Genomic DNA, 115,343 nt, shown 5'->3' with positions numbered 1-115,343 from the left:
TGCCTCGAAGGCCTTCGACTGCGTGAACGCCAGCAGCTCCAGCGTCGAACCCTTGAACAGGTCGTCGAACACGTTCGGCAGTGCGTTGTACCGGCCGAAGAGACCGTTGCCCGAGCCCACGAAGAGCTTCATGCCGCGCATGTTGCCGATGTTCCAGAAGGGATCGTTCTGGAACCAGCGGATGCTCCACGGCGGGCCCCACATGGCGTCGATGTTCCACGGCTTGGGATCGACGTCGAACATCGCCAGGCGCAGTGCGGTGCGCATACCCGGAGCGCTGAGGAAGTTGTAGCCCGACAGCGAGCCGGCACGGTCGAAGTGCTGGCGGTTCTGCGCGCCGATGACGAGGGCCGCGTTACCGCCCATCGACAGGCCCATGATCGCGTAGCGGTTCGACGGCCCGACGCGGAAACCGCGCTTGTCGAGGGCGCCGACCAGCGACCTGGTGATGGCGCAGTTCCAGCGGTACCGGTACTTCTGGCCGTTGAAGTTACTGGGTGCATCCCAGTCGGTGTAGAAGCTGGCCGGTCCACCGATGGGCTCGACGACGTTGACGCCGGATTTCACCATCTCCTGGACGTTGGTGTTGATCTCCCAGCCGCTGTAGTCGTACTGGGCGCGCATGCCGTCGAGCAGGATGACGGTCTTGTAGTTGCCCGGTCGCTTCCAGGCGCGGACCTTCACATCGGGCATTCCGCAGCCGTTGATGAAGAATTCCTGCTTGCCGACCTGCGTTCCGCCGATACGGGCGGTGGCCTGTCCGGCGACCACGCCGGTGAGACCCACAACTGTCAGCACGGCTACGAGTGCGGCGACCAGCCGGTTACCCATCCGGCCGCGCGCAGGCTTGTTCGCCTGAGTGGCAGCTTCACGCATGTACAGAATCTCCCTCTTCGGCCGATCGGATCGGGGAGGTCTCGCCTCCCGCAGAACCCGACCGGTTCTTGTGCGTCTCACATCTCTCGTCGCCCGGCGCTGTGCGCGGCGCGACGATGGTTCCGAGCCGATCTCGCATGCGATTCGCCGTCGGCGAGCCTATTCGATGCCCCCGAGCGTGACAAACCTTGTGATAGCGATCACAACCCCCGCCACCGAGCGTGCCCCGGCACTTGCCACGACACCTCGGTCACGACCGGATTATCGACCTCTGACGCCGGGACGTTACCGATCCGAGATGTTCCGGGGCAAGTCCTCAGGGCAGAGTACGGGTTCTCTGCGGGTTTGTTTGGGTTCGTATGTGAGAGTCGCGCGCACCCGCGTGACCCTCGGATGTCCGACTAGTCCGGATTCACGGGCGGCGGCATCTCGAGTCCGCACCGGGCGATCTCGTACTCCGGTTCCCGCTGGATCCGATAGCTGTTGAACGTGAACGCCTGCTTCAGGTTGTGCTTGAAGCGGGTGAACGACCACGGTCCCTCGAAGGAGGCGAACCGGTCCTTCGTCTCGGGGCATTGCAGGGCCACCTGCGCCTGGCGGACGAGGTCCTCGTCGAGGTACCCCGGCAGGACCGGCTTGCGCGGGTAGGCCCCGGCCTCGGCGACGACCCATTCGCTGGGCAGGATCTTGTCGTGCCCGATACGGCCGTCCTCGAGCCGCTCGGTGTGAGCGGCGAGCGGGTACGCCAGACCCATCTGGTCGATGACGCGCACGTCGAGAGGCGCGTTCATGCTCGTCATGCCGAGATTGAGGAAGTAGACCGTCACCTTGCGCTCGGCCCCACGGGGCATCACCGCGGGCAGCTGCGCGACGTACCACTCGTCGTAGTTGAACGACGGCAGGATGACGCCGCCGTCCTCGCGATACTTGTCGATCTTCTCGACCATCGCGCTCATGCGCGGGTAGGCGAGGTAGTCCTCGGCGGTCACCGGGTTCTCGTTGCCCATGTTCGTCACGTAGAAGCGACGCTCGTCGACGATGCCGCTGCGTCCGATGTCGATGCCGGCATTGGGAAGCACGTTCGCGTGGGTGCTGATCCCCCAGACCAGGACGGTGATCCACAGTCCGGCCATGGCGACCGCACCGGCCAGTCCGACGCGGGTCCGGCGACGTTCGGCCGGGGACACCTCGACGGGTTCCGGATCGTCGTCGATGACGGACTTCTCCACGGCACGACGCCGGCCGAAGGCGGCACCGAGGTGCGCGGGGACCGTCAGCGGCACGACCATGAGCGGCAGCAGCGTCACGAACAGCGGCACGAGCAGCACGCGGCCGTGCATGAAGTCGCCGCCCTGGCGGATCCAGTAGACGATCAGGACGAGACCGGCGACGGCGACCACGGTCACCACGGCGGTCGACGACTGGAGCCGGGCCGACAGCGCGGCCGGCCGGGAGCGGTCGGTATCGGCCGTGCTCGCACCGGCATCCGCGCGTAGACGTGCGCCGACGATGAGGATCACACCGGCGACGACGGCCAGCACGACCGGCAGCACCAGAATGTACGGACCGAACAGGTTGGTCAGATAGGCGAAACCCTGCTCCCACTTGGCACCGCTGGCGTCCTTGGCGACCGCCGGGTTGGGGACCAGGAGGGCGTAGTAGCCCATCCGGAAGATCTGGTAACCCACCGGCAGGGCACCGGCGACGACGGCCACGCCGAGGCGCATCTTCCAGCCGAGCGGCGCGAAGAAGACCAGCACCAGCACCAGTCCGCCGAACACGGTGAGCTCGGGCCGGATCAATGGTGCGAGACCCGCGGTGAACGCGAGCGCGAGCGTCGCCGCCGAGGCCTTGCGCGTGGACTGAGGACCGCGTCGAGCCCAGGCGACGAGCTGACACCACAGGACGGCGGCCCAGAAGATACAGAGGCCGTTCTCCAGTCCGCTCGTCGCGAAGTCGCGGGCCGGGGGGATGGCGATGTAGATGATGGCGCCGAACGGGAGCAGCAGCGTCCAGCCGTCACCGGTGATGCCGCCCAGGCGGTTGCCGTAGAGACGTGCGCTGCCGTACATGGCGATCGGGATCGCGGCGACCGAGCACACCAGGGCCACCCAGAGGGCGACGTACTCGAGCTGGCCGTCGGTGACCCACGCCCAGAACCACAGCAGGTAGGTCCAGGCGGTCGAGGTGTTGGCCTCGACGCGTTCGCCCGCGTTGAACACCGGTCCGTTGCCCGCGAAGAGGTTCCGCAGCGTGCGCAGCACGATCAGACCGTCGTCGGCGATCCACCGCCGCTGCCAGGCCCCGATCGCGAAGAACGTGCTGACGGCGACTGCGCCGATCAGGAAACTGACCGCGGCGAGACGTCGGCGCGCCTTGTCGATGACGGGCGTGCCAGACGCCCGGGTGCCTTCTACCTCGGGTTCGTCGACGGAATCGATACCGACACCGTCGGTGGACTGCAGACCGTCAATTGACTGCATAGACCGCGACACCCACGCATACTAACCAGGCCACGGCCAGCAGCTGCAGTACACGGTCGCCGAGGGCGATCTCCTCGGGTTCGCCCGCCGCACCGCCGTCGACGTCGACCGCATAGCGAAGGATCGCGACCGTGAACGGCACCATCGAGATCGCGTACGCGACGTTGGTGTCATGGTCGGAGCCCTTGTCGAAGGCCCAGAGTCCGTAGAAGACGACGACGCCGGTGGCCGACAACGTCCACACGAAACGCAGGTAGGTGGTCGTGTAGTACTCAAGCGCCTTGCGGATCTTGGCGCCGGTGCGCTCGGCGAGCTGCAGCTCGGCGTACCGCTTGCCGGCCGCCATGAACAGCGAGCCGAAGGCCATGACGAGCAGGAACCACTGCGACAGCACGATCTCGGCGGCGACACCGCCGGCGATCGCGCGCAGCAGGAATCCCGACGACACGATGCAGATGTCGATGACGGCCTGGTTCTTGAGGCCGAAGCAGTAACCGAGCTGGATGACCAGGTAGATCGCGATGACCACCGCGGTCTGCCAGTTCGCCAGGAAGGAGATGCCGATCGACGCGGCCAGCAGCACCGCTGCGAGGCCGTAGGCCAGCGGCACCGGGACCACGCCGGCGGCGATCGGACGGAACCGCTTGGTCGGGTGATTACGGTCGGACTCGACGTCCATCGCGTCGTTGACCAGGTAGATGCTCGACGCGGCGAGGCAGAACGCGACGAACGCGATTCCTGCGGAGGCCAGCACCGAGGCGTCGGTGATGTTGCCCGCGGCCAGCGGCGCAGCGAGCACCAGGACGTTCTTCACCCATTGCCGCGGGCGGATCGCCTTGATCAGCCCGGCGGTCAGGTTCTTCGGGGGCCCGGCGACCTTCCCGTGCTCGATCGGCTCCTCGCTCATGCACTCTCCCTGTGTCGTGTCACCCGTGCGATGACGGGGGACGCGGCGAGTCGCAGCGGCCCGCCGGGCACCGCGGCCGTGAGGCCGAGCCGGGTCAGGACGCGCGCCGCGCGACGGGCACGTCCTGAAGCCGGAGCATTCCGGGTGGGTTCGAGCAGCACCTTATCGCCCGCGATGACCGCCGCTGCGCTCGCGGCACCGATCGCGGCACCCGCGGTGACGTCTGTCGGATAGTGAACGCCGAGTACGAGACGCGACAGGAGCATCGGCGGCACCAACGCGGCGGGCAACACCCTGGCGTCCCAGCCGGCCGCCCGGCCGATGAGGATCGCCGCTGCCGTGGTCGAGGTGGCGTGCGACGACGGGAAGCTCAGCTTGCTCGGCGTGGACACCCCGATGTCGATGGCCGGGTGGGCCGGCCGGGGCCGGCGCACGATGCGCTTGATGATCACCGAGGCCGCGTGTGCGCCGAAGGCACCCACACCGGCTTCGATCCACAACTGCTGCGATCGCACATCGCCACGGGCACGCGCCAGCGTCCAGCCGGCGCCCGAGATGGCCAGCCAGCCCAGGGCGTGCTCGCCGAAGTGCGACAGACCGCGCGCCGCCGACCGCACACCCGGGCGGGAACCGATGCCCGTCTGGATGGCGACGAGGACCTTCTCCTCACCCGCGAGGGGCCTGGGGGCGTCGTCGGCCGGGAGCTTTGTCGACTCCTCAGCCTGCACGTCGGGACTACTCGATTCCGAAGACACCCGCCCAGCTCTCCTTACTGGTCAACTCACGATGTGCGGCGCGGTACTGCTGCTTCATGTCGCCGAACTTGTCCTGAAGTTCTTTGATCAGAGCGAAATGCTCACGCGCGAGCGCGATCATCTTCTCGCGATCACGCTGCCGGTACACCACTCCCCGACCGTCGGCCGTGGTGACGGTGACACCGTCGACGCGGCCGAGGGAGAACCAGCGCGCCTCGATCGGCGGGTAGTTCGCCTGCGGGACCTCGTGATGCCGCGGGTCGGCGGGGCGCGCGTTGTTGACGACGGCAGCGGCCAGCGCCTTGACCTTGCTGATCGGGTTCAGCGGGATCGAGGTACCCAGATGCGTTGCCTCACCGGAGGTTCGGGGCAGCTCGGTGGCCGACGGCAGCACGACGGCGTCCGGGAACTCCTTGCGCATCGCCGCGACCTTGGGCAGCGCGGTCGGCAGCAGGCTGCGGATGTGCTCGGGCCCGGCGAGGAAGTCGCGGATCGCCTCGTTCTGGATGGCGACCGTCGAATACTCGAGGCACAGAAGGTGTTTCGCGGTCGCCTTGGTCATCGAGCGGATGATGCCCTTGATCGGACCGTCATGGTGGATGGACGCGACGACGAGCCGGTTGCGCAGGTGGAAGTACGCCTGCCAGTCGATGGCGTCGTCCTTGTCGCTCCACGCCATGTGCCAGATCGCGATGCCCGGGATGGTGGCCGTCGGGTACCCGGCCTTGGCCGCACGCAGCGCGAATTCCCAGTCGTCCCACTTGATGAACAGCGGCATCGGCAGGCCGATGGTCTCGGCGCATTCGCGGGGGATCATGCACATCCACCAGCCGTTGCCCTCGACATCGATCCGGCGGTGCAGGTTCTTCGAGTTCTCACGATCCCGCAGCGGGTATTCGGAGAAGTTGTGGTCGTATTCGACGAACGGCGCAGCGGTCCACATGAAGGTGTCGCGGCGGATGACCTCGCCCATGCAGTGCAGGTGACTGCGGTCCTGCAGGTTGAGCATCTGCCCGCCGACGAGCATGGGGGACTTGGCGAATCGCGACATGGCGAGCGCGCGCAGGATCGAGTCGGGCTCGATGGCGATGTCGTCGTCCATGTAGAGGATGTACGGCGAATCGGTGAGTCGCAGCGCCTCGTACATGATGCGCGCGTAGCCGCCCGAGCCGCCGAGGTTGCCCTGGTCGAAGATGCGGAGCCGGTCCCCGAGAGCCGCGGCGGCCTCGGCGTACCCCGGCTCGTCGACGACCTTCTTGGTGCCCTGGTCGGGCATCATGACCGCGTCGATGACCTCGTCGACCATCGGGTCGGAGGTCAACGCGGCCAACGCGTTCACCGCGTCGGTGGGCCGGTTGAAGGTCGGGATGCCGACGGTGACGCGCTTGGTGTCGGCGTCGGAGGTCGGCGCGTCGATCGGCGAATACCAACCGGCGGAGACGATCTCGGTGTCGGTGTCAGTGGTGATGTCGAACCAGATCCAGCCACCGTCCTCGAACGGGCCGAGGTCGAGTTCGAATTCGACCACACCGCGGCCATGTTCGTCGGTGGCGATCAGGTCGCCGCCGATGCCGATGCGCGAGCCGTCGATCTTGGAGCGATACAGGTCGACTCGAGCGGTGCCGACCACCTCGATGCGCAGCACGACCGAGTCCAGGATGCTCCAGCGGCGCCAGTAGGCGGCCGCGAAGCCGTTGAAGTAGGTCTCGAAGCTGACCTCCGATTCGCCGCCGAGCAGCACCGAGGTCCGGCTCGGCGCATGCGCCCGCCGGTTGTTGGAGTCCGACTCGAGCAGGTACAGCGACCGCACGTCGAGCGGCTCACCCGCGCGCGGGAAGATGACGCGCTGCAGAAGGGATTTCGCCTTCGACGGCCCGATGCCCGCATCGGGGATCTCGGCCTGGTTCACGGGGGTCACCGTCATCTATTCGGCTCCTGCGGGGTCGGACACCAGCGGCGCACCGTCACGCAGATGCGGCGCCAGGGTGTTGTCGAACATGGTGAGCGCGCTGGCGATCGCCATGTGCATGTCGAGGTACTGGTAGGTGCCGAGACGACCACCGAACAACACGTTCGCACTGGCGGTCTCGGTCCGGGCGAGTTCACGGTAGGCCGAGAGCTTGGCCCGGTCGTCGGCGGTGTTGATCGGGTAGTACGGCTCGTCGTCGTCGTTGGCGAAGCGGCTGAACTCGCGCATGATGACGGTCTTGTCCGCGGGGTAGGAGTCCCGCTCCGGATGGAAGTGACGGAACTCGTGAATCCGCGTGTACGGCACGTCGGCGTCGTTGTAGTTCATCACCGGGGTGCCCTGGAAATCGCCGGTGTCGAGTACCTCGGTCTCGAAATCGAGTGTGCGCCAGCCGAGTCGGCCGGCCGAGTACTCGAAGTAGCGGTCCAGCGGGCCGGTGTAGACGACCGGTGCGTCCGGGTTCTGCTCCCGCAGCTCGTCGCGGACGGCGAACCAGTCGGTCGACAGGCGGACCTCGATGCGCTCGTCGGCGGCCATGTTCTCCAGCCAGGCGGTGTAACCGTCGACCGGCAAGCCCTCGTACTTGTCGTTGAAGTACCGGTTGTCGAAGGTGTACCGGACCGGGAGCCGGGTGATGTTGCCCGCGGGCAGCTCGGTGGGATCGGTCTGCCACTGCTTGGCGGTGTAGTGCTTGATGAACGCCTCGTAGAGCGGCCGCCCGATGAGGCTGATCGCCTTCTCTTCGAGGTTCTTGGCATCGGCGGTGTCGATCTCGCCGGCCTGCTCGGCGATCAGCTTGCGCGCCTCGTCGGGCGAGAAATAGCGACCGAAGAACTGGCTGATGAGGCCGAGACCCATCGGGAACTGGTAGGCCTGCCCGTTGTGCAGCGCGAAGACGCGGTGCTGGTAGTTCGTGAAGTCGGTGAACTGGTTCACGTACTCCCACACCCGGTCGTTGGAGGTGTGGAACAGGTGGGCGCCGTACTTGTGGACCTCGATACCGGTCGTCGGCTCGGCCTCGGAGTAGGCGTTGCCACCGAGATGGTTGCGCCGTTCGATCACGAGGACCCGCTTGCCCAGCTGGGTGGCCGCCCGCTCGGCGACGGTGAGACCGAAGAATCCGGAGCCGACGACGATCAGGTCAAAGCTGCTAGTGGTTGCCACGGGTCCTCAGGGTAACGGACCCTTCCTGATGATTCTCCGAGCCACGGTGGTCGCCGGGTAATGTTCGATCGTCGGTCTGCAGCCATCGGGCCGGTTCCTCTGCTTCTCGAGTAGTTCGGGGCACCGTGACGTCATCGCCTGAGTTGTCGGCACCCGTGGCTGCAATGCCACCTCCCGCGGTGGCGTCCGCCATCACGGACATCGTGGTCGTCGTGCCCGCCCACAACGAGCAGGTCCTACTCCCCTCCTGTCTCGCCGCACTCGACGCCGCGGTCGCGGGACTTCGGCAATCGGTGCAGGTGATCGTGGTGCTCGACTCCTGCGACGACGACTCCGCCGGTGCGGTACCCGACCACGTGACGACACTGCACGTGACCGCCAGGTGTGTCGGTGCCGCGCGGCGGGCGGGCTTCGCCGCGGCATCACCGACACCGGCCGACACCACCTGGTTCGCGACGACCGATGCCGACTCGGCGGTGCCGCCCGACTGGCTGCTCACCCACGTGGAGGCGGCGGACTCCGGTGCGGACGCTTTCGTGGGGATAGTCACTCCGGACGGCTTCGACGGATGGCCGCGGGGAATCGGGTCGATGTTCGACGCCCGCTACGACGCCCGACCCGGTCACCGTCACGTGCACGGGGCAAATCTGGGCATACGAGCGACCGCGTATGCCGCAGCGGGCGGATTCCGGGAGCTCGACGCGCACGAGGACGTCGACCTCGTCCGGCGGCTCGAGGATTCCGCCGTGCCGATCGTGTGGGGCGCCGATGCCCCGGTTCGTACGTCGACGCGACGGATCGGCCGGACCGTCGATGGTTTCGCCTCTTATCTTCGTGAACTCACCGATCAAGCTCCCGAGGCGTCCCGATGAGCACCGAAGCCGCCCGCGGGATCGTCGACTCCGCCGGGTTCGGCCTGCCGCGGCCCGGCACCGGTACGACGCTCGGGCGCTTCGCTGCGCTCACCCGCCTCTGCTCCGACGACATCAGCACCGGGCGGCTCGTCGAGGCGCACGCCGACGCCGACGCCATTCTCGGCGAGATCGTCGGCGGCGGGGTCCGTCCGGGCGAGTTCTGGGGTGTCTGGGCTGCTCAGCCGCCTGGGACGGGGGTCGACGCCCGGTCGGTCGCGGACGGATTCGAGCTCGTCGGCGTCAAGGAGTGGTGCTCGGGCGCGGGGGCGTGCACCCATGCGCTCGTCACGGCCGCGACGGCCGACGGCAATCGCCTGTTCGCAGTCGACCTGCGGCACCCCGGCGTGTCCACCGACTTCTCGTCCTGGCACGCCGCCGGCATGCGCGCCACCGACACCGGGACCGTCACCTTCGACTCGGTGCCCGCTACGGCAGTCGGTCGGGTCGGGGCGTATCTCGCCCGTCCCGGCTTCTGGCACGGCGGGATGGGAGTCGCGGCGTGCTGGTTCGGCGGAGCTCGGCGCGTCGCCCGACCGCTGTACCGCGCGGTGAGCCGTTCCGACGACCCTCTCCTGCGGATGCACGCGGGTGCGGTGGATGCACAGCTCGCGACCGGGTGGGCCGCGATCGAAGCCGCTGCCCGGCACATCGACGCCGATCCCACCGCTCCGTCGCAGCGCGAGGCATTCGCCCTGCGGTGGTCGATCGAACAGATCGCCACCGCCGTCATCGACCGGGTCGGTCGTGCGCTCGGCCCCGGGCCGCTGGTCGCCGATCCCGATCACGCACAGGCGGTCGCCGACCTCACCGTCTACATCCGGCAGTCACACGCCGACGCCGACCTCGCGGTTCTCGGGTCACTCGTCGACGAGAACATCCCGGGCCCCCTCGCGGATTCGTCGGAGGAGGATTCATGACCTCGGATGCCGGCAGCATGTCGGAACGTTTCGCCGCGACCCCGGTGGCAGAGACGGGAACCCCGGAGGCGGAGTGGCAACGCTGGTTCGCCACCCGGGGGCGGTGGCCGGGCGTCGACCTGTCGGTGGAGCGTCTCGTCGTGCTGTCCGCGCATCCCGACGACGAGGTGCTCGGGGTCGGGGCACTGATCTCCGCAGCCGCGCGCCGCGGGATCGAGGTGGTGACGGTGTGCCTGTCCGACGGAGCGGCGTCGCACCCGGGCTCGCCGACACTCACACCGGAACAGCTCGCCGGTCGACGGCGCACCGAACTCGATTCGGCGACAGCACTATTGGGCCTATCCCCATCGCGATGGTGCGGCCTCCCCGACGGCACCCTCGCCGAACACGAGGAGGAGGTCGAGGCGATCGTGTCCCGGGTGCTCGCCGAGAAACCGGACGTCGCCACCGGCCTGCTGGCCGTGTGGGCGCACGACGGCCACCCCGACCACGAGACGGTGGGCCGCTGCGCCCGACGGGTCGGCGACCGGTTCGGTGTGCCGTTGTGGATGTACCCGATCTGGATGTGGCACTGGGCAACTCCCGACGACCCGGCCGTCCCGTGGCATCGGGTGCAGACCTTCGACCTCGACGACGAGGCACTCGAGCGCAAACGTGCGGCGGTCGAGGCCTTCGTCACCCAGGTCGATGCACTGTCGGACGCACCCGAGGACGCCGTCGTCCTCGGTCCGCACATCCTGGCCAGATTGCTCCGCCATCGGGAGTTCGTGTTCGTATGAGACTGCCGGACAGCTACTTTCACGACATGTACGCGGGGAACGACGATCCGTGGGGATTCACCTCGCGGTGGTACGAACAGCGCAAGTACGCACTCACGCTCGCCGCACTGACCAAGCCGCGTTACCGATCGGCCTTCGAACCCGGATGCTCGATCGGTGTGCTCAGCGGGGGGCTGGCCACGCGGTGCGATCGGCTGATGTGCACGGACGTGAGCCCGCGCGCCGTCGACCTCGCCCGCCAGCGGCTCACCGGGCACCCGCACGTCGATGTCCGGGTCGGCGACATCGTGGCCGACTGGCCGTCGAAGCGCTTCGACCTCATCGTTCTCAGCGAGGTGCTGTACTACCTGGACAGGACCGCCCTCGCCGAACTGATCGCCCGGTTACCCGCGGCCCTCGCTCCGGGTGGGGAGGTCGTCGCCGTCCACTGGCGCTGGCCCGTCGACGAATATCCCCAGTCGGGTGACGACGTCCACGCCGCTCTGGCCGAGTCTCCGATGGTGGCCTCGACGTCGTACTCCGACACCGATTTCCGACTCGATGTTCTCCATTTGTCACCTGAACGGTCGGTTGCGCAACGAGAGGGACTCGTCAGTTCCTAGGGGTTATACGATCCGGCATAATAGATCCTCGACAAACGAGTGTTTCGTTTCCTGCGCTCAGCTGTCGGTCCGGCTGAGACGCGTGGAACGCGGTCTCTCGAGGAGGCAGGAGTGACCGAGGTGACGGATTTCTCGGCGCAGATGACGCGCATCGCCGGCGAGATGCGCAAACAGAGCGACGACACCGAGACTGCGGTGCGGGCGATGACCAAGTATGCGGTCGACGCCATCCCGGGCGCGGAGTACGCATCGGTGACCCTCGTGACCAACGGCGTCGTCGAGACCCCGGTGATCATCGGCGACCTGGGCGGCGAGGCCGACGAACTGCAGCGTGAGCTCGGCGAGGGGCCGTGCATCCGTGCCGCGGTCAACGACGTGACCGTGTGGATCGACGACATGCTGGTCGACGAACGCTGGCCGCGGTTCGCCGCGGAGGCCGCCGACATCGGCATCCGCTCGATGGCATGCTTCTTCCTCTACATCGACGGCGACGACTTCGGCGCGCTGAACCTGCACAGCACCCGTCCCCACGCATTCCCATCCGAGGCGCGCCTGCTGGGCGAATTGTTCGCCGCACATGCCGCGACCGCGTTCGGCGCCATCCAGGAGAAGCAGCAGCTCCGGGCGGCGCTCAGCTCGCGCGACATCATCGGTCAGGCCAAGGGCATGATCATGGAGCGCTACAAGCTCGACGCCAACGGCGCGTTCGCGCTGCTCGCCCGTCTGTCACAGGACACCAACACCAAGCTGGTCGATGTCGCGGCGCAGATCGTCGTAGCCGGGCCGGAGAGCTCCTAGCCGAGCCCGTCGTCCTTGGGGAACCCCAGCGCCGGGATGCCGCCGCGTTCCTGGAACTGCTCGAGACTCTTGCCGACCAGCACGCGCGGTCCCGTGGCAGGGGTGAAGAACATCATCCCCTTCTCGTAGACCTGCGTGACGCCCGCGGCGTCCGGGGTCAGCGACGGGAGCCCCATCGCCTCTCCGAGGGGGCCGGAGAGCCCGCCTAGGTCGGCGAACTTGCCGTCCATGGCCGACGCGGCGATCTCCAGGAACTTCGCGCCGCCGGGAATGATCTGGTCGACGAACTGCCCGAAGCTACCGAAGTCGAGTCCCAGTGAGGGCCCGGACGGTCCGGTGGGCGGCTTGACGATGCGCGGCGCCGGCTGGCCCTGCACGGTGAACCACGACGACTTCAGCTTCAGTTTGGTGCGTGCCTCTTCGCCAGAGACCTCGGAGGTTCCGCCGGAACCCACGGCACGGACCTTGACAGCGCGGCCGTGTTCGGCTCCGAGGCCGTTGGCCTCGACCACTTCGAAGCTCCGGAGAGCACCCACACCGAAGGCCGAGCCGATGGTGCCGGCCGAGACGGTCACGGTCCAGTTGTGATTGGGCGAGACCGTGTCACCCTCGTCGGGTACGGCCGGGAAGCGGCCGCCGGCCGAGAAGCCACCCGTCGAGGCGGAGAACTCGGTGAACGCGGGCTGGCCGTTCTGCAGCAGGATCTGGCCTGCGGTCGCGTCGGCCGCCACATTGGTCCGACGATCCTCGCCGGAGACGCCGCCGTACACCTGGGAGTTCTGGGTGTCGTCGATCTTCTTGCCGCCGGCGATCGCGGCGAGTGCATAGGTGCGGGCGGCGACGGCTTGCGCCTGCAGTGCCGCCGCGCCGCCGGAGTCGGCCCAGGCGGGCAGGCTCTCACGCGGGATGACGCCCTTGACGTAGTCGTCGATGTGGATGCGGTTGACCACGCGTCCACCTTCGAGGCCCAATGCGCCTCGGTAGGCCTTCTCGGAACCACAGAACTTGAGGAACTCGGCCGCGGGCCGGTTCGGCGCCATGCTCAGCGGTTCGACGAACGTGGCCGGGACGGAGCGGAGCACGTTACCGCCGCAGCCGCTGCGAATGGCGGCCGTGCCCCCGGACAGGCTGACCGCCTGTCCGGGAGCCACCGTCTGACCTCCGACGCGCATTCCGGCGTCCGCATGCACATTCACCGAGTTCTGACCCGTGAGGGCCACGATGATCTCGGGCCTGTCCACCTTCCCCGCGGTGGTTCCACCGTAGAAGTGACGCAGGATCTGCTGTGCCGACCAGCCCTTACGGGCGTAGCCGTACGCACCCCATTGCCCCATTCCGCGGCCGTGGCCATGACCGTGCCCGATCAGCGTCACCGTCGACCCGACCGAAAGCTCGACCCCGGGGGTCGATTCCGTCGAACTCGCGGCAACGAGTCCTCCGGCCAGCAGTGCGGGCGCGAGCCCGGCCGCGGCCCAGGTCAGCAACTTTCCGCGAGTCCGTGCGGGCCGGGAGCCGGTCGCCGGCCTCCCCGGCAGGAGCCGTCTGGGTCGGGCTTCGTTCACTACAGAACACATCCTTCGGTCGCGACGACACCAGCCTCAGAAGTTCCAGCAAGCTGCAACTTTCACTCAATCGTGGCCGATGTGACGATTGGGACTTAAGTGACATTAGTGAACCTCATTCGCGTTCACCAAGTCGAGCAGATCACAACCGGATCACGAGTTGTCTCCCGGATCGTGACCTCATGAATATCACCAGTAACACAGGCCTCATAAGTAACAAGAGAGTCACGAGTGGTCAGACGTCGGCGTGTGTCATGTCCACGAAGCGCCGATCCGCATCACGATGGCGGCCGACACCGAGCACGCCTCGACGCCCGCCCGGCGCGCGAGGCTGCACACATCGCATCGATGACCGGATCCCCCCTCCGGCGAGGAGACCCCAGTGCGTTACCCCCGACCGAAGCATTCGATCGCTCTCGCGGCCATCGCCGCGGCGGTCGTCGCGAGTCCGTTCGCGGTGATCGCGAGCACCTCAGGCCCGCAGGCCGGCGACACCCGGCTCGTCGACAACAAGCAGAAGATCTCCAACACCGAGATCGAACAGGTACCGATGCGTGAGCTGCCCGCCGCCATCCTCGATGTCGCGTCCTCGGGCCTCGCCGCCGCCGGCGTCACGCTGCCGGAGATCGATCCCGATGCGTTCCCCCTCCCCGATCTGACGGTCCCGCTGGCGAAGGGGATCGTGCCGAGCGCTTCCCGCGATTCGAGCACCACCGAGTCGAGCACCACCGAGTCGAGCTCCCCGGAGACCACTTCCGCCGAGGCGCCCGTGCCGACAACCGAATCGGATCCGGCTTCCGCACCGACGAGCACCACTCCCCCTCCCGTGACGACGATGCGTGACGGGCGCGAGGTGGGTGCCGCGGTGACGCACATCGTGCGCGAGGACCCCATCAAGATGGTCGCCTTCACCTGGGACCGCCCCGTCGACGTCGACCTGAAGCTGCGCGCGAAACAGCCCGACGGGAAGTGGAGTCCGTGGACGGTCTTGGAGCAGATCTCGAAGGGCGGCGCCCCGAGTGCCGAGAAGCCGGCGGGCACCGAACCGGTGTGGGTCGGCGATGCACGTGAGGTGCAGGTCGCCGCGTCGAAGGACGGTCTGGCGATCCCGGCCGCCGAGACCCAGGGCGGCGACCTCGCGCAGCTGGCCGTCGGCTCCGCGAGCGAGATCGTGACGAAGCTGGCCGAGACGGCTCTCAACACCCTCAAGGCGACCCTGATCAGCCCCGAGGGGCTGCTGTCGCTGGGCTCGTCGCTGCTGTCCCCGCTGACCGGCGGACCGCAGGTGGTCGCACGCCAGCAGTGGGGTGCGGACGAGGGAATCCGCTGCTCGCAGCCGGTGTACTCGCCGCAACTCAAGGGCGCGATCGTGCATCACACCGCGGGCAGCAACGACTACACACCGCAACAGTCGATCGAGATCGTGCGGGGCATCTACGCGTACCACGCACAGAGCCTGAACTGGTGCGACATCGGCTACAACGTGCTCGTCGACAAGTACGGACAGATCTTCGAAGGCGCGTTCGGCGGACTCGACCGCAACGTGGAGGGCACCCACACCGGCGGATTCAACAAGGACACGGTCGGCCTGTCGTTCATCGGCAACCTGGAAGAGGTGCCGCCCACCGCGGCGGCAGTGGCCGCGGCCGGACGGTTCCTGCGCTGGCGGCTCGGCAAGGCCGGTCTGAACCCTGCGGGCACCGCGAACCTCAGGTCAGAGGGTTTCGCGGGCACCAAGTTCGCGGCCGGGACTCAATCCAACCTGCCGATGATCTCCGGCCACCGCGACTACAACAGCACCAGCTGCCCCGGCGTGCACGGCTACTCGGCGCTGGAGCAGGTCCGGGCGCTGGCAGGTGGCGCTGCGCCGGCCCCGGAGGCGACGCCCGAGGCGACACCGGAAGGAGCACCTCCCGCCGAGCCGGGAGCACCCGCACCGGCACCGGCACCGGCACCGGAAGCCGCCCCACCCGCCGCCTGAGCGGGCGTCAGCCGAACCAGCGCTCGAGAACTTTCGCGACGCCGTCGTCGTTGTTGCCGACGGTGATCTCGTCGGCGGCGTCGAGCGCGGCCTGATGACCGTGTCCCATGGCCACGCCGTGGGATGCCCACGTGAGCATCTCGACGTCGTTGGGCATGTCGCCGAAGGCGATCAGGCCGTCGCCGGGGAGACCGGTGGCCTCACAGAGACGCGCGAGTCCGGACGCCTTGTGCGTACCGGGCACCGACAGTTCGACGAGCCCGTTGTCGGTGGAGAACGTCACCTGGGCGAGGTCGCCGACGAACGGCTGCAGCCGCGCGGCCATCTCGCCGCTCGGCATGTCCGGTTTGCGCACGAGCAGCTTCACCGCCGGTTCGCTGAACACCTCGTCGTCGCCGACCTCGACGTGATCCGGGTTCAGCCAGGCGTGTTCGTAACCGGCGCTCGCGACGAACGGCGGCGTCGCCGCGTCGTGCGCCGACCGGCCGGCACGCTCGGCGGCGATGCCACACCCCGGGATCTCCTGGTAGGCGATCTCACCCAACTTCACGAGGGCGTCGGGTTCGAGATTGGCCGACCACAGGACCTGGTCGTGCTCGGCGTCGTAGATGATGGCGCCGTTGGCGCACACCGCGTACCGGACGAAGGCATCGGTGTCGGCGAACTGGTCGGTGATCTCGGCGATCCACCGGGGCGGGCGACCGGTCGCGAGCACGAACTCGACGCCCGCCGCACGGGCCGCCGACAACGCGGCCACGGTTCGCGACGACACCCGGTTGTCGTCGTCGATCAGTGTCCCGTCCACGTCGCTGGCGATGAGGGTGGGTGGACCGAATGTCATCTGTTTCCTCTGTCTCGGGCCTGGTAGGCCTCACGTTGTTTCTCGGCCGCCTTGCGGGCGCGGCCCTCGGCTTTGCGGAGCGCTTCGTCGGCCTCGATGACCGCGGCCTCCGGTGGTGTCGGGGCCGATCCGCCGAGCCGTGCCGGTACCCAGAACTCGCCCGCCGGGTGCGGGCCGTAGGCGTCCTGGACCTCGTGGAGCATGGAATCCACGCGGCCGGGATGAAGTCGACGTAGCCCGTGTGGTTGATGCACAGCACCGCGCCGCCGACCTCCGGGATGTTCTGGACCCCGGTGAAGTGCAGGTCGAGCGCCTGGGCGCGGACGAGCGTGTTCGCGATGATCTCCAGGGTCCGGTAGACCGGCTCCCGTCCTCGACGCGGCCCGCTGCTCATTCCTCCAAGGTTAACGGTCAGCGGTTGTCACGCTGAGCGCGCTTGGCGGCGCGTTCGGCCTGCTCCTCGGCGTCCATGCGGTTCGCCTCCTCGAGCGTCGGTGCCGACCCGCCGAGGCGTGCGGGAACCCAGAACTCACCCTTGGGGTGCTCGCCGTAGGCGTCCTGCAGTTCGAGCAACTTCGCGCTCATGACCTCGTGCAGCTTCGCGGTGAGGGCGTCGGGATCGCCGGTGGGCTCGAGCGCTTCGCAGACCCCGATCGAGATCGGGTAGCCGGTGCGGCCGAGCTGCTTCGGATGTCCCTTGGTCCACACGCGCTGGGCACCCCAGATCACGGTCGGGATGATCGGCGCACCGGACTCGATCGCCATGCGTGCCGCACCCGACTTGAACGCCTTCAGCTCGAAGCTGCGGCTGATCGTCGCCTCCGGGTAGACGCCGACGAGCTCGCCGCGCTTGAGGTACTCGACCGCGGCCCGGTAGCTGTCCGCACCGGCGGTACGGTCGACGGGGATGTGCTTGAGCGAGCGCATGATCGGGCCGGAGATCTTGTTGTCGAAGACCTCTTTCTTCGCCATGAACCGCACCTTGCGACGTCCCTGCAGATGGGCGGGGATGCCGGCGTAGGTGAAGTCGAGGTAGCCGGTGTGGTTGATCGCGACGACGCCGGGGCCCTCGGCCGGTACATGCTCGACGCCCGACACCTTGAACTTGAGACCTTCGGCCAGCCACAGCAGGCGGGCGGCGGTGATCACGGTGTCGTAGACGGGTTCCATGCCGGAAAGCTTAACCAGTGATCGGACGCGGCAGGTCAGGCCTGGTCGGCACCGATGCGGGTGACGGCGAACACGAGGTCGACGGCGGCGTCGGAGAGCTGTTCGGGCGTGAGGGCGAGTCGGCCGTCGATGTGGTCGAGGTAGAGCGCCACGAGTGCCCCGGTGAGCGCCGAGGAGATCACCGCGACGCGTTCGGGGGCGAGTGAGTTCTCGTCGGTGACCATGGCCAGGACGGCCTGGACGAATCCGGGCACGGTGGCGGCACGATGGGCGCGGAGGACGTCGTCGGCGAGCGGTTCGCGCAACAGGATGCGAGCCCGCCCCGGCTCGTCCTGGAAGAACTCGCGAAAGCCCTCGAGCAGCGCACGGACGTTTCCCCGCCGGTCGGCGGGCCGCTCGATGACGGCGATCCGAGCGAGGAGTTGTTCGGTGACGCGGTCGTACACCGCGGTGACCAGCTCCTCGGTCGAGGAGAAGCTCTCGTAGAAGTAGCGGGGGCTGAGGCCGGCCTCGCGCACGACGGCCCGCATCGTCACCGCAGCGGTACCGCCGGTGCCCAGCAGGGTCTCGGCGACGGCGAGCATCTGCTCGCGCCGGTCGGTGGACCGGTCCTCGAGCGTCTGCCCGCGCCACAGCTTGGGAGAACTCATGTGTTCATCGTCGCATCTGCGCGCGGCGGGACTCATGGCCCACGCGGGCGGTCCGCGCGGCTCGATACATTGGTGGACTGTAGTGCTTTGACGCGCAGCCCCGCGCACACCAGGAAAGGCCCCCTTCGTGCAGATCACCAGCATCGGTCACGCCGGTTTCCACATCCAGACCAACGCCGGATCGATCCTCTGCGACCCCTGGGTCAACCCCACCTACTTCGCCTCGTGGGTGCCGTTCCCGGACAATTCCGAGCTCGACTGGAAGACGCTCGGCGACTGCGACTACCTCTACGTCTCGCACCTCCACCGTGACCACTTCGACGAGAAGAACCTTCGCGAGAACGTCAACAAGGACGCGACGGTCCTGCTCCCCGACTACCCGGTGCCGGACCTGCGTGGTGAACTCGAGAAGCTCGGCTTCACCAAGTTCGTCGAAACCACCGACTCGGTGAAGACGACGGTGACCAACGACAAGGGTTCGCTCGACGTCATGATCATCGCGCTGCGCGCCCCGGCCGACGGGCCGATCGGCGACAGCGGCCTGGTCGTCTCCGACGGCGAGACCGTCTGCTTCAACATGAACGACGCCCGCCCGATCGACCTCGACGTCATCGATGACGCGTTCGGCCACGTCGACGTGCACCTGCTGCAGTACTCAGGCGCCATCTGGTACCCGATGGTCTACGACATCCCGCGGAAGTCGAAGGCCAACTTCGCATCTCAGAAGCGTCAGCGCGGAATGGACCGCGCGCGATCGTACATCGAGCAGGTCGGTGCGACCTGGGTCGTGCCGTCGGCCGGTCCGCCGATGTTCCTCGACGAAGATCTTTTCCACCTCAACGACTTCGGTTCCGCCGACACCGCGGACGACACCTCGATCTTCCCCGATCAGGAGACCTTCCTGGAGCAGATGCGCATCCACGGCACCGACGACGGCGAGAAGCATCGCGGCCTGATGATGGTCTCCGGATCGGTCGCCGACTTCACCGGTTCGACGCTGAACGAGGTCAGCCACCCGTACGCGCCGGGCGACGTGTTCGGCGAGAACAAGCGCGCCTACCTCGAGCGGATGAAGGAGAAGTTCGCACCGGTGATCGCCGCGGACAAGGCCACCTGGGCGCCCGCCGAGGGGGAACCGCTGATCGGCGCCCTCCGCGAACTCTTCGAGCCGATCATGGCCCAGTCGGATCTGATCTGCGACGGCATCGGTTACCCCGTCGGCCTGGTGATGACCCCGGGCGGCGGTCCGGCGAACGACGCCACCGAGACCGTCGTACTCGACTTCCCCAACCGCATCGTGCGTGAGCCGAAGGAGGGAGAAGGCAAGTACCGCTACGGTTTCCGAATCGCCACCGAACTCGTGCGCACGGTTCTCCGGGACAACGAGCCGGACTGGGTGAACACCATCTTCCTGTCCACGCGTTTCACCACGTGGCGCATCGGCGGATACAACGAGTTCCTGTACACCTTCTTCAAGTGCCTGACCGACGAGCGCATCGCCTACGCCGACGGCTGGTTCGCCGAGGCACACGACGATTCTGCGTCGATCACCAAGGACGGCTGGGAGATCCAGCGCCGCTGCCCGCACCTGAAGGCCGATCTCGGCAAGTTCGGTGTCATCGAGGGCGAGAAGCTGACCTGCAATCTCCACGGCTGGCAGTGGGACCTGGCGTCGGGCCGCTGCCTGACGTCGAAGGGCCACGAGCTGCGCGCGAGCAAGCTCGACTGACGCGATGACGGCGTCCGAACGGACCTACGCCGGAAGGCCGGTCGGCGACCAGGAACTCGGGCGGTTTCAGCCCTGAAATGGGGGGTATTCCACCCCACATGACAACTGTGACCGAGATACTCGAGGCACATCCGGTCCGCGACGACATCGACGACGCCGTGCTCGCGGCCTGTATCCAGGCGTGCGCCGAATGTACGCAGGCCTGCACCTCGTGCGCGGACGCATGCCTCGGCGAGAGCGGCGTCGAGCACCTCGTCGAGTGCATCCGCGCCGACCTCGACTGCGCCGACCTGTGTTCCATCACCGAGCGAGTGCTGCTCCGGCGCACCGAGGCCGGCATCGCGGTTGTGCGGAAGACCCTGGAAGCGTGTGCCGTCGCATGTGCAACCTGCGCTGACGAGTGCGCGAAGCACGCCGACCTTCATCAGCATTGCCGGATCTGTGCCGACGTCTGCCGACAGTGCGAGGAGGCTTGCCGCGCCCTGCTGCTCGTGCTCGGCTGATCTCGGCGTAAACGCGCAGTAGTCGTTCGTTATGCACGTGTTGTCGGCCGGGCACGATCCGACGTCGATGATTGCCGTCGAACTCCGGTGGGTAGGCGGGTGGATACCGTCGCAAGAGGCGCCTCGACCGAGGCGCGATGTCGAACCCGACAGTGAGGAGAGAAGATCATGGCTCAGTACCGCGTCGTGGATTCCGACGAAAAGGTCATCGAGGAGAAGGATTTCGACGACGCCACCAGTGCTTACGACTGGTTCAAGACCGTCGCCGCGCCCGACGACAGCCTCGGGACCGTCATGCAGGTCCACGACAACGGCGAATGGAAGAACTTCGAGGTGTCCGACGGCGGCACCAACAAGCACCCCTCAGCCGACGCAGACTGACGTCCGAGGCCGGCGGGCGGTTGCTTCAGCAGCCTCCCGTCGGTCGTCCGGCGAACCGATTGTCCAGAAATGCAAGAGCCTCGACGCTCCAGGGGATGAACGCCGCCGTATGTGACTGGCCGCGGTACTCGGTGAACGTCGTGGGCACTCCGCGACGACAAAAACTCCCGGCCAGGCGCGCGACGTCACCGGCGATCATCACGCCGTCGCCGACGCCGTCGGAGTTCCCGACTCCCAACATCATCGGCGCCCGCGGGGTACCGAGCGTCCCCATGATGTTGGCCGAAAGTGCCCGGCGTGCACCGGGAACGTCGAGGATGCCACCGACCCCGGGCTTCAGGAGCTGACGGTCGGTGAGCCCCGGGTATGCGTCGGCGAATTGTTCTATGCACTGCCCGGCCACCTGACGCAGGATGCGCGTGCCCTTCGGGGACAGGTAGTCGGCCAGGTTCAGGCCGTAGGTCTCGTCGTAGACCGCCATCAGCGCCGGGATGACTCCGGTCCAGTCCTTCTTGCCGTTGACGTAGCCCAGGTTGTGGATGGGATCGACGACCACTCCGCCGGCGGCTGCCCCGACGATGTTCAGCTCCGGCGCGTACTTCGGCGCCAGTTCCGCACCGAAGCCCGTCGGCACCGATCCGCCGGAGTAGCCGAACAGTCCGATCGGAGTGCGTGCCGGAGCACGAAGCTGACGCAGGCTCGCCCGGAGACCGTCGAGTGCGGCGTAGCCGGATTCCCGCGCAATCGTCCAGCGCAGGCCACGCCCTTCGTAGTCGGGCACCGACACCGTGTACCCGGCGGCCATCAGGCCGGTGACCAGGCTGATGTCGATCGGCCGCTCGGACATGTTGCCGCCGCGCAGCGTGTACGACGGGTCGCACTGAGAGCCCAGCGCGTCGTAGAACGAGTGGTAGGACACCAGACGACGCGGTGCCCCCGGTCCCACACCCGGCGGTGAGATCACGGTGGTGACCGTCGACGTCGGGTTGCCGAAGTTGTTGGTGCTGCGGTAGAGGATCTGTGTCGCAGATATCGGCACATTCGTTGCGCGCCAACCGAGTTGAACCTGTCGTGTCCGCAGTACCGCACCCGGCACCCGGTTCTCGTAGCCGCGGGGCGGGACATAGAAGGGGTCCTGCGACGGCAGCTGGCTCGGCGCCGCGACCGGGTTCGGCAGCGGCGCGGCGGTGACCGGTTGGGCCACCAGGCACAGGGAGACCCCCATGCCGATCACGGAGGTCAGCGTCACCAGGAACCGCAATGTCAGGCGCATGAGCAGTAATGATGCCGGTGTTGTCGGATTTTGGACGGGTTACACGGTATAGACGGCACAGTTCAGCCGACCGGCGTGCTCTCCCCCGCGCGTTCGACCTCTTCGATGACCGGCGACATCGCGACGACCACCGCGCCGATGACGGCGGCGATGAACGCGATCACCGCGACCGGTCCCCAGCCTTCCCGGACGGTGTCGCCGAGGACCACGATCCCGATAACGCCGGGCACCACGGTCTCGCCGACCACCAGCGACGCCGACGCCGCACTCACCGCGCCCTTCTGCAGGGCCACCGTGAACATGTAGAACCCACCCGGTCCGGCCAGGATGATCGCGTACAGGGCGGGGTCGGTGAAGAGTTCACCGAGATCGAAGGGGTCCAGGCCGTCGAGGATTCGGACCGCCACGGCGAGAACGCCGAACAGCACACCGCCGGACAAACCTGCCAGCACCGCGACCCGACTCTGCATCCGCGGCAGGATCGCTGCTCCGAGACCGAGGATGACCACCGCCGCGATGAGAACGGCCCAGTGCAGCCACCACTCGTGTTTGCGTCCCTCGTCGCCCGCGGCGAACCCGAGCAGCACCAACGCCACCACGACGACGCCGATCGCGATCCAATCACGCTGGGACAGCTTTGCTTTCAGCACGATGGTCGCCAGCACCACCGTCACGACCAGATTGGCGCTGACGATGGGCTGCGCGAGGAACAGCGGGATCATCCGCGCCGCCACGAGGTTGCCGAGAAACCCGATGCCGTCCAACGCCATTCCCGCGATGAACGCCACCGTCAGCATGGCCGCGATGGTCGACCGCAGCGACGGCGCCTCACCGGGCCCGGCACCCGTGTCGGCTACGCTCTGCGCGCCTCGTGCCTGCAGCACCGAGGCCGTACCGTAGGCGAGCGCCGCGAAGACGGCCGCGAGGATTCCGATCAGCATCGGATCAGTATCCCCGCTTCGGCCCGAAAATCGGTCAGAGACCGGGACCTTCGGCACGCAAGTTGTCCACCTCGTCCATTGCGGCACGCAATTTGCCCAGCCACTCCTCGGTGTGCGCGCCGACCAGCTTGACCGACCAGGCCAACGCGTCGGCCCTCGACCGGGCGACCCCGGCATCGACGAGGGTGTCGAGAACGCGCCGTTCCGGCTGCCGGAGCCGCGTCATGACCGGTACCGCAAGGTGGGTGAAGAGGATTCGCTCGTCACCGACGGCGACACCCCATGACACCTTTCGGGCGTGGCGGGCCTGCGCCTCGTCGGCGATCGACATCCGTTCCGCGCGGGTGTCCTCGCGGAACCTCGACGCCCGCCCCTGTGCTGCGGCCCGTGCGTCGGCGTCGTCGCTGGTCTCGGGCGGCTCAAGGGCTCCGATCACCGTGATCTCGTCGCGGTCGACGGTGACCTCTACGGGTCCGGTGAACCAGGCGTCGGGCAGTCGGCCGGCGAACCACGCGGCGGCATCCCCGGCGTCGGGCAGTTCGGCTTGCTGCCAACCACCACGACGACCACGCGCTACCGCTGTCAGCGACCGATGGTGTCGAGTTCGGCCAGGTCATCGGCGGTCAGCGCGAGGCCGGCGCCCGCGATGTTCTCGCGGAGGTGTGCCGCCGACGACGTCCCGGGGATGAGCAGGATGTTCGGTGAACGCTGAAGCAGCCAGGCCAGTGCGACGGACATGGGTGTGGCGCCCAGGCGGCCGGCGACCCGGGACAGCGCTTCGGACTGCAGCGGCGAGAAGCCGCCGAGCGGAAAGAACGGCACGTACGCGATGCCGTCGGCGGCGAGTTCGTCGATAAGGGCGTCGTCGGCGCGATGGGCGAGGTTGTACATGTTCTGGACGCAGACGATCGGGGCGACGGAACGTGCCTCGGCGTCCCGGGTGGCGCCGACCTTCGTCGCGATGAACAGCGACTCGGGATATGGGTGGAGCGTCTCGCGGATCAGTTCGTTGGTGACGCGAGGTCCATAGGCGTCGCTGGTGTCGATGTGGGTGATGCCCAGTTCGACGACGTCGCGGAGCACGGCCCGGGCCGCGACGGGGTCGGCGGGCGGACCCATCACCCAAGGACCGGCGAGTTGCATTGCGCCGTAACCGAATCTGGTGACTGTTGTGTCACCCAGGGTCCAGGTGCCGCCGGGAAAAGGGAGGGATGAGTTCACGATCATGTATTTCGTTCGGAGTGGTGGCTCAGTTCTTGAAGAAGCTGAGGGGCCAGCGGTGGTGGAACAACGGTCGTGCCGGTGAGGGCGTTGGTCGACGACCGCTCAAGCGTCGCTCGCGGCGAGGGCTCGTAGCCTCCGTCAAGTGACTGCATTACGATTCCTCCACCGACTCAGGCCGGTGGGACTTCAGAAGGGCGGAGGTCCGTCCATGTGCTGACGCCTCTCACGTTCCCGCTGGTTGCGGGCACGCTCGGCCCGCCGGCGTGCGTGCTTGTGCGCGAGCCGGTTGCTGGTGGGCGGGGTGTCGTCCCCGGTTATGACCCGTGGGGACGGTGGGGCCTGGGGTGGCTGTTCGTAGCGGATACGACGCAGGTTCGGGAAGGAGTCCTCGAGGTTCTCGGCGTCACCGGGAATGACGACGCCTTCCGGGGTGCGGTACTCGGTGACCAGGTGGCCGTCGTCGTCGCGGTACTGGACGTCGACCCAGTCGCCGAACGTCTTGTGCAGATGCCCGAACCGGCACTTGGCGTTCAAGTTCTCACTCGCCGTCGCCCCACCCTGGGCGGGATCGGTGTGGTCGTACTCGGTCACGTGGTCCAGATCAGAGTCGAAAGCCGAACACCCGCAGCCCGGTTCGGTGCAATACCCATCACGCACCCGCACGAAATCGGCACACGCAGCGGTGGGCCGGTACGGGTCGGCGGCTTGCGCACCCGGGTAGACGATCACGACGTCTTTCGACGGGACGTCCTCGACAACAACGCGGGCCGGGGGTGTGCGCACCGGGGTGACGGGTGTGATGGTCGCGTCGACCCGTTCGGCGAGATCACGCACATGCTCGTCGGAGACGATCCCGTGGCCGTCGACCCAACCGATACCGGGTGCCCCGGCGAGAGTGGCGGCGTCGGTGACCACGTGGACGACGACCTCGGTACTCACCGACCGGACCACCTCGGCGGGGTCGGGGATCTCGGCGTCACAATCCTCACGCTGGCATTGGCAGTCGAAGACGGTGCCGGTCAGCAGCGCGAACATGGCATCGGAGTTGCGCTGGTTACGGTTCCGGCCGTCGTGGGCGCAGACGGTGTCGGCCAACGCTTTCACCGCTTGTGCCGCGATGCGAATGTTCTCCGCGGCCATCACGCCGGTGATCTCACCGGTGCCGTCGGTGAAGTTCTCGGTCCACATACCGCGCTTGTCCAACGCTTCACGACGCCGCTCCCGCACCGCGTCAGGATCGTGACGGAAGACGAGGCGGTCGACCATGTCACGCAGCTTCGGTGTGGTCCAGGCGCCCTTCCTGGTGCGCAGGATGGTTTCGATCTCGGTATCGAGGTCCGCGATGGCCGCGGCGTCGGAGATGAGGTCGGTGCGGGAGATGACCGTCTGGATCAACTGCCGCGACAGGATGCCGTCGCGCAGGGTGGTCAGCACTTTCGGTAACCGGTCCCGCAGGGCGAGCGCTTCACCGACCCACTGATCAGCCTGGTAGCGGGTGATGGCGGCTTCGCGGCAGACCCGGGTCACCATCTCGGTGTAGCGGTCGATGAAGAACCCGCCCTGAGTGTTGACCACGAGCTGGTCGTAGACGGTGACGATCGACTCATACCGGCACCATGCCAGATAAGCCTCACCATGGCGGATCGAACCGAACCGTTCCATATGGGTTGCGGTGTCAGACAATTCGGGGTGGGCAGGATCGACCCCGGCGAGGAACCCGCCCGGAAGATCGATCCACTTGCTCACGCTGCCCCCACAACGTCTACAGCCCAACCTGGATGGCTGAATCTGTTACCAACCAATCTAGATCAACCCACCGACAAACGCGGATCCTCCTCCACAAGGTCCCGGTAACCAACACGTTGTGCGCCAGTCGGTTCCATCGACCTCAGTCGGTACCTGCCAGGCGTCGAGCGCATCACGAAGCGCTGCCCGCGAGGTGACTCCGAGTTTGGGAACACCCGATACAGATGCGACGAGACGGTGCGTGGCGTCGATCCGCCCGGTGCGCACTGCGGCCTCACTCGGTGGTCTTCGCGGCCCTGCTGCTCTCCGCCGGCCTGGCTCAGTGACCGGGTGGGACACCGACTGCTGTTCATCGTCGGAATCGGCTAGCGAAACCTGCCGGGTGCCGCGAGCTAGTGGGGTCGGCCCAGCTCCCGCGGCGGATGCCCGTACCCGCGAGGCGCATTTGTGGCGTCGGCCGTCTCGACGGCGGTGACGGCACCCGACGACGCGAGCACCACTCCCCCGCCGACGGCGGCGACGAAGGCGACGATCGCGGCCGGTCCCCAGCCCGCGCGCGTGACGTCACCGAGGAAGGCGATGCCCACCGCGCCCGGGAGAACCGTCTGCCCGACGACGAGTGCTGCCGCGGCACCGTTCACCGATCCGGTCTGGAGTGCCACGGTGAACAGGTAGAAGCCGCCGATCCCGCTGAGCAGCAACGCATACAGAGCCGGGTCGGTGAACAGCACGGTGAGGTCGAGGGGGTCCAGGCCGTCGAGGATGCGGGACGCCACCGCCATCACACCGAACACGGCGCCGGCGATGAGACCGGTGACAGTGGCGATGTGAGTCTTCAAGCGCCGCATCACGATCAGGCCGAGCAAGATCAGCGCGGGACCGGCGACCAGGACGGCCCACCGCATCCACGCAGTGTGGTCCCCGCCCTCGCGACCGGCCGACACCGCCAGCAGGATCAGCGACGCCACGACCACCGCACCGGCGATCCAATCACGCATCGTGAGGCCGACTTTCAGCACGACCATGGCGAGGAGCGCCGTGGCGACCAACCGGGCCGAGATGATGGTCTGCGACAGGAACAGCGGGATCAGACGGGCCGACGCGATCGTCGCGATGAACCCGATGATGTCGAACACGAACCCGACCAGGAACGGCACCGTCAGCATCGTCAGCGCGGTGGACTTCAACGACGGGTGGGCCGCCGCGGATCGTCGACGCTCCTCACGGATGGCGGCGCGCTGCGAGACCTGCTCGGCGCCCAGCGCCTGGAGAACGGCCGCGGCGGCAAACGCCAGCGCACCGATCACCGCGATGACGATCCCGCTGGTCATGACCCAGGCTCAGATCAACGAGGCGTGAGGACGTCGGTGCCGACGAACTTCGCAAGCTCGGGCGGCAGTTTCACCGAACCGTCGGGCTGCTGGTGGTTCTCGAGGATGGCCACCAGCCAGCGGGTGGTCGCGAGTGTGCCGTTGAGCGTCGCCGCGGTCTGCGGCTTCCCGTTCTCGTCGCGGTAGCGGATCGAGAGACGGCGGGCCTGGAACGTCGTGCAGTTCGACGTCGACGTGAGCTCGCGGTAGGCGTTCTGGGTGGGAACCCAAGCCTCGCAGTCGAACTTGCGCGACGCCGACGAACCGAGGTCGCCACCCGCGACGTCGATGACACGGTAGGGCACGTCGATCGCGGCCAGCATGTCCTTCTCCCAGCCCAGCAGACGCTGGTGCTCGGCCTCGGCGTCCTCGGGCCTGCAGTAGATGAAGCCCTCGACCTTGTCGAACTGGTGCACGCGGATGATGCCGCGGGTGTCCTTGCCGTAGCTGCCGGCCTCCCGGCGGAAGCAGGTCGACCAGCCGGCGTACCGCTTCGGGCCGTCGGACAGGTCCAGGATCTCGTCCATGTGGTAGCCGGCGAGCGGCACCTCCGAGGTGCCGACCAGGTACAGGTCGTCGTCCTTGTCGAGGTGGTAAACCTCGTCGGCGTGGGCGCCGAGGAAGCCGGTGCCCTCCATGACCTCCGGACGCACCAGGACGGGCGGGACCATCAGCGTGAAGCCGTTGGCGGCAGCCTTCTGCGCGGCCATGTTGAGCAGGCCGAGCTGCAGGAAGGCGCCCTGCCCGGTGAGGAAGTAGAACCGCGAACCCGACACCTTGGCGCCGCGCTCCATGTCGAGCAGACCGAGCGACTCGCCCAGTTCGAGATGATCCTTCGGGTTCTCGATCTCGCGGGGCTCTCCGACGTGCTCGAGGACGATGTAGTCGTCCTCGCCACCCGCGGGGGCCTCCGGCGCGACGATGTTGGAGATCGCGCGGTGGGCCTTCGCGGCGGCCTCATCGGCCTCGGACTGACGCGCGACGGCAGCCTTGACCTGCTCGGCGAGCTCCTTGCCCTTGGCGAGCAGCGCCTGCTTCTCGTCGCCCTGCGCCTTGCCGACCTGTTTTCCGAGAGCCTTCTGCTCGGAGCGCAACGTGTCGGCGTCGACGATGGCCGCACGACGGGCCGCATCGGCATCGAGCAGGGCATCCACCAGGCCGGGGTCCTCGCCGCGAGTGCGCTGCGAAGTACGGACCAGATCCGGGTCGTCACGAACAATCTTCAGGTCGATCACGCCTTCAAACCCTACTTGAGCGCGCGATGCGAACCCGATCACGCCACCGAAGTGAAACCCGGGCCCGCCCGCAGGTCAGCTCCAGAGCGCCCGGAGATCGTCGCGGCCGAACATCGCGGCGGCGTCGGCGGCCGACGGGGTGCCTCCGTGCGGATCGGCCCCGGCGTCGACGAGCAGCCGGACCACGTCGTCGAATCCCTTGAACACCGCGCCGGCCAGCGGGGTCTGTCCGCGGTCGTTGGCGAGGTCGGGATCGGCGCCGCGGGACAGCAGCACCGAGACCGCCGACGCGCGGCCGTGATAGGCGGCGAGCATCAGCAGCGAGTCGCCGGACTGGTTGCGCAGGTTCACCGGCACCCCGGCATCGACGTAGCCGCTCAGCGTGGCGGCGTCGCCGGAGCGGGCCATCTCGAACAGGCGCGTGGCCAGTTCGACCACCTCGGCGTCCGGTATCGCGTCCGGACCGGGCACGGGAGAGGAATCGGCGGGCATTCCCGCGAGTGTAGGCAGCTCTCGCCGCAGTGGCTGGTGCCCGCATCGACTGATGCGGGTGTGCCCAGCCGGATCGACCAGGCATGATGGATCCCGATGAACGAGCCCGACCCTGATCGCGACAAGCCCGACCACGACGCGCACGACGCCATCGACGACGATTTCACCGCCGTCGACCCGGTCGCACCGTACGACGAGCCGGTCAATGCCGTCGGCCGGCCCCCACGAAACGCCACGCGCAATCCCGTCTTCGTCGTCCTGGCCGCGATCGTCGTCGGCGCACTCGTCGCCGGCGGTATCGCCTTGGCGATGGGCGTCTTCGACGACGCCGGCAGCGTCGGCGGCAGCAAGGTCGGCGAGGGCGAACGACTCGTCCAGAACGCCTTCACCCAGTCCGTCGCCGGCGACTGCCTGGACTGGCCCGAGGGGAACCCCGGGCAGCCGACCGCAGTCGAATGCGCGCAGAAGCACCGCTTCGAGGTGGCCGGCGGCATCGACACCTCGCTCATCCCCGGCGTCGAGTTCGGTGAGGACGCGCTGTGGCCCGGGCCCGAGCGTTTCGCCGCCATCCGCGACGAGCAGTGTCCGGTGATCGTCGACCAGTACCTCGACGGTCGCCTCGATCCGCAGGGCCGCTTCTCGGTCGGCATGATGTACCCGTCGCAGGCCCAGTGGGACAAGGGCGCCCGGCAGCTGCGCTGCGGGGTCCAGGAAGACGGGGCCAACGGTCAGCCCGTGCAGTTCTCCGGCCGCGTCGCCGACCAGAACCAGTCGTATGTGTGGCCCGAGGGAACGTGCATCGGCATCGACCCCGAGAACCGCAACCCCACCGGATTTCCGGTCAACTGCGCCGAGCCGCACGCCTTCCAGACCACCGGCATCGTCGACCTCGCGGTCCGCTTCGGCGACCGGATGTCGAACAAGCCGTGGCCCGCGACCGGCGCCCAGAACAACTACCTCGGCTCGATCTGCCCGAAGCAGGCCGAACGATTCGCCGGCGGCGCGGCCGCTCTCGACAAGACGACACTGAACGTGCAGTGGTCGGTTCTCAGCGAGCCGAGCTGGCTCGCCGGCAGCCGAAAGGTGGTCTGCTACCTCGGGCTGCCCGACAAGCGCGGCGGATTCGCCACCCTCGTCGGCGACGCCAAGGACGGGGCACTGCTGATCAACGGCAAGGCGCCCGTCCCGCCGCCCGCTGCTCCGCCCGGTCGCGCTCTCCCGACGCCGGTGCCGCTCCCGCCGGGAATCGCACCGAACCCCGACCAGGCCCCCGCCCCGGCGGGCTGACCCCATGGCCGTCCCGATGTCCGACGACGAGTTCGACGGGCTGGTCTCCGACGCACTGGACACCATCCCGTCGGAACTCACCGGCGCGATGAACAACGTGGTCATCCTCGTCGAGCCGTACAACCCCGAGGAGCCCGACATCCTCGGGCTGTACCAGGGCGTGGCGCTGACCCTGCGCGACCACGACTACGGCGGATTCCTACCGGACACGATCACGATCTACCGGGACCCGATTCTGGCGATGTGCAATTCGCGCGACGAGGTGGTGCACGAGGTCGCGGTCACCGTCATGCACGAGATCGCCCACCACTTCGGGATCGACGACGCCTGGCTGCACGCCAACGGCTGGGGCTAGGAACCCCGCCGGGACCCCGGCTCAGGTGAGATGTTTCAGCGCGGGCGTATTGCGGAATACCGAGATTCCGATGTCCAGCCCACATCCAGGAGTTCCGCCATGTCCACCGACGCCATCGTCATCCTGAAGGACGACCACAAAGAGATCCGCAAACTCTTCCGCGACTTCAAGTCCCAGGGCCCGAACGCCACCAAGACCAAGGGCAAGATCGTCGACAAGATCATCGAGGCCCTCACCGTGCACACCTACATCGAGAACGAGTGCATGTACCCCGAGATCCGTAAGCGCGTACCCGATCTCGAGGACGACATCCTCGAGTCCTACGAGGAACACCACGTTGCCGACGTCCTCGTCGTCGAGCTCGCCGCGTTGAAGCCGGACTCCGAGCGGTTCGACGCCAAGACGACCGTGCTGATCGAGAACGTCGAGCACCACATCCAGGAAGAAGAGGACGAGTGGTTCCCGAAGGTGCGGGAGGCCCTCGGCCGCAAGGATCTCCAGGAGATCGGCGAAGAGATGCTCCGGCTCAAGGAGAAGGCACCGCGTCGCCCGTCGCAGCCGTCGGCGTTGAAGAAGACGGTCGACGCGATCATCAAGTGAACTAGCCCATGGGGTCGTCGACCAGCGGCTCGTCGACCCGATCGAACGGTGCGGTCTCGGCGCCCCAGCGGTGGCAGACCCAGATGCCGTCGGCGTACTCGAGTTCGATCGAGCCGGTGTTGCCGAGGTGCGTCGCCGCGGCGAAGCGGGAGTCGATGCCGGCCAGGCGCGCCGCGATGAGTCGGATCGCCGCACCGTGGCTGACCAGGAACACATCACGTGGTTCGGTTCCGGTCAGATACGAGCGTGCGAGGTCGTCGACGGTCGGGATGTAGCGGTCGTAGACCATCGCGAGCGACTCGCCGCCGGGGATGCGCACATCGAGGTCACCGGCGTGCCACTTCTCCATGACGTCGTGGAAGACGTGGTGGGCCTCGCGGTCGCTGCGGTCCTCGAGCTCGCCGGCCTGGACCTCGTGCACGCCGTCGACGGCCTCGGTGTGGACGTCCCACACCGAGCCGATCAGTTCGGCGGTCTGCCGGGCGCGCCGGGCCTCCGAGCTGAACAAGACCGCCTCGCGCTCGGGTCGGTTCTCCAGCCCGAACCGGGCGCCTTGTCGCGCACCGAAATCGGTGAGTGCCGCGCCGGGGAGGGCGGTGTCGAGCCGGCGCATGACGTTCGCGGTGGTCTCGCCGTGCCGGACGAGATGCAGGCGCGCCATCACACCTCTCCCTGTCGCAGCGAGTCGATCCAGGCCAGCGACTCGGCGTGGTCGGGAGGTGCCGATCCCGTGGTCCGTACCGCGGGCCATGAACCTACGTAGACGACTCGTTCACACCGGCGATGCAGTGCCGCAAGGGCTTCCGCGACCGCTGCGTCGTCGATGTGGCCGACGGCGTCGAGGAAGAACCGGTAGCGACCGGCGATGGCCCGCCCCTCCGCCTCGTCGCGCTGCGGCCGGGATTCGATGCGAGTGAGATCGATTCCCCGCGAGGCGAATTCGTTCATCGCGTGCATCAGGCTACCGGGCTCGTTGGACAGGTCGAGGATGACCGACGTGCGGTCCGTGCCGGTCCGTCGCGTCGGGACCGCGGGGCGTCCGAGGACGAGGAACCGCGTGGTGGCCTCCTTCGCGTCGCAGACACCGTCGGCGATCACGGTCAGATCCGACAACCCCGCCGCGAGACCGGTCGTCACCGCGGCGTCGGTTTTGCCGGACGCGACGTCGAGCGCCGCAGCAGCATTCGATCCGGACGTGACGAACTCCGCGTTCGGGAAGAGCTTGGCCACGGATTGACGGACCTGCGCAGCCGCCACCGGGTAGGCCGCGATGGTGCGGACGTCCTCCGGGGCGAGCGGGCCGGTCGCGGCGATCGCGAACGCGATGTCGAGGACGGTCTCGGCGAACACCTGCACGCGCCCGTCGATACCGGACCGCGCCGGTGGTACGAGGGCGTCCATCGTCGCCGGCACCGACCCCTCGAGCGAACTCTCGATGGGCACACAGCCGTAGTCGGCCTCCCCGCTGCGGACCATCGCGATGGTGGCAGCCGGGCTCGAGGCGTCGACCTTGGTGACGTCACTCGAGAGGTCGAGACCCCCGAGTGCGGGGTCATGGGCGGCGAGGGCCGCGTCGAGTGCCATCTCGGTGAAGGTTCCGGGCGGGCCGAAGTAGGCGATCACAGGCACCACACGAGCCTAGTGGACGTCGGTGATCACTCCGTTCAAGCCGCAATCCCCGGGAGCCGACGGTCCGAGGACCCATTGACGACCACGCCAACCGTATTTAGGTTAGGGTTACCTTTCAACAGCCGCCGAGCACCGCAGCCGCCCGCGCCGACCGGAGAGACAACATGACGCGTACGACGACCGACCGACCCACGGATGCCGAGATGATCCAGACGGCCTGCCGTCGAGTCGGCTCCGCCATCCTCGCCATCGAGGGCGCCGACACCACGCCGATCGGCGTCGTCCACCTCTTCGAATCCCAGGCCTTCGTCCTCGTACCCACCGACGGCGACGCCGTGGCTGCCGTCGACGGCGCCGAGGGCACACCCGCGATGCTCGAGGTCACCGACTGGGCGCCCATCGACCTGCGCGAACGGGTCCGGTCGGTGATCTGGCTCAACGGGACGCTCCACGAGGTGCCCCGTGACCTCGAGCGCGACCTGGCCATCGAGATCGCCGGCGAGCACCCCGACGACGGCCTGCTCGACATCGGCCACGGCGCGTCGATGCTCCGCCTCCAGGTCGACTCCGCGGTGCTGGCATCCAGTTCCGGTGCGACGTCGGTGTCGGCCGCCGAACTGGCCGACGCCACCCCCGACCCGTTCTGGGAGTGCGAGGCCGGCTGGCTCGAGCACCTCGACGCCGACCACGCCGACCTCGTCGGCCAGTTGGCCCGCAAGCTGCCCACGGACCTGCGCCAGGGCCGTGTACGCCCCCTCGGCCTCGACCGGTTCGGCATACGCTTCCGCATCGAGGGCGCCGACGGCGACTCCGACGTCCGGCTGCCCTTCCCCCGCCCGGTCTCGGACGTCTTCGAGCTGTCCCGGGCACTGCGCAACCTCGCCGGTTGCCCGTTCATGAACTCGATGCGCGACTGACCCGCATCGCCGGCTGCGAGGGGTTCTAGGCTGACCGGCATGCCTCTGCGCGAGTACCTGCGGCCGTCGCCCCACGGCATCCCGGTCGTCACCGACCGTGTCGAGCGTCGCGGTCTGATCGCCGAGCTCGTCATCGTCGGAATACTGACCTTTGCGTTCTCCGCGGCCTCGGCCGCGCTCGCACTCCTCGAGGCCCAACTCGCCGGCGGCATCGGCGGGACCACTGTCGCCCTCAACCCCAGCCGCTCCGACCTCGCCCTCATCGACGCCGCGCGCCAGATGATGAGCATCCTCAGGCTGTTCGCCATCGCCGCGCTCGGCGTGTACCTGCTGTGGCGGAGCGGGCTCGGACTGTCGCGCGTCGGCCTCGGCCGGTGGACCCCGCGACGCGACGTGCCCGCGGGACTCGTCCTCGCGGCCGTCATCGGCCTCCCCGGACTCGCACTGGTCGCGGTCGCCCGCGTCTTCGGACTCAACGCGAGCCTCGTCCCCAGCCAGGCGGACACCTGGTGGGAATGGCCGGTGCTGATCCTCATCGCGATCGGCAACGCGGCCGCCGAGGAGATCGTGGTGGTCGCCTACTTCATCACCCGGCTCCGCCAGCTCGGGGTCTCGGACGTCAAGTCGCTCGCCGCGAGTGCCGTGCTCCGCGGTGGCTACCACCTGTATCAAGGCTTCGGCGCCGGTCTCGGCAACGTGGTGATGGGCGTCGTCTACGGCCGGTTCTACCAGGTCACCGGCCGGGCCTGGCCGCTCGTCATCGCCCACGGCGTCATCGACGTCGTCGCCTTCATCGGCTACGCGCTGCTACGCGATCACCTCTCCTGGGTCGGCTGACACCCGGACCGGTCACCCGCGGTCCTCGGCGTGCTTGCCCGATCCGGTGGCACGGGCCAGCCCGAAGAGTGCCAGCCCGACGAGCATCAGGAGGCCGGCGCGCAGCCAGGTCTCCGCGTTCTGCTGGGTCAGCAGGACGATGCACGTCACGATCGCCAGCACCGGCACGATCGTCCACGCCCGGAAGTGGTCGGTGTCGGCGCGTTCGCGCCGCAGCACCAGGACCGCGACGTTGGTGCTGAGGAAGACGAACAGCAACAGCAGCACCACGGTCTCGGCCAGCGCCGCCACCGAGCCGGTCGCCGAGAGCACCATCGCGATGGCGGTCGTGGCGATGATCGACGCCCACGGCGTACGTCGACCGGGTAGGACCTTCGCCAGCGGGGTGGGCAGCAGACCATCGCGGGCCATTCCGAAGGTCAACCGTGAGGCCATGATCATCGTGAGCAGCGCGCCGTTGGCGACGGCGATGAGGGCGATCAGCGAGAACAGTTGGTCCGGGGCACCGACGTCGGCGATCGTGACCACCTCGAGCAGCGGACCCGACGAGCCGGCGAGCTCATCCGGCGACACCACGGTCGAGACCGCGAGGCCCACGAGTACGTAGACGACACCGGCGGTGATCAGCGAGCCGAACAGCGCCTTCGGGTAGACCCGACGCACGTCGCGGACCTCCTCGGCCACGTTGGCCGACGTCTCGAATCCCACAAACGAGTAGTAGGCGAGCAACGCGCCGCTCAGAACCGCGAGTGCGGGCGTCGTCGAACTGTCGAACTCGAACACACGATGCGGTTCGCCGTCTCCCCGACCGAGGACGATGCCCGCCAGGACGACGACCAGCACCAGACCCGACACCTCGATGACCGTCATCACGACGTTCGCCCGCACCGACTCGCTGATGCCACGTGCGTTCAGTGCCGCGATCGCGACCAGAAAGACGAGGGCGGTGACGGTGGTGGGCGCGTTCACGAACGTCTTGAAGTAGTCACCCGCGAACGCCAACGCCAGGCCGGCGGCGCTCGTGACACCAGCGGCCAGCATGCAGAACCCGACCAGGAACGAGACCAGCGACGACCGGTAGGCCTGCCGCGCGAAGACCGCGGCACCACCGGCCTGCGGATACTTGGTGACCAGCTCGGCATACGACCCCGCGGTCAACAGCGCCATGACGAGAGCCACCACGAGCGGTACCCAGATCGCACCGCCCACCTCGCCGGCGATCTCGCCCACGAGCGCATAGATCCCGGCGCCCAGCACGTCGCCGAGGATGAACAGGAACAGCATCTTGCCGGAGATCGCGCGCCGGAGCGGAGTGCGATCGTCACCGGTCTCGGTGTCTGGCCGGGCGGCCACGTCGTCGGTCATGGCGAGCCGGATACCCCGTCGCGGGCCGATCGAGTCCTGTGATCTGCGTCGAATCCGTGCCGGGCACCCGTGGATGCGTACATTGGTTGGGATGAACGAGCAGGACCCGCCGATCATTCGGCGCGGTCGTCCGGGGCCACAGGTACCGTCCGGGCGGCCGGCAGGAGGCATACCGCCACGCCAGGGGCCTCCTCCCGGTGGACCCCACCGACCCCATCCGCAGGGTCCCGCTCCCGCCGCACACCCCCAGGCGATGCCTCGAATCCCCGCGCAGGGTCCGCCGCCGCGTCGGGCGCCCGGCCCTGCCCCGGCAGCCGGCCCGATTCCGGGGAGGGGTGCCGCCCCGGGCCAGTACGCCCCCACCCAGAAACCCGAACCGATCCCGGCCGGTGAGCGTCGAGGTGACCGCGCCCGATCGTTGGCACGTCCGCCCGCTCCGCCGGTCGGCACCCCGCCCGCTGCGAAGCCGACACGCCCCCGGCGTCGTCGGCGGCGCACCCTGCGGGTCGGCAGGATCCTGCTGATCCTGCTGCTCGTGTTCGTACTCGGCAGCGCCGGACTGCTCTTCTACTACGACTCGCGACTCGACCGCATCGACGCGCTACCCGCCTACGCCGGACGGCCGTCGGACACCCCCGGAACCAACTGGCTCATCGTCGGCACCGACTCCCGCTCCGATCTGTCCGACGCACAGCGCACCAACCTGTCGACCGGTGACGCCGACGGCTCCCGCACCGACACGATCATGCTGGTCCACAATCCGCCGGGGAGCGGGAAGGCGACGGTCGTCAGCATCCCCCGCGATCTCTTCGTCGAGATCCCCGGCCACGGAAGCCTGAAAGTCAACGCGTCGTACAACATCGGCGGTCCGGCACTGCTGGTGCAGACCGTCGAGAACCTGACCGGCATCCACATCGACCACTACGCCGAGATCGGCTTCGGCGGTTTCGACACCCTCGTCGACGCCGTCGGCGGTGTCGACATGTGCATCGATCAACCGCTCAACGACCCCAAGGCCGGACTCAAACTGGCCAAGGGCTGCCACCACCTGAACGGCCGCCAGGCACTCGGTCTCGTCCGTACCCGAGCCTTCCCGCGCGCCGACCTCGAACGCGTCATCAACCAGCGGAAATTCCTCGCCGCCCTGGTCTCCCGCGCGACGAGCCCGGCCGTCCTGCTCAACCCGTTCCGGTTGTTCGGCTTCATCGGCGGCGCGATCGACTCCCTCACCGTCGACGAACGCGACCACATCTGGAACCTGGCCTCGCTGATGTTCGCCCTCCGGGACCCAGTGACAACCACCACACCCACGGGTGAGAGCGTCTACACCGATGACGGCCTGGCACTGCCGGTCACAGAGACGACCGAGCAGTTCTTCGGTCTCTTACGTGCAGGTCAGCCCATCCCCGACGAGCTGCTCGTCGACGCCGGGTGACCGGGGTGGCCAGGTTGCCCAAAGACAGGTCAGACTTGCCTTACTTAGCCTGAACTTGCTGGTAGAAGGCGCTTTTCGGCACCTACGATGAGCGAATGACCGAATTCACGAAGTTCCACCAGCTGCTGCACGACCAGATCGGCAACGAGTTCTACGCCTCGCAGCAGTACATCGCGGTCGCCACCTACTTCGACAACCACGACATGCCGCAGTTGGCCAAGCTCTTCTACCGGCAGGCCGTCGAAGAGCGCAATCACGCGATGATCATCGTGCAGTACTTCCTCGACCGCGACATGGAGGTCGAGATCCCCGGGGTCTCCGCCCCGAACAACAAGTTCGAGGACTACAAGGCGCCCATCGAGTTGGCGCTCGAGCAGGAGAAGACGGTCACCCAGCAGATCGTCGACCTGGCCAAGTCGGCCCGTGACACCGGCGACTACCTCGGTGAGCAGTTCGTGCAGTGGTTCCTCAAGGAGCAGGTCGAGGAGGTCGCCACCATGACGACGCTGCAGACCATCGCCGACCGCTGCAAGGGCAACCTGTTCGACCTCGAGAACTTCGTCGAACGCGAGTTCAACGGCCCCGAGACCGACGACCCGACCGCACCTCCCGTCGCCGGCGGCAACATCTAGCCTCCGACCAGCAGACGATCTCGGCGGCGCGACTTCACCGAAGTCGCGCCGCCGAAACGGTTTTCGAGGGTTTCCTCGTCTAACGCAGAGTGACCTGGCGGCCGCGGATGCCGTCGCGCGAACTGCGCTCGGCGATGGTCAGCTCCGAGGAGTCGGCAAGCGCCTCGCCCAGCCACTGGTCGAGCTGATTGAGACCCGCCTGCCACTCCTCGTGGTGCATCTCGCTGTCGAGGTCGAACACCGGGACCAGCAGCCCGTGGGTGCGGAACGACCCCGCGAAGCGCGAGCCCTCACCCATCGTCAGACGCCCGGCCGCATGCAGGCGGGCCATCGCGGCCATGAGGTCGTCCTCGGGCTCGGGACGAATCCACCGCAGATGTGCCCGCTCGCCGGCATCGACCCACCACGGGGCGCCGGAACCGCTGTCGACGACGAGGCGCGCGGTCGGCAGCACGGAATCGTTGGCGCGCTCGAACATCGGGGCGATCTCGGCAGGAACCTCGGTGCCCTCCGGGAACCACCACGAGAAGTCCTGGTGCACGGTGATGTCCAGGACCGCGTCGGCCTTCAGCACCTCGTCGAGCGAGGGGGATTCGTCGGCGGCTTCCAGATCGAACTCGCTACCGGCGTCTGCGTGGGCTGCCCAGGCGATCGCGGCCGCCAGTTCGACGGGGAGCGCCATTCGGTCGGGCTCTGTCTGCAACCCGACCAAACCCTCTGTCGCGCCACCGGATTCACGTGCGAGTGCAGGCCCGGCACCCGGCAGGATCGTCACGATGGAGACGTCGTTGCGCGTGTCGGCAGGCTCCGTCAGCTCGAGACGTGCGGTCGCCGATGCGACGAAGGTCCGCAGTGCGACGAAGTCGCACTCGGAGGCCAGCCCCGCGAAGGGGCGCGGCGGCGGTGCCATCGACGCCGCCTGCCGAGCCTTACGAGCGGCGACCCGCTCGGCGCGATTGCTTCCCGGGCGGGGTCCACTGCCCCGCTTGCTCTTCTTGCCCATCGGTCCACTCTCTCACGAGCCGCTCACCGCGCCGAGAAGCCCGGGCAGGAGAAGGCCGCTCAGTCGACGGTGACCAGCCAGTCGCGGACCCTGGCCGGGTGGTTGGTGGCCAGCCAGCGCACTCCGAGGTCGGCGCAGAGCTGGACGTCCACCAGTTCGTCGACGGTCCAGCAGTATGTCACGCGTCCGGCCGCGGCGGCGCGGTCGACGAGATCCGGGTACTGCCGCAGGGTCATCACCGAGGGACCGATCCCCGTGGCCCCGACGGCGGTCGCCGCACTGCCACCGAGTACTCGGGCGGTGTCGCCCAGCAAAATGGTCGGGAGCATCGGGGCATGGCGACGGATGCGCCAGACGCCGGCGGAGGAGAACGAGATGACCACGGCGCGACTGTGATCGGCCGACGGCGGGGTGGCCACGCCGAACTCGTGGAGGATCTCGAGGAGCTTCTGCTCGACGAGACTGCCGAACCGAACGGGATGTTTGGTCTCGATGAACAACCGGACCGGGCGGCGCCAGTCCAGGGTGAGCGTGAGCAGCTCCCGAAGCGTCAGGATCGACGCGGGGTCGCCCGCGGAATGCCAACTCCCGAAATCGAGTTCGCGGAGCTGGGCCAGCGTCATCTCGCTGACGATGCCGGAACCGTCCGACGTGCGGTCGACGGTCCGGTCGTGCACACAGACGAGCTCGTGATCGGCGGTGAGCCGAACATCGCACTCGAGTCCGTCCGCGCCCTGCGCGAGTGCGAGCTCGTATGCGGCCAGGGTGTGTTCCGGACGGTCCCCGGAGGCGCCGCGGTGCGCGACCACCGCGGGCTTACCCGAACGCGACACCTTCTCGGCCGCACCCACGTTCACACCTGAGTTCATCCGACCGCCACCCACCTTCTCTTCGGGACCGGGACCGCCGTGGCGGCGTCGAACAGCACCGGCACACGGCGCGCCGTCCAGAAGGCGAAGGCGGCCGACACGGCCGCGCTGATGATCACCATGGCGAGCGCGTTGGCCCCGGTCTGCACCGAGTCCGAACCCAACGCGACGACTCGGGCGACCAGCGCCAGTACGGCGGTGACGGTGACGACCACCCACGCGACCCACAGCCGGCGGACCCGGCGGCCGACACGTTCGGCGTCGAGGGACGGATCGTGGGCCACGCGCAGGGCCACGACCTCGCCCAGCACGAGCGGCGCACCGACCAGGTTCACCAGTGGGACCCCCACCAGGACCCCGACCCACAGCGGACGCCTCGGGTCGAGGAGTCGGGCTTCCTCATAGGCACCGGCCCGCAGGTCCATCACCCAGCGGATGAACGCGAGGGTCGCCCACACATAGGCCAGGAGAGCAGCGACCCCCACGAACACGATCATCCAGTCGGAGACCACGATCAACGGGTTCGGGAGCGGCTGCGTGCGGTTGACGGCCAACAGGATATAGCGCAACAGGTGGATGACCGCCGACGCCGCGAGTGCCGTCCCGGCCACGACGAGCGCGAACAGCAGGCGTGCCCGCGAGGCGTCGATCCGATCGTGCGTCGCGTCAGCGGTCACCGGCTCGTCGCGCAGACCCCAGGTCGGGATGTAGACGTAGCGGGGGATGAGACGCGGACCGCGCGGGCCCGACGGTCCGCGGCGGCTGGGGATGGCCTCGGGAGGACGCCGCGCGACCCACCGCACGTTACGGCCCCGGTACAGCCGGCCGGTCGGCGCCGTACGGGGCGGCGCGTGGGTCGCCGGGCGCGCGGGTGCCGCCATCGCACGAGAGACGTCGTCGACGACGCTCAGCGGGCCACCACAGCGAGGACAGTGCTCGCGCCCGGGACGGTGCGGCGCCTGGATGCGGCACCGCGGACAGAGGTCGATCATCAGTGGGCGTCGCCCCCGCCGTCCCTGACGCCGAACTCGACGGGCTTGCCGTGCTCCTGCCAGGCGAGCATCCCGCCGCGCACACAGATGCCGTCGTATCCCACCTGCGCGAGGTATTGCAGCACCCGCATCGAGCGACCGCTCGAATGACACACCACATAGAGGTCGGCGTCGGGGTCGAGTTCGCCGAACCGACCCGGTATCTCGGCCATCGGGATGTGGAGAGCGCCGCGGATGTGTCCGTTCGCCCATTCGTCGTCCTCACGGACGTCGAGCATCACCGCGTCGGCCGTCTGCGTGAAGTCGTCCGGCAAATCGGTCACCGGCACCTGCGTGATGTCGCCCATGGTCACGATTTCCATGGTGGCACAGTCCAGGCGCAGCGCGTGTCACGTCATCTCCCGAGCCAGTTCTCAGCAGTGCGGTGAAGATCACCTTCGATGTCGTACAGACCGCCCGAAGCGGCCTATGCTGACCATCATAGTTTTATCCACATGCCTCGAATGGACAGCTGTCCATAATCCGCACCTCACCGTCAACCTGGGGATGAGGCTGTGGAAACTGTGGAAAAACCCTGGCCAAAGGCCCTCCCTATGTGACTGGCATCACTCGTTTGGGCCAATGTGCGCGTAGGAAATTCACGAAACTGCAGGCGTCGACCGGTGGTGCATTTTCTTACAGTGCACACACCTGTGGATAACGTGGGGACAAACCCTTGGGGAAACCCCCCGAACCGGGTCTGGTATTACCCCTCAGTCACGGTGTAAAAACCCCGTCCGCACCGCGGGCGCGCGGTCGATCGCAGCCATCACGCCCGTCGTGACGCTCTCGGCCAGCCCGGAGACGGACATCTGGTTGCCCACCAGACGCGCCAGCAGCGGCTTGGGTGCCTCGATGACGGTGATCTCCGCATCGGGGTACCGCTCGGCCACCACCGAACGCATGACGCCGATGCCGTCGACGAGACCGAGTTCGGCGGCCCGGTGCCCGACCCAGACGTCTCCGTTGAAGAGTTCCTCGTCGGACGCCGTCAGCTTCTTGCCCCGACGCTGCCGCACCCATGCGATGAACGCCTCGTGCAGCTGCCCCTGGAGGCCCTTCAGCCATTCGACGTCCTCGGCCACCTCCGGCGAGAAGGTGTCGAGCCGGGCCTTGTTCTCCCCCGTCGCGTAGAGACGACGCTGCACGCCGAACCGGTCGAGAAGTGCCGAGAAGCCGAATCCCGAGGACACCACTCCGATGGAGCCGACGATCGACGTGTGAGCGGCGTAGATCTCGTCCGCCGCGCAGGCGACCCAGTAGCCGCCGGACGCCGCGACGTCCTCGCAGAAGGCCAGGACCGGCACGCCCTTCTCCGCGGACAGCTGACGGATGCGCTCGGCGATGTACTCCGACTGCGCCGGCGAACCGCCGGGCGAATTGATCACGACGACGACGGCCTTGAGCCGTTCGGTGGCGAACGCCCGCTTGAGTACCGGCTCGACCGTGTCGGTGGTCAGCCCGTGTTTGCCCATCCCGGCCGCGCCGATCGGACCGTCGAGTCGAACCACCGCGACGTGCTCGGCACGCGACTTCGCGAACTTCTTGCCCACCGCCGCCAGCGGTCCTGCAGTCATCTGCCCGAGTCTAGTGGCGGTTCACCGGTTCCGGTTTCGGGCTGGGCTGCCCACGCATTCTGCAGCGCACCGGGTGCACTCGCGCCGTAGACTCTCCCGCGTGCAGGTCAGGTGGCTCAGCGCATTCCTCGATTTCCCCGCCGACGAGTTCGGCAGCGAGGTGACCTTCTGGCGTGCGATCGCGGGCAGCACCGTGTCGCCGCCGCGCGGCGAACACCGCGAGTTCGCCTCCCTCGAACCGTTCAACGGCGACCCTCACCTCCGAGTGCAACGGGTCGACGACGGTCCGGGCGGGGTCCACCTCGACATCCACACCGACGACCCTCTGGCCGCGGCCGACGAAGCGGTGGGACTCGGGGCGACGCTGAACCACGACGCCGGCACCCACGTCGTCCTCCGTTCGCCCGCCGGTTTCGTGTTCTGCCTGGTGCCGTGGGCGGGAGAGTCAAAACGGTCCCGGCCGATCCGGTGGCCAGGTGACGCCATCAGCATCATCGACCAGTTGTGCATCGACATACCCGCAGCCGACTTCGACGCCGAGGTCGAGTTCTGGACGGCGCTGACCGGCTGGCCGCCCAAGCCACCCGAATCCCGACCCGAACTCGTGGCACTGCGCCGCGACCCCGCGATCACCACCGGAATCCTGTTGCAGCGCAGGCAATCCGATCCGGACACGCCTGGACCCGAAGGCTCGTCGACGGCAACCGGGCACCTCGACCTCGCGACCAACTCGGTCCCCGACGAGGTGGCACGCCACGAGGGATGGGGCGCTCGCGCGATCGAGCACCACCCGCACTGGACGACGATGGTCGACCCGATGGGACGCCCGTACTGCATCACCTCGCGCAATCCGCGGACGGGCGACTGAGCTCAGGGAGCAGAGAGGAACGCGCGCAGTCTCTCGACCTCGGCGTCGATCTCCCGTTCCTCGGTTTTCGTGACCTCCCGCAGCATCTCGATCCGTATCCCGCCGTCGCCGTCGAGATGCCATGTGCCGACGAGGAATCCGTCGGCGAAGACGAACCCCGGCGAGCGGCCGTTGGGTGTCACGGTCCGCCGGAACAACTCCGGGTCGGCGACGCGGACACGGTCGGCCGAGACGCCGATGACATGGTCGAACGGCGCCACGAGTCGGGCCGGGGCGGGAGTGTCAGGATCGGCGAAGCCGAGTCCGTCGAGATCGTAGAGGGTCTCGCCGTGCGGACCGGTCAGCCGGACGAGTTCCCAGTCGGCCTCCATCTTCTCCACGAGTGACCTCAGGCCGGTCATGCCCGCCCACGTCTGGATGGCCTTGACGGTGGCGGGCCCGAAACCGCGGAGGTACAGGCGGATCAGGTCCGCCCGCGCGTCCTCGCCCTCGACCGCCGGTGCACCCGGACCGGCCCATTCGTCGAACAACCGGTAGGTGGGCGCCCCGCGGCCCCGCCAGAGTCCGCGCGGCGGTACCTGCACGAGTGGGAGTCCACAACGGGCGATCCCGGTGAGGGTGGACGGGTTCTCCGCCGGATGCCGATGCGCCAGTTGCGTTCCCAGGTCCGTGCCGGAGAGTTCACGGCCGGTCAGGAGTTCGGCGGCATCGGCGATCACCCGCGACGGATCGGCCTCCACCAGCCTCGGGACGTGCGCCTCGGCGATCTCGCGCCGGAGGATCGGCTCGGCGAGCGGCCGTATCCACCGGGCATCCTCGGCGTCGATGAGGAACACCGTGGAGCGCAGCAACGCGATCCGCACGACCTCGCGCTCGGTGAGCAACTCGTCGAGTTCGGCCGGATCGAATCCCGCGACGCGGGACCACAATCCGAAGAACGCGGCACGCGGGTCCTGGGATTGCATGCCGACGCATCGGTCCAGCACCTCGATCGCGTCCTCGTCGACGCGTTCCAGCAGGTGCTGGCGGGACAGCAGGGTGCGGTTCCACTGCCGCAGTGTGATCGGCTCGGACACCTCAGGCGGGGTAGCCGATTCCGGTCGCCGCGTGGCAGCGATAACCGTGCGGGTTCTTCGCCAGGTACTGCTGGTGGTGATCCTCCGCGTAATAGAAGTGTCCGTCGCCCGCGGCGGCGAGAGGCTTGATCTCGGTGGCGATGGGGCCGAGACCGGCGGCATCGAGCGCGGTCTGGAACTTCGCCGCCGACTCCACGACGATCGCGGCGTCGTCGTCGGAGAGGGTGTAGACCGCCGACCGGTACTGGGTCCCGATGTCGTTACCCTGACGCATCTCCTGGGTCGGATCGTGCGACTCCCAGAAGATCTTGAGGATTCCCTCGAGGTCGATGACCGTCGGGTCGAAGACGACGAGCGTCGACTCGGTGTGGCCGGTGCGCGCGGTGCAGGTCTCCTCGTAGGTCGGGTTGGGCGTGTGACCACCCGCGTAACCGACCGCGGTCGTGTGCACGCCCGGGACCTGCCAGAAGATCTCCTCGATCCCCCAGAAGCAGCCACCCGCCAGGATCACCGCGGACAGACCGTCGTCGAAGGAGCCGATACCGCCGTTGCCGAAGGAGCCGTCGGCCTCCGGCCGCCCACGCATGGGGGTCTCCAGGACCAGATGGACTCCGGGGACCGTGATCTCGGTGTCGCGTCCGGGTAGTGCGGAGTCGGCCGCGATGAGTTCCTGCTTGTGCGAACTGGCGGCGAAGAGCTGGTCTAGCCAAGACATGCGCCAAGTCTACGCGCGCCGCCGGCCGTGTCCTGCTTCCCGAGTTGAGTCAGCCGTCCCAGTCTGTTTATGATGGCGGTCACATCCCGGCATGTGACACCTGTCACGTACAGCCGAAGGCCCTCGGGCCGCCGACGCCGGAATGCCGAGCCGATCCGCTGATGAAAGGCGACAATGGCGACGCACGCGACCGGAGACTATCGAGGTTCCCTCCGGACTCCGCGCGGCGCACCGCGCGCCAACTACGACGTGGCGAGAAGCTGCCGCACCATCGCGATGAGCATCGTCGCACTGCTGGCCGTCATCGTTGCGCTCGCACTGATCTGAGCCGATCCCGGCATCTCGCCCGCGTGGACCGGCGTGAACGCCCGCCCGTGATCTTCAACCGCACTTGATATTTCTTCGGGCCTGTTTGTTGCAATCACCCATGGTGTGGGGAAGGCTGGAACCATCCGCGTGGCGCCGACACAATCGGCGGACCCACGTGTGAACAGGGAATACGAAAGCACCTCAGAGAGGAACATCGTGGCTGAATACACCTTGCCGGATCTGGATTACGACTACGCGGCACTGGAGCCGCACATCTCCGGCAGGATCATGGAGCTCCACCACAGCAAGCACCACGCGACCTATGTCAAGGGCGCCAACGACACCCTGGAGAAGCTGGCCGCGGCCCGCGAGGACGAGAGCATCGCCGGAAAGGTCTACGGACTGTCGGCCACCCTGTCCTTCCACCTGGGCGGCCACACCAACCACTCGATCTTCTGGAAGAACCTGTCGCCCAACGGCGGCGGCGAGCCCGAGGGTGACCTCGCGGCTGCGATCACCGAGCAGTTCGGTGGCTTCGACAAGTTCAAGGCCCACTTCACCGCCGCCGCCACCACCCTGCAGGGTTCGGGCTGGGCGATCCTGGGCTACGACACCATCGGTGGCAAGCTGGTCATCCTGCAGCTGACCGACCAGAGCGGCAACATCCCCGCCGCCATCATCCCGGTCGTCATGCTGGACATGTGGGAGCACGCCTTCTACCTCGACTACCAGAACGTCAAGCCGGACTACGTCAAGGCTTGGTGGAACGTGGTCAACTGGGCCGACGCCGGTGAGCGTTACGGTCGCGCGAAGACCCAGGGCAACGGCCTCATCGTGCCTGCCTGATCCTCCCTTCGCCAGATACCAACGGCGCCGGTCACCTTCGGGTGGCCGGCGCCGTTCCTGTTCCGCGGGAGCGGGAGATCAGAGGATCAGCGTCACGGCGACGGCCACACCGCAGGCGATAGCGATCACGATGAGCGCCAACAGATCTGCGCGGCCCGGGCGGGCCGGATGAGCCGTGAGCCGACCGGTACCGCCGCGGGCGGTGATCGCCTCGGCCATCTCCGCGCTACGGCGCAGCGCCGACGACATGGCGGCCGTGATGAGATCCATGATCCCCATCTCCGCCGACGGATGATCACTGCGCCCCTTTGCCGTCGGCCGCAGCTTGTGCGCGGCGCGCAGCATGCGCAACTCCTCGATCAGCAGCGGAAGACCCCTCAGGCACAACGCGATTGCGACGGCCCACTCGTCGACGGGTAGACGCAGCCGCCGGAGGGGTCGCATCAACCGGGCGATCGCCGGTGCGACGTCGGCCATCGGGGTGGTCCAGATGACAAGGATCGAACTCGCCACGAGGACGAGCGCGAGGGTCACCGCCCGGAGGAACACCAGCCCACCGTGCACGCCGGCGAACGAGACGTTGAAGGCGACGCCGACACCGATCAGTCCCCAGAACCACCACGGCGGACGGGGGATGGCGCCCAACGGGATCCCGGCGATCAGGGCGGTGAGGATGACGATCGCGGCCACCATCCCCAGTGCCGGCCACGACGGCAGCACCCAGGTCATGATGCCGAGGATCAGCACGATCACCAGCTTGGTTCCCGCCCACAACCGGTGGACGAAGGAATCGCCGGGGACCTGCCGCAACGGAACCGTGCGCATGGTCATGGGGCACCTCCGTCCCAGCCGGACGGCTGATCGGCGTTCTGATGTGTGTCGGGCAGCAACCGCCCGTCGACGAGCCGGACCCGCCGGGTACACACCGAGTCCAGCGATTCGAAGTCGTGCGAGATGATCACGATGGTCATGCCCTCGGCACGCAGACGCGCGAGGAGCGCGACGATCTCCTCCCGAGCCAAGGGGTCGAGACCCGCGAGGGGCTCGTCGAGCACCAGCATGTCGGGGTTGCGGGCGATGAGCCCGGCGAGCACGACGCGACGCATCTGCCCACCCGACAGTGAATCGACCTTGGTGGCCGCCATCTGCCGGGGCAAGCCGACGAGTTCGAGGACGCGGGCGACCTCGGCGGTCCCGACCTTCTCGCCACCGGCCGCCATGATCTCGTCGGCGACGGTGACCTTCTGCAATTGCAGGCGGGCGTGCTGGAAGCCCAGCCCGACCGCGCCGACATGCTCGGTGACCGGCTCCCCGGCGTCGTAACCGGCTGCCGGAGTCGACTTCACGGAGGTGTCGAGCAGGTGGCACGTTCCGGTGCGCGGCGACAGGAGGCCCGCCATGATCCAGGCGAGGGTCGTCTTGCCCGACCCGTTGCCGCCGACGATGAGCAACCCCTCCCCGCGGTACACGGTCAAGGTGACGTCGGTGAGCGCGACGACCTCCCAGGGCGAGCCGGGCAGATGCGCATATCCCACATGGTCGAGCACCAGCAGCGGCCCGCCGATGTGCGGGCCCGGCGCCGCGAGGGACGTCGACGGCCCGGTCGGAGGAGCGTGGTCGAGGTCGGCGTGCGGGTCCGGCATCCAGTGCGGCGGATGAGGGACCACGCGACCGGCCTCGAGATGGATGACGCGATCGGCGGCCGCGGCCTCGCTGCCGCGGTGGGTGATCAGCACGACCGCGATCCCGCGTCGGGCCGGTAGCGACGCCAGCAGGTGCAGGAGCTGCCCGCGGCCCTCCGGGTCGACCATCGAGGTGACCTCGTCGGCGATGAGCAGCTGCGGATCGCGGGCGAGTGCCGCCGCGATCGCCAGGCGCTGCTGCTGCCCGCCGGACAGGTCGGTGGTCTCGCGGTCGCCGAGACCGGTCAGCCCGACCTCGGCAAGGAGAGCCTCCACGTCGACGTCGGCATCCGGCGGCAGACCCCAGACCACGTCGTCGGCGACGCGGGAACCGAGCATCTGGATCTCCGGCCGTTGCAGGACGAGCGCGGTCCCGCCGTGGACGCCCAGCCCGGCGAGACCCGGGCGGTGCACGACACCGGTGGTCGGGGCGCGACCGGCCAGGATCTTCGCGAGCGTCGACTTGCCCGAACCGTTGGCGCCGACGACGGCGACGAACTCGCCGGGGTCGATGCGCAGGTCGATGTCGTGGAGGACCGGTCTCGCGTCCGGGCTGTAGGCGAAGCCGACACGTTCGGCGACGATCGGCAGCGGCGCGACGTCGGTTGCCGTCGATGCCGGACCGTCGGAGGTGAGCGTGTCCTCGCTGGGGACGTCGCGAAGTCGCGCGATGACGCCACCGAGAATCCACCAGGCGGCGAGCAGCGAGATCGCGGTGCCGACGGTCCCGGAGATCCAGATCCACGCCCACCAATGACTGGCGATGCTCCGGCTCATCGAGTCGAGGGCGTTGCCCACGACATCGGTGGGTCCCCACCCGCGCAACCACTTGGCGACACCGTGGAGGGAGTTGGTCATCGCCTCGATGGTCAGCTCACGCAAGGGCACCAAAATAAGGAGGATCAGGACCGAGACCCCGCCGAGGAGCGGCGAGGCCACCAGCGTGGCCAGTCCGAGCGTCCCGAGCCCGCGGCGACGTCGCTTGAGGTCGCCGACGATTCCGCCGATCAGCGCCGAGCCGAGCACGGTGGCCATCGCGCCCGTACCCGCCATCGCGAACGCGACCGCTGTCGTCGCCACGGTGGCGGTGAGCAGTGCACGCGGCCGAGTGCGGGCTGCGATGAGGGCGAGAGGAACCGGGGCGAGCAGCCCGGCCGCCTGCGCCAGCGGGATGACCGAGGCGATGACCACCGCGGCGACGGTCAGGCCACCGAAGATCGCGACGGACGCGAACTCCATCGGACGCAGCGGGTGCGAGTTCTTCACCGGTCCAGTGTGCCTGGGCACCGGAGCCGTCGGTCGATCGCATGTAAACGAACCGTCACAAGACGGTGGTTCGGGTTGTCCGTTTCGTCCCCGCGGTGGATTCTTTTCACACGGGTGATCTTCGGCGGTCCTGGGTCTCAATGACCAGGTCTCCCACCCGGATTGGAGGTAGGACACGATGCAGTCGATTCCGATCGGACTCACCCCGTTCCAGCATGAGGGCACGCTGAACGGAATCCTCATCTCGGGCCGCTGGCCGGAATCCACACTCGAGTGGACACAGACCCTCGTCGGGTCGGTGCGGATCGCATGCCGGCCCGGCTTCCTCCCGACGACGACGATCTTCGGCGTCGTCGAGCAGCGTCCGCCGCACGGCGGTGAGGACACCGTCGGGATGATGGTCGCGATCGGAAACGTCGTCGACGACAGCTTCGTCGAGGCCGGCAGGTTCCTGAACAATCCCCCGGCGCTCGTCATGCTGCACCCGCCGTCGCAGACCCGTCCGTCGTTGCCGGAGTGTTCCGAGGTCGCCTCGGGTTGTGTGCTGCTGCCCGGGCTCCCCGAACTCGGACTCGAGCACCGGGCCGGGTGGGCCGAGGCGGAGGCCGACGGGACCGTGGTGAACCTCCGCAACGAGGTGGGCATCGACCCCAATGCCGACCCGGACACCGCCGTGCTCGCCATGCTCCTCGCAGCTTAGGGCGCCGAGGCCTCGCGAAGGCCCAGAGGCGGTTGCCCGCACGCGGCAATCCGGGTGGCCGAACTTTAGTTTTTGTGCCCCCGACCTGCATGGATACGGGCTACTGACGAGTTGCATTCGCCAGTTAGGGCTCACTAACCTGGCGTCTGTGATTGCTGCCCTGCTCCTCAGTTTCGGCGTGATCTTCGTCGCCGAACTGGGCGACAAGTCACAACTGATGGCGATGACCTACGCCCTGCGGTACCGCTGGTGGGTCGTCCTCCTCGCCATCACCGTCGCCACCACTGCGGTACACGCCGTCTCGGTGTTCTTCGGTCATTTCCTCGGGATGTCGCTGCCGACCGATCTGATGTCGGTCCTGGCCGGCCTCGCCATGCTCGTCTTCGGCCTGTGGACGATCTACGGAGATCGCCTCGACGACGAGGAGCAGAACCGCGCGACGCGAGTCGGCGCCTCGGTGTTCCTCGCCGTGATGTCGGCCTTCTTCCTCGCCGAGCTCGGCGACAAGACCATGCTGGCCACCATCACACTTGCCACCGACCACGACTGGCTCGGCGTGTGGATCGGTTCCACCGTGGGCATGGTCGCCGCCGACGCCCTGGCGATCGGCGTGGGTGTCCTGCTCGGGAAGCACCTTCCCGAGCGTGTCATCGCGATCGGTGCGGCCGTTCTGTTCTTCGGTTTCGCGGTGTGGCTCACCGTGACCGGCCTGACCGGGGCGTCGACCCCGATGATCGCCGCGACGGTCACCGCGATCGTCGTCATCATCGGAGTGGGGACGTTCCTCATCCACCGCGACCGTCGTCTCCGCGCCGACTCCGATACCGAAGCAGCCGTTCCCGAGCGTTCGCTCGGTGGACACGAGGGCTGAACGCGGGCGCCACGCAGCAGCTGACTATCGTGAACGTGCACCCCGCGCCGGTGCACGTCGTCCACTTCACCGGGACACGGGTCCGGCGGCAATCGGTACCGCGAAAGGACTACTACACCCATGGACGTTTCAGGCGCTTCCGTTCTGGTCACCGGCGGGGCATCGGGCCTCGGCGCAGCCACCGCCCGTCGCTTCGCCGCCGCAGGCGCGCAGGTCTTCGGCCTCGACCTGCAGGCCTCGATCGACAAGGCGGCACCCACCGACGGCGTCACCCTGATCGCCGCCGACGTCACCGACGAAGCGCAGGTCCAGGGCGCCATCGACACCATCGCCGAGTCGGGCGCACCGCTGCGTGTCGCCGTCAACTGCGCCGGCGTCGGCTGGGCCGCACGCATCCTCGGCAAGAACGGCCCCCACGAGCTCGACCTCTTCCGCAAGGTCATCGACATCAACCTGGTCGGCACCTTCAACGTGATGCGGCTGGCCGCCAACCGCATGTCGGAGGAGTCCACCATCGACGGCGACGGCCAGCGCGGCGTCATCATCAACACCGCTTCGGTCGCGGCCTTCGAGGGCCAGATCGGTCAGATCGCGTACGCCGCGTCGAAGGGTGGCGTCCACGCGATGACCATTTCTGCGGCCCGCGACCTCGCCCGGATCGGTGTGCGCGTCTGCACCATCGCCCCCGGCACCATCAGCACCCCGATGCTGGCGGGTGTGACCCCCGAGTTCCAGAAGACCCTGGCCGAGGCGATCCCGTTCCCGCAGCGTCTCGGTGAGCCCGACGAGTACGCACAGCTGGCCGAGTTCATCGTCGAGCACAACTACCTCAACGGCGAGACCATCCGCATGGACGGCGCGATCCGGATGGCTCCGCGCTAGAGTCCCGATTCCTGGTCCTCGGCCGGGCGACCGATGGGCGCCACCTCGGCGTCCTCGGTCAGCAGCAGCTCCTCGGACAACCTGATCAGCGGTGCGGCATCCGCTTCCAGACCCTCGCCGTCGGCGGGGGCGAGGTCGCGGACCGCGCCGCTGATCTTGTCTCCGGCCCCGTCGGCCACCGCGCTCAACTCCGACACCGCGCTGCGCAGCAATCGAACCTGCACGTCGACCTGGGCATACTCGAAGACCGGCGGTAGATACGGACTGAGCTGGGTCAACGCGTCCCGCGTCTCGACCACGCGCCGGTGGAGCCGCGTCGTCGGCGACAACTGACCCGTGTCGGGCAGCACGACCTCCGGTACCGCACCGGTCACCAACCGCCACAACGGCAGGAGTTCGGTGTCGAGTCGGCGGCGGCGCCGGTTGGCCACGAGGGACTGCACCCTGGAGTAGACCATCGGATAGCTGATGCCCAGCAGGAAGGACACGACGCCGACGGTCGCCAGGACCCGGTTGGTGGTCACGAGCCACGGGGACCTCGCGACATTCATCGCACTGACCGCGACGAACACGATCTGCGCGATCGCACCGAGCGCCAGGAACCCGAGTCCGGCCATGAGCAGACCCAGCGACACTCGTAGGTATCCGTCGGCCGTCGCATAGAACTTCCGGACACTGTTGACGCAGGCCAGGAAACCATAGGCGAGGTATCCGCTCGCGATCAGCATGAACAGGGCGAAACCCCAGTTCTGGACGGTCCATTCGCTGATGGTCTCGGTCCGGATCTCCTCGGGGATCACCAGCATGGTGATCTGGAGACCGATGAGCGACGCGACGAGCGGCAGCGCCTCCCAGCCGGCGCGTCGTTCGCGGGACACCCGGTCGGGGAAGAAGAAGACCACGACGAGCGCGGCCACCCCGATCGCGAGGAGCGCGTAGAAGGCCACCCTCGACAGTCCGGCGAATCCCCTGGTGTTGAGCGTGGACGCCACCGCCTCGTTCACCACGACGAAGGCGACCGTCAACGACGCGACCGCGACCATCATCGCCAGCGGTTGGAGTCCCCATCCGGTACGGCGGATCTGGTCCAGTCGCCAGCAGAACGCGATCGCGAAGACCACGCCCGCCAGCGCATTGACGATGCCGATCCCCGCCTCGACACCCTGAGCGAGGACGAGGGCAGTGACGGCGTCGCCGGCCGACCCGGTCACAACCATCCGCGGTGCCCACCCAGCAGCCGCTGGAGGCCCCGGAGCTCGTCGTGCGCGGCAGTGCTCCCGACGCCGGTGCCGGCCTCCTCGGCCCAGGCGAGGATCATCGACGCCAACATCTCGGCCTCCCACTCGCGGTCATCGGAGTAACAGGTACGACGCAGTGCCGCGTCGGACGAATCCTGCGTGAGAGCGGCCAACCCTTCGACGGACACCTCGGCAAGCATCTGGTGCCCGGCGATGAGATGCCCGAATTCGTGGATGACGATCTGGTCGCGATGCAGCGGCGACGTGTTCGCCTGATAGAAGAAGTAGTCCGCGTCGGCAGCCGCCAACCAGATCCCATTGGGCGCACCACTGGGCAACGGATGGGCGAGCAACCGGATCGGACGACCCCGTCGCTCGCCGTACCGGTCACACAGCTGAGTGACGTCCAGCGGGAGATCGAGATCGAGTCCACGCAACGCGGTGCGGCACAGCACACGCAGAGCACGCTCGGATCGACGCATGCGCACAATCGAACCATGACCCCGCAAGGGCAGGCGATCGGTGTCCACCGACCCGAGGAACGGACGGCCACGAGGCGGTCACCGGTTCGGACTTGTCTGGGCCGACACCCCACGGCCCATTTTCTCTGTCCGACGCCCGTCGACCCGTGCGACGCGGTTGTCGACCGTCAGGCCGAGAACCAGGTCATTCCTCGTTCGGCTCCCCGACCACACGCAGGCGCGAATCAGCCGACGGCTTCTTCTCGTCGCTGAGTCCTGCTGCGATGACGTCCGGTGGATCCTTCGGCAGCCCCTGCTGCTCTCGCAGCACCTTGATCAGTTCGTTCACCACGGTGACCGAATCGCTCGAGAGTCCCGCCAGGCGGAATGCGGCCAGCTGTACGTTGGTGTCCGCCTGCAACCGCATCAGATCGATCTCGTCGCGGGTGCGCTGCGCGGCCCGATCCTCGAGGAAGTAGTGTACGTCGACCCCGAATGCGGCCGCGATTCCCTCGACGGTGCGGAACGACGGGGACTTCGCTTTCCCCGACCGCAACTGGCTCAGATACGACTCACCCAGACGGAACCCTCGCTCCGTCGACCGCGCCGCAATCGCCTTGGCACTGTATGCCCTCCCGTTCGGACCGGGTACGGTCCGAAAAAGCTCCTCGAGTCGCCGGGCGAACAACCCCGGATCGAGTGCATCCGATTCCTTCGTTCTCGAACGATCGGGGTCGGTGCGTCCGGTGTCGCCCATAGGCTTCTCCGCCCCTCCTGAAGTCATGACCATGTTCTCCGAAATGCGAAACTTGAATTTGCAAACATTAAAGCCCGCTGTACTCGGCCGTTGCAATGACCGGTACGGTCAGAACGTACCGGACCGTCGCACGCCATGCGTATCACCTGTGGTGATGATGTAACGAACGTTAGTGTGGCGTTCTTCACACTTCGGGGGGTAGCACGGTGTCGGCCTGCCGACGACACATGAACTGGAGGCCTGACCGTGATGCACTCGGGGTCATGAGGTCGCGCCCCGAACCACTGGATCTTGTACACAACTGTACTCCCGGAGCCGAACGATGACCCACCGCATTCCGGAGCCTCACGGCAACCGTCGGCGGCGTCGATCCGTGGCATCCGTCGGTGCCGTCCTCGCGATGATCGCGTTCCTCGCTCTCGCCCCCGGCATCGGCTCGACGGCCCCGATCGGCTCTGGTGACTCCGGACCCGGCAACAGCGGGTCGGGCGGCTACGGCGCGCACAGCGCCGACGACGACTCCGATGATGATGACGACGACTACGGGGCGTCACCCCCGACCGGCAACGGCACCCCGGGGAGCTCCTGGCACCACGGCCACGGACACGGACACGGCCATCACGGTCACGGCACCCCGTCGGGCACCGGAACACCGTCCGGGACCACGACGACGGGCAGTTCGGTGACCGGGTCCGCCGAGACCGGGCCACCTGACACCGGGAGCTCGACGACCGAAGCCTCTCCGTCGGAGAGCCCGGCGACGTCGGCTACCTCGACGACCGGGATCGTGATCCCCGTGCCGCCCGTGAACGTCTGGCCGAACGTGCCGCCGGCTCCGCAGGACCCGACCGGCGCCGACCCGTCACCCGACGGCGAGGGAACCCCGCCCCCACCCGCCGACGTCCCGACGGTCGCCGCCCCCAGCGGTCCCCCTGCCGCCGCGGCTCCCGGGGCATCTGCAGCAGGCGCGCCGGCAGGTGTGGGAGCCGCAGCTCCTCGCGCCGGCGAGACCTCCCCGGATGCGGAGACGCCGGAAGCTGTTTCGACCGACTCGGACGAGTCCGAGTCCGCCGCCTTGGTGTCGAGTCCACCGGCACCGTCCGACGGTCCGGCACAGGCCCTGCCGAGTTCGTCCCCCGACACGATCCTGACGGGGGTCAAGAAGTTCCTGGTCGGCGTGGCCCCCGGTGGCCTGATGCTGCTCGGCGCGGTCGCCCTGTTCGGCAGCGGATCGTTCCTGGAGTCGCTGCGCACCCTGCGTTCCTGACGGTCGCCCGCCGGCTCGTCGGGTCAGTCGTCGGTCCGTGCCAGCAGATCCCGTTCGTGCGGGACGTCGTCGACGGCGCCCCCGGACATCCACTCCCGCAACACCTTTGTGGCCCGGACGTCGTCCTCGTTGTACTCCAGCAGTCGCTGCCGCTGACCGAGATCAGGGCGGCCGCCACCCAGAGCGACCGCGGCGCGGTACCACTCCATCGACGCCTCGCCGCTCGCGTCGTCGTCGCGCCACGCGAACCCGGCGACGGGCGCGACCCGTTTCAGTCCCTTGCCGCGGGGACAGATGAAGTTCTCGCCGACGGCCTCGTAGATGTCGACCCACTCGTCGGAGGCGATGAAGGCCTCCACCTCGCGTCGCGTCGGGATGCCGGGTTCGCCGGCGAACCGGTCGGCCGAGCCCAGCAGCCAACGGTTCTCGGCCTGTTGTGAGTAGCAGTACGCCGCGAAGGTCTTCCCGCTCTGCCGGGCGGCGAGCCGTTCGGCGGTCAGCCAGGCCCAGAACTCGGCGAACGACCTCGCCTCGTCGCGGGTGGGCAGCGGATCCCAGGTGACGAACGGCCGGTAGACCACCGGCTCGTCGGGCGCGGTGGTGTCGGTGCGCAGCGTGCCCCACAGGTAGGCGCCGTGTTCGCCGAAGCTCTCCATGTCGACGTCGACCTCGATGTCGGCGCGATACACCCGCGGGGTGTCGAGGCGCCGGACGAGTTCGGTTCCGGTCAGCCAGGCGATCGCACCGATCACCGCGTCGTCGAATCGTGCACTGCCCGGCCAGTTCTCCGGCGGATCTCCGCGCTGCGCGGCGAGCTGGTCGATCGTCGTGATGCCCGCCTCGATGAGTGCGGCGCCCTGGTTCCCGGTGGCGACGAGGGACACGTCGCGGACGGCCTCCAGTTCCGGGCCGCACTTCACCCACCACGGGCACGAGCGGCATTCGGCGACGCGTCGCGGTTCGGTCGGCACCTGCTGCGCCGCGATCGCCCGGCGCCGGTCCAGGACCTCGTTGTAGTCCTCGAGCATCGCACCGGTGTCGTGCACGACGATGCAGTCGGCGTCGACGCCGATCACCCCGCCGCGCAGGTCACCGCTCTCCGACGACGCGGCGCTGCCGATCTCGACCAGCATCGCGGTGAGCTGGGCGAGGCGCAGGGCGTCGCGCCGGTTGGGACGGCCGGTGCGATACGGATCGGGCGTGGGCGCCCACCCCCAGAGCGGACTGGTGACCAGTGTGGGCGGGCGGCTCGGATCCGGTGTGGTCTTCGCGGGCTGGGTGATCCGGTGATTGACGACGATGACCGGGACGTACCCGTCGCCCACCCTCACCAGGAGTTCGGCATGGCCGCGCCGCCCGTGTTCGACGTCGGTGGGCAGCGCCGCATTCCAGATCCACGCGACACCCGCGTCGCACGCCTTCATGGTGGCGGCGACCCGGTCCGCGGCCCTGGACTCCGGGTCGACGGCGACGAACGCACCCGGCTGATCGCTGTGGATGCCGCGGAGCAGTTCCCGGACCGCGGTCCGATGATCGGCCGCGGCCTCCTTGCGTCGCTGCACGCCGGGCGGGTCCGGTTCGGTACCGGGACGCCCCTCGTGACCGAAGTCGAGAGCGACCCGGTGCTCGCAACCCGCCAGATCGCGCGGCGACAACACCACAGAGGCCACGCCATCCCTTTCTCGGCTCGAGCAGTCGGACGCGTGGCCCCACCGGGCCACGTGTCATGCTTGTACTTGTTACCACGCCCGCAGCGGTCCACTCGGCAGCAGCGAAAGGTCATTCGATGGGTTTGTTCTCCTCCGACGGTAGGTCTCGCGCTCAGCGCCGCGCAGAGGCCAAGGCTCTCAAGACGAAAGCCAAGCTCGAGGCGAAGTTCGACGCCAAGCACCGGCGGAAGGAACAGAAGGCTCGTCGCAAGACCGAGCACAAGTACCTCCAGAAGGATCTGAAGGCGGAGCGCAAGACCGCCAAGCAGTTGGCGAAGGCCCAGGAGAAGGTCGTCAAGGCCGAGACCAAGAGGGCCAGTGCCGAGGCGAAGGCAGCCGCCGACGCCAAGGTGTTCAGCCCGGCCAGCGTCAAGCGCTACCTCACGGTCGCTCGCCTCGTGGCGCCCATCGCCGTCCCGATCGCCTACCGCGCGGCGGTCGCGGGTCGCGCACAGCTCTCGGCGCTGCAGGCCAGTCGTGCGGGTGTGTCGCCAGAAGTGTTGCGCCAGTTCAGCGGCCACGGTGCCGCCCTGTCCGCCCGGATCGCGACCACGCGCACCACCCTGGACAAGGTCGTCGCGCAGGACACCAGCGCCGACGCCAAGGACTTCGTCACGGCGATGACCCAGCGTCTGGACAACCTGGACATCGCGGTCGGCGCGGCCGAGACCATGTCGGCCGGGCAGCGCCGGACGGCCCACCAGGCGATCGACGACGAGCTCGTCGCCATCGACGCCGACATCCTCGCGCGCCTCGGCGTTCGCTCCTGAACCTCTAAGATGGGTTCCACGCGTCGCGTCGGGGATCTCCCCTGCGCGCACACCCCGGAGACACACGCAAGGCCGGGACACACGCAAGGGAGCGCCGTATGACCGAGCAGGAGCCGAACGTCACGCCGTCCGACGACGGTGCGAACAACGACGAACCTCCCCAGGAGTCGGCGGCGGCCGATCCCGGACCGGCTCAACCGGATGCGACGCCGGCCCCCGAGCAGGCGACCCCACCGAAACCTGCGCCGAAGAAGGCCCCGGCCAAGAAAGCACCCACCAAGAAGGCCGCGAAGAAAGCACCCACCAAGAAGGCCGCGAAGAAAGCACCCACCAAGAAGGCCGCGAAGAAAGCACCCACCAAGAAGGCCGCGAAGAAAGCACCCGCGAAGAAGGCCGCCCAGAAGAAGGCGCCGGAGAAGAAGGCACCCCCAAAGTCGGTACCTCCCGTCACCGAGGTGCCCGTCGCCGAAACCCCGGCCGCCCCGGAGACCCCGATGCCGGCTCCCGCCCCCGCCCCCGCGCCGACACCGGCGCATCCGCCGGTTGACGTCGTCGCCGAATCCGATGCTGCGCGAGCCACTTTCGCCCAGCTGCGATCAGGTGCACCCACCGAGCCGCCGACGACCAACCTCCCCCCCGCTTACGCGGGGCTGGCGGCGGTCGTGGCGATGCTGGTGTTCGTGGTGCTGCGGCGCGTCCTGCGCTGAGGGGCTACCGCGGCGGCGGTGAGACCTCGACGCCGCCCGACTCGTGCTCGGGTCCGGCGTTCGGGTGTTCGGCGGGGAGCCGTCCGCGGAAGCGTGCGGCTTCGCTCGGACCCGGTTCCTCGCCCCGCGAGTGCGGCGGCCGGTGGTACGGTCCCGGCTTCGGGCGCGCCTTGCCGCCGGGGAACGCCAGGCGCGCGATGGTGCGGTGGACCTGGCCCCACTGTTGTCCGAAAGGTCCTGTGTTGTAAGGCAATCCGTAGCGTTCGCAGATGTCCTTCACCTTGGGTGCGACCTCTGCGTACCGGGTGCTCGGCATATCGGGATACAGGTGGTGCTCCACCTGGTAGCCGAGGTTGCCGCTGATGATGTGGAACAGCGGGCTGCCCTCGATGTTCGCCGCACCGACGAGCTGACGGACGTACCAGCCGCCGCGGGTCTCGTTCTCGACCTCTTCCTGGCTGAATGTGTAGGTCTGGTCCGGGAAATGGCCACAGAAGATGATGGCGTGCGCCCAGACGTTCCGGATGATGTTGGCGGTGAAGTTCGCGGTCAGGGTCCGCAGGAAGGTGCTCTCCGCACCGGGCAGCACCTGGTCGGCGAACTTCGCAGCGGCACGACCTCGCCGGCCACCGCGGCGTCGGATCGCATTGCCGATCCGCGAGGTCGACGGCTGCCGGATGGCACCGCCCGTCGCGGCCTGGCTCAGCAGGAATGCACCCGCACTGATCGCCGGCCAGCCGATGTAGTCCTTCACGACCTGGCGACGCATCTTGACCGCGATGCCCTTGAGGTCCTTGGTGAGCTCCGACATCGGCTTCTCACCGCGCCGGATCGCCTCGAGGTCGAGATCGTGCAGCGCGACACCCCACTCGAAGAAGGCGGTGAGCAGGACGTTGTAGAACGGCTGGAGCAGATAGACCGGATGCCACTTCTGGTTCGGGTCGATCCGCATGATCTCGTAGCCGAGATCCTTGTCCTTGCCGCGGATGTTGGTGAACGTGTGGTGGATGTAGTTGTGGGAATGCTTCCACGCCTCGGCCGTGGAGGCGGTGTCCCAGTCCCACACCGACGAATGGATGTAGGGATCGTTCATCCAGTCCCACTGGCCGTGCATCACATTGTGGCCGATCTCCATGTTCTCCAGAATCTTGGCCATACCGAGGCACGCCGTCCCGGCGACCCATGCGCCCCGCGAACGCGAGTTGAGCAGCACGATGCGTCCCAGCGCAGCGAGCTGGCGCTGGGTGGCGATGACGGTCTTGATGTAGCGCCGGTCGCGGTCGCCGAGGTCGCTGTAGACCTCGTCGTGGATGGCGTCGAACTCCTCGGCGAGCTTGTCGATCGTCTCCTGATCGAGGTGCGCCAACGGGTTGGTCACGCGCTGTCCGGAATCGGTGGTTGTCATAATTGTTCCTCCCGGTCAATCCTGACCTTCGGTCGACGGTGTAGATCCTGACCTTCGGTCGGTGGAGTAGGTGTGACGGCCGATCAGAGCTCGACGTCGACGTCTCCCTCGGCGGTGTTCACGCAGATGCGGATGCTCGATCCCTCCGGCGAACTGACCTCGCCGGTCCGCAGGTCCCGGATGCTCCCCTGCTTGAGAACCCCGGTGCAGGTGTGGCAGATACCGATCCGGCAGCCGAATTTCAGCTGCATACCGTTCTCCTCGCCTGCGACGAGGATCGGTTGGCCCGGCTCGCAGGTCACCTCGGTGTCACTGCGCGTGAACCGGACGGTGCCCCCCTCACCCTCACCGGCATTCCCGCCGATGATCGGCTGGAAACGTTCGAGATGGATCCGGTCGCCGACACCCTCGGACTCGAAATGCTCGACGAGGCTGTCGAGAAGCTCACGCGGTCCGGAACACATGGCCTGCCGTTCACGCCAGTCCGGACAGAGTTCGTCGAGGTCGGCCGCCTTGATCCGGCCGTCCCGGCTCGTGATGCGCAGCGTCAGGTCGAATCCGTCGTGCCGCTCGTCCATCGACTCGAGATCGGATCTGAACATCACCTGTTCGTCACTGTGCGCCGAGTGGATGGCGACCACATCGTCGACCCGATCGCGGTGGTCGAGGTCGCGGAGCATGCTCATGATCGGGGTGATCCCGCTGCCCGCACTGATGAACAGCATCTTCTCCGGCAACGGATCGGGGAGCGTGAAGACGCCCTCGATCTCACCGAGCCGCACGATCTCCCCCGGGCGCACGCGGTGGACGAGATAGGGCGAGACCGTCCCCTCCTCCACCAGCTTCGGCGTCACGCTGATCAGACCGTCACGCGGATGCGGATCGGAGGTCAGCGAGTAAGCGCGCCAATGGAACACGCCGTCGATGACCACGCCGAGACGGACATACTGCCCCGGTTGGTGACCAGGCCACTCGTAGCCCGGTTTGATCCACACCGTGGCCGCATCCGCGCCCTCGGGACGTACCTCGACGACCCGTCCGCGCAGCTCCTGCGTGGTCCAGAGCGGATTGATCAGCTCCAGGTAGTCGTCGGGGTGCAGAGGATTGAACAGGTGTCGGATCGCGCCGAGAAAACCTCGACGCAGCGGGGAGACCTTGGGTGCTGCGCCGCGCTCAGCCACGGAACAGCCTTTGTCGCAATTCGATTCGTGTCACGAGACCTCGCAATGGGTCGTCGGTTGCCTCTTGGTGCCCACGAGCTGCTTCATGGGTACCCTCCGAGCGATCTGAGTCTGACCCTACGACCTCTGGCGCCGCAGGGTGAGTCACTCGATCAGATCGGTTCACAACGGCCGTATTACCACCGGAAAGCCGCTTCAAACCCAGGTCGGGGCATCAATCCGGCCACGTTCTCCGGCAAGTGGGATCTATCGGGCGACGGACGAGTCGATGCACCTGCAGATCGCGACCGCCACGTCGTCGGGCCGGGATTCCGGGAGCCAATGGTCGGCACCCGGCAGGACGACGAAGTCGTAGGGAGCGTCGACCCACCCCGAGGTCAGTTGCGCACCGACCCTGCCGAGGGCGATGTCGCGGTCTCCCCAGAGATATGACGTGGGCACCTTCACCTGGGCCGGCACCGACCGCTTGTCGGGGATGGGCATCGCGCGGTACCAGCCGAGCGCTCCGGGCAACGCACCGTACTCGGCGATGTCGGGAACCACGCGGGAGGCGAACGGCTCCGGGAGCCCCATCCGCACACCGAAATCCGGTCGCGTCGTCATCAACCGCCCGAGTAGCTTCTCGGGCAGCACCGGGATCTGGAACGCCAGCATGTACCACGACCGGAGGAACTGTCCGCGGGGCATCGCCTGCAGGAACGCACCCGGATGTGGAACCGACAGTGCGGTCAGCGTACGCACCCGATCAGGGTGATGGGCCGCGAGCGTCCACGCCACCGCCGCACCCCAGTCGTGGCCGACGATGTGCGCATCGTCGAGGCCCGCGGCGTCGAGCAGCGCGAGCACGTCCGCCACCAGCTCGCCCTGGACGTAGTCCCGGCGCCGGGTGGGTCGCGCCCCGGGCGAGTAGCCGCGCTGATCCGGGGCGATCGTACGGAAACCCTTGTCGTGCAACAGCGGAGCGACGAGATCCCACGAGCTCGCCCGCTGCGGGAAACCGTGCAGCAACACGATCGGTTCCCCGTCGGGCGGGCCGGCGTCGACGACGTCGAAGGTGTGCCGACCGCGCCGGAACGTCGTCAACCTGTCGGTGGTCCGACCGCCCATTCCGTGACCTCGCGCCACTCTCAGTCCTCCCAGCGCACCCGCAGGATGCGGTCGGAACCGTCGCCGTCGCTCGTGGTCAGCACCAGTGACCCGTCGGGTGCCACGGCAGCACCACGCAGACGGCCGTGCTTCTGCTCGAGGGCCTCGGTCTTCGACACCACCCGGCGTCCGTCGTCGGAGAGCTTCAGGAAGACCAGTCGCTTCCCCTTCAGCGCGGTGAGCACGAGTCCTCCGCTGTACGGTCCCCAGCCGGTGTCGGGCAGGAAGGCGATGCCCGGCGTCGCGATCGTCGAGTTCCCCGACGACCACACCGGCCCGACAGCGCCGGGGACCCGGCCGGTGTCGGTCATCGGCACGGACTCGTCGTAGATCAATGGGGTGCGGTCGGGTTTGTAGCCGTAGTTGCCGCCGGCGACGATCAGGTTCAGCTCGTCGTCGCGCCTCGTCCCCTGCTCGACCGCGTAGACGCGACCGCTGCCGGGGGCCACTGCGACGCCCTGGACGTTCCGGTGGCCGAGGCTGTACACCGGGCTGCGCGGGTCCGGATTGCCCGGTGCCGGTGTGCCATCGAGGTTGATGTGCAAGACCTTGCCGCCCAGCGACTTCCGGTCCTGGGCGAACGACGGGGTGCCGGTGTCGCCGGTGCCGACCCAGATGCTGTCGGCGGCGGCGGCGAGTCCGCAGCCGGCGCGACTGCCGGAGGAGTTCACCGGGATGTTGCCGAGAAGCGTCCGTTCCCGAGTCATCCGCGTCCAATCCGCGCTGACCCGCCACGACACCACCTTGGTGGTCTGGCCGGTCTGCGGCGCCGGAATGGGTGCGCCGGCCAGCGGCTCGGGGACGGTGAATGCGCCGGGCACGGTGTACTCCGCCTGACATGAGTACACCCGCCGGTTCTCGGAGAAGCGCGGATCGATGGCGAGTCCCATCAGCCCAGCCTCGTGGACCGCGAAGATCTTCGACAGGTCGGCCCGGACGTCGACGCGCTTCCCGCCTGGGCGCACGGCGACGAATCTCCCCGCACGCTCACCGGTCAGAATCGTCCTGTCGGGTGCCACGACGACGCCCCAGGGAATCGTCCGCCCGGCGGTGACCGTCGAGACCTGCAGCGGCGCCTGGGCGTGCGCCGCCGGGGCCGCGACGAGCATCCCGGCGATCGCGGCCGCCGACGCGGTGATCGTCGTGAGCCCGCGGGCCGCCGAGCGGATGAGTGTCCTGCGTTCACGACGTGTCGGGGTCACAGGGCTCACCGTAACCACGACCCGGCGGCGGGCCGTGGCGAAACGGCGAGATCGAGACCTAGCGGCCGGGTAGGTACTTCAGGGCGCGGACCGCGGCCGGTGTGATCGCCCGGTAGATGTTCCTGGGGACAAACGGGGCGCGGTCGATCCCGATGAAGCGCTGCTCGGCGATCGTCTGTGCCTCGGTGTATTTGAGCAGACCCTCTTCGCCGTGGCGTCGGCCCACACCGGAGATGCCCATGCCGCCCATCGGTGCGGCGGTCGACGCCCACGCAGCGGCGTACCCCTCGTTGATGTTCACGGTGCCGGCCCGCAGGCGTTCGGCGACGGCCTGCGCCTCGGCGCTGCTGCCCGCGAAAACGCTTGCATTGAGCCCGTATTCGGTGTCGTTGGCGAGCTTGATGGCCTCGTCCGTCGAGTCGACCGGGTAGATCGAGACGACCGGCCCGAAGGTCTCGTTGCCGTAGCAGACCATGTCGTCGGTGACGTCCGTCAGCACTGTCGGCTCGAAGAAGAACGGGCCCAGGTCGGGACGGCGCTTGCCGCCGGCGAGGACCTTGGCGCCCTTGGCGACCGCGTCCTGGACATGCGCCTCCGCGGTGTCGATCTGTGCGGCCGAGGCCAGCGAACCCATGTCGGCGGTGAAATCGTAAGCGCCCGAGAGCTTCATCATCGAGACAAATGCCGCGAACCGCTCGGCGAACTCGTCGGCGATCCGTTTGTCGACGTAGATCCGCTCGATCGAGATGCAGAGCTGACCCGAGTTGGAGAAAGAGGCGCGGGCGGCACCCTGCACGGCGTTGGCGATGTCGGCGTTCGCGGTGATGACCAGGGGGTTCTTGCCGCCCAGCTCGGCCGAGAAACCGATGAGCCGACGCCCCGCCTGCTCGGCGAGGGTGGCACCGGTGGCCGACGACCCGGTGAACATCACGTAGTCGGTCGAGGTCATGATCGCCTGCCCCACGACGCTTCCCGGTCCCGGGACCACTGCGTACAGCTCACGCGGGAGACCTGCCTCGTACAGCAGTTCCGCCAGCGCCAAAGCGCAGTACGGGGTCTGGCTGTCGGGCTTGACGACCACGCCGTTGCCGGCGACGAGTGCCGCGACGGCGTCCGAGACGGCGAGCGTCAGCGGGTAGTTCCACGGGCTGATCACGCCGATGACGCCCTTGGGCAGGTGACGCACCCGGACGCTGGTCGCGCCGGGCAGCATGCCCTTGACCTTTCGGTCGGCGAGCAGCTTGGGTCCGGCGGTCGCATAGTGACGCGCGGTGATCGCGACGTCGATCACTTCCTCCTGCGCGTAGATCCGGGCCTTGCCGGTCTCGGCCTGCGCGATGTCCATCAGCGACTCGGCGTTGCGGAAGACGAGGTCGGAGAACTTGTCGATGATCTGGGCGCGTTCGGCCGGGGTCCGGGCCGCCCACCCCTGCTGCGCCTGCCGCGCACGGGCGACCGCGGTCTCCAGGTCTTCGGCCGTCGCGACCGGGATGGTGGCCATCTCGGTGCCGCTGAAGGCCTCGAGCACCGACCGGGTGGGACGGCTCGCGGCGTCGTCGATCGCGACGAGGGCCCCGAGACGGGCGAAATATTCGGCGGTGGGCTTCGGCATTTCGGGTCTCCTCAGTGCAGGCTCGGGTCGTTACGATGGACGGTCGCGGACCGGCGCGATCAGCTCTCGGGACCGACGAGCACGATGCCGTCGTCGTCGGAGTAGACGATGTCGCCCGGGTTGAAGGTCTCGCCACCGATCGACAGCGGCACATCACGGTCGCCGGCGCCGGTCTTGGTGGACTTGCGGGGGTTGGTGCCCAGCGCCTTGACGCCGATCGCCATCCCGCCGATGGTCTTGGCGTCGCGGATGGCGCCGTTCACGATGATCCCCACCCAGCCGTTGGATCGGCCGAGTTCGGCGATGATGTCGCCGACCAGCGCGGTGTGCACCGACGCGTCGCCGTCGATGACCAGCACGCCGCCCGGGTTGGACTCGCTCAGGATGGACTTGAGCAGGGCATTGTCCTGGAAGCACTTGACGGTGGTGACGCGTCCGACGAACTCGCGGTTCCCGCCGTACTGCGTGAACTGGGTGTCGCAACTACGGACGTCGGCCCCGATCTCGTCGACGAGATCAGCCGTCGGGGTGAAGGTCAGCTCGCTCATGCCGACCAGTTTAGGTGTTACCGCAAGTTCCGGGTTACTCCCGGGTAGGTTCGGGTAGCCGTTCTCCCCCGAGACCGTCGATGATCTCCGCGACCTCGTCCGGGCGCTCCGAGACCAGGAAGTGCTTGGCCCGCGGCAGGACGACGACCTCATCGGCGCCGAGGATGTCCGAATAGCGCCGCTGCTTCCACTCCCATAACACCCGCCAGCCGCGCAGCGTCGACGAGGCGACCACGACGACGACGGGCACGCGGGGCATCGGGGCGGTTCGACGCAGGCCGCGCAGAGTCTTGTTCATCGAACCGAAGGCGGCGTTCTCGACGAGCATGGCCAGCAGGAACGGCGGCTGCCCGAAGATCCGGGCTCCCCAACGTCGTTGTTGTTCACCGCGACCCTCGGGAGGCGCCGGCACGACCCGCTTCCACACCTGCAGGCTCGGCCAGCGCTGGATACCGACGCGACTCGTCACCGCACGCGCCGCCCCCATCAGCCGGTGTGCGTTCCCGACCCGGAACGACAACGGCACCAGGCGCCACGGCACGAGCACATAGGAGCCGTCGAGCACGACCACGCCCGCAGTCCGGCCGGGATTCTGCCGGGCGAAGGCCTCCACATACAGCGATGCCAGCGAATGACCCACCACGACAACGGGTTCGGTCACACCGCGGGCATCGAGTACCGCGACCATCCGGTCGACCTCGCCGAGGAGGGTCGGAAGATGTTGCCGCCCGACCGGGCTCGACAACCCGTAACCCGGGCGGTCGTAGCGGATCACCCGCCACGACGCCGAGAGCCGGGCCACCAGCGGGTCGAGGTCGAACCAGTTGCTGCCCAGCGCCGCCATCAGAAGCAGCGGCGGCCCCGACCCCTCGTCGAGCACGTGCAGCCGATGATCCCCGACAGTGACGAACGTGCCCGGCGCTGCGGGTTCGTCACCGTCGGTGGGAGCCATGCGTCAGGCGTCCTGCGGTTTGGCCAGCGGGAAGGCCAGCGATTCGCGGATCGACTGACCGGTGATCAGCATGACCACGCGGTCGACGCCCACGCCCAGACCACCCGTGGGTGGCATCGCGTACTCGAGTGCCTGCAAGAAGTCCTCGTCGAGCTCCATCGCCTCCGGGTCGCCGCCGGCGGCCAGGATCGACTGCTCGGTGAGACGCTTGCGCTGTTCGACCGGATCGGTCAGCTCGGTGTAGGCGGTGCCGAGCTCCACACCCCACGCCACCAGGTCCCAGCGCTCGGCGACGCCGGGCTTGCTGCGGTGCGCGCGCGTCAGCGGCGACGTCGACGTCGGGAAGTCGGTGTAGAAGGTCGGGAACGTCGTGCGGTCCTCGCCGAGGTGTTCGTAGAGTTCCAGCACGATCTGTCCGGCATCCCAGTCCGGGCGGTAGTTGATCTCGAGACGGTCGCACACTGCGCGGAGTTGTTCGACCGAGGTCTCCGCGGTGATCTCTTCTCCCGCACCTTCGGACACCACCTCGTGGACGGTCTTCACCGGCCACTCCCCCGAGATGTCCACGCGCTCTTCGTTTCCGTCGGCGTCGGTACGGATGATGACCGGCTCACCGTAGGCCGCCGTCGCCGCGTGCTGGATCATCTCGCGGGTGAGGTCCAGCATCTTCAGGTAATCGCTGTGCGCCTCATAGGCTTCCAGGCTCGTGAACTCCGGGTTGTGACTGAAGTCGACGCCCTCGTTGCGGAAGTTGCGTCCGATCTCGAACACCTTCTCCACGCCGCCGACGCAGAGGCGCTTCAGGTAGAGCTCCGGTGCGATCCGTAGGTAGAGGTCGAGGTTGTAGGCGTTGATGTGCGTCTGGAACGGTGTCGCGTTGGCTCCGCCGTGAATCTGCTGCAGGATCGGCGTCTCGACCTCGAGGAAGCCGCGCGCGGCGAGGAAGTCGCGCAACGACTTCACCACCAGGCTGCGGATCGCGAGGTTCTTCCGGCTCTCCCCGTTGATCGCGAGGTCTACGTAGCGCTGGCGCACACGGGCCTCGGGATCGGTGAGGCCCGCCCACTTGCCCGGAAGGGGGCGCAGGCACTTGCCGTTGATCCGCCAGGCGTCGATCAGGATCGACAGTTCACCCTTGCGGCTGGTGCCGACGACACCACGCGCCTGGATGAGGTCGCCGAGATCGACGTCGGTGCCGAAGTCGGGAGTGCCCGGGATGACCCGCGACTCCTCGACGAGGATCTGCACCTCACCGGACCAGTCGTGCATGTCGGCGAACACCACCTTGCCGAAGTCGCGCAGACGCGTGACGCGGCCGGCGATGGTGACGACGGTGCCCTCGGGTTCCGTCCGCGCCTGCGCGATGGTGTGGGTGGGCTGGTCGGCGGGCGGATACGGATCGAAACCACGCTCGACGAGCCGGTCCATCTTGTCGAGGCGGACCCTCACCTGCTCGGGCCGGTGCACGATCGAGCCCTCGGGAGTTGCTGCCTCGGCTTCCAGTTCGGCGATCAGCGCAGGCGCGTCGACGCCGGCCGGGATCGACGGCCGGCCCTCGGAGAAGTGCTTGTCCCGACCGAACTTGGGCAGGGTGATGAAACCCTCGGTGACGATCGCGGCCATCCCCACGCGGGGCAGGATTCGGCTGTCCTCGAAGCACAGGTAACGCGACTGCCAGTCCGGCAGGTACTTGGCGTTGGACTTGTACAGCGACTCCATCTGGAAGAACCGGGAGCCGAACATCAAGACGGAGTAGCCGGCACGCATGACCGGGCCGGCACCGATCTGCGGGCCCTGCTCGAAGAACGCGCGGAAAGCCGCGAAGTTGAGCGAGACCTCGGTGATGCCGAACTGCTCGGAGTTGCGGCACAGTTCGGCGACCATCGTCTCGACCACACCATTCGGTCCGCTGCGGTCACGACGCATGAGGTCCAGTGAGACAGCGCGTTTGCCCCACGGCACGAACGAGAGCATGCCGACGACCTTCTCGTCGGGAGCGCCCTCGTCGATGACCGCCTCGACCAGCAGGCAGTCGTTGTCGGACCGATCGCCGACGCGCGACAGGGCCATCGCGAAGCCGCGTTCCTCGTCGGTGTCCCGCCACTCGTCGGCGCGGGCGACGACCTGGGCCATCTCGGCGTCGTCGATGTCGAACCACCGGCGGATGCGCACCGTGACACCCGCGCGCCGGGTGCGGGTGACGGCCTGGCGGACGGCCTTCATCGCCGGCCCGCTCAGGCTGAACTCACGCGTGTGGAGGATGGCCTCGTCGCCGATGTTCAAGGACACGAACCCGGCCGCGTCGTAGGCCGCGGCGCCGCGCGCGCTCGACCCGATCGACGCCGGGTGCCAGCCGTACTTCTCACAGAGGGTGAGGAATTCGGCGATGGCGTCGGGCCACGACTCCGGATCGCCGATCGGGTCGCCGCCGGCCATGCCGACGCCGACTTCCACCCGGTAGGTGATGGCGGCGCGGCCGTCGGGCGAGAACACGACCGCCTTGTCGCGGCGCGTGGAGAAGTAGGCCAACGAATCGTCGTCGTTGAATCGGGTGATGAGTGCGCGGATCAGCGACTCGTCCTCCGCGGTGATCAGCCAGCGCAGTCGCTGCGACCGGAACAGCACAACGGCCGCAGCGATCAGCGCCAACGCACCGAACAGACCGAGCAGACCGTTGACGAAGACATGCGCGTGGCGCCCGTCGAAGGAGGCGTCCTGATCGATCGCGCCGAAGGCGACCACGCGGTTGAACGCGTACGGCAACCGATCTGCCCGGGTGAGCGTGTGGGGGAAGGCCCAGACCAGTGCCCAGCCGAGTAGCGTCGCGATACCGAGACCGACGACGAGGGTGGCGATCGACGCCGGGATCGCACCGCGTCGGACCCGGGTGTGGAACTGCCGGTAGGTGGCCAGCAGGAAGATCAGCGCGCCGAGGTCGATGACCAGGCCGATGTAGATGTTGGTGCGGTCCCAGGCCGTGACGTCGAGATCGTCCTCGAGCGAGGGGATCAGGTACAGCACATTGCCGACCATGAACAGCACGAGGTAGATCACGCCGATCCACCAGGCGATCCGCTTGCGCGCCGACAGCGCGACGGCGATCAGCGCCAGGACGAACGCCCACGCGAAGCTCGTGTCGGGCAGGGTGATGATGTAGTCGTCGACGTAGCGTCTCGGGTCGTGGATCAGCCGCCGGAACGCCGGGATGAGGCTGGACAGCAACGCGATCGTCGCCAGGACGCCGACGACCGTTCCCGCGATGTGCGGCGCGTTACGGCCGAATCCGGTAGGGCGCCTGATCTTGTCGAGAAGGACGAGCGAGCGTCGGTCAGCCGCGGTGGGGGTCCGCCGGGGCGCCTCGGGATGTTCGTCGGGGCTGGACGGGTCGACCGGCGCAAGCGGGGTGTCGGTGGCCATGCGTCGACGGTAGTCGTCCGCGGTGGCGCGCTCGGACACTCCACGCTGATTCGATCATTCGGCGGCACATATCTGCATCGGGACAACGATGCGGTCGTGCCGGTGTGGCCGGTTCCGCGGACACGGGGCATGATCTCAGACTGTGTACGACGTGACGATCCGCGACGACTCCATCCGGCTGGGCCAGTTCTTGAAACTGGCCAACCTCATCGAATCCGGCGCCGAGGCCAAAGAGGTCATCGCCGACGGTCTGGTGACCGTCAACGGTGAGGTCGAGACCAGACGCGGTCGTCAGCTCACCCTCGGCGACGTGGTCGAGGTGGGCGGGATGAGTGTGCGGGTCGCCCGCGAAGAGGTGTGAGAATCCCCCGTTACCGAAACCCCCGGTGCCGATCCTCCCGGATCAGGAACTCACGCCGAAACGCCTGAGCTCGGCCGGCGTGATGAGGCGTTCCGCTTCGGCGGGAAAGGTCGACGTATGGACTCGGCGGCCGCCGAGTCGCCCCCCGGTGAGCGAATTGAGCAATGAGCCCCGGCGGGGCGATTGAAAGGTGTCAGCCAACTTCATGACCAATCACTTCCTGGTGCATTCACTTCGTTACAACGGACTCTGACTTTGATCTACTGTAGCGACAGTACTCATCTCTGTCTCCCGGGTTTTCCGTGGTTTGCACCACTCACCCCGAGCCCCGTCGACATGTGAGATTGCACGTCCCCGGTGTCCCGGAACCGTGACCGTCGTACCTGTCGACTAGATCGATCATGACACGCCGAGCGTTACGTCCCGGGTAGCGACGCGGCATCTACCAGCACCAATGCTACGCAGCGAACGCGGCGGCGTATGCCATCCACTCGGACCAATTCATCCTGGGGTTCTATCGCTCGAACCCGCAGCGCATGCGCGGTTCAAGCTGAGGAACGACCGGCTCAGGCCAGTCCGGCGAGGAAACGGTTGGCCCAGGTGACCGCGCTGACACCGGGCCTGACCTGGAAGTCGCCGTAGGTGCCGTGCGATCCCGACTGCAAGAACTTGTTGAACGAGATGATCTGGTCGCGCGCACGCTTGTTGCCGAGTTCCTGGACGATCGCGCCGGGCCCACCGAGGGTGAGCAGCTCACGAACGATCACCGCCGCCTCGGCCTGGTACTGGAGGATCTGGCTCGGCGTCGGGTCGCTGGTCTCGGCCAGGTATCCGGCGATGCGGGTGATGTAGAAGTCCCGCGGTGTGTTGCAGTACATGTCCGACGGCTCGCAGAGAGTGAACGCCCGCGGCAGGAGCCAGCCCATGCCGTCGATGCGGGGTCCGCCGCTGCCCTCACCGCGCAGGGCCGGACCGACGACGTTGTCCTTGCGGGATCGTCGGGGATCGGAGATCAGGACGACGCCGGCAACCTGACCCGGGCGGATCAAGGCGCGCCCGGTGCCGATCTCCGACGCGAGGTCACCCGCGGCGTCGGCGCCCTGGCTGTACCCGACGAGAGCGATCCGGGTGCCCGGGCACCGCGCCAGCATCTGCAGGGCGAGGCCGCGGGTGTTGGCGACGGCCTGGGCCTTCGACTTCCCGTAGATCGCCTTCTCCCACGGGAACGCGGTCGCGTCGTAACCGACGTACGGGACCTTGGTCTCCGGCCCCAGCCCGGAGGTGACCGCACCCAGGACACCCGGGCTCACGCCGTTGGACCAGGTTCCCGGAACGGCGAGGACGTAGATCTTCGGGCAACCGGCCGGTGCCGCGTCCGCACGCGGCGTGCTCAACCCGAACCCTCCCAATACGGCACACAGCAGAGTGCACATGATGGCGAGGATTCGACGCATGGGCTGCCCCTTCGACGGATGGATCGCGATAGGCCGAGTGTATGGCCACACCCCCCGGGTGTGTAGCCGAGAAAACGAAACTCCCGCCCACCTTCTCGGTGGGCGGGAGTTCTCGTTCGTGGTGGCCGGCAGGTCAGCGCTGCGCGACCTGGGTCGGCACGATCGGGGCCGGCAGATCCGACGCACCGGTGAGGTACTCGTCGGCGGCCGCGGCAGCCGAACGACCCTCGGCGATCGCCCAGACGATCAGCGACTGGCCACGGCCGGCGTCACCGGCGACGAACACGCCCGGCTGGCCGACAGCAGCGAAGCTGTTGTCGCGCTTGACGTTGCCGCGGGCGTCGTACTCGACACCCATCTTGTCGAGGAGATCCTCGCGCTCCGGGCCGACGAAGCCCATCGCCAGCAGGACCAGATCGGCCTCGAGCTCGAAGTCCGAGCCCTCGACCTTCTCGAAGCGTCCGTCACGCATGACCACCTCGTGGGCGCGGAGCCCGGTGACCTTGCCGTTCTCGCCGATGAACTCCTCGGTGTTGACCGAGAAGACGCGCTCGCCGCCCTCTTCGTGGGCCGACGACACGCGGTACATCAGCGGGTAGGTCGGCCACGGGGTCGACTCGGCGCGTTCGATCGGCGGCTTCGGCATGATCTCGAACTGGTGGACGATCTCGGCGCCCTGGCGCAGCGAGGTACCCAGGCAGTCGGCGCCGGTGTCGCCACCGCCGATGATGATGACCTTCTTGCCCTTGGCCGTGATCTGACCCTCGATGGTGTCGCCGAGCTGAACCCGGTTGGCCTGCGGCAGGAACTCCATTGCCTGGTGGATGCCGTCGAGCTCGCGGCCCGGGATCGGCAGGTCGCGGCCGATGGTCGAACCGTTGGCGAGGATGACCGCGTCGAAGTCGGCCCGCAGCTGCTCGACGGTGACGTCGACACCCACGTTGACGCCGGTGCGGAAGACGGTGCCCTCGGCCTCCATCTGCGCCAGTCGGCGGTCGATGTGGCGCTTCTCCATCTTGAACTCGGGGATGCCGTAGCGCAGCAGGCCGCCGATGCGGTCGGCCCGCTCGAACAGCGTCACGTCGTGTCCGGCACGCGTGAGCTGCTGTGCGGCAGCGAGTCCGGCGGGACCCGAACCGACGACGGCCACCGACTTGCCGGTCTTCTTCGACGGCAGGACCGGGGTGACCCAGCCGTTGTCGAAGGCGTTGTCGATGATCTCGACCTCGACCTGCTTGATGGTCACCGGCGGCTGGTTGATGCCGAGCACGCACGACGCCTCACAGGGTGCCGGGCACAGGCGACCGGTGAACTCCGGGAAGTTGTTGGTCGCGTGCAGACGCTCGATACCGTCGCGCCACTGGTCCTTGTAGACCAGGTCGTTCCATTCGGGGATCAGGTTGCCGAGCGGGCAGCCGTTGTGGCAGAACGGGATACCGCAGTCCATGCAACGGCTCGCCTGCGTCTTCAGGTGATCCTTGTCGAAGTCGGTGTAGACCTCATTCCAGTCGAGCAGTCGCAGCTCGACCGGACGACGGTCGGGCAGCTCCCGCTCGGGGTGCTTGAGGAATCCTCTGGGGTCAGCCACGTGCGGCCTCCATGATCGCTTCGTTCACGTCTCGCCCGGTCTTCTCCGCTTCGGAGATGGCCAACAGCACGCGCTTGTAGTCCCGCGGCATGACCTTGGCGAACTTGGTCTGGGCAGTGTCCCAATCGGCGAGCAGCGCTGCGGCGACCGGGGATTCGGTCTCGGCACGGTGTTCGTCGATGATGGCGGCGAGGAACTCGATGTCCTCGTCCTCGAGGGGCTCGAGGTCGACGAGCTCGGTGTTGAGGTTGTCGGCCAGCTTGGCGTCCGGGTCGTAGACGAACGCCATACCGCCCGACATGCCCGCCGCGAAGTTGCGCCCGGTCTCGCCGAGCACCACGACGCGTCCACCGGTCATGTACTCACAACCGTGGTCGCCCACACCCTCGACGACCGCCGTCGCACCCGAGTTACGGACGCAGAAGCGTTCGCCGACGATGCCGCGCAGGAAGATCTTGCCCGCGGTGGCACCGAAGCCGATCACGTTGCCGGCGATGATGTTGTCCTCGGCGACGAAGTCGGCCGGCGCGTTGCGCGCCGGACGGACCACCAGGCGACCGCCCGAGAGGCCCTTGCCGACGAAGTCGTTGGCGTCGCCCTCGAGGCGCAGGGTGATGCCCTTGGGGACGAATGCACCGAAGCTGTTGCCCGCCGATCCGGTGAAGTCGACGATGATCGTGCCGTCCGGCAGACCTTGTGCGCCATAGGTCTTGGTGACCTCGTGACCCAGCATGGTGCCGACGGTGCGATTCACGTTGGTGATCTTCGACGTGAACGACACCCGGGTGCCGTGGTCGATCGCGTCGCGGCTCTGTGCGATGAGCTGCTGGTCGAGCGCCTTCTCGAGCGCATGGTCCTGCACGCCCGAGCAGTACAGGTCCTGGTTCATGAACGGCGATTCCGGCATGGTCAGGATCGACGTCAGGTCGAGCTTGCCTGCCTTCTCCGACTTCCAGTGCGCCAGCGCCTTGGTGGTGTCGAGAGCCTCGACGTGACCCACGGCCTCCTGGAGCGTACGGAAACCGAGGCGTGCCAGCAGTTCCCGGACCTCTTCGGCGATGAACAGGAAGAAGTTCTCGACGAACTCCGGCTTGCCGGCGAAACGCTCACGCAGAAGCGGGTTCTGGGTGGCGATGCCCACCGGACAGGTGTCGAGGTGGCAGACGCGCATCATGACGCAGCCCGAGACGACGAGCGGCGCGGTCGCGAAACCGAACTCCTCACCACCGAGCAGGGCGGCGATCACGACGTCACGGCCGGTCTTCATCTGACCGTCGACCTGGACCACGATGCGATCGCGAAGACCGTTGAGCAGCAGCGTCTGCTGGGTCTCGGCGAGGCCGATCTCCCACGGCGCACCGGCGTGCTTGAGCGACGTCAGCGGCGACGCACCGGTACCACCGTCGTGACCCGAGATGAGCACGACGTCAGCGTGTGCCTTCGACACACCGGCGGCGACGGTGCCCACGCCGACCTCGCTGACGAGCTTCACGTGGATGCGCGCCTTGGGGTTCGCGTTCTTCAGGTCGTGGATCAGCTGGGCGAGATCCTCGATCGAGTAGATGTCGTGGTGCGGCGGCGGCGAGATGAGGCCGACGCCCGGCGTCGAACCGCGGACCTCGGCGACCCACGGGTACACCTTGTGCGGCGGGAGCTGGCCGCCCTCACCGGGCTTGGCGCCCTGCGCCATCTTGATCTGGATGTCGGTGCAGTTCGACAGGTAGTGCGAGGTGACACCGAAACGTCCCGACGCGACCTGCTTGATCGCGCTGCGCCGCCAGTCGCCGTTCTCGTCGTGGTGGAAACGACGCGGATCCTCGCCGCCCTCACCGGAGTTCGAGCGACCACCGAGACGGTTCATGGCGATGGCCAGCGTCTCGTGGGCCTCGGCGGAGATCGAACCGAAGCTCATCGCGCCGGTGGAGAACCGCTTGACGATCTCGCTGGCCGGCTCGACCTTCTCGATCGGGATCGGGTCGCGGTCACCGAAGTTGAAGTCGAAGAGGCCGCGCAGCGTACCGAGACGGGTCGACTGGTCGTCGACCAACTTCGTGTACTCCTTGAACACCCCGTACTGACCGGTGCGCGTGGAGTGCTGAAGCTTGAACACCGTGTCCGGGTTGAACAGGTGGTACTCACCCTCACGGCGCCACTGGTATTCACCGCCGACCTCCAGCTCGCGGTGTGCGCGCTCCGAGGGCCGGTCGCTGAAGGCCAGTGCATGCCGGGTGGCGACGTCGGCGGCGATCTCGTCGAGACCGATGCCGCCGAGCTGGCTGATCAGGCCGGTGAAGAACTCGTCGACGGTCGCCTGGGAGAGGCCGATGACCTGGAAGAGCTGTGCACCGGTGTACGAGGCGATGGTCGAGATGCCCATCTTGCTCATCACCTTGAGCACACCCTTGCTGGCGGCCTTGATGTAGTTCTTGCGTGCGGTGGCGAAGTCGATGTCGCCGAGCACGCCGCGCTCGACCATGTCCTCGATCGACTCGAAGGCCATGTACGGATTGACCGCGCCGGCGCCGAAGCCGACGAGCGCAGCGATGTGGTGGACCTCGCGGGCGTCGCCGGACTCCACCACCAGGCCCACCCGGGTGCGCTTGCGCTCCCGGACCAGGTGATGGTGCACCGCAGCGGTCAGCAGCAGCGACGGGATCGGTGCGTTGGTCTCGTCCGACTCACGGTCGGAGAGCACCACGATGGACACACCGTCGTCTATCGCGGTGCTCACCTCGGCGCGGATCCGGTCCAGTGCGGCGCTCAGGCCCGCGCCGCCCTCGGCAACCGGGTACAGGCCGTAGATCTGCTTGCTGCGCAGGTCCGGGTAGCGGCCGTCCTCGTCGATCCGAACCAGCTTCGCCAACGTGTCGTTGTCGATGGTCGGTTCGGGGATCTCGATCTTGCGGCAGCTGTTCGGACCCGGATGCAGGAGATCGCCCTCGGAGCCGATCGTGTCGCCGAGGCCGGTCACCACCTCTTCGCGGATGGCGTCCAGCGGCGGGTTGGTGACCTGCGCGAAGAGCTGCTGGAAGTAGTCGAACAGCATGCGCGGACGCTTGGACAGCACAGCGATCGGGGTGTCGGTGCCCATCGAACCGAGCGCCTCGGCGCCGGTCCTGGCCATCGGCGCGACGAGGAGGTCGAGCTCCTCGCTGGTGTAACCGAAGACCTGCTGCCGCAAGGCGACCCGGTCGTGCGGCATGTGCTCATGCGGCAGCGCACGCACGTCGTTGACGTCGACCAGATGCTCGTCGAGCCACTCCTGGTACGGGTGCTCGGCGGCGAGTTCGTCCTTGATCTCCTCGTCGTCGACGATGCGGCCGGCGGCGGTGTCCACGAGGAACATCCGGCCGGGCTCCAGGCGCATCTTCTGCACGACGTCGGCATGGTCGATGTCGAGGACGCCGACCTCGGAGGCCATCACGACGAGATCGTCCTTGGTGACCCAGATGCGGCTGGGACGCAAGCCGTTCCGGTCGAGGACCGCTCCGACGACCGTGCCGTCGGTGAAGCACACCGACGCCGGGCCGTCCCAGGGTTCCATCATGGTGGCGTGATAGCGGTAGAACGCACGGTGCTCGGGCTTCATCGACTCATGACGCTCCCAGGCCTCCGGGATCATCATCAGGACCGCGTGCGGCAGGCTGCGGCCACCGAGGTGCAGGAGTTCGAGTACCTCGTCGAAACGAGCGGTGTCCGAGGCGCCGGGGGTGCAGATCGGGAAGATCTTCGACGCGGCGTCGGCACCGAAGGCCTCGGTGTCGATGAGCGCCTCGCGGGCACGCATCCAGTTCTCGTTGCCCGTGACGGTGTTGATCTCACCGTTGTGGGCGACGCGGCGGAACGGATGCGCGAGCGGCCACGACGGGAAGGTGTTGGTGGAGAAGCGCGAGTGGACGAGGCCCAGCGAGCTCTCGACGCGGGAGTCCTGCAGGTCGACGTAGAACTCCCGCAGCTGCGGGGTCGTCAGCATGCCCTTGTAGACGAAGGTGCGGCCCGACAGGGACGGGAAGTAGACGGTCTCGCGGCCGGGGCCGTCGGCGCCGGCGCCCTTGTTGCCGAGCTCGTACTGGACGCGCTTGCGCACGACGTAGGCGCGGCGCTCGAGCTCCATGCCTTCGGCGCCGCCGATGAAGACCTGACGGAACGTGGGCATCGCGTCCCGGGCGAGCGCACCGAGCGAATTCTCGTTGGTGGGCACCTCGCGCCAGCCGAGCAGGGTCAGACCCTCGGACTCGATGACCTTCTCGACGCCCTCACAGGCGAGTCGCGCGTCCTCAGAGCCCTGCGGGAGGAAGGCGATACCGGTCGCGTAGCTGCCCTCGGCGGGAAGCTCGAAGTCGACCGTCTCCCGCAGGAAGCGGTCGGGAACCTGGATCATGATCCCGGCACCGTCACCGGTGTTCGGTTCGGCACCCGCGGCACCGCGGTGCTCGAGGTTGACCAGGGCCATGATCGCCTTGTCGACGATGTCGCGACTGCGTCGTCCGTGCATGTCCACGACGAACGCCACGCCACACGAATCGTGCTCGTTGCGTGGGTCGTAGAGACCGACCGGTCCCGGAGCCTGCTTCATATTCGCCTCACTTTGCGTGCGAAGGGTGCACGCACTAACCGTCGTCAATGATTGGGGCCTACCCCGCCTGTGTCACCGGCTCCGTTGCCGGCCTGATCGCCTGGTGGACCTCGCTGTGCCCAACAGCTTCGTCGTCTGCCACCCCCAAGGGGCTGACCTGGGGCAGAGCCGACACTCACATGGCGGTGGCCCGTCAGCGCCGTTGCTGACGGAATCCTCCGGGCCGCATCGTCGGGGCCCGAACACCCTGCTCATCTCGGCTTCGCGCAGCACTACAGAGGGCGCCCGCGGGCTGCCGTATGAGCATTGTGGGTCATTTTTCCACGTGGGGTGCCCACAATCGAAATCCGGCTACCACAATGGCCGCGACACTGCACGTCAGAGAGAAATCGGGCGTGTACGGACATCACCGACCGGACCGCTTGCGTAACGACACGGGTCCATCACGGCGGCCGGTCGATCGCGACCGGATCGCGGTCAGGTGTCGGGCGGACCATTGCCACGCACCGGACATCGAAGGCCGCTACCTTCAGGTGATGAGCGTCACCTCACCCACGGGCGTCGGCCCCTCCCTCCCCGCGGACGACGAGAACCCCTTCGGGCGGCTCGGTGAGGATCCCCACGGCTCCCTCCGGTCCCGTGCCGTGAACGCCTACCTCGCCCGCGTGACCTGGCCGATGATGCTCGCCGCGCGCCGTAGCCATCCCAGGGTCACCGCGCAGATGATCCGGCGCTCCCGCCCCGGCCTCAACCGCACCATCGAACGGCTCAACCCGCCGCCGTCGGGCACGATGGTCGGGCCGATCCGGGAGACGTTCCGCGGTGGCCAGATCCGCGGCGAATGGGTGACGGGCCGACGCGCCGCGGTTCCGCAGCCGGGCACCCGGGTCATCTACTACCTCCACGGCAGCGGATATGTGGTGTGCTCGCCGCGCACGCACCGCGGGCTCGTCGCGCGGTTGGGCAACCTGACGGAACTGTCGGCGTTCAGCCTCGACTACCGGCTCGGTCCCGAACATCCCTGGCCCTGTGCGGGAAACGACGCTATCCGGGGATACCGATGGCTTCTCGCGCAGGGGTATCGCGCCGAGGACATCGTGATCGCCGGCGACTCGGCCGGCGGGCACCTCGCCCTCGACGTCCTCGCCGTCAACCACGCGACCCGCACCCCGCAGCCCGGATCGATGGTGCTCTTCTCCCCGCTCTACGACCCGACTTTCGATCTGGCCGTGGACAATCAACGCAGCGGCGTCCACGACCCGATCATCAACGCGATCACCGCGCGCAAGATCCTCCGTCTCTACACGCGGACCGCGGACCCCGACCATCCGCGCATGCGCATCCGTCTGACCCCGGAGATGACGCTGCCCAAGACCCTCATCCAGTACGGGGCCCTCGAGGTCATGGGCGCCGATGCCCGGGCCACCCACGCCGAGATCGTCGGTGCCGGTGGAGTTTCGGTGATCCAGGCATGGCCAGACCAGGGGCACGTCTTCCAGCTGATGCCGAGGTTGTCCTCAGAAGCGCGCCTGGCCGTGGAGACCGCGGCCCGGTTCATCACCGTCACGGCACCCACGCGCAGCGACACCGCGAGCTGAGGCGCCACACCCGGCAAAGACACAACGGCCGGTGACGACATTGGGAGATCGTCACCGGCCGTTGCCTTGTCCATCCGAACGAGGACCCATGAGGATCGCCTCCACCACCGGGGATGGCGGGCACGGTATGGAGGAATCCTCAACCGGTCGGCGTGATGGACACGCCCGGTGACGCCGGCGCGCTACGTGGGGGGGCATCGCACGCGACGGCGCCGTCCGGGGCGCCTGGATGGTCAGTCCGCGAACGCCATTCGCGCGCACGCCGTGTCGAGATCGACGACGTCGGCGTACTTGGCGTCGAGATCGAACAGATTCGCGTCGTGCACCGCGGGGTTGCGGTCCCCGCAGGCGTCGGCGACGACCTTCGGGATGAATCCGTGCTGCATGGCATCGGTGGCACTCGCACGCACACATCCCGAGGTCGAGACGCCGGCGACGAACACCGAGTCGACTCCGTTGGCGACCAGTGTTGCCGCGACCGACGTGCCGAAGAACGCCGACGCATACTGCTTGACCACGACGACCTCACCCGCTTGCGGACGCAGCGGTGCGACGAACTCACCCAGGCCGTCCGGATGCCCGGCCTCGAGGACACCCAGCGCGGGCACCTTCCGGACGAAGACACCGCCGTCGGCGAGACCGGGCGTGTACTCCACCCGGGTGTGGACGACCAGGGTCCCCGCGCGGCGAGTCGCCTCGAGGAGCATGGCGCATCGGTCGACGACTTCCGGATCGGGAAGGCAGAACGGCGATCCCGGCCGGAAGTACGCCTCGATCATGTCGATCATCAGCAGCGCGGGCCGGGAACCCCAGCCCAGTGCGCCACCGAATCCCGCCTTCGCGTAGTCGGCGGCGATGCCGTCCGCATCGGTGACCGTGTTCCCGGGATCGTTCACGCAACGACCTCCACATTCTGTTCGCACGCCTCCAGCAAGGCCTCCTCGCTGAGCTCGGACCGCGGCAGTTCCGCCACGACCTCTCCATGATGCAGGACGAGAACACGGTGGCAGATCGCCGCGAGTTGTTCGTGATCACCGGAGAACACCAGGACCGACGCACCGTCGGCGGCAAGGTCGGCGACCCGGTCCAGCAGCTGACGTGACGCGCCGGCGTCGACGCCCTGGGTGGGTTCGTCGAGCAGGAGCACGGTCGGGTCGAGATGCAACCACTTGGACAGCACGATCTTCTGCTGGTTGCCACCGCTGAACTGACGGATCGGCCAATGCGGTTGCGCCGGAACCGCACCGGACTCTTCGACGAGGTCGACCGCCGTCGACCGCTCCTTGCGCCAGTTGGTCGCGACGCCGAACCTGGTGAACGAGCCCAGGCTCGGCAGCGTGACGTTCTCGGCGGCGGATGCGTCGAGCCAGACACCGTCGCGATGACGGTTGCCCGGCACCAACGCCAGACCGGCGGCGATGGCGGCCCGGGGTCGGTTCGGTTCGACGGCGGTGCCGTCGACGGTGACCGTGCCACCGGTACGCGGCAGCTTGCCGGCCAGGACCAGCGGCAGTTCTTCGTGACCCATGCCGGCCAGGCCGGTGAAACCGACGATCTCACCCTTCTCGACGGTGACCGAGAGATCCTTCACCACACCGCCACTCACGTTCTCCAGCACGAGCTGTGCGGGCGTGGTGCCCGAGCGCTCCGGCGGATCCGGGTAGTAGTCGGTCAGTCGCCGGCCGAGGATGTCGGCGACCAGGTCCGAGCGGGTCAGTCCCGCGGTGGACCGGGTGAGAACCCGCTTACCGTCACGCAATACGGTGACGGAGTCGCAGTCGTCGAGCACCTCGCTGAGCCGGTGGCTGACGAAGATGACGCTCGAACCCAGATCGGCGACACTGCGCATCATGGAGGTGACCTGTGCGGCCTCGCTGTGCGACAGCGACGCCGTCGGCTCGTCGAGGATGAACAGGTGACCTTCGTGACCGTCACCGAGTGCACGGACCGCGCGGACCAGACCGACGAGCGCACGCTGCGCCGGGCTGAGGTCGGCGACCAACGTGTTCAGCGGCAGTTCGATGCCGAGACGTTCGGCGATCTCGCGGCAGGCCTTGGCCTCCTGGCGATCGCGCACCCAGCCGAAGCCGCGGGTGCCGTAACCGGTTGCGACGCCGATGTTCTCGAGAACCGTCATCTCCGGGGCGAGACCCAGGTCCTGATGGATGACGGCGATGCCGTGCTCGGCCGGGTTGCGCACCGGCAGGTCGAGCTCGCGGCCGAACAGACTCACCCGACCGCTGTCCGGCCGGTAGTAACCGGCCAGGCACTTGATCATCGTCGACTTGCCGCTGCCGTTCTGCCCGCACAGCGCGTGGACCTCGCCGCGCTTGACCTCCCAGTCGAGCGGGTGCAGTGCGTAGTTGCCGTCGAACTGCTTCGAGAGACCCTCGATCTGCAGGGCGGGACCCGCGGTACCGCCCCCTCCCCGGCCCGGGAGGGTGGCGGCCGCCGACTCCGGCGTCATCACGCGGCTCCGCGACGCTTGCCGACGAGCTTGGCGAGGGCGACGGCGATCATCAGTGCCAGACCGTTGAACAGCGGGCTGACCCACGATGCCGCACCGCCCAACTGGAGACCGGTGATGCCGACGACCAAGAGGTAGACCGCAACGAGGGTGCCGATCGCGTTGAAGCGGCCGACGGTGATCGCGGTGGCACCGAGGAACGTCGCAGCGAACGGGGCCAGGAGGTACTGGCTGCCGATACCGGGATCGATCGCGCCGAGGTTGCCGACCAGGATGATGCCGATCAGCGCGCCGGTCACACCCGAGACCACGTAGGTGATGGTGCGGATGCGTGCCACCGAGATACCCGCCAGCAGAGCGGCATCGCGGTTGCCACCGATGAACAGCATGTAGCGGCCCATCGGGGTGCGCTGGTACACGAACCACAGCACCGCCACGAGCAGCCAGCCGTACCAGGTGGTCATCGGCAGGCCCAGCAGCTTGGCCCGCGACAGCTCGACGTAGAAGTCCGGGACACCGGTGACGATCTTGGAACCCGTGATGGCGTACCCGATGCCCGAAAGGGCCGTGAACATGCCGAGTGTCGTGATGAACGAGTCCACCCCGACCTTGACGACCAGGAGGGCGTTGATCAGGCCGACGATGAGCCCGACCGCCAGCGCAGCCGGGATCACCGCGGCCGGCGAGTACCCGTTGGTCGACATGACCGCGACCACACACGCACTGGTGACCATGACGCCGGGGATGGCGAGGTCGAAGTCATCGGTCCGCAGCGCCAGGGTCGCGGCCAATGCGAGGAGCAGGATGATCGCCTGCGAGTTGACCATCGCCGAGACGATGCCCGTCGACCGGAACTCGGGCAGGAAGACGGCGCACAGCGCGAACGCCAGCACGAGAAGGCCGACCAGCGCATAACGTTCCACGAACGACGTGGCCGGGCGGGCTTTCGTGGAGCTGGCCACCGACTCGGTCGGTGACTTCTGGATCGCCGGTGGGCGAGAGGTGGGCGCCGCGACGGTGCCGAGGTCATTGCTCATGATGTCTCCGTGTGTGAGCCGCGGGCATGGTCAGCCCGCGTGCCGATCAGTTCTTGGACCAGGCCTCTTTGAAGGCGTTCTGGAAGTCCTTGTAGTTGGGGTTCACGTCCGCGTTCGAGTCGCCGACGTTGGTCTCGTCGACCAGTCGGGTGGGGATGACGATGCCCGAGGGCTGGGCGCCGGTGACCGAGCGAATCGCGTTGTCGACCATCACCCAACCGAGCCACGCCTCCGGCGGAGCCGCCATGGTGACGTCCTGGCCCTTGCCCGAGCGGATCGAGTCGAGGCTGGTGGCGATGCCGTCCCGGCCGAGGATCTTGGCATCGGGGTTGGTCATGGCGACGGTCGGCTCGACGAAGGTGACGCCCGAGTCCCAGTTCGTCATCACGTAGGTCGTGTCCGGGTTGCGCTTCATCGCCGTCTCGACCTTCTGCGGAAGGTCGGTGGCGGCGTTGGCCAGGTCGATCTCCTGGATGTCCAGCGAGCAGTCGTCCGGGCAGTTCTCGCGGTAGACCTTCTCGGCGCCGTTGGCCATGTTCTGGTAGATCTCGATCGCGGTCGGCTGCGCGAAGAACGTCGACGCCGAGCAGTTGGAATCGACCAGCGTCCATGCGGCGAGGGACGCGCCGTCGGCGGTGTAGTCGGCGCTCACGTTCGCGAAGACACCGTTGGCCAGCGGGGCCGATGCGTCACCCGACAGGGCGTTGATGACCGGGATGCCCGCGCGCGCAGCGTCGTTGAGCGAACCGGACAACATGGCCGGCTCGATGCCGAGCAGGACGATCGCGTCGGCCTTCTGTGCGATGGCCTGCGCCATGCCCTCGTTGAACTTGTTCGTCTGTCCCTGGCCGTCGTACACGGTGGCCTTGACGCCGGCGGCGGCCGCGGCCTCGTTGAAGCCCTCGGCGGCAGCGGAGGTGAATTGGTTGGTGACAACCATGATCATCCAGATGTTCTTGCCCTTGGCGGCAGCGAGATCGAGCGGGACCTCCGGCACGATCAGCGGGGTGGCCTCGCGGGCCTTGTCGACGATGGTGCCGGCGGCCTGGGTGCAGGCGTTGCTGACCTTCTCACCGGAAGCGCTCGACCCGTTGTCGGCCGTTGCGCTGGTACAACCTGCGAGCAGGGCGCCCGCGGCGACCGTCGTGAGCATCCAGGATGCTGTCTTCTTCATCGGTTCTCCTCGAAAAGTGTTGTGCAGAGAAAAGGTTCGGTGGCGGTCGGCTCAGTGCTCGCGCAGGAGGGTGCCGAATCCGTGGATCTGGTCGGTGACACCGTTGGACCGCAGCGCGTGCCACCAGGTGGCTGCATTGATGGCGATGACGGGCTTGCCCAGCCAACGCTCGGCTTCGTCGGCGAGGCCGACCATGGACAGGTTGGTGCCCACCTGGACGATGGCGTCGACGTCGGGTCCGTCGACCTCCAGGATCGCCTTTCGCAGCTCGTCTTCGCTGACCCGGGCGATGTCCACCGCGGAGGGGCAACGCAGCCCCTTGAGGTTGACCACGTCATAGCCGGCCTCGGAGAGGAAGAGGCGCACGTTCTCGTCGGCGATCGGCTGGTAGGGGGTGACCACGCCGAGACGCTTGGCGCCGAAGAGGTCGAGTCCGCGTCGCACGGCGTCGGCCCCGGTGGCGAGCTTGAGGCCGGAGAAGCTCTCGAGCTGTTCGGTGAACTGGCGATTGCCTTCCACACCGCCCCAGAAGGTCTCGGCCGACATGCCCATCACGAGGTAGTCGGGGTCGCAGGTCAGCACTCGCTCGCACGCGGCGTTGATCTCGGCGCGGATCTGTTCGAGAAGACCTTCGAAATCCTCGTTGCTGCTCAGCGTTTGGTCGCGGATGTGGATGCGGCCGACGTGAGGCGTCACGCCGGGCACCGTCATCCGGTAGTAGTCCGGCTCGACGACCGTGTTCGTCGAGGGGGCGAGGACGCCAAAGACGTTGCGGTAACCAAGAACGTCAACCATGAATCTCCTTCGGGGGAAAACTGCACACAATCCGGGGTTCGTGGGGTCTTTTGTGTACATGGGGGTCGTGGCAGATCACTGCTTCGCGTCAAACCATATGGCAGGACCACAGGCCAAGAGTAGCCCGGATCGCGCCGGTTAACAGGGTATTTACCAACCGATTGGTCCCGGATCCGGCGGCGGAGTGCTCCAAAACGCTGTTTAGCAGCATTAAAGGAAGTTGGACAGTTGTATACATGTCCACTGCGCAGGAGGCCGCGGCCGGTCATACTGAGCAGGCAGCCCGACCACGAAGACCAGGCTGCGCCCGGAGCCGGCCGAACACCCGGTGGGGCAAGCAGACAGAGGAGTAGCCATGGCCAGTCAACGAACCGTCCTCACGCTGGACGACGCCGAGGCCGTGATCGCGGCGGCGCGCGCGAAGGCAGCCGAGATCTCGGTGCCGATGGCGCTAGACGGTATGGGTGACTCCCCGATGGTGTGTTGGGGGGTTGCGGGCCGGAGCCTCACGCACAAAGACTCGTGGGTTACCGAGCAGGAGGCGCCTGCCCGGCCTATCCGACATTTGTGGGAGGCCCCGGTGTTTACAGAGCGTACGAGTGTAGGACTCGATGTGCACGCACGATCGATCGTCGCGGCTGCTCTTGACGGCCAAACAAGTGAGCTTCATCAGGCGCGGCTGACGCCGTCGTTTGAGCACGTCAGATCATGGCTGGCGACGTTGCCAGGCCCTGTCGCGGTGGCCTATGAAGCCGGTCCGACCGGCTTCGGGCTGTACCGGGACCTGACCGCGGCAGGGATCCGCTGCGAGGTGGTTGCGCCGAGCAAGCTGCAGCGTCCGGTCGGTGACCGGGTCAAGACCGATGTGCGCGACTCGATTCACCTGGCGAGGTTGCTGCGGCTTGGCGAGACCACTTCGGTGTGCATCCCGACTGTCGCCCAGGAAGCCGCGCGTGATCTGGTCAGGGCCCGCGAGGACTGTCGGGGTGATTTGATGCGGGCACGTCATCGGTTATCGAAGCTGTTGCTGCGTCACGGCCTGGTCTATGACGGTGGGACGGCCTGGACCGGCGCGCATGACCGGTGGTTGCGAACAGTCGCAGCGTCGGCGTTGACCGGGGCGGCCACACGGGTGGCCTTCGATGCCGATTACGAACACGTATTGACGATGAAAGCTCGACGTGACCGTTTGGACGTGGCGATCGTAGCGATGGCCGGTGATAGTGAGTTCACCCCGATCGTGCGGCGGATGTCGTGCCTGCGTGGAGTGAGCACGCTGACCGCGTTCGCGTTGACCGCGGAGATCGGTGATTGGGATCGGTTCACCGGCAACAGCATTGGCTCATTCGTCGGGTTGGTTCCCAGCGAATATTCTTCAGGAATGTCGCGGGTGCAGGGGGCGATCACCAAGACCGGCAACACCCATGCCCGCCGATTGCTCGTCGAAGCAGCCTGGCACCATCGGGCGCGCTATCACGTCGGTGCGGTGATGCGGGAACGCTGGGAACAGGCTCCCGCAGCGGCTCGGGTGCGTGGCGATGAAGGTAACCGTCGCCTCCATCAGCGGTGGGTGAACTTCCTTGACCGCCGGAAACGCCCCGTCATTGCCAACGTCGCCATCGCGCGTGAGTTGGCCGGCTGGTGCTGGTCGTTGGCCGTGATGGACTGCTGACAGCAATTGGCCTGCTTTATGAGCCGATCGGTGGTGACAGCGCGTGGATCGACCCGCGATACAACTATGAGCAAACCCGGTCATGGGTTGACGCTCGACCCTAGACACGCGGTCGCGATCCAGCCGAAACCCCTTCCTGCGGTACCCAATCCGCGAATATCAGTCTGACCGCGCGTCGTGATACGACACGCTCACCACACAGATCGCTCATGAAGCACAGAGGTACCGCCGGGATAGCTTCCCGGCGGTACCTCGCCCTGCGAACTTGGGCCTGGTGCACGGATAGGTGACAGGGTTAGTCACGCGGCCTGAGGGGCCTCGTGGTTGATGATGGTCTCGAATTCAATGGGGGTCAATCTGCCGAGGCGGTCCTGTCGTCTGCGGCGGTGGTAGGTCCGTTCGATCCAGTGCACGATGGCGGCCCGGAGCTCGTCTCTGGTGGCCCAGGATCGACGGTCGAGGACGTTGTTCTGTAGCAGCGAGAAGAAGCTCTCCATCGCCGCGTTGTCACCACACGCACCGACCCTGCCCATCGACCCGAGCATGCCGTGCCGGGTGATGGCCTTCTGCATCTTCTTCGAACGAAATTGAGACCCTCTATCGCTGTGCAGAACGCAGCCGGCCACGTCCCCTCGCCTGGCGACAGCGCTGTTCAGGGCGGCCACGGCCAGGCGGGACTTCATTCTCGAGTCGATCGAGTACCCGACGATCCGGCCCGAGTAGACGTCCTTGATCGCGCACAGGTACAGCTTGCCCTCGGCCGTCCAGTGCTCGGTGATGTCGGTCAGCCACAGCTCGTTGGGGCCGGGCGCGGTGAAGTCTCTCTTGACGAGATCGTCGTGTACAGGCGGGCCGGCCTTGCGGTGCTTGCCGCGGCCTCTCTTGCTGATGGTGCTGGTCCAGCCGCCGGCGGAGCAGATCCGCCACGCCGTCCGCCGGCACATCTTCTCGCCTGCGGCTTCGGCCTCGTCGGCGAGGTAGCGGTAGCCGAACTCCGGGTCTTCGCGGTGGGCGTCGAACAGGGCGTTGGCCCGGTACGCCTCGGCGAGCTCGGCGTCGGTGATCGGGTTCTTGCGCCACCGGTAGTAGGGCTGGCGAGCGATCTTGAGTACCCGACACGCCACCGTGACGGGGATGCCGTCAGCGGCCAGCTCACTCACGAGCGGGTACCACCTTTTCCCGGCAGATTCGCTTGGGACAGGTACGCCGCCGCCCGGCGTAAGACCTCGTTCTCCTGTTCAAGCAGGCGCACACGCCGCTTGGCCTCGCGCAGCTCACGCGATTCGGCCGACGTGGTGCCGGGCTTGATCCCGGCCTCCACGTCGGCCTTGCGGATCCACTTGTTCAGGGTCATCGGGTGGATACCGAAGTCGGCAGCGATCTGTTCGAGAGTCACACCGTCTTCACGGTTCTGGGCGACGCGGACAACGTCGTCGCGGAACTCCTGGGGATAGGGCTTGGGCACAGCTGGCATCCTTCCAGGCCGCCCGGCAGGGCAAGCCAGATCAGATGTCACCTACTCGTGCACCAGCCCCCTTGACAAACTTCTCTACATATCAGTTGTAAGACCCGGGCAGGTTGTGAACGTGTAAGCGTTCGATCGGGGTGAGTCCGCCGATGCCGGTGTGGGCTCGGTGGTGATTGTAGTGGTGTAGCCAGTCGTCGTAGGTGGCTGCGCGGGCGGTCTCTGAGGTGTAGAACTCGGCGTAGGCCCATTCCGAGGCCAGGGTGCGGTTGAATCGTTCGACCTTGCCGTTGGTTTGCGGACGGTAGGGACGGGTCTTCTTGTGCTTGATCTCGGCGCCGAGGGATTCTGCGAAAACCTTTGAGCGGTAACAGGCGCCGTTGTCGGTCATCACTCGTCTCACAGTGATCCCATGTTGGCTGAAGAAGGCGTTGGCGCGGTCCCAGAACTGCGCGGCGGTCTCTTTGCGTTCGTCGGTGAGGATCTCGGAGTATGCCAGCCGGGAATGGTCATCGACGGCGTGGTGCAGATACGCGTACCCCGGGCGGTGTTTCTTGTTGTGCCGGTTGCCGATCGTGCGCCCGAGTTTGCGGTGGCCGCCGCCTTCGGGGATGCGGCCGAGTTTCTTGATGTCGATGTGGATCAGGTTCTCGTTGCGGATCAGGGCCGCGAGCGACTCGGGGCTCAGCTCGGCGGCGGTGCTCTGCTTCCATGCAGACATTGGTCGTTCCTTTCGAGCGCTCTATTGCATACTTTCGTCCGCAGACAGGTCCGGGAACGGCGCAGATTCTTAGCATTGCATACAACTGCCGGTCCGTGGTTGCGTCCGCGTTACGTCTGTCCCGGATTGTCAGATGACGCCCGACGTCCGGAGTTCGTCGATGTCGGAAGGGGTCCGGGAGAGGGCGTCGCCGAGGACCTCGGCGGTGTGCTCGCCGAGTTCCGGTCCCAGCCAGCGGATCGTGCCCGGCGTCGACGACAGCTTCGGGGCCACGTTCTGGACCGGGAAGTCGCCGAAGACCTTGTGCTGCAACGTGACGATGCCCTCACGTGCGGCGAAGTGCGGATCGGCGAGCATGTCCTTGGCCTGGTAGATCCGACCGGCCGGAACACCTTTCTCCTCGAGCAGGGCCAGGAGATCCTCGGACTGTTGGCGGCGGGTCCAGTCGGCGATTCGGTCGTCGAGTTCGAGCTGGTTCGCCCCGCGTTCGGCGTGGTTGTGGTAACGCGGATCGTCGGCGAGTTCGGGCTCCCCCATCGCCTCGGCGAGACGGCGGAACACCGTGTCCTGGTTCGCCGCGATCAGGATGCTGCTGTCGTCGGCGGTGGGATAGACGTTGCTGGGCGCGACGTTGGGCAAGATCGAACCGGTGCGCTCACGCTGGTAACCGGTCAGCTGGTACTCCGGCACGGTCGATTCCATCAGGGACAGCACTGCCTCGTAGATGGCCGAGTCGACAATCTGACCACGGCCGGTCCGGCGCACGCCGTGCAGAGCGGTCAGTGCACCGATGGTCGCGAAGACGGCAGCGAGCGAGTCACCGATCGAGATGCCGGTCCGGCTCGGGAGGCTGTCGGGATCGCCGGTGATGTAACGCAATCCGCCCATCGCCTCGCCGATCGAACCGTAGCCTGCGCGAGGCGCATACGGTCCCGTCTGACCGTATCCGGTGACCCGCACCATGATCAGCTTCGGGTTGAGTGCGCTCAGCTCCTCGTAGCTCAGACCCCACCGCTCCAGCGTGCCCGGACGGAAGTTCTCGATGAGGATGTCGGCGGTCGCGATCAGGTCCCGGGCGATCTGCTGGCCCTCCGGAGTCCGCAGGTTGCAGGTCACCGACTTCTTGTTGCGACCGACGACCGGCCACCAGAGTGACTGCCCCTGAGCGCTTTTGCGGCCCCACTGACGCATCGGATCCCCCTTGCCCGGGTCCTCCAGCTTGATGACCTCGGCACCGAAATCGGCGAGCAGCTGGCCGCAGAACGGCCCGGCCAGCAGCTGGCCCATCTCCACGACGCGCAGATCGGACAGCGGACCGACCTGGTCGTGCTCGGGGGCGATTTCGACGGTTTCGTTGCTCATCTCGTACTTTCTGTTCGTTGGGAGCCCGAGGCGACCGGGCCGGATGGGTGCGTGCGTCATCGCCGCCTCGCGCAGGGAGCTACGCAGGCGTCGTTGTATGCAGGCGAGGTCGCGGGCCGTCACCGGGCCCGCGGATCAAGCGGTATGTGCTCTGTCGAAGTCGTGGGGTTCGGAAGTGGTTCGGGTGCTGGGATCGCGGGACGATCAGGCGAGGATCGCGCCGATTCCGTCGCGCGTGTTGTCCGCGCCGATGGTCGGGTTGCTCATCGCGCCGAGCATCGCGGTCCGTGCGTTGTGGAGGTGACAGCGCATGACCGCCTCGACCCAGTCCGAGTTTCCGGCGCGGACCGCGGCGACGATCTCGAAATGGTGAGAAAGGCTGCGAGACAAGCTGTCTTCGGTGAAGTGTTGGTAGTTCCGAGTCGCCAGCGAGATGTGCCGGACCGACGTCAGAGTCGCCTCGAGCTGAAGGCTCTCCGCCTTCTCGATCAGCGTCGCGTGGAACTTCCGGTTGAGGCGGGCGATTTCGCTGAAGTCACGGTCACCACCGGGACGACCGTGCTCGTACATACGGACGGCGAGCTCCTCGAGTTCGTCGATCTCGGCGTCGTCGAGCCGGCCCACCGCCTTGCCCGTAGCCACCGGTTCGAGGAGGAGACGGAGATCGAAGATCTCGTTCAGCCTTGCCGCCGACCAGGTGGCCACGCGAGCACCCTTGTTCGGGGACATCTCGACCAGGCCCTCGACGGCCAGCCGCGACAGTGCTTCCCGCACCGGCGTACGACTGACCTCGAGGATCTCGGCCAGTTCGACCTCGGCGAGCCGATCACCCGGTCCCCATCGACCTTCGAGGATCTTCGCGCGGAGGAGATCCGTGGCGCGCTGTGATACCTGAGACACTCTTACCTCCTAGATTGCATACATCGTAGCCCGACAGCAGTCCTCCTACAACCGAAATCTCGTGGATTACTGGACCTTCTTACGTAATGGACATATGACGCCGGTCCACTTGCATACATTCTGTGGCTGGGGGAACATCCGGGCATGCCAAACAACACGGCGTTCGAGCAGTCGGACACAGTCATGCCCCACACCCCGTCCTCCGTAACCCCCTCATCGGCCGTCCCCGAGTCGGTCACCATCGTGGAGGTGTCGCCCCGCGACGGCCTGCAGAACGAGGCGACGCTCCTGCCGACCGAGACCAAACTCGAACTCATCGATCATCTGGTGGCGTCGGGTCTCCGTCGAATCGAGGCGACGAGTTTCGTCCACCCCAAGCGGGTCCCGCAGATGGCCGACGCCGAGGCGGTCTCCGCCGCCCTGCCGCGCGGCGAGGTCTCCTGGATCGGATTGGTTCTCAACGAGCGCGGACTTGATCGCGCCATCGCAGCCGGTCTCGACGAGGTCAACATCGTGGTCGTCGCCTCCGACACCTTCAGCCGGCGCAACCAGGGAACCAGCACCGACGAGGGCGTCGACCTGTGGAATCGGCTCGCGAAGCGAGCATCGGATGCCGGTCTGAAGACCACCGTGACCATCGCCGCCGCCTTCGGCTGCCCGTTCGAAGGTGAGGTCCCCACCGAACGGGTTGCCGACCTCATCCGACGGTGCAGCGATGCGCAGCCCGACGAGATCGCCCTCGCCGACACGATCGGTGTCGGGGTGCCGGCGCAGGTCGTTGCACTCGCCGACGCCGCCCGCCGGGAGGCTCCCGGGATACCGCTGCGATGGCACTTCCACAACACACGGAACACCGGCTACGCCAACGCCCTCACCGCGTTGCAGCTCGGGGCGTCGGCTCTCGACGCGAGTCTAGGCGGCATCGGCGGTTGCCCGTTCGCTCCGGCCGCGACGGGCAACATCGCCACCGAGGACCTCTGGTATCTCCTCGACCGCAGCGGATGCGCCACCGGCGTCGACCCCGCCGTGCTCCTCTCCGGCGCTCGCCGGCTCGGCGAGATGCTCGGGACGACGGTGCCGGGCCAGCTGTCCCGCGCGGGCCTGTTCCCCCCGGTCGAACTCCCGCCCGCCTGATCCGGCCCGATCCGAGAAAGAGGAATGACAATGGCACGAGGCCTCTACATCGCCTTCACTCATCCGCGCGACGACTCCGTCGAGGACGAGTTCAACGAGTGGTACACCACGCATCACCTTCCGGAAATTCTTGCGACGGAGGGTGTCACGAGCGCGGTGCGATACAAGTCGGCCGATCCCGAGGCCAGCCACCGGTACATGGCGGCCTACACGCTCGACGGTGATCTCCCCGAGATCGTCGCCCGGATCCACGCCGACGCGGGCAACCGGACGCCGACCACCGCCTCACGTACCGACCCGGGCTCGGAGTTCCGCCTGTTCGAGTTCGTCGAGGAGCAGCACGCCGAGTAGGGCCCGGAAACCCGCGTAAACGGGTGAAACGCGTTGTATGCACCGTATTCTGGGGCGATGGAAACCCTCGTGACCGCGGTCGTCGTCGACGATCACCCGTTCTTCCGGGACGGGGTGTCGCGAGGTCTCACGCAGAGCGGCCGGGTGCGGGTGGTCGGCGAGGCGGCAGACGGCGTCACCGGCCTCGAACTCATCCGGCGCGAGAATCCCGACGTCGCCGTCGTCGACCACCAGATGCCCGGCATGACGGGTGTGGAACTGGCGCATGCGGTCAGCCGCGACAAACTGCCGACACGCGTGCTGTTGCTGTCGGCGGTCACCGACGGCCCCATCGTGTTCCGGGCGCTACAGGAAGGCGCCGCCGGCTATCTGTCGAAGGATGCCGACCGCGACGAGATCGTCGGTGCGGTGACCCGGGTCGCGAAGGGCGAGACGGTGGTGCCCCCGGCGCTCGCAGCCGGTCTCGCCGGCGAGATCCGGGCCCAGACACAGCGTGAGGCGCCGGCACTCAGCGAACGAGAACGCCAGGTACTCGCCGGTTTCGCACGCGGACAATCGATTCCGCAGTTGGCCGCCGAGTTGTACATCGGGGCCGCGACGGTGAAGACCCATACCCAGCGTCTCTACGAGAAGCTCGGGGTGTCCGACCGTGCCGCCGCGGTGGCCGAGGCGATGCGTCGTGGCCTTCTCGAGTAGCCGACGGGTGATGCGGAACTCCGACATCGAGATCGCCGGACTGACCGTCTATCTCGGGTTCGGCGAGTTCGCCGACGAGCCGCGCATCCACCTCATCCTCGTCGACCACGCGGTCCGGGGAATCCGCATCCAGGTGCTCCTGCGACTGTTCCTGGCACTCTTCGTGCTCCTGACGGTCTGCCTGGATCCGCCCGACCATGCGGCCGTGTTCAGCGTCGTCACCGCCGTTCTCTATGCGGCATGGTGCGTCGCCGGGGCCGTCGTGGCCCGAAGCCGCGAGTCGTGGATGGTCCGCTACTCGTGGATCGCGCTGCCGATCGACCTCCTCCTGCTGACGATCCTGGCCGTCATCGCCGGCATGTCCAACGAGGTCAGCTGGACCACCGACGCGTTGATCGCCGGCTTCGCGCTGGTCCCGATGATCGCGGCCATCTCACTGCAGCCGCGCCTCTGCGCGATGGTGGTGACGGCGACCGTGGTGGTCTATGCGGTCGCCAACATCCTCGCCCGGAACTCGAACAGCGAACCGTGGTCGATCATCGTGTTGCGCATCCTCGTCGTCGCGGCTCTCGCGGTCGGGGCGGTCCTGTTGTCCCAGCTGCAACGATCACGGGTGACGACCATCGGATCGCTTGCCGCCGAACGCGCCCGGCTCCTCGACGCGACGATGGAGATCGAGGAGCGCGAACGGCGCGACCTCGCCGACAACCTCCACGACGGCGCACTCCAGTATGTGCTCGCCGCGCGGCAGGAGCTTGCGACACTGCGGGGTTCGGCCGATTCCGTGACCCTGGACCGGGTCGACGGCGCCCTGCGCGACTCGGCTCGCTTGCTCCGCTCGACGCTGAGCGAACTGCACCCAGCGGTCCTCGAACAGGCCGGACTCGCCGTCGCCCTGACCGATCTGGCGTCGTCGTACGGCGGCCGCGCCGGCGCGCCGTCGATCTCCGTGGACACCGCCGCCTGGCCCAGCGAGCTGCGCACCACCGCCGACTCGCTGCTGTTCGCCGCGGCGCGCGAGCTCCTCACGAATGTGGTCAAGCATGCGGACGCCGACACCGCGGAGGTCACGGCCGAGTTCGACGACGGGGTCGCACGGCTGGTGGTCGTCGACGACGGTGTCGGACTCCCCGACGAGGTCGCGATCGAGGAACTGATGCGCCGCCGGCAGGCGGCCGGCCACATCGGCCTGGCGTCGCGGCGGGTACGTATCGAGGGGGTTGGCGGAGTGTTCTCCCTGCAGAACCGGCCCAGCGGCGGGACCGCCGTCGTGGTCGAGGTGCCCGCGCGCGAGGTCTGAGGGTCCGTGTCCACCGATCGGTGGATGCGGCAATCCACCGGTGGATCACCCGGTCGGCGGAATCCGGGCGGGGTGTTTTCCGAGGAAAGTCATTGGTGTCACCGGGACAGCCCGGAACAACCACACAGAAACCCTCACCAGAGACTCGGAGAACACCATGAAGATCGCGTCCCGCATCGCAGCCGGAACCCTCGGACTCGCCGCAGCCGCCGGCATCGCGCTCGGCGCCTCCGGAGCGGCCCACGCCGGCACCATGCCGATCACCCGCCCGGGAGAGCCGACGGTCGCGATGACGATCACCAACCACACCGACAAGCCCGAGTACCTGATCGGCGGCAACGCCGACGGCGGGCAGTGGGTCAACGCACCGAAGCAGGTCCTCTACCCCGGTGCCTCCGAAACCATCACGGCCGTCGCACCGTTCAACAACCACCTCGACGTGAACGCGTTGTACCGCATCGGCATCTTCGGCCCCACCGCCGACACCGGCTTCCCGCAAGCCAACGTCGGATTCGACCAGTGGTGAGTGGAGGACGCCTGCTGATCACTGGAAACACCGCAGGCCCCGCGACCGAAACGGTCGCGGGGCCTGCGGCGGTTTCGACGAGCTCGGCAAACGAAGGGACACCGGTGGATGAGCTCGGCTCAGCGCATCACGGGAAGAGATTCTCCAGCGAGCCGAAGCCACCTCCGACATCCGTGGCCGTGAAGTTCGTGGTGCAACCGTTGAACGTGACGTTGTCGACGTTCACGGTCCCGGCCTTGTTCGTGGGTTGGCTCGAGATGCCGTAGTGGTCGACGACGGTCTTGTCGCCGGCAGCGGCGACGAGCTCATCCAGGGTTGCGGTCTGGGCCATCGGGATACCGGGGAGGTCACGCGTCGCCCACCACTGGTCGGACTCGGTGGCGTCGGCCTTGGTCTTGCCGTCCGGGGCGGACCACACCAGGGTCGCGAATCCGTCGCCGGATCCGGTCTCTGCGCCGGTCACGCGGATCTGCCAGTTCGCCTGGCCTTCGGACTTGTGGAATGTCAACGGTTTCTTCGCCACGTCAGCGAGCGGCACCCGACCGGCCGCGTGGTAGGAAGCCTGTCGCGGCGTGGCGTCGGTGGTCACGAACTGCAGTGATCCGTCATCGTCGTTGACGTCGACCTCGGAATGCTTTCCGGCCTGGCCTTTCTCATCGGCGAAATCATTTCCCCAGCCGGCTGGGTTACCCGGCGTCGAGACCTTTGCGCAATTGTTTTCGTCCACCGGCGCGGCATTTGCCACGGCAGGTGTGATGAGTCCCGCGACTCCGAGAGCTGCACCGACGGTGGTTGCACGAATGAGATTACGTTTCATGGGTTTTCCCGACCTCCATCTGTTTTTCGATTCACGGACTTCGGCGAACGTAACAAACGAAAAAGAGGGCGACCACCCCCTTTGAGGAACACATCACACGATTGAAATTGGTGAATAGCCGATCGAACAATGTCGATTCTCGACAACCCGGACAGAGCGCCCGATCCTCACTTTGTTCTGGCATGGGTATAAAATTGCGCTCTTTTGTGGGTATGAATTCGCGAAATCAACTGTATCCGGCGGCCCGTAATGCCGCCATCAATTCCGAGCGCGACCCGGCATCCAATCGACGTCGAATACGGGACACGTGGTGCTCCACGGTCTTCGCCGAGATGAACAGGCGGGCACCGATCTCGCGGTATGTGAATCCCTGCAGGAGTTCTCGTGCGACCTCGGCCTCGCGCTCGGTCAGCAGGCCGTCGACCGGTCGGGGTCGCCGCCGATCCGCGTCGACCGACCGGGCCGTCTCCAGCAGGCCCGCCGACGTGCCCGGGTCGCCGGTGCGTAACGCCGCGATCCCCGCCAGACGGCTTGCTTCCCAATCCAGTCCACGCAACCGAAGGGCGGCCACCGCGTCCGCCACCTGGGCGTCATCGGTGGTCCCCGCCGGCTCGAAGGTGAGCGCAGTCCACGCGCGGGCGGCCGTCACGAGGCCCGACGTCCTCGCGTTGCGCCCGGCGACTCCCTCGAGCAATCGTCGACGCTCGGTTGCGAGCCCGGTATCGCGGGCGCTCACCGCTGCCTGGACTCCGGCGAAATGCCACGGTGCCGCCCAGGACACCGGATTCTCCAGCGTTTCGAGTAACCGGTCGGCCGCGGTGATGTGCCGATCGATCGACGCCGTGTCGTCCAAGCGTGCAGCGACCTGCCAGAACTCGGCGAGGGGTCGCAGGAGATAGAGATCGATCTCGGTCGCGGCCGACAGTGCCGGCGCTTCCGGCCACAGTGCAGCGAGTGCCGGGGTGTCGCCGTTGCGGTGCGCGAGGCCGAGGCGGACGGCGTGCGTCCGCAGGCGGTCGACCGCACCGGCCGGCTCGTCGGCCGGCAGCAGGCGAGTGACCGCGTCGAGGTCTCCACTGGCCAGCGCGATCTCGGCATCGAGCAGGGCCCCGGCCGCGCAGTCACCCGCAGCTTTCCGAAGCGCGCGGGCCGCGTTGAGGTCACCGCTGTTCAGCGCCAGTGCGGTCGCGGCGTGCAGGGTTCGCGCCACCGCCGGGTCCCACCGGCTCGGCATGGTGGCAGTGAGCCCCCGGACCACGAGATCGACCGTGTCACCAGCCGCGCCGTCACCGTCTGTCTGGTTGTCGGAGACCGACGCGAGCAGACCCCGGACCGCCCGTGACCGTACCGCTCGAGCACCCACCGGCGGGCGCCCCGCATCAGCGGCGGCGACCGCCGCGGCACCTGTCCGGTCGCCGACCGCCACCAGTGCCGTCACCGCGGAAAGGGATTCGGCCGCAATGTTCTCCGGGCCGAGCCAACGGTAGAGGTCAGCCGCGTGAGACCCGAGACCCCGGTGGGCCGCGACGAGAGCCGCAATCCCCACCCAGTGCTCGATCCCGTCATCCGTGGGACGAGCCGACTCCAGCCGGAGGTCCGCGACCTCGCCCGCGCCGTCGACATCACCGGAGGCCAAGGCGCGCTGGGCCATCAGGAGACGGACGTCGTCACGGCCCGGTTCCAGACGGTCGGCGGCCCGGAGCAGGACCACCGCGCGCGCCGCGGTGGCATCGGCTGCACCGGCGAGCAAGGTGTCGACCAGACGGGGATCCTCGATCCCCGATTCCGCAGCGTGCAACGCGTCGTCGGCGGTCAGTTCACTGGCACGCAGACGCACCGCTATCGACGTCCGGCGGAGCTGATCGAGTCGCCGGTTCCCGACGACCGCGCGAAGCGGATCGCCGGCGGCCGAGACGAAGACGTCCGCTCCGAGCAACAGACCGCTCCCCCGCGCCCGGTCGAGTGCCTCAACCGCTGCCTCGAACGGGACGCCGAGCGTCTCGGCGAGGCTCTCCGGGTCCAGCGGCGCCCGCAGCGACGCGAGGGCCAGGACGGACAGTGTCGTCGGGTCGAGGCCTCGGAGCAGACGATGGTGACGGTCGCGTGCCACACGCTCGACGACCACCAGTTCGTCCACGCTCTCGCCGGGCACCGCAGCCGCCACTTCCTCCCGGATGGAGAGCAACGCAGAGATGACGACGTTGCGTGCACCGCCACAGCGTCGTCGGATCAGCGACGCGGTGGCCGGCGTGAGCGTGAGACCGGCCCGAGCCGCATGAACGAGGACGTCCGCCGTGTTCATCGTGCCGAGTTCGAGGACCGCGCCGTAGCGGCGAGCGACGTCGAGCACCGTGCGAAGAGCCGGGTCGGTTTCCCGTGGTTCGGTTGTGGCGATCAGTCCGATGGTTCCGGCGTCGATCATCGTCGCCGTCCGCGCGACGAGGTCACCCGGCCAGTTGTGGAGGTCGTGGGCCAGCACCACCGTCGGACCGGCCGTGTCACCTCCGGCCGGCATGCCGACGCTGACCGGGACGTCGAGTTCGCGCAACCGCTCGTGCACGACGTCCAGCAGACCGCTGCGTCCGCTTCCCGGGATGCCGACGACGACCGCACAGATCGGGAGCCCCGTGCGCGCACGGTCGAGGACGTCGTCGACCCACGTCGACAACGAGTCCCGGCGATCACCGATCGTCGGGGTGGGCGACGCGGTCACCCGCCCCGCGTCAGCAGACGACACGGGTGACGCCACACAGGACCTGACCGGTGCCGTCGAGAATCTTGCCGGGCACCTGCAGGACACCGCCCGAGGTGCCCCCGCCACCGCCCCCGGTGCTCGGCTGCTCGGGGACATCGGGGCTTGGTTGCTGATCGGGGACGGGCGCGGGAACGGTATCCACCGGCGCCGGCGCGGGAGGCGGGGCCGCCGGTGCGGGGCCTGCCCGCCGGTCGCGGGTGCCTGTCCTCCGCGGGGCGCGCTGGTGGTCCCCGGCGCCGAGGTACCCGCCGGGACGGGAGCCGTCGATTGCCGCCGGGCGGGAGTTCCGGTGCCGGTGCCCGCGGCACGCGTACCGGCGTCGGCGGCACGGGTGCCGGTCGCAGCGTCGGCCACGGTCGGCGCGGGTTGGCCGGGCTTTCCCGGAGTTGCGTCGACCGGCGTCGTCACCGCACCGGCGGGAGGCGGCGTCGCCTCGCCGGTGGACCCGACCAGACCCGTCCCCACCGACAGTCCGGTGGCCGAGACCAGCACCAACGCCGCGGCACCTGCCGTGATCAGGATTCCCCGCCGGCGCCGGGACAAACGGGGGGCCGGAGTGGTCACCGTGGTGCTGGGCGCCGGCACGATCTCACGCATCGGGCGTTCCCCCGGCAACGGTGCGAGCGCCTGTCCCGGGATCTCGGTGGTCGGCTCGGGCGCGGCGGACGCATGTGCGCCGAGGGCGGCGATTCCGAGCAGCGCACCACCGGCCGCGGACGCCGATCCGGGTTGGGGATCGAGGAGCACCGGCACGCGCAGGGTTGCCGACAGCATCTCGGTGACGAGCGGGATGGACGCGCCCCCACCGGCGAGAACGATCGCGGTGACGGGGACCGGGTGACCTCCCGCCTGGTCGACGCCCGCACTCGCGAGTGCCTCCCGGATCAGCGCCACCGACTCGGCGATCGGCCCCCGCACCAGGTCCTCGACGTCATCGCGGACGAGTCGGGCGACGGTGGTCGTCTCCCCGACGCGGACGTCGACGACCGCGTCGGTGTCGACCGAGAGGGCTTCCTTGGCGCGCCGGCACTCGGAGCGGAGTCGGGTCAGGTCGTCGAGCACCGACGAGGCACGGCCGGGAGCCGGCTCGGCGTCGACGCCGGTGACCCGCAACGTATGTGCCAGCAGGAGCCGGTCGAACTCGTTGCCGCTGACCGAGTCGAGCCGGAGCGGTCGGCTCACCACGCGGGGTTCGTCACCGATGGCGAGCACGGTGACGGTCAGCGCGGAAGCGCCGAGGTCATAGCCGATCACCAGACCCTCACCGAGGGCACCTTCGCTGTGTTCGACGGCGGCCAGTGTCGCCCGCGACTCCGACACCCAGCTGATCTCGCCCGTCGGCACGTCGTCCCGTGCGCGGAGGGCAGCGTGGGCTTCGTCGACCGCTAGCGACGTCCACGTGTCGGGGTGCACGACGGTCAGGTGTTCGACGGGGTCGGTGAGGTCGAGTCGAGTGAGCAGCGCGGCGACCGCCTCGGCGTGGATCTGCGCGGCGGGTCGGCTCTGGCCACGGTCGTCCAGTACCGGCACCGGATCGCCGACACGGTCGAGGAAGTCGCCGGAACCCACCAGGCCGACGGTCTCGACCGAGAGCGAGTTCTCCCACGAATGTTCCGAGGCCACGACCGCGACGCTGTTCGCGCTCCCGACCTTCACACCGATCGTGATGCCCATGTCGGTCAGCTCCTGTTCCCACCCGCGGGGGTGGTCGATGGCGGATCACCGGCCACTCGCGCAGCGTGGGTGTTCGTCTCATGGTTCGTGCCGCGACCGATGCGGGCGCTGCACTTCACTGAGTGTGTCGCGGGCCATTACCCGACCGTTAGCGTTTCGGCCGGGATTAGGGGAAAACTCCCCCGCCCCCTACCTGTGCCGCCCCCGGGATCGGTCCCCTGTTCACCGGGACCGCGACAGGACTAGGGATTTGCCCCGATGCCCCGGAGCGCGCCGCTGCCTAGCGTCGAACTCGACACGGGATCGAACTGCGATCTCTCCGACGAAGGAACGACGCCATGCCGACCAATGCGGTACTCGACTTCATCCTCGGTCTGCTCCGCGACGAGGAAGCATTCAACAGCTATTGCGGTAATCCCCAGGCGGCGATCGACCGCGCCGGGCTCACCGGGATCACGCCCGCCCACATCTCGGCGGCAGCCCCACTCGTCGCCGACTCCGGACTGGCCGCCGGCGGCGCTGCCGGTGGTGGCCTCGGCGCCCTCGTCGGCGGCGGTTCGGTCGGCGGGGCCGTCGGCGGGGCAGTCGGAGGGGCAGTCGGAGGCGGAATCGGATTCGGGCTCGGGGGACTGGGCCTCGGTGACATCAATCTCGGCGGGGGCGGCATCGGCCTCGGTGGCGTGAACTTCGGCGGCGTGAACCTCGGCGGGATCGGCCTGAGCGACTTCGACTTCGGCGGACTCCTCGGCGGTATCGGGCTCGGGGGCGTCGACCTGTCCGGCCTCTCCCTCGCCGACCTGGACCTCGGCGGTATCGCCTTCGGTGACCTGGACCTGGCCGGTCAGCTGGCCGTCGCCCTCGGCGCGGCCCTGTCCGCCGGGCTGGGCGCCGGAGGTGCCGTGGCCGCACAGTTCGGCGCCACCCTGGGCGCCGCCCTGGACACCGTGGTCGCCGGCGGCCTCGAACTGAGTGCGGGTGCCGGACCGGTGATCGCCGGTGCGCTGGCCGGCGCGATCGACGCCGAAGGTGCACTGATCGGTCAGCTCGGGGCATCACTCGACGCCCTCCTCGCCGCGGGCGCCGGACTCGGAGGCGGACTCGCCGCCCAGTTGTCGTCGGCGCTCGGTGCGGGCGGCGAACTCGCCGGCGAGTTCGGCGCGACCCTCGGCGGACTGCTCGGCGCCACCCTCGGTGCCGGCGGTGCGCTCGGCGCCGATCTCGCCACCGCGCTCGCCGCCGGACTCGGTGCGGGCGGCGCCATCTCCGCGGTCCTCTCCGGCGCGCTCGGCCTCGGTGCCGACCTCTCGGCCGACCTCACCGCCGCCCTCACCTCGACGCTCGGCGTCGCCGGCGACCTGTCCGCGACGCTGTCCGGGCTACTCGACGCGCAGGCCGTCGCCGACCTGTCCGGTGAGCTCGGTGCGACCCTCACCGGTGCCCTTGGCTCGACCCTGGCGGCGGGCGGTTCGGCCGCCGCGTCGGTCGGCACCGCTCTGGGCGTTGCTCTGACCTCCACCGCTGCCGCGGCCGGCGGACTGGCGCTGACCGGTGCGGCGGGTGCGAACGCGGTTCTCGGCGGTGCGCTGACCGCCGCTCTCGGAGTGGGCGGGGGTGCCCAGGCGGGTCTTGCGGCGACCCTGGAATCGGTGCTGGCCGCCGGTGGTCTGGTCGACCTCGACGCGGTCCTCGCCGCGGGTGGCGACCTGGGCGCGACCGTCGGCGGCGCGCTCGCCGCGGGCCTCGAAGCCGGCGGCGACGCGGCGGGTGCCCTGGGCGCCGCACTCGGCGGCACCCTGGCCGGCGCGCTGGACGGCGGCCTCGCGGCCGATCTGACTGCCGGGCTCGGTGGTGCACTCGAGACCGGACTGGGTCTCGGGACAGGACTGGGCGCCGGTCTCGGCAGCGTCTTCGAGGGCTCCGTCGGGGGCGCCCTCGAAGGCGGGCTGAACGTGGTCGGCGGTCTGGGTGGCGAGTTGGGTGGCGCACTCGGCGGGCTGCTGTCGGCCGGCGTCGGTCTGGACACCGCGCTGAGCACCGTGCTCAGCGGCGTCCTGGGAGCAGCTGCCGGTGCCGATCTCGGGGCCGCGCTGGGCGGGGCTCTCGAACTCGGCGGCGTGCTCGGCACCGACCTGACCGGCCTCCTCGACGCAGGCCTGACCACCGACCTGGCCGCCCAGTTGGGGGCCGCGCTCGGCGGCGGCGGCGACCTCGCTGCACAACTAGGTGCCGCGCTCGGCGGTGTACTCGGTGCGACCGCGGGTGTCGACGGCATCCTCGACGCCGCGGCGGGTGCCGGTCTCGGTGTCGGCGAGCTACTGGCCGGTGACCTCGGTGGGGCGCTCGGCGTCGACGGCGCCCTCATCACCCAACTCGGTGGAGCACTGGACGCCGCGCTCGGGGCGGGCGCCGATCTGGGCCTGGTCACCGAGACAGCCGGCGACCTCACCGCCACGCTGGGGACCGTCCTCGGAGCCGGCGGCGATGTGGGAGCCGACCTCGGCGCCTCACTCGGTGCCGTTCTCGGTACCGCGCTGACCGGCGACCTCGGCGGTGACCTCGCCGGACAGCTGGCCGGCGGAGCCGACCTGGGCGGTGCCCTCACCAGCACGCTGAGCAACGCGCTCGACGTCGATCTGGCGGCCACGAACGGTCTGGTCACGACCCTGGAGTCGACACTGCAGGGCGGTCTCAACGGGGCGTTGACGGGTGAGCTCGGTGCGGTGCTCAACCCGAGTCTCGTGATCTCGCCGGAGGACGGCATCAACGTCGGCGGCCCGATCCTGACCGGCGACCTCACCGGCGGTGCCGTCGGTGATCTGACCGGAGGCCTCGAGACGGGGCTCGGCGGCGGACTCGCCGGACTCGGGACGACGCTGGAGTCGGGGCTCGGTTCGACTCTCGGCGGCGATCTGGGCCTCGGCGGAGGCCTGGGCCTCGACAGCTCGCTCCCCGCGGATGTCACCGGCGACCTGACGACCGCCGTCTCCGGTGCGGCCGGCGGCGCGGCGACCGTCGGCGGTGACGCGACCGCGGCGGTCGGGTCGAGCCTGGGCGGCACCCTCGGCGCGACGACCGATGCGATCGGCAACCTGGGCGCCGACCTGCCGGGTGACCTCTCCGGCAGCCTGACCGGTGGACTCACCGGCGGCGGCGAGGCCGGTGGCGGCGTCGACCTCGGCGGTGTCGGCGGCGGCGATGTGGACCTCGGCGGCACCACCTCCACCGACGCCGGACTCCATGGCGCCCTCGACTCGACGGTCGGTGGCGCCCTCGACACGACGAGCGGCCTCACCGGAGATCTCACCGGAGGGCTGACGGGTGGTTTGACCGGCGACCTCACCGGTGGGCTGGGAGCCGACTCGGGTGTCGGTACCACCGCATCCGGAGACGTCGACGCCGGACCCGACGCCGGCTGACCCCGGACCCGACGGCTTCGCCCCGGCATCGCCCGACGCCAGTTGATCACTGGACGCGGACGGTGCCGGGGCCGACCTCGTCTCCGCGGTGCGCACCGGACACCCTCCCCAATGCCGACCGCGTGCGCCGACTCAGAACTACCGTGAGGACACCATGACAAGTTCCCCCGCCGAGATCCCGCCCGCCAGACGAACGGACGAGGTCGCGCATGTCCCTGCGGCCGGCACCCAGGCAACACCGTCGACCATCGGCGATCTGCTGGCCACCATGTCGGAGGTGGCCCGCGAGGTCGGGCGAACCGACCTCGTCACCCGCCTCGACGGCGCCCGGACCCGCATCTCCGACCCTCGCCTGCGAATTGTCGTGGTGGGACAGCTCAAACAGGGCAAGAGCCACTTCGTCAACGCCCTGCTGAACCTCGACGTGTGCTCGGTGGGAGACGACGAGACGACCGCGGTGCCGACCGTGATCTCGCACGCGCCCCAGCCGACCGCCCACCTCGTCGTCGACGGTCCGGCCGCCGACAGTCGCATCCCGGTCCCGATGGAGGCGATCGGTGCCGTCACCCCCGATTCGCCTCTCGCCGGTGGCCGCGAGGTGCTGCGGCTGGAGATCGGTGCGCCGGGCCCGCTGCTGGCGGACGGGCTCGTCCTCGTCGACACCCCCGGGGTCGGTGGTCACGGACACCCCTACGCCGCAGCCACACTGGGCATGGTGGCGGCCGCCGACGCAGTGCTGGTGCTGTCGGACGCCAGCCAGGAGTTCACGGCGCCGGAGATGTCCTTCCTCCAGCAGGTGATCGGGCTGTGCCCGACCGTCGCCTGTCTGCTCACGAAGACCGACCTGTATCCGCACTGGCGGGCCGTCGCCGACGCCGATCGCTCGCATCTCCAGGCCGCCGGGATGGACATTCCCCTGCTTCCGGTGTCGTCGGTGCTACGTTCGCACGCGCTGCGCCTGGGCGACGAACAACTGAACGCCGAAGCCGGATTCCTCGACCTCTACCGGTACCTTCGCGATCACGTGGTGGCGACCGCCCAGCAGGCGACCCGCGGAGCGGTCGCCACCGACCTCCGGGTGGTCAGTGAGCATCTCGCCCTCACCCTCGGCAGCGAGCTGGCAGCGCTCCGCGATCCGGACACCGCCACCAAAGCCGTCCGGGCGCTGCACGAGGCCAAGGCCGACGCCGAGGCGATGCGCCGCCAATCCGCGCAGTGGCAACAGACTCTGGCCGACGGGGTCGCCGACCTCGCCGCCGACATCGACCACGATCTCCGCGATCGGCTCCGCGCGGTCACTCGCGAGGCCGAACGCGCCATCGACGAGGGCGATCCGGGCGTCGACTGGGAGCAACTCGCCGAGTGGCTGACCGAGCAGACGGCGACGGTCATCGGCGACAACTTCGTCTGGGCTCACGAACGGTCGGTCTGGCTGGCCGAGCGGGTCGCCGACCATTTCGCGGCCGCCGGCCAGACTTCCCTCCCCGACTTCGATGCCGCCGATCTGACCGGTGTGCTCGACTCGGTGGCAGAACTCGCCGAACTCGACAGCGGCAAGGTCGGTGTCACCCAGAAACTGCTGATCGGCATGCGGGGGTCCTACGGCGGCGTGCTGATGTTCGGGCTCATCTCGACGATGGTCGGCATGGCCCTGATCAACCCGGTGTCGGTAGGTGCCGGACTCCTGTTGGGCACCAAGGCATACCGCGACGACAAGCAGGCGAAGATACTAGAACGCCGAGCCAAGGCGAAGGTGGCGGTACGGGCGTTCACCGACGACGTCAGCTTCCAGGTGGGCAAGGAATCGCGGGACCGGTTGCGGGTGATCCAGCGCGTGCTGCGCGACCACTTCAGCTCGGTCGCCGAGCAGACCGCTCGCTCCATCTCCGAATCCCTCAGTGCCGCACAGTCGGCGGCCACCTCAACCGAGTCCGAACGGACCCGGCGGGCCGCCGAGCTCGAGTCCCGGCTGGCAGCGGTTGCCGCCCTGCGCAAGGCCGCCGATCATTTCGACCCCGCTTCCCTCGACCCCGCGCCCCTCGACCCGGCTCACACCGAACCGGCGCCAGCGAAGGTCGGTCGTCACGCGGCCGGACAGTCCCGCTGATGGCCGGGATCGATCGTGCACGTTTGCTACTCGACGCCGCGCGTGGCGTCCTGGCCGACGATCCGCGTGCGCAGGGCGAACTCGATCTCTGTGAGCACCGGATGTATCAACCGGTGCGGGTCGCGCTGGCTGGGTCCTTGAAGGCCGGCAAGTCGACCCTGCTCAATGCGCTTGTCGGACAGGACATCGCCCCGACCGATGCGACCGAGTGCACCCGGGTCGTGACCTGGTACCGCAGCGGCCGGTCGCCGTCGGTGACCGCACACGTCGACGACGGTCGCGCGGTCCCGATCCCGGTGACCCGGGTCGACGGACGCCTGGGCTTCGACTTCGGGCACCTCACCGCTGATCGCGTAGACCATCTCGACGTCGAATGGCCCTCCCGCGCACTGCAATCCACCACGATCGTGGACACACCGGGCACCGCGTCGCTGTCGACGGAACTGTCCGACTCCACAATTCGCCTCCTCGCACCCCGGGCGGACGAGCACCGGGGTCAATCGGGGGTCGACGCGGTCGTCTACCTGCTTCGGTCTCTCACCGCCACGGACACGGCCATGCTGCGACGCATCGGCACCGCCATCGGCGGTTCGTCGGGCCCGCTGGGGGTGATCGGCATCGTGTCGCGTGCCGACGAGCTGGGCGCCGGCCGGATGGACGCGATGATCTCCGCCCAACAGATCGCCGGGCGCTTCGCCGGTGAACTCGAGCGGACCGGACTCTGCCAGGCGGTGGTCCCCGTCGCGGGGCTGCTCGCCCTGGCGGCCCGCACGCTGCGCGAGGTCGAGTTCCGCGCGCTGGCACAGCTGGCCTCGACGCCGGGACCGGAGCTCGAGTCGGCGTTGCTGACGGTGGATCGTTTCGCGCGGCCCGACATCTTGCCCCACATCCCCGCCGCCCTCCGACGCTCACTCGCCGAGCGGTTCGGCGTCTTCGGCATCCGACTGGCGGTCACGCTCGTCCGTTTCGGCGCGACGTCGTCGACCGCGCTGGCCGCGGAACTCCTCGAACGCAGCGGTCTGCCGGAGTTGAGTGCCATCATCGACACCCAGTTCGCCCAGCGTGCCGACGAACTCAAATCCCATTCGGCACTGGTCACCCTCGATCACCTGCTGGCGGCGTGCGCGTCGACGCGGGCGGCGGAGCTACGGGCCTCGGTCCGACGAGAGCTCGCCGACGTGCACGGTTTCCGCGAACTGCGTGTCCTCACCACCATCCGCGGCGGTGGTCTCGACCTGCCCCCGGATCAGATCGCCGACCTCTCCCGCCTGATCGGCGGCTCGGGAATCGATCCTGCGACACGTCTGGGTCTCCCCGCCGAGACCGATGCGCCGACTGTTCGTTCGACGGCGATCGAGGCCGCTCGCACCTGGCGGTCTCTCGCCGACCACCCACTGATCGCACCGGACGTCGCGTCCGCCTGCCAGGTGGCCGTCCGCAGCGCGGAGGGCATCGTCGCACGACTGGACGAGCCACAGGAAGTTGCCGGCACGACGGGTTTCAGCGCAGGGTTGCACTCACCGCGCGGGTGAAGGTGACTCCGGTGGCGATCAGCGCGATCGCCGCCGCGGCCACCGGCAACCACAGCACCGGCGCGGGCAGGCCGGCGTCGGCGAGCCCGGGCGTCGACGGATCGACGGTGAGGCGGAATCCCACCGCGCCCACGGTCGCGACCAGGGCACCGACCGTCAGCATCATGCGCCCTGCGCGACGACCGGCCCACAGACGCACCGCTCCCGCCACGCCCAGCACCACGACCACGAGTGCGAGACCTGCACCGATGAGCAGGGAGATGTCCACGGCGCGTCCGGCGTCGGTGCCGCTGTCGGGGTGTTCGCGGATCAGGTCGGCGGCCAGGACCGAGCGGAGGTCGTCGAGCGACGCCACGATCAGCAGGACCGTCACCAGGGTCAGCGCGACGGTGACGATCCACCCCAGGACGACCCAGCGGATGGGGCCGGCGCGTTCGGTGGTTCGCTGGGGCCGCATGGGGGTGACGGCGACGCGGGGTCGCGGTGGTGGGGCATCGCCGGGCATCGACATCCTTCGATCGTATGCGCTCGAAATGGTCTGCCCGGCAAACCGAGAATGCGTCGTGAGTATCGGTTTCCGATACTCACGACGCATTCTGTGGACTGGCCGGTCAGGGTCCGGCGGTTGCGCCCGTCAAGGGTGGCGACGCGGCGAGCAGTTGGTTCTCCTCCTCGGTGAAAGCTCGCGCCCGCGAGAGGAATCGAACGCCCTCGGGCGCTTCCAGACTGAACCCGGCACCGCGCCCCTTCACGACGTCGAGGATGAGCTGCGTGTGCTTCCACAGCTCGAACTGGTCACCGTTGATCCAGACCCGCACTGCCGGAATGGGTTCGGGGAGTTCGATCTCGCCGACCAGCACGTCGCGCTGGCCGACCCGGTACTCCCCCACCGGATAACACATCGGGGCCGAGCCGTCACAGCATCCACCGGACTGGTGGATCATGAGTCCGCCGTGCAACTCCGACAACTTGGTCAGGAGCTGCACGGCGGCGTCTGTGGCGACCACCCGATCAGGAGCAATCTGTTCGGTGGTCATTCTCAATCACCTTCTGTGGGTTGGTGAGTGGCTCAGAAGAAGCCCTTCGCGTTCTGAGCGTAACCGACCAGGAGGTTCTTGGTCTGCTGGTAGTGCTCGAGCATCATCAGGTGGTTCTCGCGACCGATGCCGGACTGCTTGTAGCCGCCGAAGGCAGCGTGTGCCGGGTAGTCGTGGTAGGTGTTGGTCCACACACGACCGGCCTGGATCTCGCGGCCCGCACGGTAGGCGGTCGCACCGTCGCGGCTCCACACGCCGGCACCGAGGCCGTACAGGGTGTCGTTGGCGATGTGCATGGCGTCGGAGAAGTCCTTGAAGGTGGTGACCGCGAGGACCGGGCCGAAGATCTCCTCCTGGAAGATGCGCATCTTGTTGTTGCCCTGGAAGACCGTCGGCTTGATGTAGAAGCCGCCGGACAGGTCGCCACCGAGATCCGCGACCTCGCCGCCGGTGAGCACCTGGGCGCCCTCGTCGCGACCGATGGCCAGGTACGACGAGATCTTCTCGAACTGGTCGTTCGATGCCTGTGCACCCATCATGGTGTCGGTGTCGAGCGGGTTGCCCTGCTTGATCTTCGAGACGCGGTCGACGGCCTTGGCGATGAACTCGTCGTAGATGTCCTGCTGGATCAGCGCGCGGCTCGGGCAGGTGCACACCTCGCCCTGGTTGAGCGCGAACATCGAGAAGCCTTCCAACGCACGGTCGAGGAAGCCGTCGTCGGATGCCATGACGTCGTTGAAGAAGATGTTGGGGCTCTTGCCACCGAGCTCGAGGGTGACCGGGATCAGGTTCTCCGACGCGTACTGCATGATCAGGCGTCCGGTGGTGGTCTCACCGGTGAAGGCGATCTTGCGGATGCGGTTGCTCGAAGCGAGGGGCTTGCCGGCCTCGACGCCGAATCCGTTGACCACGTTGAGAACACCGGCGGGCAGCAGGTCGCTGATGAGGCTCACCAGGTAGAGGATCGACGCCGGGGTCTGCTCGGCGGGCTTGAGCACCACCGCGTTGCCGGCGGCGAGAGCCGGGGCGAGCTTCCAGACGGCCATGAGGATCGGGAAGTTCCACGGGATGATCTGGCCGACGACGCCGAGCGGCTCGTGGAAGTGGTACGCCACGGTGTCTTCGTCGATCTCCGAGATCCCGCCCTGCTGGGCGCGCAGCGCACCGGCGAAGTAGCGGAAGTGATCGATGGCGAGCGGGATGTCGGCGGCGAGCGTCTCACGGACGGCCTTGCCGTTGTCCCAGGTCTCGGCGACCGCGAGCTTCTCGAGGTTCTCCTCCATGCGGTCGGCGATGCGGAGCAGTGCGAGGGAGCGCTCGGCGACGGGGGTCTTGCCCCACGCCGGGGCGGCCTTGTGGGCGGCGTCGAGGGCGAGGTCGATGTCCTCGGCGGTCGAGCGGGCGACCTCACAGAACGTCTTGCCGTCCACCGGCGACGGGTTCTCGAAGTACTGGCCCTTCACCGGCGGGGTCCACTGGCCGCCGATCCAGTTGTCGTAGCGCGACTCGTAGCTCATCACCGAGCCATCGGCACCGGGCTTTGCGAAGACGGTCATGGTCACTCCTTGCGTGTCGGCCTCTTCTCGAGGGCGCTGGACTCTGTCACGTAGGACACCCCTGGACGTCCGATGTGATCTGTTCCACACAGTAGGTGTGAGCTCGTTGCACGAGGGTTGCAACGTTCGCAATGCGCCCTGACCAGCCCTGTTGCCGGCTGCGACTCCCCACCGGCTGAGCTCCGTCGAAGCCTCAGACCCCGTAACGCTTGTCGAGCAACCTGATGCGGCCGCCGACGACGGCGCGGTCGGGGTGCCCGACCGGCAGACGGTGTTCGAGGCGACGCCACGCAACGAGGTCGTCGCGCCCGTGGACCGACGACGTCCACTTGCGCAGCGCGGCGACGTCGCCACCGGCGATGAGGCGTGACCGGAGGTCCTCACGCAGTTCCTCGAAGATCTCCGCGATGCCCGGCGCCGTCGACTCGACCAGCAATCCACCGCGGCCGAGGTCGTCGACCACCGACGCCAGGTCGGTTCCGCTCTCGATGCGGGACCGGATGTCGGAGATGTCGGAGGAGATGTCGAGAGTGAGGCGGTAGGGCCGGCTCGCGACGACGTCGGCGCCGAGATCGCGTCGTAGCCGGGAGATCTCGGCGCGCACGCTCACCGGATCGAGCCCCTCCTCGGCGAGCTTCAGGGCCAGCTGCTCGGTGTTGAGTCCCTCCGGAAAGGCCTGCAGCAGAACGAGGATCTCCGCGTGCCGCGGCGACACGGTGCGTGCACTGGTCGCGTCGGCGGTGCGGCGCCAGCGATGCGGACCGTCCCCGAGGACGGTGAGGTGGGCGGCGCTCGACCGCGCGACACCCGTGTGGAAGGTCGCCGGGTCGGCGAGGTCCACGGCGCTCGACTGCAGTTCCCGCTCCACCGCGGCGACCACCGACCGGACCGCCGCGAGCGCGAACGGGGCCGCGACCTCGCGTCCGCCGGTCACGTCGATCACGCCGATGACGTGCCCGGTGAACGGATCGTGCACCGGCGCCGCGGCGCAACTCCATTCCTGGACCGGACCGGCGAAGTGTTCGGGACCGACGATCTGGACACCGCGGTCGACGGCCAGGGCGAGACCGGGCGCGTTGGTGCCGACCGCTTCCTCGCTCCAGACCGAGCCCTCGACGAAGTTGATGTTGCCGGCCTTGTCCCGCGCGGCGGAGTCCCCCTCGACCCACAGCAGCCGTCCGACCTGGTCGGTCAGCGCGACGACGACTCCGGTGTCGGCGATCGCGTCGACCATGAGTGACTGGACCAGGGGTCGGACCGCGGTGATCGGGTGGGTCGCGCGGTACTCGGCGAACTCGTCGGCGGTCATCGTCGACACTGCTTCGCCGGTCGGCAACCCGTCGGCCGGACTGCCGTCGCTGGGATCGATGCCTCGGCTCAGTGAGCGAGCCCAGGAGTCACGGACGATGGAGCGGACCGCGTCCGTCGGGGGCGTGACACCGGAGAGGAATTCCTCATACGCACGGCGGATGCGTGTCGCCACCGCAGCCGCGTCAGTCATGCGCCCTCCGTCACTCGCCATATGCCGACGATTCTGCCTGGCAAACTGTGATCCCGGCAACAATCCGGGTTCACCAGCGTGTAGAGACTACTCGCCCTGGTCAAGCGAACCGCGAGGAGAACTCCCGAGGGGTCATCCCGGTGACGGCCTTGAAGTCGCGGACGAAGTGGGCCTCGTCGGCGTAGGAGAGTTCGGCGGCGAGATCGGCCAGGGTCTCGTCGGGTTCGCGAAGGCGTTCGGCCGCTTCCTGGAGGCGTCGGCGCTGGATGAGCCATTTCGGGGTGAGGCCGAGCCGGCGGCGGGTGAGTCGTTGCAGGCTGCGCTCGGTGACGTGGAACCGCTCGCAGATCTGCGCGACCGCGACCACCGTCGAATCGTTCTCGACCCAGTCGACGATCGCGTTGATCAGGCGACCGTCCTCGTCCATCGGGAGATACCCCCGCAGCCAGTTCTCGACGATGTCCGTCGCGGCACGCTGGGTGTCCTCGTCTTCCGGTGCACGTTCCATCACCGCGCGTACCGACCGTGCGAGGTTCGCGCCGGGCTCGCCGAAGACCACCGACAGTTCGTCGGATCGGTCGGTCCACCGGGCGACGTCTCCCACGAGCAGACCACCGGCCCCCGGGGTGAACATCACGCCGACCGCCCATCCGTCACCGGTGAGGACAGTCTCCGACAGGCCGGTGACCACCCCGTAGAAGCGGGCGTAAGTGTTGCTGATGACGAGCAGACACACCGGGTACTGCAGCACCCGTTGGGGTGCCTCCGCCCCGGGCGATACCGACCAGACCGGCACCCAGAACCGACGGACCATCTCGCCGAGATCTGGGTTCGGCCCCCACCGACCGATGCGGTGGCTCGCATCCGCGGGGTCGACGAGATGTGCGCGTTCGACGTCGTCGAGTCGCATCGATCCCGACTTGTCGGGTTTCATCAATCACCGTCCCCTGCAGTGGCGTTTGACTGTCATCATGACCACCACCACTGACAATGCACCACTGCGCGACCACTACAACTCCTATGCCATCGGTTTCGGCGACGTCATCGCGACCGTGCCCGCCGACGCCTGGTCCAACCCCTCGCCGTGTGACGGCTGGACGGCCCGCGACGTCGTGGGGCACGTCGTCGACACCCAGCGGGACTTCTTCGCCGGACACGGCGTCGACCTCGGCCCCGCCCCGTCGCTCGACGACCCCGTGGCGGCCTGGCGCACCCATCGGGACGCCGTCGCCACGCGTCTCGCCGATCCGTCCATCGCCGACCGCGCCTTCGACGGCCACTTCGGTCCGACCACCATCGGCGAGACCCTGATCCGCTTCTACGGTTTCGACATGATCGCCCATCGATGGGACGTCGCCGCCGCAGCCGGCCTCGGCCATCGCTTCACCGACGACCAACTCGCCGAGATGGAGACCGCGGCAGACGGTTTCGGGGACGCCCTCTACTCCGAAGGGGTCTGCGAGCGCGTCGACATCCCGGCCGGCGCCGACCGTCAGACCGCGCTGCTCGCCCGGCTGGGGAGGCGCGCCTTCTAGGGAATCCAGCCGTTGTGCCGCGGGTGCCGCACCCGCAGGTGGCTGTAGACATAGGTGCTCAGCAGCAGCGCGACACCGGCGCCGATCGCCGGCCACAGGAAGGCGTTGTCGAACGAATCGCGGACGGCCACGACGGCCCACCCGATGACGAACAGGATGAGGGAGATGGTCGCCAGGATGCGGATGACGAGGACCAGCGTGGCGACCAACGCCCACACCGCTTCCCGCGTCCGCCCCGACTGACCTCGCATGGGACCAATCGTAAGGTGGCCGTCCGGACGCCCGCACGTCGGTGCTGGTCACGCTTTCGTCCCCACCGCGCTCCGACACGTGGACAATGGACGGATGAAGACCATCCTGAACGTGATCTGGCTGCTGCTGTGCGGACTGTGGATGGCGATCGGCTACGTCGTCGCCGGCATCATCTGCTGCATCCTGATCATCACCATCCCGTTCGGCATCGCGTCGTTCCGGATGGCCAACTACGCACTCTGGCCGTTCGGCCGCACCGTCGTCCGCAAACCGACCGCCGGGGCGGCGTCGATGATCGGCAACGTCATCTGGATACTCGTCGCCGGCATCTGGCTGGCGATCGGCCACATCGCCACCGGACTCGCCCTCTGCATCACCATCATCGGCATTCCGCTGGGTATCGCGAGCTTCAAGATGGTGCCGGTTTCGCTGCTCCCGCTCGGCGCCGAGATCGTCCCCACCGGCCAGCAGATGCCCGGCGGGGTCCCCGCACGTATGTGAGACGACCGACCCATCCGATTCCGTCGTCGAGTCCGAAGAAGGGGCATGAGCCTCAGGCCCGGACCCGTTCGAGCGGCGGCGCTCTGCGTCCGCACATGCGGGCGAATATCTGCCGCCCATCGGTAGGACAGCAGCAGAAGGTGAACGCGGTACGACGCCGAGGGAAGGAGGTGTGCGATGACTGATCATCTCGATCCCGAATCAGCAGAATTGCTCGAACTCGCACCGGTGGTCGGGCTGAACGCACTGACCTCCGACGAGCTGCGCGACATCGAGGCACGGGTGGCCGCCGCTCCCGCGGACTTCCGCGAGTTGTTCGACAAGCAGGTCCGGGCCACGCGTGAGGCCATGGCCGCGGTCAGCGCCGCCACCGCGACACCTCCGCCGCCGGCGCTCCGTGAGCGGGTACTCGCCGCTGCGCGCGCCGAGGCGGGGCTCGACGAGCCGTCGGTACGCGACGCCACACCGGTCTCCGGGGTTCCGGCGATGCCGCCCGTCGGGGATCTCGAGGCCGAAGCTTCCGTTCCCCCACCGTCGGAGGAGATCGAACCACCCGCGGACTTCGACGCCCATCGACCCCGCCGCTCACGTCGATTCACCTATCTGACCGCAGCGGCCGTCGTCGCCATCGCGGCTGGCGCGCTCGGCTGGGCGATCGGATTGTCCAGCACCGAGCAACCGGCCGCTCCCGCACCAGTCGCTCTGCCGGCCGAGCAGGTGTTCTCTGCTGACGACCTACGCTCGACGAGCGCACCGGTCGCCACCGGGAGCGCCACCGTCTACGTGGCCGCGTCGGCCGATAGCGCTGTGCTGGTGATGAATTCGGTGCCGCCACCGGAACCCGGCACCGTGTACCAGATGTGGCTCGTCGGGCCCGGCGGCACGCGTTCGGCCGGCACCATGACCGACAAGGACGTCGAACCGGTCACCACCGCCGTGCTGTCCGGGATCAACACCGCCGACGCACTGGCGTTCACCGTCGAACCGCCCGGTGGCTCGGCGCATCCGACCAGCGCTCCGGTCGCGCAGCTGTCGTTGAGCTGATGCACGGAGAGGCTATTTGAGCAACGCGCGAATCGTCTCGATGCTGTCGGCGA

At 68.0% G+C, this 115,343-nt stretch carries 101 protein-coding genes and 2 pseudogenes (2 of these 103 cut by a window edge); 39 read left to right on the top strand and 64 right to left on the bottom strand.

Going from position 1 to position 115,343, the window contains the following annotated elements; translation table 11 throughout:
- The 6 genes from PWF70_RS01280 to glf form a co-directional block, all read right to left on the bottom strand.
- Nucleotides 1–876 carry the 5' portion of an alpha/beta hydrolase gene (locus PWF70_RS01280; protein ID WP_035754246.1) on the bottom strand. It extends 114 nt beyond the left edge of the window, so 876 of the gene's 990 nt are visible here — the first part of the coding sequence; its start codon is at nucleotides 874–876; its stop codon lies off the left edge, out of view.
- A gap of 401 nt (nucleotides 877–1,277) precedes the next feature.
- Nucleotides 1,278–3,359, bottom strand: a complete 2,082-nt coding sequence (locus PWF70_RS01275) for an arabinofuranosyltransferase AftB family protein (RefSeq protein ID WP_006358806.1) — start codon at nucleotides 3,357–3,359, stop codon at nucleotides 1,278–1,280.
- Nucleotides 3,346–4,266 carry a decaprenyl-phosphate phosphoribosyltransferase gene (locus tag PWF70_RS01270; RefSeq protein WP_006358807.1) on the bottom strand — a complete coding sequence of 307 codons (921 nt, stop codon included), beginning with the start codon at nucleotides 4,264–4,266 and terminating at the stop codon, nucleotides 3,346–3,348. The genes PWF70_RS01275 and PWF70_RS01270 overlap by 14 nt, the downstream gene beginning before the upstream one ends.
- Nucleotides 4,263–5,021, bottom strand: a complete 759-nt coding sequence (locus tag PWF70_RS01265) for a phosphatase PAP2 family protein (RefSeq protein WP_040004119.1) — start codon at nucleotides 5,019–5,021, stop codon at nucleotides 4,263–4,265. The genes PWF70_RS01270 and PWF70_RS01265 overlap by 4 nt, the downstream gene beginning before the upstream one ends.
- The gene (locus PWF70_RS01260) at nucleotides 5,002–6,945 is read right to left on the bottom strand and encodes a glycosyltransferase (RefSeq protein WP_006358809.1); all 1,944 of its coding nucleotides are present in this window, start codon (nucleotides 6,943–6,945) and stop codon (nucleotides 5,002–5,004) included. Before PWF70_RS01260 ends, PWF70_RS01265 begins: the two co-directional genes overlap by 20 nt.
- Nucleotides 6,946–8,154, bottom strand: a complete 1,209-nt coding sequence (gene glf, locus PWF70_RS01255; RefSeq protein ID WP_006358810.1) for a UDP-galactopyranose mutase — start codon at nucleotides 8,152–8,154, stop codon at nucleotides 6,946–6,948.
- 164 nt (nucleotides 8,155–8,318) lie between these two features.
- Between glf and PWF70_RS01250 the strand changes: the two genes are divergently transcribed.
- The 5 genes from PWF70_RS01250 to PWF70_RS01230 all read left to right on the top strand — a co-directional run bounded on the left by PWF70_RS01250 (nucleotide 8,319) and on the right by PWF70_RS01230 (nucleotide 12,164).
- Entirely contained in the window at nucleotides 8,319–9,026 is a 708-nt protein-coding gene (locus PWF70_RS01250; protein ID WP_006358811.1) for a glycosyltransferase family 2 protein, read from the top strand.
- Nucleotides 9,023–9,985 (top strand): acyl-CoA dehydrogenase family protein, encoded by a 963-nt coding sequence (locus PWF70_RS01245; protein WP_006358812.1) that lies wholly within the window; start codon nucleotides 9,023–9,025, stop codon nucleotides 9,983–9,985. Before PWF70_RS01250 ends, PWF70_RS01245 begins: the two co-directional genes overlap by 4 nt.
- Nucleotides 9,982–10,764, top strand: a complete 783-nt coding sequence (locus tag PWF70_RS01240; RefSeq protein WP_006358813.1) for a PIG-L deacetylase family protein — start codon at nucleotides 9,982–9,984, stop codon at nucleotides 10,762–10,764. Before PWF70_RS01245 ends, PWF70_RS01240 begins: the two co-directional genes overlap by 4 nt.
- On the top strand, nucleotides 10,761–11,366 hold the full coding sequence (locus tag PWF70_RS01235) for a class I SAM-dependent DNA methyltransferase (protein ID WP_006358814.1): 606 nt from the start codon (nucleotides 10,761–10,763) through the stop codon (nucleotides 11,364–11,366). The genes PWF70_RS01240 and PWF70_RS01235 overlap by 4 nt, the downstream gene beginning before the upstream one ends.
- Nucleotides 11,367–11,477: 111 nt before the next feature.
- Nucleotides 11,478–12,164, top strand: a complete 687-nt coding sequence (locus PWF70_RS01230) for a GAF and ANTAR domain-containing protein (protein ID WP_006358815.1) — start codon at nucleotides 11,478–11,480, stop codon at nucleotides 12,162–12,164.
- Here PWF70_RS01230 and PWF70_RS01225 read toward each other — a convergent pair.
- The gene (locus tag PWF70_RS01225; RefSeq protein WP_006358816.1) at nucleotides 12,161–13,648 is read right to left on the bottom strand and encodes a SpoIID/LytB domain-containing protein; all 1,488 of its coding nucleotides are present in this window, start codon (nucleotides 13,646–13,648) and stop codon (nucleotides 12,161–12,163) included. The two genes, PWF70_RS01230 and PWF70_RS01225, sit on opposite strands and share 4 nt — an antisense overlap.
- 460 nt (nucleotides 13,649–14,108) lie before the next feature.
- Between PWF70_RS01225 and PWF70_RS01220 the strand changes: the two genes are divergently transcribed.
- Nucleotides 14,109–15,707, top strand: coding sequence for a peptidoglycan recognition protein family protein (locus PWF70_RS01220; protein WP_035754241.1), 1,599 nt, complete (start codon nucleotides 14,109–14,111; stop codon nucleotides 15,705–15,707).
- 7 nt (nucleotides 15,708–15,714) lie between these two features.
- Here the strand turns inward: PWF70_RS01220 and PWF70_RS01215 are convergent, their stop codons facing one another.
- From PWF70_RS01215 to PWF70_RS01200, 4 genes and pseudogenes are all read right to left on the bottom strand, one after another.
- The gene (locus PWF70_RS01215) at nucleotides 15,715–16,548 is read right to left on the bottom strand and encodes a Cof-type HAD-IIB family hydrolase (RefSeq protein WP_006358820.1); all 834 of its coding nucleotides are present in this window, start codon (nucleotides 16,546–16,548) and stop codon (nucleotides 15,715–15,717) included.
- A pseudogene (locus PWF70_RS01210) lies at nucleotides 16,545–16,942 on the bottom strand (hypothetical protein). The gene PWF70_RS01215 and the pseudogene PWF70_RS01210 overlap by 4 nt, the downstream one beginning before the upstream one ends.
- A gap of 17 nt (nucleotides 16,943–16,959) precedes the next feature.
- On the bottom strand, nucleotides 16,960–17,718 hold the full coding sequence (locus PWF70_RS01205) for a lysophospholipid acyltransferase family protein (protein ID WP_006358822.1): 759 nt from the start codon (nucleotides 17,716–17,718) through the stop codon (nucleotides 16,960–16,962).
- Between the two features lie 35 nt (nucleotides 17,719–17,753).
- Nucleotides 17,754–18,368 (bottom strand): TetR/AcrR family transcriptional regulator, encoded by a 615-nt coding sequence (locus tag PWF70_RS01200; RefSeq protein WP_006358823.1) that lies wholly within the window; start codon nucleotides 18,366–18,368, stop codon nucleotides 17,754–17,756.
- Between the two features lie 127 nt (nucleotides 18,369–18,495).
- On the opposite strand from PWF70_RS01200, the gene PWF70_RS01195 reads away from it, so the two are divergent.
- The 3 genes from PWF70_RS01195 to PWF70_RS01185 all read left to right on the top strand — a co-directional run bounded on the left by PWF70_RS01195 (nucleotide 18,496) and on the right by PWF70_RS01185 (nucleotide 20,981).
- Nucleotides 18,496–20,097: a Rieske 2Fe-2S domain-containing protein gene (locus PWF70_RS01195; RefSeq protein WP_006358824.1), complete on the top strand. Its 1,602-nt coding sequence runs from the start codon at nucleotides 18,496–18,498 to the stop codon at nucleotides 20,095–20,097.
- A 98-nt stretch (nucleotides 20,098–20,195) separates the two neighbouring features.
- Nucleotides 20,196–20,600, top strand: coding sequence for a four-helix bundle copper-binding protein (locus tag PWF70_RS01190; RefSeq protein ID WP_035754237.1), 405 nt, complete (start codon nucleotides 20,196–20,198; stop codon nucleotides 20,598–20,600).
- A gap of 168 nt (nucleotides 20,601–20,768) precedes the next feature.
- Nucleotides 20,769–20,981: a hypothetical protein gene (locus PWF70_RS01185; protein WP_006358826.1), complete on the top strand. Its 213-nt coding sequence runs from the start codon at nucleotides 20,769–20,771 to the stop codon at nucleotides 20,979–20,981.
- 25 nt (nucleotides 20,982–21,006) lie between these two features.
- Here the strand turns inward: PWF70_RS01185 and PWF70_RS01180 are convergent, their stop codons facing one another.
- The 8 genes from PWF70_RS01180 to PWF70_RS01145 all read right to left on the bottom strand — a co-directional run bounded on the left by PWF70_RS01180 (nucleotide 21,007) and on the right by PWF70_RS01145 (nucleotide 29,262).
- The gene (locus PWF70_RS01180) at nucleotides 21,007–22,254 is read right to left on the bottom strand and encodes a lipase family protein (protein ID WP_006358827.1); all 1,248 of its coding nucleotides are present in this window, start codon (nucleotides 22,252–22,254) and stop codon (nucleotides 21,007–21,009) included.
- A 62-nt stretch (nucleotides 22,255–22,316) separates the two neighbouring features.
- Nucleotides 22,317–23,195 carry a DMT family transporter gene (locus tag PWF70_RS01175; RefSeq protein ID WP_006358828.1) on the bottom strand — a complete coding sequence of 293 codons (879 nt, stop codon included), beginning with the start codon at nucleotides 23,193–23,195 and terminating at the stop codon, nucleotides 22,317–22,319.
- A gap of 34 nt (nucleotides 23,196–23,229) precedes the next feature.
- Nucleotides 23,230–23,781: an ATP-binding transcription factor AbmR gene (gene abmR, locus PWF70_RS01170; RefSeq protein WP_035754235.1), complete on the bottom strand. Its 552-nt coding sequence runs from the start codon at nucleotides 23,779–23,781 to the stop codon at nucleotides 23,230–23,232.
- The gene (locus tag PWF70_RS01165; protein WP_035754233.1) at nucleotides 23,778–24,422 is read right to left on the bottom strand and encodes an aldo/keto reductase; all 645 of its coding nucleotides are present in this window, start codon (nucleotides 24,420–24,422) and stop codon (nucleotides 23,778–23,780) included. The genes abmR and PWF70_RS01165 overlap by 4 nt, the downstream gene beginning before the upstream one ends.
- Before the next feature lie 183 nt (nucleotides 24,423–24,605).
- The gene (locus PWF70_RS01160) at nucleotides 24,606–26,165 is read right to left on the bottom strand and encodes an HNH endonuclease signature motif containing protein (protein ID WP_075862648.1); all 1,560 of its coding nucleotides are present in this window, start codon (nucleotides 26,163–26,165) and stop codon (nucleotides 24,606–24,608) included.
- Nucleotides 26,166–26,557: 392 nt separating this feature from the next.
- On the bottom strand, nucleotides 26,558–27,496 hold the full coding sequence (locus tag PWF70_RS01155; protein WP_006358833.1) for a DMT family transporter: 939 nt from the start codon (nucleotides 27,494–27,496) through the stop codon (nucleotides 26,558–26,560).
- Between the two features lie 14 nt (nucleotides 27,497–27,510).
- Entirely contained in the window at nucleotides 27,511–28,770 is a 1,260-nt protein-coding gene (gene serS, locus PWF70_RS01150; RefSeq protein ID WP_006358834.1) for a serine--tRNA ligase, read from the bottom strand.
- 75 nt (nucleotides 28,771–28,845) lie between these two features.
- Nucleotides 28,846–29,262: an ankyrin repeat domain-containing protein gene (locus PWF70_RS01145; protein ID WP_006358835.1), complete on the bottom strand. Its 417-nt coding sequence runs from the start codon at nucleotides 29,260–29,262 to the stop codon at nucleotides 28,846–28,848.
- 96 nt (nucleotides 29,263–29,358) lie between these two features.
- Here PWF70_RS01145 and PWF70_RS01140 point away from each other — a divergent pair, with 96 nt between their 5' ends.
- From PWF70_RS01140 to PWF70_RS01130, 3 genes are all read left to right on the top strand, one after another.
- On the top strand, nucleotides 29,359–30,549 hold the full coding sequence (locus tag PWF70_RS01140; protein ID WP_006358836.1) for a septum formation family protein: 1,191 nt from the start codon (nucleotides 29,359–29,361) through the stop codon (nucleotides 30,547–30,549).
- Between the two features lie 4 nt (nucleotides 30,550–30,553).
- On the top strand, nucleotides 30,554–30,904 hold the full coding sequence (locus PWF70_RS01135) for a metallopeptidase family protein (RefSeq protein WP_005199266.1): 351 nt from the start codon (nucleotides 30,554–30,556) through the stop codon (nucleotides 30,902–30,904).
- 99 nt (nucleotides 30,905–31,003) lie between these two features.
- Nucleotides 31,004–31,504, top strand: a complete 501-nt coding sequence (locus PWF70_RS01130; RefSeq protein ID WP_006358837.1) for a hemerythrin domain-containing protein — start codon at nucleotides 31,004–31,006, stop codon at nucleotides 31,502–31,504.
- A 1-nt stretch (nucleotide 31,505) separates the two neighbouring features.
- On the opposite strand, the gene PWF70_RS01125 is transcribed toward PWF70_RS01130, so the two are convergent.
- Both PWF70_RS01125 and pheA read right to left on the bottom strand, forming a co-directional pair.
- Complete coding sequence (locus tag PWF70_RS01125) at nucleotides 31,506–32,165, bottom strand: histidine phosphatase family protein (RefSeq protein WP_006358838.1); 660 nt, start codon at nucleotides 32,163–32,165, stop codon at nucleotides 31,506–31,508.
- Nucleotides 32,165–33,136, bottom strand: a complete 972-nt coding sequence (gene pheA / locus PWF70_RS01120; protein WP_035754217.1) for a prephenate dehydratase — start codon at nucleotides 33,134–33,136, stop codon at nucleotides 32,165–32,167. Before pheA ends, PWF70_RS01125 begins: the two co-directional genes overlap by 1 nt.
- A gap of 161 nt (nucleotides 33,137–33,297) precedes the next feature.
- Here pheA and PWF70_RS01115 point away from each other — a divergent pair, with 161 nt between their 5' ends.
- Complete coding sequence (locus PWF70_RS01115; protein ID WP_035754214.1) at nucleotides 33,298–34,050, top strand: DUF2470 domain-containing protein; 753 nt, start codon at nucleotides 33,298–33,300, stop codon at nucleotides 34,048–34,050.
- Between the two features lie 39 nt (nucleotides 34,051–34,089).
- A complete protein-coding gene (locus PWF70_RS01110) occupies nucleotides 34,090–34,887 on the top strand; it encodes a CPBP family intramembrane glutamic endopeptidase (RefSeq protein WP_006358841.1) in 798 nt (265 codons plus the stop codon).
- A gap of 12 nt (nucleotides 34,888–34,899) precedes the next feature.
- Here the strand turns inward: PWF70_RS01110 and PWF70_RS01105 are convergent, their stop codons facing one another.
- Nucleotides 34,900–36,252, bottom strand: a complete 1,353-nt coding sequence (locus PWF70_RS01105; protein WP_006358842.1) for an APC family permease — start codon at nucleotides 36,250–36,252, stop codon at nucleotides 34,900–34,902.
- Between the two features lie 253 nt (nucleotides 36,253–36,505).
- On the opposite strand from PWF70_RS01105, the gene PWF70_RS01100 reads away from it, so the two are divergent.
- Both PWF70_RS01100 and PWF70_RS01095 read left to right on the top strand, forming a co-directional pair.
- Complete coding sequence (locus PWF70_RS01100) at nucleotides 36,506–37,687, top strand: LCP family protein (RefSeq protein ID WP_230461878.1); 1,182 nt, start codon at nucleotides 36,506–36,508, stop codon at nucleotides 37,685–37,687.
- Between the two features lie 95 nt (nucleotides 37,688–37,782).
- Nucleotides 37,783–38,319, top strand: coding sequence for a ferritin (locus PWF70_RS01095; protein WP_006358844.1), 537 nt, complete (start codon nucleotides 37,783–37,785; stop codon nucleotides 38,317–38,319).
- A gap of 79 nt (nucleotides 38,320–38,398) precedes the next feature.
- Here the strand turns inward: PWF70_RS01095 and PWF70_RS01090 are convergent, their stop codons facing one another.
- The 5 genes from PWF70_RS01090 to PWF70_RS01070 form a co-directional block, all read right to left on the bottom strand.
- Nucleotides 38,399–39,322, bottom strand: coding sequence for a DUF5926 family protein (locus tag PWF70_RS01090; protein WP_006358845.1), 924 nt, complete (start codon nucleotides 39,320–39,322; stop codon nucleotides 38,399–38,401).
- Between the two features lie 59 nt (nucleotides 39,323–39,381).
- Nucleotides 39,382–40,191: a glycerophosphodiester phosphodiesterase gene (locus tag PWF70_RS01085; RefSeq protein WP_006358846.1), complete on the bottom strand. Its 810-nt coding sequence runs from the start codon at nucleotides 40,189–40,191 to the stop codon at nucleotides 39,382–39,384.
- Nucleotides 40,188–41,072, bottom strand: coding sequence for a DUF4328 domain-containing protein (locus PWF70_RS01080; protein ID WP_006358847.1), 885 nt, complete (start codon nucleotides 41,070–41,072; stop codon nucleotides 40,188–40,190). The genes PWF70_RS01085 and PWF70_RS01080 overlap by 4 nt, the downstream gene beginning before the upstream one ends.
- A gap of 110 nt (nucleotides 41,073–41,182) precedes the next feature.
- Nucleotides 41,183–41,545 (bottom strand): rhodanese-like domain-containing protein, encoded by a 363-nt coding sequence (locus PWF70_RS01075; RefSeq protein WP_006358848.1) that lies wholly within the window; start codon nucleotides 41,543–41,545, stop codon nucleotides 41,183–41,185.
- A 390-nt stretch (nucleotides 41,546–41,935) separates the two neighbouring features.
- A complete protein-coding gene (locus tag PWF70_RS01070) occupies nucleotides 41,936–42,799 on the bottom strand; it encodes a S49 family peptidase (RefSeq protein ID WP_006358849.1) in 864 nt (287 codons plus the stop codon).
- A 100-nt stretch (nucleotides 42,800–42,899) separates the two neighbouring features.
- Here PWF70_RS01070 and PWF70_RS01065 point away from each other — a divergent pair, with 100 nt between their 5' ends.
- The gene (locus PWF70_RS01065; RefSeq protein ID WP_035754207.1) at nucleotides 42,900–43,667 is read left to right on the top strand and encodes a VOC family protein; all 768 of its coding nucleotides are present in this window, start codon (nucleotides 42,900–42,902) and stop codon (nucleotides 43,665–43,667) included.
- A gap of 2 nt (nucleotides 43,668–43,669) precedes the next feature.
- Here the strand turns inward: PWF70_RS01065 and PWF70_RS01060 are convergent, their stop codons facing one another.
- Nucleotides 43,670–44,743 carry a winged helix DNA-binding domain-containing protein gene (locus PWF70_RS01060; RefSeq protein WP_035754206.1) on the bottom strand — a complete coding sequence of 358 codons (1,074 nt, stop codon included), beginning with the start codon at nucleotides 44,741–44,743 and terminating at the stop codon, nucleotides 43,670–43,672.
- 1 nt (nucleotide 44,744) lies between these two features.
- The gene (msrA, locus tag PWF70_RS01055; RefSeq protein WP_006358852.1) at nucleotides 44,745–45,458 is read right to left on the bottom strand and encodes a peptide-methionine (S)-S-oxide reductase MsrA; all 714 of its coding nucleotides are present in this window, start codon (nucleotides 45,456–45,458) and stop codon (nucleotides 44,745–44,747) included.
- Nucleotides 45,459–45,632: 174 nt separating this feature from the next.
- Between msrA and PWF70_RS01050 the strand changes: the two genes are divergently transcribed.
- Both PWF70_RS01050 and PWF70_RS01045 read left to right on the top strand, forming a co-directional pair.
- Complete coding sequence (locus PWF70_RS01050; protein ID WP_006358853.1) at nucleotides 45,633–45,785, top strand: hypothetical protein; 153 nt, start codon at nucleotides 45,633–45,635, stop codon at nucleotides 45,783–45,785.
- Nucleotides 45,786–45,983: 198 nt separating this feature from the next.
- On the top strand, nucleotides 45,984–46,613 hold the full coding sequence (locus PWF70_RS01045) for a superoxide dismutase (protein ID WP_006358854.1): 630 nt from the start codon (nucleotides 45,984–45,986) through the stop codon (nucleotides 46,611–46,613).
- A 78-nt stretch (nucleotides 46,614–46,691) separates the two neighbouring features.
- Here PWF70_RS01045 and PWF70_RS01040 read toward each other — a convergent pair whose 3' ends face one another.
- Together PWF70_RS01040 and PWF70_RS01035 are read right to left on the bottom strand one after the other, a co-directional pair.
- Entirely contained in the window at nucleotides 46,692–47,444 is a 753-nt protein-coding gene (locus tag PWF70_RS01040) for an energy-coupling factor transporter transmembrane component T family protein (protein WP_035754204.1), read from the bottom strand.
- The gene (locus PWF70_RS01035; RefSeq protein ID WP_035754445.1) at nucleotides 47,441–49,534 is read right to left on the bottom strand and encodes an ABC transporter ATP-binding protein; all 2,094 of its coding nucleotides are present in this window, start codon (nucleotides 49,532–49,534) and stop codon (nucleotides 47,441–47,443) included. Before PWF70_RS01035 ends, PWF70_RS01040 begins: the two co-directional genes overlap by 4 nt.
- A gap of 205 nt (nucleotides 49,535–49,739) precedes the next feature.
- Between PWF70_RS01035 and PWF70_RS01030 the strand changes: the two genes are divergently transcribed.
- From PWF70_RS01030 to PWF70_RS01020, 3 genes are all read left to right on the top strand, one after another.
- Nucleotides 49,740–50,261: a hypothetical protein gene (locus tag PWF70_RS01030; protein WP_006358857.1), complete on the top strand. Its 522-nt coding sequence runs from the start codon at nucleotides 49,740–49,742 to the stop codon at nucleotides 50,259–50,261.
- A 148-nt stretch (nucleotides 50,262–50,409) separates the two neighbouring features.
- Nucleotides 50,410–51,132: a TMEM165/GDT1 family protein gene (locus PWF70_RS01025; RefSeq protein WP_035754202.1), complete on the top strand. Its 723-nt coding sequence runs from the start codon at nucleotides 50,410–50,412 to the stop codon at nucleotides 51,130–51,132.
- A 120-nt stretch (nucleotides 51,133–51,252) separates the two neighbouring features.
- A complete protein-coding gene (locus PWF70_RS01020; RefSeq protein WP_006358859.1) occupies nucleotides 51,253–52,014 on the top strand; it encodes an SDR family NAD(P)-dependent oxidoreductase in 762 nt (253 codons plus the stop codon).
- Here PWF70_RS01020 and PWF70_RS01015 read toward each other — a convergent pair.
- The 3 genes from PWF70_RS01015 to PWF70_RS01005 form a co-directional block, all read right to left on the bottom strand.
- Entirely contained in the window at nucleotides 52,011–53,231 is a 1,221-nt protein-coding gene (locus tag PWF70_RS01015) for an MAB_1171c family putative transporter (RefSeq protein WP_035754201.1), read from the bottom strand. The genes PWF70_RS01020 and PWF70_RS01015 overlap by 4 nt on opposite strands.
- Nucleotides 53,222–53,734: a hypothetical protein gene (locus tag PWF70_RS01010; protein ID WP_035754200.1), complete on the bottom strand. Its 513-nt coding sequence runs from the start codon at nucleotides 53,732–53,734 to the stop codon at nucleotides 53,222–53,224. The genes PWF70_RS01015 and PWF70_RS01010 overlap by 10 nt, the downstream gene beginning before the upstream one ends.
- A 184-nt stretch (nucleotides 53,735–53,918) precedes the next feature.
- Nucleotides 53,919–54,497, bottom strand: coding sequence for a helix-turn-helix transcriptional regulator (locus PWF70_RS01005; protein ID WP_035754443.1), 579 nt, complete (start codon nucleotides 54,495–54,497; stop codon nucleotides 53,919–53,921).
- Nucleotides 54,498–54,843: 346 nt separating this feature from the next.
- Here PWF70_RS01005 and PWF70_RS01000 point away from each other — a divergent pair, with 346 nt between their 5' ends.
- Nucleotides 54,844–55,737: a hypothetical protein gene (locus PWF70_RS01000; protein ID WP_231380944.1), complete on the top strand. Its 894-nt coding sequence runs from the start codon at nucleotides 54,844–54,846 to the stop codon at nucleotides 55,735–55,737.
- A 23-nt stretch (nucleotides 55,738–55,760) separates the two neighbouring features.
- Here PWF70_RS01000 and PWF70_RS00995 read toward each other — a convergent pair whose 3' ends face one another.
- Nucleotides 55,761–57,407: a TM0106 family RecB-like putative nuclease gene (locus tag PWF70_RS00995; RefSeq protein WP_006358864.1), complete on the bottom strand. Its 1,647-nt coding sequence runs from the start codon at nucleotides 57,405–57,407 to the stop codon at nucleotides 55,761–55,763.
- A gap of 116 nt (nucleotides 57,408–57,523) precedes the next feature.
- Between PWF70_RS00995 and PWF70_RS00990 the strand changes: the two genes are divergently transcribed.
- Together PWF70_RS00990 and PWF70_RS00985 are read left to right on the top strand one after the other, a co-directional pair.
- The gene (locus PWF70_RS00990; RefSeq protein WP_035754198.1) at nucleotides 57,524–58,216 is read left to right on the top strand and encodes a DUF6474 family protein; all 693 of its coding nucleotides are present in this window, start codon (nucleotides 57,524–57,526) and stop codon (nucleotides 58,214–58,216) included.
- Between the two features lie 98 nt (nucleotides 58,217–58,314).
- On the top strand, nucleotides 58,315–58,923 hold the full coding sequence (locus PWF70_RS00985) for a hypothetical protein (protein WP_241548364.1): 609 nt from the start codon (nucleotides 58,315–58,317) through the stop codon (nucleotides 58,921–58,923).
- A gap of 4 nt (nucleotides 58,924–58,927) precedes the next feature.
- Here PWF70_RS00985 and PWF70_RS00980 read toward each other — a convergent pair whose 3' ends face one another.
- From PWF70_RS00980 to lysX, 8 genes are all read right to left on the bottom strand, one after another.
- Nucleotides 58,928–60,328, bottom strand: a complete 1,401-nt coding sequence (locus PWF70_RS00980; protein ID WP_035754196.1) for a fatty acid desaturase family protein — start codon at nucleotides 60,326–60,328, stop codon at nucleotides 58,928–58,930.
- 83 nt (nucleotides 60,329–60,411) lie between these two features.
- A complete protein-coding gene (locus tag PWF70_RS00975) occupies nucleotides 60,412–61,509 on the bottom strand; it encodes a ferredoxin reductase (RefSeq protein WP_006358868.1) in 1,098 nt (365 codons plus the stop codon).
- A gap of 246 nt (nucleotides 61,510–61,755) precedes the next feature.
- A complete protein-coding gene (locus PWF70_RS00970; RefSeq protein WP_035754439.1) occupies nucleotides 61,756–62,616 on the bottom strand; it encodes an alpha/beta fold hydrolase in 861 nt (286 codons plus the stop codon).
- A gap of 20 nt (nucleotides 62,617–62,636) precedes the next feature.
- Nucleotides 62,637–63,857, bottom strand: coding sequence for a PQQ-dependent sugar dehydrogenase (locus PWF70_RS00965; protein ID WP_035754194.1), 1,221 nt, complete (start codon nucleotides 63,855–63,857; stop codon nucleotides 62,637–62,639).
- Between the two features lie 58 nt (nucleotides 63,858–63,915).
- A complete protein-coding gene (locus tag PWF70_RS00960) occupies nucleotides 63,916–65,469 on the bottom strand; it encodes a succinic semialdehyde dehydrogenase (protein WP_035754193.1) in 1,554 nt (517 codons plus the stop codon).
- Between the two features lie 59 nt (nucleotides 65,470–65,528).
- Nucleotides 65,529–66,017: a ribonuclease E activity regulator RraA gene (gene rraA / locus PWF70_RS00955; protein WP_005200809.1), complete on the bottom strand. Its 489-nt coding sequence runs from the start codon at nucleotides 66,015–66,017 to the stop codon at nucleotides 65,529–65,531.
- A 34-nt stretch (nucleotides 66,018–66,051) separates the two neighbouring features.
- Nucleotides 66,052–66,969 (bottom strand): alpha/beta fold hydrolase, encoded by a 918-nt coding sequence (locus PWF70_RS00950; protein WP_006358872.1) that lies wholly within the window; start codon nucleotides 66,967–66,969, stop codon nucleotides 66,052–66,054.
- Nucleotides 66,970–66,972: 3 nt separating this feature from the next.
- Complete coding sequence (gene lysX / locus PWF70_RS00945; RefSeq protein ID WP_051405981.1) at nucleotides 66,973–70,386, bottom strand: bifunctional lysylphosphatidylglycerol synthetase/lysine--tRNA ligase LysX; 3,414 nt, start codon at nucleotides 70,384–70,386, stop codon at nucleotides 66,973–66,975.
- 142 nt (nucleotides 70,387–70,528) lie between these two features.
- On the opposite strand from lysX, the gene PWF70_RS00940 reads away from it, so the two are divergent.
- Nucleotides 70,529–70,747 (top strand): RNA-binding S4 domain-containing protein, encoded by a 219-nt coding sequence (locus tag PWF70_RS00940; protein ID WP_035754190.1) that lies wholly within the window; start codon nucleotides 70,529–70,531, stop codon nucleotides 70,745–70,747.
- Nucleotides 70,748–71,313: 566 nt separating this feature from the next.
- Here the strand turns inward: PWF70_RS00940 and PWF70_RS00935 are convergent.
- The 3 genes from PWF70_RS00935 to gltB form a co-directional block, all read right to left on the bottom strand.
- A complete protein-coding gene (locus PWF70_RS00935) occupies nucleotides 71,314–72,201 on the bottom strand; it encodes a cutinase family protein (protein ID WP_006358875.1) in 888 nt (295 codons plus the stop codon).
- Nucleotides 72,202–72,334: 133 nt separating this feature from the next.
- Nucleotides 72,335–73,789 carry a glutamate synthase subunit beta gene (locus PWF70_RS00930; RefSeq protein WP_006358876.1) on the bottom strand — a complete coding sequence of 485 codons (1,455 nt, stop codon included), beginning with the start codon at nucleotides 73,787–73,789 and terminating at the stop codon, nucleotides 72,335–72,337.
- The gene (gene gltB / locus PWF70_RS00925; protein ID WP_286352811.1) at nucleotides 73,782–78,365 is read right to left on the bottom strand and encodes a glutamate synthase large subunit; all 4,584 of its coding nucleotides are present in this window, start codon (nucleotides 78,363–78,365) and stop codon (nucleotides 73,782–73,784) included. Before gltB ends, PWF70_RS00930 begins: the two co-directional genes overlap by 8 nt.
- A gap of 536 nt (nucleotides 78,366–78,901) precedes the next feature.
- Between gltB and PWF70_RS00920 the strand changes: the two genes are divergently transcribed.
- Nucleotides 78,902–79,963, top strand: coding sequence for an alpha/beta hydrolase fold domain-containing protein (locus PWF70_RS00920; protein WP_279957421.1), 1,062 nt, complete (start codon nucleotides 78,902–78,904; stop codon nucleotides 79,961–79,963).
- Nucleotides 79,964–80,196: 233 nt separating this feature from the next.
- Here the strand turns inward: PWF70_RS00920 and PWF70_RS00915 are convergent, their stop codons facing one another.
- The 5 genes from PWF70_RS00915 to PWF70_RS00895 are packed head-to-tail and all read right to left on the bottom strand — an operon-like array spanning nucleotide 80,197 to nucleotide 85,436.
- The gene (locus tag PWF70_RS00915; RefSeq protein WP_279957420.1) at nucleotides 80,197–80,859 is read right to left on the bottom strand and encodes an isochorismatase family protein; all 663 of its coding nucleotides are present in this window, start codon (nucleotides 80,857–80,859) and stop codon (nucleotides 80,197–80,199) included.
- Nucleotides 80,856–82,430, bottom strand: coding sequence for a sugar ABC transporter ATP-binding protein (locus tag PWF70_RS00910; RefSeq protein WP_035754188.1), 1,575 nt, complete (start codon nucleotides 82,428–82,430; stop codon nucleotides 80,856–80,858). Before PWF70_RS00910 ends, PWF70_RS00915 begins: the two co-directional genes overlap by 4 nt.
- A complete protein-coding gene (locus PWF70_RS00905; protein WP_279940002.1) occupies nucleotides 82,430–83,467 on the bottom strand; it encodes an ABC transporter permease in 1,038 nt (345 codons plus the stop codon). Before PWF70_RS00905 ends, PWF70_RS00910 begins: the two co-directional genes overlap by 1 nt.
- A 46-nt stretch (nucleotides 83,468–83,513) precedes the next feature.
- Nucleotides 83,514–84,641, bottom strand: a complete 1,128-nt coding sequence (locus PWF70_RS00900) for a substrate-binding domain-containing protein (protein ID WP_279957419.1) — start codon at nucleotides 84,639–84,641, stop codon at nucleotides 83,514–83,516.
- Between the two features lie 51 nt (nucleotides 84,642–84,692).
- Entirely contained in the window at nucleotides 84,693–85,436 is a 744-nt protein-coding gene (locus PWF70_RS00895) for a maleate cis-trans isomerase family protein (protein ID WP_279939999.1), read from the bottom strand.
- A gap of 580 nt (nucleotides 85,437–86,016) precedes the next feature.
- Between PWF70_RS00895 and PWF70_RS00890 the strand changes: the two genes are divergently transcribed.
- The gene (locus PWF70_RS00890; protein ID WP_286352994.1) at nucleotides 86,017–87,108 is read left to right on the top strand and encodes an IS110 family RNA-guided transposase; all 1,092 of its coding nucleotides are present in this window, start codon (nucleotides 86,017–86,019) and stop codon (nucleotides 87,106–87,108) included.
- A gap of 299 nt (nucleotides 87,109–87,407) precedes the next feature.
- Here the strand turns inward: PWF70_RS00890 and PWF70_RS00885 are convergent.
- From PWF70_RS00885 to PWF70_RS00870, 4 genes and pseudogenes are all read right to left on the bottom strand, one after another.
- A protein-coding gene (locus tag PWF70_RS00885; RefSeq protein WP_085948641.1) for an IS3 family transposase occupies nucleotides 87,408–88,573 on the bottom strand; the annotation gives its coding sequence in 2 pieces (ribosomal slippage) (nucleotides 87,408–88,286 and nucleotides 88,289–88,573; 1,164 coding nt in all).
- A gap of 91 nt (nucleotides 88,574–88,664) precedes the next feature.
- Nucleotides 88,665–89,222, bottom strand: a pseudogene (locus PWF70_RS00880) (integrase core domain-containing protein); the annotation flags it as partial.
- 201 nt (nucleotides 89,223–89,423) lie between these two features.
- Entirely contained in the window at nucleotides 89,424–90,656 is a 1,233-nt protein-coding gene (locus PWF70_RS00875) for a CaiB/BaiF CoA transferase family protein (protein ID WP_035755735.1), read from the bottom strand.
- Nucleotides 90,657–90,860: 204 nt separating this feature from the next.
- Nucleotides 90,861–91,556: a GntR family transcriptional regulator gene (locus tag PWF70_RS00870; protein WP_035755737.1), complete on the bottom strand. Its 696-nt coding sequence runs from the start codon at nucleotides 91,554–91,556 to the stop codon at nucleotides 90,861–90,863.
- Nucleotides 91,557–91,739: 183 nt separating this feature from the next.
- On the opposite strand from PWF70_RS00870, the gene PWF70_RS00865 reads away from it, so the two are divergent.
- The 5 genes from PWF70_RS00865 to PWF70_RS00845 all read left to right on the top strand — a co-directional run bounded on the left by PWF70_RS00865 (nucleotide 91,740) and on the right by PWF70_RS00845 (nucleotide 95,563).
- The gene (locus tag PWF70_RS00865; protein WP_051406026.1) at nucleotides 91,740–92,690 is read left to right on the top strand and encodes a hydroxymethylglutaryl-CoA lyase; all 951 of its coding nucleotides are present in this window, start codon (nucleotides 91,740–91,742) and stop codon (nucleotides 92,688–92,690) included.
- 30 nt (nucleotides 92,691–92,720) lie between these two features.
- Nucleotides 92,721–93,041, top strand: coding sequence for a DUF4286 family protein (locus tag PWF70_RS00860; RefSeq protein ID WP_005200770.1), 321 nt, complete (start codon nucleotides 92,721–92,723; stop codon nucleotides 93,039–93,041).
- A gap of 57 nt (nucleotides 93,042–93,098) precedes the next feature.
- The gene (locus PWF70_RS00855) at nucleotides 93,099–93,737 is read left to right on the top strand and encodes a response regulator (protein ID WP_005200768.1); all 639 of its coding nucleotides are present in this window, start codon (nucleotides 93,099–93,101) and stop codon (nucleotides 93,735–93,737) included.
- A gap of 10 nt (nucleotides 93,738–93,747) precedes the next feature.
- On the top strand, nucleotides 93,748–95,037 hold the full coding sequence (locus PWF70_RS00850; protein ID WP_035755778.1) for a sensor histidine kinase: 1,290 nt from the start codon (nucleotides 93,748–93,750) through the stop codon (nucleotides 95,035–95,037).
- Between the two features lie 157 nt (nucleotides 95,038–95,194).
- The gene (locus PWF70_RS00845) at nucleotides 95,195–95,563 is read left to right on the top strand and encodes a hypothetical protein (RefSeq protein WP_081724876.1); all 369 of its coding nucleotides are present in this window, start codon (nucleotides 95,195–95,197) and stop codon (nucleotides 95,561–95,563) included.
- A gap of 127 nt (nucleotides 95,564–95,690) precedes the next feature.
- Here PWF70_RS00845 and PWF70_RS00840 read toward each other — a convergent pair whose 3' ends face one another.
- Together PWF70_RS00840 and PWF70_RS00835 are read right to left on the bottom strand one after the other, a co-directional pair.
- A complete protein-coding gene (locus tag PWF70_RS00840; protein WP_035755740.1) occupies nucleotides 95,691–96,380 on the bottom strand; it encodes a hypothetical protein in 690 nt (229 codons plus the stop codon).
- Between the two features lie 226 nt (nucleotides 96,381–96,606).
- Entirely contained in the window at nucleotides 96,607–100,809 is a 4,203-nt protein-coding gene (locus PWF70_RS00835) for a LuxR C-terminal-related transcriptional regulator (RefSeq protein ID WP_286352810.1), read from the bottom strand.
- Between the two features lie 338 nt (nucleotides 100,810–101,147).
- Here PWF70_RS00835 and PWF70_RS00830 point away from each other — a divergent pair, with 338 nt between their 5' ends.
- The 3 genes from PWF70_RS00830 (at nucleotide 101,148) to PWF70_RS00820 (ending at nucleotide 107,864) form a co-directional block, all read left to right on the top strand.
- Complete coding sequence (locus PWF70_RS00830) at nucleotides 101,148–104,225, top strand: IniB N-terminal domain-containing protein (protein ID WP_035755747.1); 3,078 nt, start codon at nucleotides 101,148–101,150, stop codon at nucleotides 104,223–104,225.
- Nucleotides 104,226–104,379: 154 nt separating this feature from the next.
- Nucleotides 104,380–106,332, top strand: a complete 1,953-nt coding sequence (locus tag PWF70_RS00825; RefSeq protein WP_035755749.1) for a dynamin family protein — start codon at nucleotides 104,380–104,382, stop codon at nucleotides 106,330–106,332.
- A complete protein-coding gene (locus PWF70_RS00820; protein WP_286352809.1) occupies nucleotides 106,332–107,864 on the top strand; it encodes a dynamin family protein in 1,533 nt (510 codons plus the stop codon). The genes PWF70_RS00825 and PWF70_RS00820 overlap by 1 nt, the downstream gene beginning before the upstream one ends.
- Here the strand turns inward: PWF70_RS00820 and PWF70_RS00815 are convergent.
- The 5 genes from PWF70_RS00815 to PWF70_RS00795 form a co-directional block, all read right to left on the bottom strand.
- On the bottom strand, nucleotides 107,833–108,375 hold the full coding sequence (locus PWF70_RS00815; RefSeq protein ID WP_035755753.1) for a hypothetical protein: 543 nt from the start codon (nucleotides 108,373–108,375) through the stop codon (nucleotides 107,833–107,835). The two genes, PWF70_RS00820 and PWF70_RS00815, sit on opposite strands and share 32 nt — an antisense overlap.
- Nucleotides 108,376–108,475: 100 nt before the next feature.
- Entirely contained in the window at nucleotides 108,476–108,901 is a 426-nt protein-coding gene (locus PWF70_RS00810; protein ID WP_006360773.1) for a DUF779 domain-containing protein, read from the bottom strand.
- A 32-nt stretch (nucleotides 108,902–108,933) separates the two neighbouring features.
- Entirely contained in the window at nucleotides 108,934–110,457 is a 1,524-nt protein-coding gene (exaC, locus tag PWF70_RS00805; RefSeq protein WP_006360774.1) for an acetaldehyde dehydrogenase ExaC, read from the bottom strand.
- Nucleotides 110,458–110,650: 193 nt separating this feature from the next.
- Nucleotides 110,651–111,958 carry a GAF domain-containing protein gene (locus PWF70_RS00800; RefSeq protein WP_006360775.1) on the bottom strand — a complete coding sequence of 436 codons (1,308 nt, stop codon included), beginning with the start codon at nucleotides 111,956–111,958 and terminating at the stop codon, nucleotides 110,651–110,653.
- A gap of 100 nt (nucleotides 111,959–112,058) precedes the next feature.
- A complete protein-coding gene (locus PWF70_RS00795; RefSeq protein WP_035755755.1) occupies nucleotides 112,059–112,892 on the bottom strand; it encodes a helix-turn-helix domain-containing protein in 834 nt (277 codons plus the stop codon).
- Nucleotides 112,893–112,929: 37 nt separating this feature from the next.
- Here PWF70_RS00795 and PWF70_RS00790 point away from each other — a divergent pair, with 37 nt between their 5' ends.
- Nucleotides 112,930–113,493: a maleylpyruvate isomerase family mycothiol-dependent enzyme gene (locus PWF70_RS00790; RefSeq protein WP_035755756.1), complete on the top strand. Its 564-nt coding sequence runs from the start codon at nucleotides 112,930–112,932 to the stop codon at nucleotides 113,491–113,493.
- On the opposite strand, the gene PWF70_RS00785 is transcribed toward PWF70_RS00790, so the two are convergent.
- Nucleotides 113,490–113,744, bottom strand: coding sequence for a hypothetical protein (locus tag PWF70_RS00785; RefSeq protein WP_035755758.1), 255 nt, complete (start codon nucleotides 113,742–113,744; stop codon nucleotides 113,490–113,492). The two genes, PWF70_RS00790 and PWF70_RS00785, sit on opposite strands and share 4 nt — an antisense overlap.
- Before the next feature lie 94 nt (nucleotides 113,745–113,838).
- On the opposite strand from PWF70_RS00785, the gene PWF70_RS00780 reads away from it, so the two are divergent.
- The gene (locus PWF70_RS00780; protein ID WP_035755760.1) at nucleotides 113,839–114,246 is read left to right on the top strand and encodes a YccF domain-containing protein; all 408 of its coding nucleotides are present in this window, start codon (nucleotides 113,839–113,841) and stop codon (nucleotides 114,244–114,246) included.
- 177 nt (nucleotides 114,247–114,423) lie between these two features.
- A complete protein-coding gene (locus PWF70_RS00775) occupies nucleotides 114,424–115,290 on the top strand; it encodes an anti-sigma factor (protein WP_035755762.1) in 867 nt (288 codons plus the stop codon).
- A 12-nt stretch (nucleotides 115,291–115,302) separates the two neighbouring features.
- Here PWF70_RS00775 and PWF70_RS00770 read toward each other — a convergent pair whose 3' ends face one another.
- Nucleotides 115,303–115,343, bottom strand: the 3' portion of a protein-coding gene (locus PWF70_RS00770) for an ATP-dependent DNA ligase (RefSeq protein WP_035755782.1). The gene runs 1,477 nt beyond the window's last position; 41 of the gene's 1,518 nt are visible here — the last part of the coding sequence; its start codon lies off the right edge, out of view — the gene reads right to left on this strand; the stop codon is at nucleotides 115,303–115,305.

It is taken from the genome of Gordonia sp. Swx-4 (assembly GCF_030316175.1).
Classification (GTDB): domain Bacteria; phylum Actinomycetota; class Actinomycetes; order Mycobacteriales; family Mycobacteriaceae; genus Gordonia; species Gordonia alkanivorans.
The sequence above is the reverse complement of the archived record's forward strand: the minus strand, read 5'-3'. Positions and strand labels throughout refer to the sequence as shown.

Coding starts and splice junctions, on each gene's coding strand:
- PWF70_RS01275 (WP_006358806.1), bottom strand. CDS start 3,359: ATGCAGTCAATTGACGGTCTGCAGTCCACCGACGGTGTCGGTATCGAT.
- PWF70_RS01270 (WP_006358807.1), bottom strand. CDS start 4,266: ATGAGCGAGGAGCCGATCGAGCACGGGAAGGTCGCCGGGCCCCCGAAG.
- PWF70_RS01260 (WP_006358809.1), bottom strand. CDS start 6,945: ATGACGGTGACCCCCGTGAACCAGGCCGAGATCCCCGATGCGGGCATC.
- PWF70_RS01250 (WP_006358811.1), top strand. CDS start 8,319: ATGCCACCTCCCGCGGTGGCGTCCGCCATCACGGACATCGTGGTCGTC.
- PWF70_RS01245 (WP_006358812.1), top strand. CDS start 9,023: ATGAGCACCGAAGCCGCCCGCGGGATCGTCGACTCCGCCGGGTTCGGC.
- PWF70_RS01240 (WP_006358813.1), top strand. CDS start 9,982: ATGACCTCGGATGCCGGCAGCATGTCGGAACGTTTCGCCGCGACCCCG.
- PWF70_RS01235 (WP_006358814.1), top strand. CDS start 10,761: ATGAGACTGCCGGACAGCTACTTTCACGACATGTACGCGGGGAACGAC.
- PWF70_RS01215 (WP_006358820.1), bottom strand. CDS start 16,548: ATGACATTCGGTCCACCCACCCTCATCGCCAGCGACGTGGACGGGACA.
- PWF70_RS01205 (WP_006358822.1), bottom strand. CDS start 17,718: ATGGAACCCGTCTACGACACCGTGATCACCGCCGCCCGCCTGCTGTGG.
- PWF70_RS01200 (WP_006358823.1), bottom strand. CDS start 18,368: ATGAGTTCTCCCAAGCTGTGGCGCGGGCAGACGCTCGAGGACCGGTCC.
- PWF70_RS01190 (WP_035754237.1), top strand. CDS start 20,196: ATGACAACTGTGACCGAGATACTCGAGGCACATCCGGTCCGCGACGAC.
- PWF70_RS01185 (WP_006358826.1), top strand. CDS start 20,769: ATGGCTCAGTACCGCGTCGTGGATTCCGACGAAAAGGTCATCGAGGAG.
- PWF70_RS01180 (WP_006358827.1), bottom strand. CDS start 22,254: ATGCGCCTGACATTGCGGTTCCTGGTGACGCTGACCTCCGTGATCGGC.
- PWF70_RS01175 (WP_006358828.1), bottom strand. CDS start 23,195: ATGCTGATCGGAATCCTCGCGGCCGTCTTCGCGGCGCTCGCCTACGGT.
- PWF70_RS01165 (WP_035754233.1), bottom strand. CDS start 24,422: ATGATCGTGAACTCATCCCTCCCTTTTCCCGGCGGCACCTGGACCCTG.
- PWF70_RS01155 (WP_006358833.1), bottom strand. CDS start 27,496: ATGACCAGCGGGATCGTCATCGCGGTGATCGGTGCGCTGGCGTTTGCC.
- PWF70_RS01145 (WP_006358835.1), bottom strand. CDS start 29,262: ATGCCCGCCGATTCCTCTCCCGTGCCCGGTCCGGACGCGATACCGGAC.
- PWF70_RS01140 (WP_006358836.1), top strand. CDS start 29,359: ATGAACGAGCCCGACCCTGATCGCGACAAGCCCGACCACGACGCGCAC.
- PWF70_RS01135 (WP_005199266.1), top strand. CDS start 30,554: ATGGCCGTCCCGATGTCCGACGACGAGTTCGACGGGCTGGTCTCCGAC.
- PWF70_RS01130 (WP_006358837.1), top strand. CDS start 31,004: ATGTCCACCGACGCCATCGTCATCCTGAAGGACGACCACAAAGAGATC.
- PWF70_RS01125 (WP_006358838.1), bottom strand. CDS start 32,165: ATGGCGCGCCTGCATCTCGTCCGGCACGGCGAGACCACCGCGAACGTC.
- PWF70_RS01115 (WP_035754214.1), top strand. CDS start 33,298: ATGACGCGTACGACGACCGACCGACCCACGGATGCCGAGATGATCCAG.
- PWF70_RS01110 (WP_006358841.1), top strand. CDS start 34,090: ATGCCTCTGCGCGAGTACCTGCGGCCGTCGCCCCACGGCATCCCGGTC.
- PWF70_RS01105 (WP_006358842.1), bottom strand. CDS start 36,252: ATGACCGACGACGTGGCCGCCCGGCCAGACACCGAGACCGGTGACGAT.
- PWF70_RS01100 (WP_230461878.1), top strand. CDS start 36,506: ATGCCTCGAATCCCCGCGCAGGGTCCGCCGCCGCGTCGGGCGCCCGGC.
- PWF70_RS01095 (WP_006358844.1), top strand. CDS start 37,783: ATGACCGAATTCACGAAGTTCCACCAGCTGCTGCACGACCAGATCGGC.
- PWF70_RS01090 (WP_006358845.1), bottom strand. CDS start 39,322: ATGGGCAAGAAGAGCAAGCGGGGCAGTGGACCCCGCCCGGGAAGCAAT.
- PWF70_RS01085 (WP_006358846.1), bottom strand. CDS start 40,191: ATGAACTCAGGTGTGAACGTGGGTGCGGCCGAGAAGGTGTCGCGTTCG.
- PWF70_RS01080 (WP_006358847.1), bottom strand. CDS start 41,072: ATGGCGGCACCCGCGCGCCCGGCGACCCACGCGCCGCCCCGTACGGCG.
- PWF70_RS01075 (WP_006358848.1), bottom strand. CDS start 41,545: ATGGAAATCGTGACCATGGGCGACATCACGCAGGTGCCGGTGACCGAT.
- PWF70_RS01070 (WP_006358849.1), bottom strand. CDS start 42,799: ATGACTGCAGGACCGCTGGCGGCGGTGGGCAAGAAGTTCGCGAAGTCG.
- msrA (WP_006358852.1), bottom strand. CDS start 45,458: ATGTCTTGGCTAGACCAGCTCTTCGCCGCCAGTTCGCACAAGCAGGAA.
- PWF70_RS01050 (WP_006358853.1), top strand. CDS start 45,633: ATGGCGACGCACGCGACCGGAGACTATCGAGGTTCCCTCCGGACTCCG.
- PWF70_RS01040 (WP_035754204.1), bottom strand. CDS start 47,444: ATGACCATGCGCACGGTTCCGTTGCGGCAGGTCCCCGGCGATTCCTTC.
- PWF70_RS01035 (WP_035754445.1), bottom strand. CDS start 49,534: ATGGAGTTCGCGTCCGTCGCGATCTTCGGTGGCCTGACCGTCGCCGCG.
- PWF70_RS01030 (WP_006358857.1), top strand. CDS start 49,740: ATGCAGTCGATTCCGATCGGACTCACCCCGTTCCAGCATGAGGGCACG.
- PWF70_RS01020 (WP_006358859.1), top strand. CDS start 51,253: ATGGACGTTTCAGGCGCTTCCGTTCTGGTCACCGGCGGGGCATCGGGC.
- PWF70_RS01015 (WP_035754201.1), bottom strand. CDS start 53,231: ATGGTTGTGACCGGGTCGGCCGGCGACGCCGTCACTGCCCTCGTCCTC.
- PWF70_RS01010 (WP_035754200.1), bottom strand. CDS start 53,734: ATGCGTCGATCCGAGCGTGCTCTGCGTGTGCTGTGCCGCACCGCGTTG.
- PWF70_RS01005 (WP_035754443.1), bottom strand. CDS start 54,497: ATGACTTCAGGAGGGGCGGAGAAGCCTATGGGCGACACCGGACGCACC.
- PWF70_RS00990 (WP_035754198.1), top strand. CDS start 57,524: ATGGGTTTGTTCTCCTCCGACGGTAGGTCTCGCGCTCAGCGCCGCGCA.
- PWF70_RS00985 (WP_241548364.1), top strand. CDS start 58,315: ATGACCGAGCAGGAGCCGAACGTCACGCCGTCCGACGACGGTGCGAAC.
- PWF70_RS00980 (WP_035754196.1), bottom strand. CDS start 60,328: ATGACAACCACCGATTCCGGACAGCGCGTGACCAACCCGTTGGCGCAC.
- PWF70_RS00970 (WP_035754439.1), bottom strand. CDS start 62,616: ATGGGCGGTCGGACCACCGACAGGTTGACGACGTTCCGGCGCGGTCGG.
- PWF70_RS00960 (WP_035754193.1), bottom strand. CDS start 65,469: ATGCCGAAGCCCACCGCCGAATATTTCGCCCGTCTCGGGGCCCTCGTC.
- rraA (WP_005200809.1), bottom strand. CDS start 66,017: ATGAGCGAGCTGACCTTCACCCCGACGGCTGATCTCGTCGACGAGATC.
- PWF70_RS00950 (WP_006358872.1), bottom strand. CDS start 66,969: ATGGCTCCCACCGACGGTGACGAACCCGCAGCGCCGGGCACGTTCGTC.
- lysX (WP_051405981.1), bottom strand. CDS start 70,386: ATGGCCACCGACACCCCGCTTGCGCCGGTCGACCCGTCCAGCCCCGAC.
- PWF70_RS00935 (WP_006358875.1), bottom strand. CDS start 72,201: ATGCGTCGAATCCTCGCCATCATGTGCACTCTGCTGTGTGCCGTATTG.
- gltB (WP_286352811.1), bottom strand. CDS start 78,365: ATGAAGCAGGCTCCGGGACCGGTCGGTCTCTACGACCCACGCAACGAG.
- PWF70_RS00920 (WP_279957421.1), top strand. CDS start 78,902: ATGAGCGTCACCTCACCCACGGGCGTCGGCCCCTCCCTCCCCGCGGAC.
- PWF70_RS00910 (WP_035754188.1), bottom strand. CDS start 82,430: ATGACGCCGGAGTCGGCGGCCGCCACCCTCCCGGGCCGGGGAGGGGGC.
- PWF70_RS00905 (WP_279940002.1), bottom strand. CDS start 83,467: ATGAGCAATGACCTCGGCACCGTCGCGGCGCCCACCTCTCGCCCACCG.
- PWF70_RS00900 (WP_279957419.1), bottom strand. CDS start 84,641: ATGAAGAAGACAGCATCCTGGATGCTCACGACGGTCGCCGCGGGCGCC.
- PWF70_RS00895 (WP_279939999.1), bottom strand. CDS start 85,436: ATGGTTGACGTTCTTGGTTACCGCAACGTCTTTGGCGTCCTCGCCCCC.
- PWF70_RS00875 (WP_035755735.1), bottom strand. CDS start 90,656: ATGAGCAACGAAACCGTCGAAATCGCCCCCGAGCACGACCAGGTCGGT.
- PWF70_RS00865 (WP_051406026.1), top strand. CDS start 91,740: ATGCCCCACACCCCGTCCTCCGTAACCCCCTCATCGGCCGTCCCCGAG.
- PWF70_RS00860 (WP_005200770.1), top strand. CDS start 92,721: ATGGCACGAGGCCTCTACATCGCCTTCACTCATCCGCGCGACGACTCC.
- PWF70_RS00855 (WP_005200768.1), top strand. CDS start 93,099: ATGGAAACCCTCGTGACCGCGGTCGTCGTCGACGATCACCCGTTCTTC.
- PWF70_RS00850 (WP_035755778.1), top strand. CDS start 93,748: ATGCGGAACTCCGACATCGAGATCGCCGGACTGACCGTCTATCTCGGG.
- PWF70_RS00845 (WP_081724876.1), top strand. CDS start 95,195: ATGAAGATCGCGTCCCGCATCGCAGCCGGAACCCTCGGACTCGCCGCA.
- PWF70_RS00840 (WP_035755740.1), bottom strand. CDS start 96,380: ATGAAACGTAATCTCATTCGTGCAACCACCGTCGGTGCAGCTCTCGGA.
- PWF70_RS00835 (WP_286352810.1), bottom strand. CDS start 100,809: ATGGGCATCACGATCGGTGTGAAGGTCGGGAGCGCGAACAGCGTCGCG.
- PWF70_RS00830 (WP_035755747.1), top strand. CDS start 101,148: ATGCCGACCAATGCGGTACTCGACTTCATCCTCGGTCTGCTCCGCGAC.
- PWF70_RS00825 (WP_035755749.1), top strand. CDS start 104,380: ATGACAAGTTCCCCCGCCGAGATCCCGCCCGCCAGACGAACGGACGAG.
- PWF70_RS00820 (WP_286352809.1), top strand. CDS start 106,332: ATGGCCGGGATCGATCGTGCACGTTTGCTACTCGACGCCGCGCGTGGC.
- PWF70_RS00815 (WP_035755753.1), bottom strand. CDS start 108,375: ATGTCGATGCCCGGCGATGCCCCACCACCGCGACCCCGCGTCGCCGTC.
- PWF70_RS00810 (WP_006360773.1), bottom strand. CDS start 108,901: ATGACCACCGAACAGATTGCTCCTGATCGGGTGGTCGCCACAGACGCC.
- exaC (WP_006360774.1), bottom strand. CDS start 110,457: ATGACCGTCTTCGCAAAGCCCGGTGCCGATGGCTCGGTGATGAGCTAC.
- PWF70_RS00800 (WP_006360775.1), bottom strand. CDS start 111,958: ATGACTGACGCGGCTGCGGTGGCGACACGCATCCGCCGTGCGTATGAG.
- PWF70_RS00795 (WP_035755755.1), bottom strand. CDS start 112,892: ATGAAACCCGACAAGTCGGGATCGATGCGACTCGACGACGTCGAACGC.
- PWF70_RS00790 (WP_035755756.1), top strand. CDS start 112,930: ATGACCACCACCACTGACAATGCACCACTGCGCGACCACTACAACTCC.
- PWF70_RS00785 (WP_035755758.1), bottom strand. CDS start 113,744: ATGCGAGGTCAGTCGGGGCGGACGCGGGAAGCGGTGTGGGCGTTGGTC.
- PWF70_RS00780 (WP_035755760.1), top strand. CDS start 113,839: ATGAAGACCATCCTGAACGTGATCTGGCTGCTGCTGTGCGGACTGTGG.
- PWF70_RS00775 (WP_035755762.1), top strand. CDS start 114,424: ATGACTGATCATCTCGATCCCGAATCAGCAGAATTGCTCGAACTCGCA.